The 111,552-nt window shown below is 75.9% G+C and carries 112 protein-coding genes, 4 tRNA genes and 3 pseudogenes (2 of these 119 cut by a window edge); 54 read left to right on the top strand and 65 right to left on the bottom strand.

Annotated elements, in window-relative coordinates; translation table 11 throughout:
• Positions 1–479 carry the final stretch of a hypothetical protein gene (locus ACYX4T_RS08555; protein WP_476014121.1) on the top strand. 844 nt of this gene lie to the left of the window's left edge, so only the last 479 of its 1,323 coding nucleotides appear in the window; its start codon lies off the left edge, out of view; it ends in the stop codon at positions 477–479.
• A gap of 70 nt (positions 480–549) precedes the next feature.
• Positions 550–1,038: a hypothetical protein gene (locus tag ACYX4T_RS08550; protein ID WP_476014120.1), complete on the top strand. Its 489-nt coding sequence runs from the start codon at positions 550–552 to the stop codon at positions 1,036–1,038.
• On the opposite strand, the gene ACYX4T_RS08545 is transcribed toward ACYX4T_RS08550, so the two are convergent.
• Positions 982–1,506: a GNAT family N-acetyltransferase gene (locus tag ACYX4T_RS08545; RefSeq protein WP_476014119.1), complete on the bottom strand. Its 525-nt coding sequence runs from the start codon at positions 1,504–1,506 to the stop codon at positions 982–984. The two genes, ACYX4T_RS08550 and ACYX4T_RS08545, sit on opposite strands and share 57 nt — an antisense overlap.
• A gap of 11 nt (positions 1,507–1,517) precedes the next feature.
• On the bottom strand, positions 1,518–2,690 hold the full coding sequence (locus tag ACYX4T_RS08540) for a uroporphyrinogen decarboxylase/cobalamine-independent methonine synthase family protein (protein ID WP_476014118.1): 1,173 nt from the start codon (positions 2,688–2,690) through the stop codon (positions 1,518–1,520).
• A 100-nt stretch (positions 2,691–2,790) separates the two neighbouring features.
• Here ACYX4T_RS08540 and ACYX4T_RS08535 point away from each other — a divergent pair, with 100 nt between their 5' ends.
• The 3 genes from ACYX4T_RS08535 to ACYX4T_RS08525 are packed head-to-tail and all read left to right on the top strand — an operon-like array spanning position 2,791 to position 5,764.
• Positions 2,791–3,540, top strand: coding sequence for an IclR family transcriptional regulator (locus ACYX4T_RS08535; RefSeq protein ID WP_476014117.1), 750 nt, complete (start codon positions 2,791–2,793; stop codon positions 3,538–3,540).
• Positions 3,541–3,589: 49 nt separating this feature from the next.
• Positions 3,590–4,534, top strand: a complete 945-nt coding sequence (locus ACYX4T_RS08530; protein ID WP_476014116.1) for a PDR/VanB family oxidoreductase — start codon at positions 3,590–3,592, stop codon at positions 4,532–4,534.
• A gap of 12 nt (positions 4,535–4,546) precedes the next feature.
• The gene (locus ACYX4T_RS08525) at positions 4,547–5,764 is read left to right on the top strand and encodes a cytochrome P450 (RefSeq protein WP_476014115.1); all 1,218 of its coding nucleotides are present in this window, start codon (positions 4,547–4,549) and stop codon (positions 5,762–5,764) included.
• Here the strand turns inward: ACYX4T_RS08525 and ACYX4T_RS08520 are convergent.
• The 4 genes from ACYX4T_RS08520 to ACYX4T_RS08505 all read right to left on the bottom strand — a co-directional run bounded on the left by ACYX4T_RS08520 (position 5,751) and on the right by ACYX4T_RS08505 (position 9,162).
• Positions 5,751–6,194, bottom strand: a complete 444-nt coding sequence (locus ACYX4T_RS08520) for a CocE/NonD family hydrolase (RefSeq protein ID WP_476014114.1) — start codon at positions 6,192–6,194, stop codon at positions 5,751–5,753. The two genes, ACYX4T_RS08525 and ACYX4T_RS08520, sit on opposite strands and share 14 nt — an antisense overlap.
• The gene (locus ACYX4T_RS08515) at positions 6,191–6,754 is read right to left on the bottom strand and encodes a TetR/AcrR family transcriptional regulator (protein WP_476014113.1); all 564 of its coding nucleotides are present in this window, start codon (positions 6,752–6,754) and stop codon (positions 6,191–6,193) included. The genes ACYX4T_RS08520 and ACYX4T_RS08515 overlap by 4 nt, the downstream gene beginning before the upstream one ends.
• Before the next feature lie 7 nt (positions 6,755–6,761).
• The gene (locus tag ACYX4T_RS08510; protein ID WP_476014112.1) at positions 6,762–8,339 is read right to left on the bottom strand and encodes an FAD-dependent monooxygenase; all 1,578 of its coding nucleotides are present in this window, start codon (positions 8,337–8,339) and stop codon (positions 6,762–6,764) included.
• A gap of 100 nt (positions 8,340–8,439) precedes the next feature.
• Complete coding sequence (locus tag ACYX4T_RS08505) at positions 8,440–9,162, bottom strand: AfsR/SARP family transcriptional regulator (protein WP_476014111.1); 723 nt, start codon at positions 9,160–9,162, stop codon at positions 8,440–8,442.
• 433 nt (positions 9,163–9,595) lie between these two features.
• Between ACYX4T_RS08505 and ACYX4T_RS08500 the strand changes: the two genes are divergently transcribed.
• From ACYX4T_RS08500 to ACYX4T_RS08480, 5 genes and pseudogenes are all read left to right on the top strand, one after another.
• A complete protein-coding gene (locus ACYX4T_RS08500) occupies positions 9,596–10,543 on the top strand; it encodes a manganese catalase family protein (RefSeq protein WP_476014110.1) in 948 nt (315 codons plus the stop codon).
• Between the two features lie 121 nt (positions 10,544–10,664).
• Entirely contained in the window at positions 10,665–11,924 is a 1,260-nt protein-coding gene (locus ACYX4T_RS08495) for an Nramp family divalent metal transporter (RefSeq protein WP_476014109.1), read from the top strand.
• Entirely contained in the window at positions 11,921–12,121 is a 201-nt protein-coding gene (locus tag ACYX4T_RS08490; RefSeq protein ID WP_476014108.1) for a hypothetical protein, read from the top strand. Before ACYX4T_RS08495 ends, ACYX4T_RS08490 begins: the two co-directional genes overlap by 4 nt.
• A 73-nt stretch (positions 12,122–12,194) precedes the next feature.
• A pseudogene (locus ACYX4T_RS08485) lies at positions 12,195–12,464 on the top strand (PASTA domain-containing protein); the annotation flags it as partial.
• A gap of 172 nt (positions 12,465–12,636) precedes the next feature.
• Complete coding sequence (locus ACYX4T_RS08480) at positions 12,637–13,752, top strand: serine hydrolase domain-containing protein (RefSeq protein WP_476014107.1); 1,116 nt, start codon at positions 12,637–12,639, stop codon at positions 13,750–13,752.
• On the opposite strand, the gene ACYX4T_RS08475 is transcribed toward ACYX4T_RS08480, so the two are convergent.
• Together ACYX4T_RS08475 and ACYX4T_RS08470 are read right to left on the bottom strand one after the other, a co-directional pair.
• Positions 13,753–14,802, bottom strand: a complete 1,050-nt coding sequence (locus ACYX4T_RS08475; protein WP_476014106.1) for a hypothetical protein — start codon at positions 14,800–14,802, stop codon at positions 13,753–13,755.
• A gap of 142 nt (positions 14,803–14,944) precedes the next feature.
• A complete protein-coding gene (locus ACYX4T_RS08470; RefSeq protein WP_476014105.1) occupies positions 14,945–15,616 on the bottom strand; it encodes a GNAT family N-acetyltransferase in 672 nt (223 codons plus the stop codon).
• Between the two features lie 83 nt (positions 15,617–15,699).
• Between ACYX4T_RS08470 and ACYX4T_RS08465 the strand changes: the two genes are divergently transcribed.
• Both ACYX4T_RS08465 and ACYX4T_RS08460 read left to right on the top strand, forming a co-directional pair.
• Positions 15,700–18,108, top strand: coding sequence for a phosphoribosyltransferase domain-containing protein (locus ACYX4T_RS08465; RefSeq protein ID WP_476014104.1), 2,409 nt, complete (start codon positions 15,700–15,702; stop codon positions 18,106–18,108).
• 8 nt (positions 18,109–18,116) lie between these two features.
• Positions 18,117–18,905: an HAD family hydrolase gene (locus ACYX4T_RS08460; protein ID WP_476014103.1), complete on the top strand. Its 789-nt coding sequence runs from the start codon at positions 18,117–18,119 to the stop codon at positions 18,903–18,905.
• 5 nt (positions 18,906–18,910) lie between these two features.
• Here ACYX4T_RS08460 and ACYX4T_RS08455 read toward each other — a convergent pair whose 3' ends face one another.
• Entirely contained in the window at positions 18,911–19,630 is a 720-nt protein-coding gene (locus ACYX4T_RS08455) for a DUF427 domain-containing protein (protein WP_476014102.1), read from the bottom strand.
• Between the two features lie 150 nt (positions 19,631–19,780).
• Between ACYX4T_RS08455 and ACYX4T_RS08450 the strand changes: the two genes are divergently transcribed.
• Both ACYX4T_RS08450 and ACYX4T_RS08445 read left to right on the top strand, forming a co-directional pair.
• On the top strand, positions 19,781–20,368 hold the full coding sequence (locus tag ACYX4T_RS08450; RefSeq protein WP_476014101.1) for an RNA polymerase sigma factor: 588 nt from the start codon (positions 19,781–19,783) through the stop codon (positions 20,366–20,368).
• Complete coding sequence (locus ACYX4T_RS08445; RefSeq protein ID WP_476014100.1) at positions 20,365–20,985, top strand: Asp23/Gls24 family envelope stress response protein; 621 nt, start codon at positions 20,365–20,367, stop codon at positions 20,983–20,985. The genes ACYX4T_RS08450 and ACYX4T_RS08445 overlap by 4 nt, the downstream gene beginning before the upstream one ends.
• A 38-nt stretch (positions 20,986–21,023) precedes the next feature.
• Here ACYX4T_RS08445 and ACYX4T_RS08440 read toward each other — a convergent pair whose 3' ends face one another.
• Together ACYX4T_RS08440 and tsaA are read right to left on the bottom strand one after the other, a co-directional pair.
• Positions 21,024–23,288, bottom strand: coding sequence for an HNH endonuclease signature motif containing protein (locus ACYX4T_RS08440; protein ID WP_476014099.1), 2,265 nt, complete (start codon positions 23,286–23,288; stop codon positions 21,024–21,026).
• 212 nt (positions 23,289–23,500) lie between these two features.
• A complete protein-coding gene (gene tsaA / locus ACYX4T_RS08435) occupies positions 23,501–23,944 on the bottom strand; it encodes a tRNA (N6-threonylcarbamoyladenosine(37)-N6)-methyltransferase TrmO (protein WP_476014098.1) in 444 nt (147 codons plus the stop codon).
• A 46-nt stretch (positions 23,945–23,990) separates the two neighbouring features.
• Between tsaA and ACYX4T_RS08430 the strand changes: the two genes are divergently transcribed.
• A complete protein-coding gene (locus tag ACYX4T_RS08430) occupies positions 23,991–24,599 on the top strand; it encodes a TetR/AcrR family transcriptional regulator (protein ID WP_476014097.1) in 609 nt (202 codons plus the stop codon).
• A 48-nt stretch (positions 24,600–24,647) separates the two neighbouring features.
• Here ACYX4T_RS08430 and ACYX4T_RS08425 read toward each other — a convergent pair whose 3' ends face one another.
• The 4 genes from ACYX4T_RS08425 to ACYX4T_RS08410 all read right to left on the bottom strand — a co-directional run bounded on the left by ACYX4T_RS08425 (position 24,648) and on the right by ACYX4T_RS08410 (position 29,246).
• Positions 24,648–25,070, bottom strand: coding sequence for an ATP-binding protein (locus tag ACYX4T_RS08425; RefSeq protein WP_476014096.1), 423 nt, complete (start codon positions 25,068–25,070; stop codon positions 24,648–24,650).
• Between the two features lie 248 nt (positions 25,071–25,318).
• Positions 25,319–26,542 carry an acyl-CoA dehydrogenase family protein gene (locus ACYX4T_RS08420; protein WP_476014095.1) on the bottom strand — a complete coding sequence of 408 codons (1,224 nt, stop codon included), beginning with the start codon at positions 26,540–26,542 and terminating at the stop codon, positions 25,319–25,321.
• Positions 26,539–27,513, bottom strand: coding sequence for an SDR family NAD(P)-dependent oxidoreductase (locus tag ACYX4T_RS08415; protein WP_476014094.1), 975 nt, complete (start codon positions 27,511–27,513; stop codon positions 26,539–26,541). The genes ACYX4T_RS08420 and ACYX4T_RS08415 overlap by 4 nt, the downstream gene beginning before the upstream one ends.
• An 80-nt stretch (positions 27,514–27,593) precedes the next feature.
• Positions 27,594–29,246 (bottom strand): alpha/beta hydrolase, encoded by a 1,653-nt coding sequence (locus tag ACYX4T_RS08410; protein ID WP_476014093.1) that lies wholly within the window; start codon positions 29,244–29,246, stop codon positions 27,594–27,596.
• Positions 29,247–29,334: 88 nt separating this feature from the next.
• On the opposite strand from ACYX4T_RS08410, the gene ACYX4T_RS08405 reads away from it, so the two are divergent.
• Positions 29,335–30,405: an ATP-dependent DNA ligase gene (locus ACYX4T_RS08405; RefSeq protein ID WP_476014092.1), complete on the top strand. Its 1,071-nt coding sequence runs from the start codon at positions 29,335–29,337 to the stop codon at positions 30,403–30,405.
• Positions 30,406–30,408: 3 nt separating this feature from the next.
• On the opposite strand, the gene ACYX4T_RS08400 is transcribed toward ACYX4T_RS08405, so the two are convergent.
• The 10 genes and pseudogenes from ACYX4T_RS08400 to ACYX4T_RS08355 all read right to left on the bottom strand — a co-directional run.
• On the bottom strand, positions 30,409–31,014 hold the full coding sequence (locus tag ACYX4T_RS08400) for an Asp23/Gls24 family envelope stress response protein (protein WP_476014091.1): 606 nt from the start codon (positions 31,012–31,014) through the stop codon (positions 30,409–30,411).
• On the bottom strand, positions 31,011–31,544 hold the full coding sequence (locus ACYX4T_RS08395; RefSeq protein WP_476014090.1) for a DUF6286 domain-containing protein: 534 nt from the start codon (positions 31,542–31,544) through the stop codon (positions 31,011–31,013). Before ACYX4T_RS08395 ends, ACYX4T_RS08400 begins: the two co-directional genes overlap by 4 nt.
• A gap of 3 nt (positions 31,545–31,547) precedes the next feature.
• Positions 31,548–32,012, bottom strand: coding sequence for an Asp23/Gls24 family envelope stress response protein (locus tag ACYX4T_RS08390; RefSeq protein ID WP_476014089.1), 465 nt, complete (start codon positions 32,010–32,012; stop codon positions 31,548–31,550).
• Positions 32,009–32,188: a hypothetical protein gene (locus ACYX4T_RS08385; protein WP_476014088.1), complete on the bottom strand. Its 180-nt coding sequence runs from the start codon at positions 32,186–32,188 to the stop codon at positions 32,009–32,011. Before ACYX4T_RS08385 ends, ACYX4T_RS08390 begins: the two co-directional genes overlap by 4 nt.
• A 52-nt stretch (positions 32,189–32,240) precedes the next feature.
• Positions 32,241–32,519, bottom strand: a complete 279-nt coding sequence (locus tag ACYX4T_RS08380; RefSeq protein WP_476014087.1) for a hypothetical protein — start codon at positions 32,517–32,519, stop codon at positions 32,241–32,243.
• On the bottom strand, positions 32,516–32,827 hold the full coding sequence (locus ACYX4T_RS08375) for a hypothetical protein (RefSeq protein WP_476014086.1): 312 nt from the start codon (positions 32,825–32,827) through the stop codon (positions 32,516–32,518). Before ACYX4T_RS08375 ends, ACYX4T_RS08380 begins: the two co-directional genes overlap by 4 nt.
• A 62-nt stretch (positions 32,828–32,889) precedes the next feature.
• Positions 32,890–33,393, bottom strand: a complete 504-nt coding sequence (locus tag ACYX4T_RS08370) for an Asp23/Gls24 family envelope stress response protein (RefSeq protein WP_476014085.1) — start codon at positions 33,391–33,393, stop codon at positions 32,890–32,892.
• 151 nt (positions 33,394–33,544) lie between these two features.
• Positions 33,545–34,315: a pyrimidine reductase family protein gene (locus ACYX4T_RS08365; RefSeq protein ID WP_476014084.1), complete on the bottom strand. Its 771-nt coding sequence runs from the start codon at positions 34,313–34,315 to the stop codon at positions 33,545–33,547.
• On the bottom strand, positions 34,312–34,440 hold the full coding sequence (locus ACYX4T_RS08360; RefSeq protein ID WP_476015215.1) for a DUF3072 domain-containing protein: 129 nt from the start codon (positions 34,438–34,440) through the stop codon (positions 34,312–34,314). The genes ACYX4T_RS08365 and ACYX4T_RS08360 overlap by 4 nt, the downstream gene beginning before the upstream one ends.
• Positions 34,441–34,545: 105 nt before the next feature.
• A pseudogene (locus tag ACYX4T_RS08355) lies at positions 34,546–34,734 on the bottom strand (DUF3072 domain-containing protein); the annotation flags it as partial.
• Positions 34,735–35,321: 587 nt separating this feature from the next.
• Between ACYX4T_RS08355 and gltB the strand changes: the two are divergent.
• Together gltB and ACYX4T_RS08345 are read left to right on the top strand one after the other, a co-directional pair.
• Positions 35,322–39,926 (top strand): glutamate synthase large subunit, encoded by a 4,605-nt coding sequence (gene gltB, locus ACYX4T_RS08350; protein ID WP_476014083.1) that lies wholly within the window; start codon positions 35,322–35,324, stop codon positions 39,924–39,926.
• Positions 39,919–41,382 (top strand): glutamate synthase subunit beta, encoded by a 1,464-nt coding sequence (locus tag ACYX4T_RS08345; RefSeq protein ID WP_476014082.1) that lies wholly within the window; start codon positions 39,919–39,921, stop codon positions 41,380–41,382. The genes gltB and ACYX4T_RS08345 overlap by 8 nt, the downstream gene beginning before the upstream one ends.
• 39 nt (positions 41,383–41,421) lie before the next feature.
• Here the strand turns inward: ACYX4T_RS08345 and ACYX4T_RS08340 are convergent, their stop codons facing one another.
• The 5 genes from ACYX4T_RS08340 to ACYX4T_RS08320 all read right to left on the bottom strand — a co-directional run bounded on the left by ACYX4T_RS08340 (position 41,422) and on the right by ACYX4T_RS08320 (position 47,187).
• Positions 41,422–41,718 (bottom strand): hypothetical protein, encoded by a 297-nt coding sequence (locus tag ACYX4T_RS08340; RefSeq protein WP_476014081.1) that lies wholly within the window; start codon positions 41,716–41,718, stop codon positions 41,422–41,424.
• A 233-nt stretch (positions 41,719–41,951) separates the two neighbouring features.
• Positions 41,952–42,773: a class I SAM-dependent methyltransferase gene (locus tag ACYX4T_RS08335; protein WP_476014080.1), complete on the bottom strand. Its 822-nt coding sequence runs from the start codon at positions 42,771–42,773 to the stop codon at positions 41,952–41,954.
• A complete protein-coding gene (locus ACYX4T_RS08330; protein ID WP_476014079.1) occupies positions 42,770–43,780 on the bottom strand; it encodes a methylenetetrahydrofolate reductase C-terminal domain-containing protein in 1,011 nt (336 codons plus the stop codon). Before ACYX4T_RS08330 ends, ACYX4T_RS08335 begins: the two co-directional genes overlap by 4 nt.
• A gap of 38 nt (positions 43,781–43,818) precedes the next feature.
• Positions 43,819–46,596, bottom strand: coding sequence for a phosphoenolpyruvate carboxylase (gene ppc, locus ACYX4T_RS08325; RefSeq protein ID WP_476014078.1), 2,778 nt, complete (start codon positions 46,594–46,596; stop codon positions 43,819–43,821).
• Between the two features lie 144 nt (positions 46,597–46,740).
• Complete coding sequence (locus tag ACYX4T_RS08320; RefSeq protein WP_476014077.1) at positions 46,741–47,187, bottom strand: ester cyclase; 447 nt, start codon at positions 47,185–47,187, stop codon at positions 46,741–46,743.
• A 55-nt stretch (positions 47,188–47,242) separates the two neighbouring features.
• On the opposite strand from ACYX4T_RS08320, the gene ACYX4T_RS08315 reads away from it, so the two are divergent.
• Positions 47,243–47,830: a dihydrofolate reductase family protein gene (locus ACYX4T_RS08315; protein ID WP_476014076.1), complete on the top strand. Its 588-nt coding sequence runs from the start codon at positions 47,243–47,245 to the stop codon at positions 47,828–47,830.
• Positions 47,831–48,048: 218 nt separating this feature from the next.
• Here the strand turns inward: ACYX4T_RS08315 and ACYX4T_RS08310 are convergent.
• From ACYX4T_RS08310 to ACYX4T_RS08295, 4 genes and pseudogenes are all read right to left on the bottom strand, one after another.
• Positions 48,049–48,477: pseudogene (locus tag ACYX4T_RS08310) on the bottom strand (dihydrofolate reductase family protein); the annotation flags it as partial.
• A 17-nt stretch (positions 48,478–48,494) separates the two neighbouring features.
• Positions 48,495–49,103 carry a dihydrofolate reductase family protein gene (locus ACYX4T_RS08305; protein ID WP_476014075.1) on the bottom strand — a complete coding sequence of 203 codons (609 nt, stop codon included), beginning with the start codon at positions 49,101–49,103 and terminating at the stop codon, positions 48,495–48,497.
• A gap of 32 nt (positions 49,104–49,135) precedes the next feature.
• Entirely contained in the window at positions 49,136–49,711 is a 576-nt protein-coding gene (locus ACYX4T_RS08300) for a dihydrofolate reductase family protein (RefSeq protein WP_476014074.1), read from the bottom strand.
• 140 nt (positions 49,712–49,851) lie between these two features.
• Positions 49,852–50,523, bottom strand: coding sequence for a TetR/AcrR family transcriptional regulator (locus tag ACYX4T_RS08295; protein WP_476014073.1), 672 nt, complete (start codon positions 50,521–50,523; stop codon positions 49,852–49,854).
• A 65-nt stretch (positions 50,524–50,588) separates the two neighbouring features.
• Between ACYX4T_RS08295 and ACYX4T_RS08290 the strand changes: the two genes are divergently transcribed.
• From ACYX4T_RS08290 to ACYX4T_RS08270, 5 genes are all read left to right on the top strand, one after another.
• Positions 50,589–51,308 (top strand): DUF2306 domain-containing protein, encoded by a 720-nt coding sequence (locus ACYX4T_RS08290; RefSeq protein WP_476014072.1) that lies wholly within the window; start codon positions 50,589–50,591, stop codon positions 51,306–51,308.
• A gap of 31 nt (positions 51,309–51,339) precedes the next feature.
• On the top strand, positions 51,340–52,389 hold the full coding sequence (locus tag ACYX4T_RS08285; RefSeq protein ID WP_476014071.1) for a glutathione S-transferase family protein: 1,050 nt from the start codon (positions 51,340–51,342) through the stop codon (positions 52,387–52,389).
• A 12-nt stretch (positions 52,390–52,401) separates the two neighbouring features.
• On the top strand, positions 52,402–54,087 hold the full coding sequence (locus ACYX4T_RS08280) for an alpha/beta-hydrolase family protein (RefSeq protein ID WP_476014070.1): 1,686 nt from the start codon (positions 52,402–52,404) through the stop codon (positions 54,085–54,087).
• Positions 54,088–54,125: 38 nt separating this feature from the next.
• Positions 54,126–55,937 carry a thiamine pyrophosphate-requiring protein gene (locus ACYX4T_RS08275; RefSeq protein WP_476014069.1) on the top strand — a complete coding sequence of 604 codons (1,812 nt, stop codon included), beginning with the start codon at positions 54,126–54,128 and terminating at the stop codon, positions 55,935–55,937.
• Positions 55,938–56,013: 76 nt separating this feature from the next.
• Positions 56,014–56,412 (top strand): FKBP-type peptidyl-prolyl cis-trans isomerase, encoded by a 399-nt coding sequence (locus ACYX4T_RS08270; protein WP_476014068.1) that lies wholly within the window; start codon positions 56,014–56,016, stop codon positions 56,410–56,412.
• On the opposite strand, the gene ACYX4T_RS08265 is transcribed toward ACYX4T_RS08270, so the two are convergent.
• The 4 genes from ACYX4T_RS08265 to ACYX4T_RS08250 form a co-directional block, all read right to left on the bottom strand.
• Positions 56,405–58,516, bottom strand: coding sequence for an alpha/beta fold hydrolase (locus ACYX4T_RS08265; RefSeq protein WP_476014067.1), 2,112 nt, complete (start codon positions 58,514–58,516; stop codon positions 56,405–56,407). The two genes, ACYX4T_RS08270 and ACYX4T_RS08265, sit on opposite strands and share 8 nt — an antisense overlap.
• A gap of 2 nt (positions 58,517–58,518) precedes the next feature.
• On the bottom strand, positions 58,519–59,676 hold the full coding sequence (locus tag ACYX4T_RS08260; RefSeq protein WP_476014066.1) for a class I SAM-dependent methyltransferase: 1,158 nt from the start codon (positions 59,674–59,676) through the stop codon (positions 58,519–58,521).
• A complete protein-coding gene (locus ACYX4T_RS08255; protein WP_476014065.1) occupies positions 59,673–62,762 on the bottom strand; it encodes an ATP-binding protein in 3,090 nt (1,029 codons plus the stop codon). The genes ACYX4T_RS08260 and ACYX4T_RS08255 overlap by 4 nt, the downstream gene beginning before the upstream one ends.
• A gap of 79 nt (positions 62,763–62,841) precedes the next feature.
• Positions 62,842–64,179, bottom strand: a complete 1,338-nt coding sequence (locus ACYX4T_RS08250) for an ATP-dependent 6-phosphofructokinase (RefSeq protein ID WP_476014064.1) — start codon at positions 64,177–64,179, stop codon at positions 62,842–62,844.
• A gap of 202 nt (positions 64,180–64,381) precedes the next feature.
• Here ACYX4T_RS08250 and ACYX4T_RS08245 point away from each other — a divergent pair, with 202 nt between their 5' ends.
• Positions 64,382–64,837 carry an SRPBCC family protein gene (locus ACYX4T_RS08245; RefSeq protein ID WP_476014063.1) on the top strand — a complete coding sequence of 152 codons (456 nt, stop codon included), beginning with the start codon at positions 64,382–64,384 and terminating at the stop codon, positions 64,835–64,837.
• 23 nt (positions 64,838–64,860) lie between these two features.
• On the opposite strand, the gene ACYX4T_RS08240 is transcribed toward ACYX4T_RS08245, so the two are convergent.
• Positions 64,861–65,178 carry an STAS domain-containing protein gene (locus ACYX4T_RS08240; RefSeq protein ID WP_476014062.1) on the bottom strand — a complete coding sequence of 106 codons (318 nt, stop codon included), beginning with the start codon at positions 65,176–65,178 and terminating at the stop codon, positions 64,861–64,863.
• Complete coding sequence (locus ACYX4T_RS08235; protein ID WP_476014061.1) at positions 65,175–66,779, bottom strand: ATP-binding SpoIIE family protein phosphatase; 1,605 nt, start codon at positions 66,777–66,779, stop codon at positions 65,175–65,177. Before ACYX4T_RS08235 ends, ACYX4T_RS08240 begins: the two co-directional genes overlap by 4 nt.
• 131 nt (positions 66,780–66,910) lie before the next feature.
• On the opposite strand from ACYX4T_RS08235, the gene ACYX4T_RS08230 reads away from it, so the two are divergent.
• Positions 66,911–67,765, top strand: a complete 855-nt coding sequence (locus ACYX4T_RS08230) for an exodeoxyribonuclease III (protein ID WP_476014060.1) — start codon at positions 66,911–66,913, stop codon at positions 67,763–67,765.
• A 4-nt stretch (positions 67,766–67,769) separates the two neighbouring features.
• Here the strand turns inward: ACYX4T_RS08230 and ACYX4T_RS08225 are convergent, their stop codons facing one another.
• Together ACYX4T_RS08225 and ACYX4T_RS08220 are read right to left on the bottom strand one after the other, a co-directional pair.
• Entirely contained in the window at positions 67,770–69,119 is a 1,350-nt protein-coding gene (locus ACYX4T_RS08225; protein ID WP_476014059.1) for a cryptochrome/photolyase family protein, read from the bottom strand.
• A 15-nt stretch (positions 69,120–69,134) separates the two neighbouring features.
• Entirely contained in the window at positions 69,135–70,007 is an 873-nt protein-coding gene (locus tag ACYX4T_RS08220) for an NmrA family NAD(P)-binding protein (protein ID WP_476014058.1), read from the bottom strand.
• Positions 70,008–70,152: 145 nt separating this feature from the next.
• On the opposite strand from ACYX4T_RS08220, the gene ACYX4T_RS08215 reads away from it, so the two are divergent.
• The gene (locus tag ACYX4T_RS08215; RefSeq protein WP_476014057.1) at positions 70,153–71,133 is read left to right on the top strand and encodes an AraC family transcriptional regulator; all 981 of its coding nucleotides are present in this window, start codon (positions 70,153–70,155) and stop codon (positions 71,131–71,133) included.
• Between the two features lie 88 nt (positions 71,134–71,221).
• On the top strand, positions 71,222–71,653 hold the full coding sequence (locus ACYX4T_RS08210) for a hypothetical protein (RefSeq protein WP_476014056.1): 432 nt from the start codon (positions 71,222–71,224) through the stop codon (positions 71,651–71,653).
• Here the strand turns inward: ACYX4T_RS08210 and ACYX4T_RS08205 are convergent.
• Both ACYX4T_RS08205 and ACYX4T_RS08200 read right to left on the bottom strand, forming a co-directional pair.
• Entirely contained in the window at positions 71,650–71,859 is a 210-nt protein-coding gene (locus ACYX4T_RS08205) for a hypothetical protein (protein WP_476014055.1), read from the bottom strand. The genes ACYX4T_RS08210 and ACYX4T_RS08205 overlap by 4 nt on opposite strands.
• 84 nt (positions 71,860–71,943) lie before the next feature.
• On the bottom strand, positions 71,944–74,481 hold the full coding sequence (locus tag ACYX4T_RS08200) for a DEAD/DEAH box helicase (RefSeq protein WP_476014054.1): 2,538 nt from the start codon (positions 74,479–74,481) through the stop codon (positions 71,944–71,946).
• A 112-nt stretch (positions 74,482–74,593) separates the two neighbouring features.
• Between ACYX4T_RS08200 and ACYX4T_RS08195 the strand changes: the two genes are divergently transcribed.
• From ACYX4T_RS08195 to ACYX4T_RS08185, 3 genes are all read left to right on the top strand, one after another.
• The gene (locus tag ACYX4T_RS08195; protein ID WP_476014053.1) at positions 74,594–75,280 is read left to right on the top strand and encodes a TetR family transcriptional regulator; all 687 of its coding nucleotides are present in this window, start codon (positions 74,594–74,596) and stop codon (positions 75,278–75,280) included.
• Positions 75,281–75,512: 232 nt separating this feature from the next.
• Positions 75,513–75,710 (top strand): hypothetical protein, encoded by a 198-nt coding sequence (locus ACYX4T_RS08190; protein ID WP_476014052.1) that lies wholly within the window; start codon positions 75,513–75,515, stop codon positions 75,708–75,710.
• 140 nt (positions 75,711–75,850) lie between these two features.
• Positions 75,851–76,243 carry a hypothetical protein gene (locus ACYX4T_RS08185; protein WP_476014051.1) on the top strand — a complete coding sequence of 131 codons (393 nt, stop codon included), beginning with the start codon at positions 75,851–75,853 and terminating at the stop codon, positions 76,241–76,243.
• On the opposite strand, the gene ACYX4T_RS08180 is transcribed toward ACYX4T_RS08185, so the two are convergent.
• On the bottom strand, positions 76,222–76,488 hold the full coding sequence (locus ACYX4T_RS08180) for a hypothetical protein (protein WP_476014050.1): 267 nt from the start codon (positions 76,486–76,488) through the stop codon (positions 76,222–76,224). The two genes, ACYX4T_RS08185 and ACYX4T_RS08180, sit on opposite strands and share 22 nt — an antisense overlap.
• Positions 76,489–76,630: 142 nt before the next feature.
• On the opposite strand from ACYX4T_RS08180, the gene ACYX4T_RS08175 reads away from it, so the two are divergent.
• From ACYX4T_RS08175 to ACYX4T_RS08155, 5 genes are all read left to right on the top strand, one after another.
• Complete coding sequence (locus tag ACYX4T_RS08175; RefSeq protein ID WP_476014049.1) at positions 76,631–77,275, top strand: class I SAM-dependent methyltransferase; 645 nt, start codon at positions 76,631–76,633, stop codon at positions 77,273–77,275.
• 62 nt (positions 77,276–77,337) lie between these two features.
• Positions 77,338–78,312: an NADPH:quinone oxidoreductase family protein gene (locus ACYX4T_RS08170; protein ID WP_476014048.1), complete on the top strand. Its 975-nt coding sequence runs from the start codon at positions 77,338–77,340 to the stop codon at positions 78,310–78,312.
• A 3-nt stretch (positions 78,313–78,315) separates the two neighbouring features.
• A complete protein-coding gene (locus ACYX4T_RS08165; RefSeq protein WP_476014047.1) occupies positions 78,316–79,107 on the top strand; it encodes an alpha/beta fold hydrolase in 792 nt (263 codons plus the stop codon).
• Positions 79,026–79,991, top strand: coding sequence for an AAA family ATPase (locus tag ACYX4T_RS08160; protein WP_476015214.1), 966 nt, complete (start codon positions 79,026–79,028; stop codon positions 79,989–79,991). Before ACYX4T_RS08165 ends, ACYX4T_RS08160 begins: the two co-directional genes overlap by 82 nt.
• Before the next feature lie 35 nt (positions 79,992–80,026).
• Complete coding sequence (locus ACYX4T_RS08155) at positions 80,027–80,200, top strand: hypothetical protein (protein WP_476014046.1); 174 nt, start codon at positions 80,027–80,029, stop codon at positions 80,198–80,200.
• On the opposite strand, the gene ACYX4T_RS08150 is transcribed toward ACYX4T_RS08155, so the two are convergent.
• The 7 genes from ACYX4T_RS08150 to ACYX4T_RS08120 form a co-directional block, all read right to left on the bottom strand.
• Positions 80,197–81,027, bottom strand: a complete 831-nt coding sequence (locus tag ACYX4T_RS08150; RefSeq protein ID WP_476014045.1) for an IclR family transcriptional regulator — start codon at positions 81,025–81,027, stop codon at positions 80,197–80,199. The two genes, ACYX4T_RS08155 and ACYX4T_RS08150, sit on opposite strands and share 4 nt — an antisense overlap.
• Before the next feature lie 88 nt (positions 81,028–81,115).
• Positions 81,116–81,274, bottom strand: coding sequence for a hypothetical protein (locus ACYX4T_RS08145; RefSeq protein ID WP_476014044.1), 159 nt, complete (start codon positions 81,272–81,274; stop codon positions 81,116–81,118).
• Positions 81,275–81,295: 21 nt separating this feature from the next.
• A complete protein-coding gene (locus ACYX4T_RS08140) occupies positions 81,296–81,670 on the bottom strand; it encodes a YybH family protein (RefSeq protein ID WP_476014043.1) in 375 nt (124 codons plus the stop codon).
• A gap of 209 nt (positions 81,671–81,879) precedes the next feature.
• A tRNA-Val gene (locus tag ACYX4T_RS08135) sits at positions 81,880–81,951 on the bottom strand.
• 1 nt (position 81,952) lies between these two features.
• Positions 81,953–82,024, bottom strand: a tRNA-Cys gene (locus tag ACYX4T_RS08130).
• 51 nt (positions 82,025–82,075) lie between these two features.
• Positions 82,076–82,148: transfer RNA gene (locus ACYX4T_RS08125), tRNA-Gly, on the bottom strand.
• Between the two features lie 110 nt (positions 82,149–82,258).
• Positions 82,259–82,684, bottom strand: a complete 426-nt coding sequence (locus ACYX4T_RS08120; protein WP_476014042.1) for an SsgA family sporulation/cell division regulator — start codon at positions 82,682–82,684, stop codon at positions 82,259–82,261.
• Positions 82,685–82,984: 300 nt separating this feature from the next.
• Between ACYX4T_RS08120 and ACYX4T_RS08115 the strand changes: the two genes are divergently transcribed.
• The 5 genes from ACYX4T_RS08115 (at position 82,985) to ACYX4T_RS08095 (ending at position 85,595) form a co-directional block, all read left to right on the top strand.
• Positions 82,985–83,560 (top strand): sigma-70 family RNA polymerase sigma factor, encoded by a 576-nt coding sequence (locus ACYX4T_RS08115; RefSeq protein ID WP_476014041.1) that lies wholly within the window; start codon positions 82,985–82,987, stop codon positions 83,558–83,560.
• Entirely contained in the window at positions 83,557–84,504 is a 948-nt protein-coding gene (locus ACYX4T_RS08110; RefSeq protein ID WP_476014040.1) for an anti-sigma factor domain-containing protein, read from the top strand. Before ACYX4T_RS08115 ends, ACYX4T_RS08110 begins: the two co-directional genes overlap by 4 nt.
• The gene (locus tag ACYX4T_RS08105; protein WP_476014039.1) at positions 84,501–85,025 is read left to right on the top strand and encodes a TIGR02611 family protein; all 525 of its coding nucleotides are present in this window, start codon (positions 84,501–84,503) and stop codon (positions 85,023–85,025) included. The genes ACYX4T_RS08110 and ACYX4T_RS08105 overlap by 4 nt, the downstream gene beginning before the upstream one ends.
• Before the next feature lie 23 nt (positions 85,026–85,048).
• Positions 85,049–85,123, top strand: a tRNA-Val gene (locus ACYX4T_RS08100).
• A gap of 163 nt (positions 85,124–85,286) precedes the next feature.
• The gene (locus ACYX4T_RS08095) at positions 85,287–85,595 is read left to right on the top strand and encodes a hypothetical protein (RefSeq protein WP_476014038.1); all 309 of its coding nucleotides are present in this window, start codon (positions 85,287–85,289) and stop codon (positions 85,593–85,595) included.
• 277 nt (positions 85,596–85,872) lie between these two features.
• Here the strand turns inward: ACYX4T_RS08095 and ACYX4T_RS08090 are convergent, their stop codons facing one another.
• Positions 85,873–87,195, bottom strand: coding sequence for a PP2C family protein-serine/threonine phosphatase (locus tag ACYX4T_RS08090; protein WP_476014037.1), 1,323 nt, complete (start codon positions 87,193–87,195; stop codon positions 85,873–85,875).
• Between the two features lie 425 nt (positions 87,196–87,620).
• On the opposite strand from ACYX4T_RS08090, the gene ACYX4T_RS08085 reads away from it, so the two are divergent.
• Both ACYX4T_RS08085 and ACYX4T_RS08080 read left to right on the top strand, forming a co-directional pair.
• Positions 87,621–88,379: an ANTAR domain-containing protein gene (locus tag ACYX4T_RS08085; protein ID WP_476014036.1), complete on the top strand. Its 759-nt coding sequence runs from the start codon at positions 87,621–87,623 to the stop codon at positions 88,377–88,379.
• Positions 88,380–88,435: 56 nt separating this feature from the next.
• Positions 88,436–88,690, top strand: coding sequence for a hypothetical protein (locus ACYX4T_RS08080; protein ID WP_476014035.1), 255 nt, complete (start codon positions 88,436–88,438; stop codon positions 88,688–88,690).
• Between the two features lie 7 nt (positions 88,691–88,697).
• On the opposite strand, the gene ACYX4T_RS08075 is transcribed toward ACYX4T_RS08080, so the two are convergent.
• Entirely contained in the window at positions 88,698–89,183 is a 486-nt protein-coding gene (locus ACYX4T_RS08075; protein ID WP_476014034.1) for a MarR family winged helix-turn-helix transcriptional regulator, read from the bottom strand.
• A 147-nt stretch (positions 89,184–89,330) separates the two neighbouring features.
• Between ACYX4T_RS08075 and ACYX4T_RS08070 the strand changes: the two genes are divergently transcribed.
• Positions 89,331–90,002, top strand: coding sequence for a maleylpyruvate isomerase family mycothiol-dependent enzyme (locus tag ACYX4T_RS08070; RefSeq protein WP_476014033.1), 672 nt, complete (start codon positions 89,331–89,333; stop codon positions 90,000–90,002).
• A 3-nt stretch (positions 90,003–90,005) separates the two neighbouring features.
• On the opposite strand, the gene ACYX4T_RS08065 is transcribed toward ACYX4T_RS08070, so the two are convergent.
• The 8 genes from ACYX4T_RS08065 to ACYX4T_RS08030 all read right to left on the bottom strand — a co-directional run bounded on the left by ACYX4T_RS08065 (position 90,006) and on the right by ACYX4T_RS08030 (position 97,744).
• On the bottom strand, positions 90,006–90,851 hold the full coding sequence (locus tag ACYX4T_RS08065) for an FHA domain-containing protein (RefSeq protein ID WP_274232786.1): 846 nt from the start codon (positions 90,849–90,851) through the stop codon (positions 90,006–90,008).
• Between the two features lie 31 nt (positions 90,852–90,882).
• Positions 90,883–91,932, bottom strand: a complete 1,050-nt coding sequence (locus tag ACYX4T_RS08060; RefSeq protein ID WP_476014032.1) for a hypothetical protein — start codon at positions 91,930–91,932, stop codon at positions 90,883–90,885.
• Positions 91,929–92,447, bottom strand: a complete 519-nt coding sequence (locus ACYX4T_RS08055) for a CvpA family protein (RefSeq protein ID WP_476014031.1) — start codon at positions 92,445–92,447, stop codon at positions 91,929–91,931. Before ACYX4T_RS08055 ends, ACYX4T_RS08060 begins: the two co-directional genes overlap by 4 nt.
• Positions 92,448–92,541: 94 nt before the next feature.
• Entirely contained in the window at positions 92,542–94,113 is a 1,572-nt protein-coding gene (locus ACYX4T_RS08050; RefSeq protein ID WP_476014030.1) for a lanthionine synthetase LanC family protein, read from the bottom strand.
• The gene (locus tag ACYX4T_RS08045; RefSeq protein ID WP_476014029.1) at positions 94,110–94,931 is read right to left on the bottom strand and encodes a polysaccharide deacetylase family protein; all 822 of its coding nucleotides are present in this window, start codon (positions 94,929–94,931) and stop codon (positions 94,110–94,112) included. Before ACYX4T_RS08045 ends, ACYX4T_RS08050 begins: the two co-directional genes overlap by 4 nt.
• A 4-nt stretch (positions 94,932–94,935) precedes the next feature.
• Entirely contained in the window at positions 94,936–95,115 is a 180-nt protein-coding gene (locus ACYX4T_RS08040; protein ID WP_476014028.1) for a hypothetical protein, read from the bottom strand.
• Between the two features lie 40 nt (positions 95,116–95,155).
• Positions 95,156–96,274, bottom strand: a complete 1,119-nt coding sequence (locus tag ACYX4T_RS08035) for a glycosyltransferase family 2 protein (protein ID WP_476014027.1) — start codon at positions 96,272–96,274, stop codon at positions 95,156–95,158.
• A 366-nt stretch (positions 96,275–96,640) separates the two neighbouring features.
• Positions 96,641–97,744 carry an N-acetylglucosamine-6-phosphate deacetylase gene (locus tag ACYX4T_RS08030; RefSeq protein ID WP_476014026.1) on the bottom strand — a complete coding sequence of 368 codons (1,104 nt, stop codon included), beginning with the start codon at positions 97,742–97,744 and terminating at the stop codon, positions 96,641–96,643.
• A gap of 36 nt (positions 97,745–97,780) precedes the next feature.
• On the opposite strand from ACYX4T_RS08030, the gene ACYX4T_RS08025 reads away from it, so the two are divergent.
• Together ACYX4T_RS08025 and ACYX4T_RS08020 are read left to right on the top strand one after the other, a co-directional pair.
• Positions 97,781–98,341, top strand: a complete 561-nt coding sequence (locus tag ACYX4T_RS08025) for an MOSC domain-containing protein (RefSeq protein ID WP_476014025.1) — start codon at positions 97,781–97,783, stop codon at positions 98,339–98,341.
• 105 nt (positions 98,342–98,446) lie between these two features.
• Positions 98,447–99,655 (top strand): MFS transporter, encoded by a 1,209-nt coding sequence (locus ACYX4T_RS08020; RefSeq protein ID WP_476014024.1) that lies wholly within the window; start codon positions 98,447–98,449, stop codon positions 99,653–99,655.
• Positions 99,656–99,687: 32 nt separating this feature from the next.
• On the opposite strand, the gene ACYX4T_RS08015 is transcribed toward ACYX4T_RS08020, so the two are convergent.
• Positions 99,688–100,407, bottom strand: a complete 720-nt coding sequence (locus ACYX4T_RS08015) for an IclR family transcriptional regulator (RefSeq protein WP_476014023.1) — start codon at positions 100,405–100,407, stop codon at positions 99,688–99,690.
• The gene (locus tag ACYX4T_RS08010; protein WP_476014022.1) at positions 100,404–100,871 is read right to left on the bottom strand and encodes a hypothetical protein; all 468 of its coding nucleotides are present in this window, start codon (positions 100,869–100,871) and stop codon (positions 100,404–100,406) included. The genes ACYX4T_RS08015 and ACYX4T_RS08010 overlap by 4 nt, the downstream gene beginning before the upstream one ends.
• Positions 100,872–100,942: 71 nt before the next feature.
• On the opposite strand from ACYX4T_RS08010, the gene ACYX4T_RS08005 reads away from it, so the two are divergent.
• From ACYX4T_RS08005 to ACYX4T_RS07995, 3 genes are all read left to right on the top strand, one after another.
• Entirely contained in the window at positions 100,943–102,028 is a 1,086-nt protein-coding gene (locus ACYX4T_RS08005) for a mandelate racemase/muconate lactonizing enzyme family protein (protein ID WP_476014021.1), read from the top strand.
• 135 nt (positions 102,029–102,163) lie between these two features.
• Entirely contained in the window at positions 102,164–103,345 is a 1,182-nt protein-coding gene (locus tag ACYX4T_RS08000) for an iron-containing alcohol dehydrogenase family protein (RefSeq protein WP_476014020.1), read from the top strand.
• Positions 103,346–103,652: 307 nt separating this feature from the next.
• Complete coding sequence (locus tag ACYX4T_RS07995) at positions 103,653–104,804, top strand: fatty acid desaturase family protein (RefSeq protein ID WP_476015213.1); 1,152 nt, start codon at positions 103,653–103,655, stop codon at positions 104,802–104,804.
• Between the two features lie 96 nt (positions 104,805–104,900).
• On the opposite strand, the gene ACYX4T_RS07990 is transcribed toward ACYX4T_RS07995, so the two are convergent.
• On the bottom strand, positions 104,901–106,187 hold the full coding sequence (locus tag ACYX4T_RS07990) for a helix-turn-helix domain-containing protein (protein ID WP_476014019.1): 1,287 nt from the start codon (positions 106,185–106,187) through the stop codon (positions 104,901–104,903).
• 160 nt (positions 106,188–106,347) lie between these two features.
• Between ACYX4T_RS07990 and ACYX4T_RS07985 the strand changes: the two genes are divergently transcribed.
• The 5 genes in view from ACYX4T_RS07985 to ACYX4T_RS07965 are tightly spaced (at most 39 nt apart) and all read left to right on the top strand, a layout consistent with a single transcriptional unit that may run on beyond the window.
• Positions 106,348–107,685: an alpha/beta hydrolase fold domain-containing protein gene (locus tag ACYX4T_RS07985; protein WP_476014018.1), complete on the top strand. Its 1,338-nt coding sequence runs from the start codon at positions 106,348–106,350 to the stop codon at positions 107,683–107,685.
• Between the two features lie 39 nt (positions 107,686–107,724).
• On the top strand, positions 107,725–109,794 hold the full coding sequence (gene thrS / locus ACYX4T_RS07980) for a threonine--tRNA ligase (RefSeq protein WP_476014017.1): 2,070 nt from the start codon (positions 107,725–107,727) through the stop codon (positions 109,792–109,794).
• Complete coding sequence (locus tag ACYX4T_RS07975; RefSeq protein ID WP_476014016.1) at positions 109,794–110,354, top strand: HIT family protein; 561 nt, start codon at positions 109,794–109,796, stop codon at positions 110,352–110,354. The genes thrS and ACYX4T_RS07975 overlap by 1 nt, the downstream gene beginning before the upstream one ends.
• Positions 110,342–111,076 (top strand): phosphatidylinositol phosphate synthase, encoded by a 735-nt coding sequence (pgsA, locus tag ACYX4T_RS07970; protein WP_476014015.1) that lies wholly within the window; start codon positions 110,342–110,344, stop codon positions 111,074–111,076. The genes ACYX4T_RS07975 and pgsA overlap by 13 nt, the downstream gene beginning before the upstream one ends.
• On the top strand, positions 111,073–111,552 hold the 5' portion of the coding sequence (locus tag ACYX4T_RS07965) for a phosphatidylinositol mannoside acyltransferase (RefSeq protein WP_476014014.1). 447 nt of this gene lie beyond the right edge of the window; the window shows 480 of its 927 coding nt (coding positions 1–480); it begins with the start codon at positions 111,073–111,075; its stop codon lies off the right edge, out of view. The genes pgsA and ACYX4T_RS07965 overlap by 4 nt, the downstream gene beginning before the upstream one ends.

The following is a 111,552-nucleotide window of genomic DNA, read 5'->3' as shown; positions in this document are numbered from 1 at the left end:
TCCCGGGCGACCGGCGGCCGCGCGCGAGCCTGCGGGTGGCCCACCCGGTCCTCGTCCTCGGGCTCGTGGCCCTCGTGCTCAACGGGGCCAGCCCGTACCTGGGCCTCAAGACCGAGGCCGCCTTCACGATGTTCTCCAACATCCGGACCGAGCCGGGCCACTGGAACCCGCTGCTCGTCCCCGAGTCGGTGCGCGTCGTCGGCTGGCTGGAGGGCGGCGACGTCCGCTTCACCGGCACCGACGACCCGGACCTGGCGGCGGAGATCGCCGACGACGACGCCGAGAGCATCGTGCTGATGGGCGCGCGCCGGCTCGCGGGCGAGCACCCGGACGCCACGGTGACCTACACGCTCGACGGCGTGCCGCGGGTCGCCGCGCCGGTGGCGGCCGACCCGGTCCTCGGGCGCCCGCTGTCGGTGCTCGAGGAGTGGTTCGGCGCGACGCGGCCCTACACCGAGGGCGGCACCTGTCAGCACTGAGCGCGCCCTGCCCCCGCCCCCGCTGGTCCCGCCCTCGCGGGCGTGGCGCCGGGCGTGGCGGACCTGGGCGGTGGCCCTGGTGCTGCTGCTCGTGCCGGTGCTGCGGCTCTGCGTCGCGACGACGCGCGGGCGGCTGCCCGCGCCGGGCGCGAGCGTCGTGCTGGTGGTCGTCGTGCTGGCGGTGCTCGCGGTCGCGGTCGCCGTGTGGGTCGCGGCCGGCCGGCCGCGGGTCGTGGTGGCGCACGTCCGGCGTGCGGGGGCGGTGCTCTCGTCGGCGGAGCGGCGCCGGGTGGGCTGGACGTTGATCGCCGGGGGCGAGGTCGCCCCGCCCGCACGGGCCTACGCGTGGGGCACGGCCCGGTCGATGCGGGTGACGCTGCTGGGGCAGAGCGTGCTCCTGGGGCTCGGGCTCCTGGCGTCGCTGCCGACCGTCGTCACCCCGGGGATCTCCACGACCGGCGTGGTGCTCGTCCCCGCCCTCTGGCTGGGCGCGGCGGGCCTGTCACTCGGGCTGGCGTGGCGCGCGGAGGACGTCGTCCGCCGGGCCGACGGGGGCTGACGCCGTCGCGAGGTCCTTCTCCCCGAAGAACACGGCGATGTGGTTGGCGTTGTACGGCGGGATCGGCCGGTAGCCCGCGTCGGCGAAGAGCCGCCGGCTGTGCCGCTGCTCGGCGCCGGCGTCGAGGCGCACCCGCGCGTAGCCCAGCTCGCGGGCGGCGTCCTCGAGCGCGGCGAGCAGCGCCCGCCCGACGCCCCGCGAGCGGGCCTCGGGCACCACGTACATCCGCTTGATCTCGGCGACGTCGGTGCCCTCGGGACCGAGCGGCCGCACCCCGCCGATCGCGACCGCCCGCCCGCCGGTGTACCCGACGAGGAAGAGGCCCCGGGGCGGCGCCATCTCCCCGGGCGTCGTCACCGATCCCGGTCGCGCGGCGCGCCCGGGGTACTGGGCGTCGAGGAGGGCGTTGAGGGCGGCGAGGAGCTCCCGCCCGGGCGGCTCGTCGGAGCGGCCCGGCCGGAACTCCACGAGCACCGACCCTAGGACACCCCGAGCCGCTCGGCGGCCATGCGCGTGCCCTCCACGCGGTTGGTGATCTTCTGGAACGCGACGTCGCGGGCGTAGTCGGGCGAGCCGTGGTTCGGCTTCTCGTCGATCGAGAACGGCGAGAAGCCGCAGTCGTCGGTGGACCCGAGCTGCCGGCGGTCGATGAAGTTCGCCGCGCGCTCGAGCCGCCAGGCGACCTCCTCGGCGCTCTCCACCCGCGGGTTGCCCGGGTTGATCACGCCGATGTAGGCCATCTGCACCACGCCGTCGGCGTCGGTGCGCAGGTTGCGCCCGATCGACTCGTAGACCGGGTCCTTCTCGCGCTCGCCGGCGAGCTGGATGAGGAAGTAGCCGGCGTTGATCGTGAACATCTCGGGCAGCAGGTTGTTGTACGGGACGTCCGCGGAGTGCACGGAGTCGCGGTCGCCGCCCGGGCAGGTGTGGACGCCGATCCGTGTGCGCTCCTCGGCGGAGAAGCGCGCCATGACCCCGTTGATGAGCTCGATGAAGTGGGGGAGGAGGCCCGCGCCGGTCCACGGGTTGCGCGGGTCCTCGCGCGTCGCGAGCCGGCCCTCGGTGAAGTCCACCGACACCCGCGCGGCGCCGGCGTCGAACGACTGGCGGATGTCGGACTCGCACTCGTCGATCAAGGTCGCCTCGAAGTCCTCGCGGCTGTAGCCGTCCACCGGATCCCGCAGCGGGTAGAGCAGCGCGAGCATCGACGGCGAGATGACCGCCTGCTTCATGGGCTTGCTCGCCCTGCCGATCGACTTGCGCAGCGAGTCCGCCGCGTGGTTGACGTACTCGAAGGGGCCCTTGACCAGCTTGGGCAGCTGGCGGCCGTGGCCGTCGGCGAAGATCGCGAAGAACTGCCCGCCCGGCGCCAGCGACGGTGCCAGGCCGGTGCCGGCGAGGGTGTCGGTGATCGGGTAGGTGGCGAACGACGACCAGCGCTGCTCGCCGTCGGAGATGATCGGCGCGCCGGTGGCCTCGTAGCGGTCGATGGTGTCCTGGACCGCGGCGTCCTGCTCCTGCTCGAGCGCGGCCTTGTCGATCCTGCCCTCGTCGTAGGCGGCGTAGGCGTCCTGCAGTTTCTGGGGTCGCGGCATCGAGCCCACCGGTTCGGTCGGGATCCCGGTGGCGGTGCGCGGGTCGTACTCGGGCATCGGGCGGCTCCGGCTCGTCGACGGATCGGGGAGCGCCCACCCGACGCTAGGGAGTGACCTGGGTCACGTCAACGCCGTGCGCATCGGGGAGGATGGGCACGTGGCGCACTCGTCGTCGGGGGAGTCGGTCCTGGAGCGCGTCGTGCGCATCCTCGAGGCGTTCACACCGACCGACCGGTCGCTGACCGTCGGGGAGGTGTCGCGGCGGGCCGGGCTGCCGACGACGACGGGGTCGCGGATGGTCGCGGACATGGTCGAGCACGGCCTGCTCGCCCGGGACTCCGACCGCCGCGTGCGAGTGGGCACGCGGCTCTGGGAGCTGGCCTCGCGGGCGTCGCCGACGGTCTCGCTGCGCGAGCTCGCGATGCCGGTGCTCGAGGAACTGCACCGCGCCGTCGGCCACCACGCCCAGCTCGGGGTGCTCGACGCCGAGCAGGTGCTGTTCGTCGAGCGCCTCTCGGCCGACCAGGCGGTGATCAACTACACGCGCATCGCCGCACGCCTGCCGCTGCACGCCTCGTCGTCGGGCCTCGTGCTGCTCGCCCACGCGCCCGCCGACCTGCAGGAACGGGTGCTCGCCGGCCCGCTGGCGCGCCTGGCCCCGGCGACGCCGACGGACCCCGGCGAGCTGCGGCGCCGGCTCGCCGACGTGCGGCGCGACGGCTTCGTCGTCTGCCCCGGCTACCTGCACCCCGAGGCGACGGGCATCGCGGTCCCGGTGCGCGACGAGCACCGGCGGGTCGCGGCCGCGGTGTCGGTGATCGTCCCGAACGACGACCGCGCCCGCGACCACGTGCCCGGGCTCGCGGAGGCGGCGCGACGGATCGAGCAGCGACTCGCTGCCCATTGAACGGGATCGCCGTTCCCGGGGACGCCGGTCACTCCGCATCCTCCCGCTCATGGACGGGACGGACCGGCTGGTGGTGCGGGAGAAGACGCGGGCGGCGGAGGGCGTCGTCACCCTGGTGCTCGCGCGGCCCGACGGCGGGCGCCTGCCCGACTGGGCGCCCGGCGCGCACGTCGACCTCACCTTCGCCTCGGGCGCCACCCGCCAGTACTCGCTGTGCGGCGACCGCTGGGACGCGCACACCTACCGGGTGGCCGTGCTGCGCGAGGTCGACGGGCGCGGCGGCTCGGCGTACGTGCACGACGAGCTGGCGGTCGGCGACACCGTCGGCTTCGGCGGCCCGCGCAACCACTTCGCGATGGTCCCCTCGGCGCGCTACCTGTTCGTCGCCGGCGGCATCGGGATCACGCCGCTGCTCCCGATGGTCGCCCAGGCCGAGCTCGTGGGCGCGGACTGGGCGCTGCTCTACGGCGGGCGCTCGCGGGACAGCATGGCCTTCCGCGACGAGCTCGCCCGCTTCGGCGACCGGGTGCGCCTGCACCCCCAGGACGAGGCGGGGCTGCTGCCGCTCGCGGCGTTCGTCGCCGACGCGGACGAGGGCACCGTCGTCTACTGCTGCGGACCCGGCCCGCTGCTGACGGCGATCGAGGACGCCACCGCCCACCGCCCACCCCACCTGCTGCGCACCGAGCGCTTCACCGCCGCCGAGCTCGGCGCCCCGGTGCGCGAGGAGCCGTTCGTCGTCGAGCTCGCCCGCACCGGCGTGACGGTCACCGTCGGCCCGGAGCTCTCCGTCCTCGAGGCCGCGCGCCGGGTGGGGGCGACGGCCCTGTCGTCCTGCGAGCAGGGCACCTGCGGCACCTGCGAGACGGCGGTCCTGGCCGGCGTCCCCGACCACCGCGACTCCGTCCTCGCCGACCACGAGCGCGCCGCGGGCGACTGCCTGTTCCCGTGCGTCTCGCGCTCGTGCACCGACCGCCTCGTGCTCGACCTGTAGAGGAGCCCCGGCATGACCACCACCGCACCCGCCGTCCCGGTTCTCGACGTCGACCCCTTCTCGCACGAGGTGCTCGAGGACCCCCTGCCGATGCAGGCCGCCCTGCGCGACGCCGGCCCGGTCGTCTTCCTGCCGCGGCACGAGCTCTACGCCGTCGCCCGCTACGCCGAGGTCCGGGCCGCGCTCGTCGACTGGCAGCGGTTCCCGTCCAGCGCCGGGGTGGGCATGTCGAACTTCCGCCACGAGACCCCCTGGCGCCCGCCGAGCCTGCTGCTCGAGGCCGACCCGCCGCACCACGACGCCCCCCGGGCCGTGCTCTCGGCGATCCTCGGCCCGCGCGCGCTGCGCCGGCTGCGCGATCGCTGGTTCGCCGACGCCGAGGACCTCGTCGCCGGGCTGCTCGACGGCGCGGGCCCGGTCGTCGAGCTCGAGGGGATGGCCGCGCTCGCCGAGGCGTTCCCGCTGCGCGTCTTCCCCGACGCGGTCGGCCTGCCGCGCGAGGGCCGGGAGAACCTGCTGCCCTACGGCGACCACGCCTTCAACGCCTTCGGCCCGTCGAACGACCTGGTGGCCAGGGGCGCGCCGCGCGTCGCCGAGCTGTCGGCCTGGGTGGGCGCGCAGTGCGCCCGAGAGGTGCTCGCCGACGACGGCTTCGGCGCGGCGATCTGGGCGGCGTCCGACCGGGGCGAGATCACTCCGGCGCAGGCCCCGCTGATCGTGCGCTCGCTGCTGACCGCGGGGGTCGACACCACCGTCCACGGCCTGGGGGCGGTCCTGCACGGCCTCGCGACCCACCCCGACGCCTGGGCGACCCTGCGCGCCCGCCCGGAGCGGGCGCGGGTGGCGTTCGACGAGGCGGTGCGCTGGCAGTCGCCCGTGCAGACGTTCTTCCGCACCGCCGAGGTGGACACCCCGATCGGCGGCACCGTGGTGCCCGCCGACCGCAAGATCCTGATGTTCCTCGGCGGCGCCAACCGGGACCCCCGCCACTGGACCGACCCCGACCGTTTCGACATCGACCGCGACCCCTCGGGCCACGTCGGGTACGGCATGGGGATCCACCAGTGCGTCGGCCAGCACGTGGCCCGCCTCGAGGGCGCCGCGCTGCTTACGGCCCTGGCGCGGCGGGTGGAGCGGATCGAGCCCGCCGCCGCCCCGGTCCGGCACCACAACAACACGATGCGCGCCTTCGCCTCGCTGCCGCTGCGGTTGCACCTCAACCGGGGGTGACCGGCACGCTCGTGACCTCGATCCAGCTCTCGCCTCCGCCGTGCACGGTGTTGCGGGCGAGGTAGGGCGGGACGGGCAGGTCGAACTGGCCCGGCTCGCCGTCCGACCGGCCCATCCCGCGGCGCTCCACGATCACGGGGCAGTACCCCCGGTCGGTGAACACGGGAGGGGACCCGATCTCGTTCGAGCCGGTGGGGATGCCGGCGGTGTGCCACTCGGTGCTGTAGCCGGCGAAGGACACGACCGCGGGGTACCGGCCGGGGACCGCGGGTGTGTAGACGTCGGCGTTGAGGGTGACGCCGCCGGCGACCGGGACACGCTGCCCGGCGTGCACCTCGGTCCCGAGCCCCTCCATCGCGACCGTGCGGGGCGTCCAGCCGGCGTACTGCGGCCCGGCGGTGGAGCGCTTCAGCGGGAGCTGCAGGGTCACGGGGGGTCCTTCCGGGCGGCGGCGAGGCGGTCGAGGAGGGTGCCGAGCAGGTGCTCGGCGAGAGCGGTGGCGTCGCCGCCCCGGGCGAGGGCCAGGACGGCGAGGCCGGTGGAGGCGGCCTGCAGCAGGCCCAGCGCCGCCGGGTCCGCGTCCGCGCCCGCGGAGCGCAGCAGGTCGGCGCCGAGCGGGGCGACGCCCGCGGCCAGGGCGTCGAAGGACGCGCGCACGGCCTCGTGCTGGTCGGCGGCCTGGGTCAGGGCGAGCAGGATGCGGGTCTGCTCGGGCGCGGTGAGCACCCGGGCGAGGGCGGCGACCTGCTCCCGCGAGCCGTCCGCGCCGACCCGGGCCTCCTCCAGCACGGCGACGCGGCGGCGCACCGCCTCGTCGGCGACGGCGACGAGGAGGTCGTCACGGGTCGGGAAGTAGTAGGTGAGGTGGCTCTGGCGCATGCCGGCCCGGGCGGCGACCCGGGGCTGGGTGAAGCCGCCGATCCCCGACTCGCCGATGACCGCGAGGGCGGCGTCGACGATGGCGGCGCGCCGGTCGGGCCTGGTGGCCACGAGGACCTCAGACCGCCGCCGGCTCGGCGGTCGGCGTGACGACGTGCAGCGTGTCGGTGAGGTAACCGCGCAGGACGTCCGGGTCGGCGGTGTCGGAGACCAGGCCGAGGTACCCGTCGGGGCGGACCAGGGCCATGCCGCCGTCCTCCAGGCCGTACGCGCGGGCGACGACGCCGTCGGGGTCGAGGACGTCCGCGCCGAGCCGCCGCACGACCGTCCCGAGGTCGCCGAGGACCCCGGGGAGCCCGTCCGCACCCCCCGTCGTCAGCAGCAGGAAGCCGGGCCGCGCCCGGAGCTCCTCGATCGACACCGGGACGCCGTCGGGACGCGTGAGGCCCTCGGGGTCCGGGGCGTGGTCGCCGGGCGCGGCGGCCCGGCGGCCGTGCCGACGCCCGTGGCGCACGGAGAGCGCGCTGTCGGGGTAGCTGATCGTCACCTCGGCCGCGGTGGCGGCGAGGGCGTCGACCGCGGGCCGGACGTGGCCCGCGACGAAGAGTGCGGCGTTGCGGCACGCGGCGGCCACCCCGGAGAGGGCGGCGACGTCGGTCATCGTGGTCGTCATGCGCACCACCGACGCGCCCACGGGGTGCCGCTCGTCGTCGTAGGTGTCGAGCAGCGCGGCATCGGCGCGCCCCCGGGCGACGAGGGCGAGCTTCCAGGCGAGGTTCGCCGCGTCCTGCATCCCGGTGTTCATGCCCTGCGCCCCGGCGGGGCTGTGGATGTGCGCGGCGTCGCCGGCCAGCAGGACCCGGCCGTGGCGGTAGCGCGCGACCTGGGCGTGGTGCACCTCGAAGTACGTCAGCCAGCGCGGGTCGTGCACGCGGACCGCGCCGGCCATGCGGGTCGCGGTGAGCGCCTGGATCTGCTCGAGGGTCGGGTCGCCCGCGCCCTCGCCGGGGTCGTCGACGAGGAACATCACCCGGGCGCGGGTCCCGAGCAGCGGGAAGAGCATCGCCAGGCCGTCGGGGTGGGCGAACATGCGCAGCGTGTCCGGCGCCAGGTCCGTGTCGACCTCGACGTCGGCCATCGCGAAGTGCTGGCCGTGGAAGGACCCCTCGAGGTGCGTGCCGACGAGGTGGCGCGTCGTGCTGTGGCCCCCGTCGGCGCCGACGACCCAGCCCACCCGGGCGGTCTCCTCGCCGCCGGGCCCGTCCAGCGTGACCGTGACGCCGTCGGCGTCCTGGCGCAGGGCCGTCACGCGCACCCCGCGCTCGACGGCGACACCGAGCGCGGCGGCGCGCTCGCCGAGCACGGCCTCGGTGTCGGGCTGGGCGATGTCGAGGATGTAGGGGTGCCGGCTGGGGATGTCGGAGAAGTCGACGTGCGCGCGGACGTGCCCGCTGCGGCCGTCGAGCATGGCGAGCCCGCGCATCCGCCGGCCACGGCCCTCCAGGCCCGACAGGACCCCGAGCGTCGCGAGCATCTCCAGGCTCCGGGCGTGGATCGCCACGGCACGGGACTCGGTGGTCGGCTCCGGGAGGGCGTCCACGACCCGGACCCCGACGCCGAGCCGCGCCAGGTGGCACGCGGTGGTCAGCCCGACCGCACCCGCGCCGACCACCAGGACACCGTCCGTGACACCCATGCCGTCCCCATCTCCTCGGTTGGTAGCCCAACCAATTACAGAACGCCTGCTCAGGGGCGTCAAGGGGCACTTCGTGGGGTGCCCGCTCGACCGCGGAGAGTCAGTCCGCCGGCCGGCCCAGCAGCGGCCGCACGAGGGCGCGGATGGCGGGGGAGGGCGGCAGCCCGAGCTCGCTGCGCAGGAGCGTCCGGAAGCCCTCGTACTGGCCCAGGGCCTCCGCGGTGTTGCCCTCGGCGAGGTGCACCTCGATGACGCGGCGGTGCGCGCTCTCGCGCAGCGGTTCCTGGGACACGGCCTCGAGCCCGGCGCGCAGGGCCTCGCCGTAGCGGCCCTGCGCGCAGGCCCGGGCGCAGCGGTCCTCGAGCGCGTGCAGGCGCAGCTGGCGGTGCCGCTCGCGCTCGACGAGCACCCACTCCTCGCACCACCCGGGCAGCAGCTCCCCGCGGGCGATCGGCGTGCCGGGGCGGCCGTCGTCGGTGTCGGCGTCGTCGTCGGTGTCGTCGAGGGCGTAGAGGTCGACCGACGCACCGCGGTGCAGCGCCACGTTCGTGGCGTCGGCCTCGACGAGCGCGGCCCGCTGCGCGGCGGGGACCTTCCACAGCGCCGAGCGCAGGCGCGTCAGGGCCTGCCTGTCGGTGACGTCGGGCCAGAGCGTGCCGGCGAGCTGGCCGCGGCGGACGGGGCGCCGCGCGAGCGCCAGGAACGCGAGCACCCGCTCGGCGGTGGGCGTGAGCCGGACGTCCTCGTCGCCGACGCGGCAGGCGAACCGGCCCACGAGGTACAGCTGTGCCGCCACGGGGGCCAGGGGCACGTCGATCGTCATCGCCGCCGTTCCCGCCGGGTCCGCACGCCGCGGAGCCGGCTGTCGCACGAGAGCTGGAGGGGCGGCGCGACTGACGGGCTCAACGCGCGATCCCCACGGTAGGGACGGCCGTCCGGCGGCGCGACTCGGACGAACGGCGCGACGGACGGGGTCGGGGTGCCCACCGGGACGGCGCCGGACACGCCCTCGGCGAGGCGGTGGTGACGCCGCGGTGACGCGTGCGGGACGCCGGCGGCGACGCGCGGGGTGACGGGGCCGGCGACGGCGGGACGACGCGGGGACGACGCCGGGACGACGCGGGGACGACGCCGTGACGGACGGCCGGGGGACGGGCGGCCCCGACGCTGGTCGCACTCCCGCTCGTCCCGGGCGCCGGCCGTCGTGCCGCCGTCGGGGCCGCCCGGGATCCCTGGACCCCCACGAGAGGACCGACGTGTTCTTCCACGTGCAGCGCCTGTTGAACGAGATCGCCCCGGACGAGCCGGACCCGGCGGCCGCGAACGCCCTGCAGGAGGGGCTGGGCGGCCAGTTCGGCGAGATGCGCACGATGATGCAGTACCTGTTCCAGAGCTTCAATTTCCGCGGACCGACGGGCAAGCCGTTCCGCGACCTGCTCTACGGCATCGGTACCGAGGAGATCGGCCACGTCGAGCTCATCGCGACGACCATCGCGCGCCTCGTCGACGGCTCGCCCCGCTACCAGGGCAACCCGACCGACCTGGACGAGCCGGCCGCGGGCGGCGCGACGCCGCTGTCGGTGGCCCTGTCCGGCGGCAACATCCACCACTGGCTGGTCGGCGCCCAGGGCGCGCTGCCGGTGGACGCGCAGGGTGACCCCTGGACCGGCAAGTACGTCTACGACAGCGGCAACCTGCCGCTGAACCTGCTCTACAACCTCATGCTCGAGTCGACCGGCCGCCTGCAGAAGTGCCGGCTCTACGAGATGACCGACAACAAGACGGCGCGCTCGACGATCGCCTACCTCATCGTGCGCGACCAGGCGCACGAGAACGCGTACGCGAAGGCGCTCGAGAAGCTCGGCGTCGAGTGGAACAAGCTCCTGCCGATCCCGAAGACCAGCGCGGAGAAGTTCCCGGAGGTCGCGACGCTGCTGGAGCAGGGGCTGCAGAGCAAGCAGTACACCTTCAACATCGACCAGCAGAACGAGGCGGCGAAGGTCTTCAACGGCCCGTCGCCCTCGAACGACGGCACCGAGCTCTCCGTCGAGCAGGCCCCGCAGGGCGTGCCGCAGGAGATCGCCGTCGAGCGTCCCGAGGAGTTCGGCCCCGGGCTGGACGCGGACCTCATGGAGCTCGTGCAGGCCACCGCGGAGATGGAGATGTCGGCCCCGACCGGCGAGTGGGGCGCGGTCAACGGCTGACCGCACGCGTCGTGGAGGTCGTCGCCGGGTGGCCCGGGCCGGAGTGCCCGGGCCGTCCGGCGGGCCTCCCGCGCCGTCCCCGTCCGTCCCCCGTCCGTCCCCAGGGCCCGCCGGAGAGTCGATGACCGTCGCCCCACCCGCCGAGACGCCCGCCACGACCGCGGGCGCGCGTCCCGCCCCCGGCCGCCTGCGTCGCCTGCTCCCGCTGCTCGGGCCGGCCGTCGTCGCGGCCACCGCCTACGTCGACCCCGGCAACTTCGCCACCAACACCGTCGCCGGCGCCTCCCACGGGATGCTGCTGCTCTGGGTGATCGTGGCGGCGAACCTCATGGCCGTCCTGGTCCAGTTCCTGTCCGCGAAGCTGGGCCTCGCGACCGGCCGCAACCTCCCCGAGCTCTGCCGCGACCACTACCCGCGCCCGGTGAGCCGGCTGCTGTGGGTGCAGGCCGAGGCGGTCGCGATCGCCACCGACCTCGCCGAGGTCGTCGGCGGGGCGCTGGCCCTGAACCTCCTGTTCGGCGTGCCGCTCCTGCCCGGCGGGCTCGCGGTCGGGCTCGTCGCCTGTGCGCTGCTCGCGGTCCAGCAGCGGCACCGCCGGCGCTTCGAGCTGCTCGTCGTCGCCTTCTTCGTCGGCATCCTCGTCTGCCTGCTCACCACGCTCGGCCAGACCTCGCCCGACCCCGCCGCCGTCGCCGGCGGGCTGCTCCCGGGCCTCGACGGCACCGCCAGCCTGGTGCTCGCCACCGGCATCCTCGGCGCCACCGTCATGCCGCACGTCATCTACCTGCACTCCGACCTCACCCGCGACCTGCGCCGCCGCGCCGGCGGGACGCGGGCCGCGCTGCGCGGCCAGCGCTACGACCTCTTGCTCGGGATGGGGGCGGCCGGCGTGCTCAACGCCGTCATGCTCGTCGTCGCGGCGACGGTGTTCTTCCGCCCCGACGTCGCGGCGCCCGAGGACCTCGAGGGCGTCCACGCCGGGCTCGGCACCCTCGCCGGCCCGCTCGCAGCCGCCGCGTTCGCGGTCGCCCTGCTGCTCTCCGGGCTCGTCTCGTCGGGCGTCGGGACCTACGCGGGCCAGGTCGTCATGGCCGGCTTCCTGCGCCGCCGCATCCCGCTGTGGGTGCGCCGCGGCGTGACGCTGGGGCCGGCCCTGCTGCTGCTCGGCCTGGGTGCCGACCCGACCCTCGTGCTGGTCGTCTCGCAGGTCGTCCTGTCGTTCGGGATCCCGTTCGCGCTGGTCCCGGTGCTCGACCTCGGTCGGCGGCGCGGGCTCATGGGCGAGCTCACGACCCGGCCCGCCGTCACCGCCGTCGCCGGCGTGCTCGCGGCGGTCGTCATCGGGATCAACGTCCACCTCGTCGTGTCGGTGCTCGCGTGACCGCCGGCCCGGGGGGCGCGGTCCTCCTGCTCACGGCGTGGCTCGACGAGGGTGCGCTGCGGGTGCGGCTCACCGCGGCCGACGACCTCACCGGGCCCTCGCGCCCCGTCGGCGTCGCGGCCGGGGCGGACGAGGCCTGCGACACCGTGCGGCGCTGGCTGCAGGACGTGGCGGCGCGCGGCGGCGAGCACGCGTGACGGCGGGTGGGACGAGCCGGGGGTGACCCCCGACGCAGCATCACCACCCCGGCATGATGGGTATGCACCGTTCATGGCCGGTACGCCGGAGGAGACGACGATGCACACCGACGAGATGCGCGAGACCGAGGGGACGACCCAGGACATGGCCCAGGACACGACCCAGGACCTGCCCGACGGGATGACCACGGTGCCCGAGCTCGTGGGGCTGCCCGCCGCCGAGGCGCACGACCGTGCCCTCGACGCCGGCGTGATGGCCGTGGGCCGCAACGCCGTGCACACCGGGGCCGGACGGGGTCACGTGGAGGACCAGGAGCCCGCCGCCGGCGAGCAGCGCGAGCGCGGGGCCGAGGTCGGGATCTCGGATCCAGGGCGGGGCGGCCCGCACGCCGACCGGGCCGGACCCGGACGACGAGGACGGCTCCGGCGGCGGCGGCGGGGGCGTGCGCCCCGAGCCGAGCCCGGTCGGACCCGCCGGCGGCGGCCTCAACGGCTGACCCGTCACGGTGGCCGGCGTGCACGCCGAGGAGGTCCTCGCGGCGCTGCCGGCCGTCGACGTGCCGGGCGCCGTCGTCGGCGTCCGGCACCACGGGACGACGAGCCTCGCGGCGACCGGTACCACCGAGCCCGGCGGCCACGTGCCGCTGCGGCCCGATGCCGTCGTCCGGCTCAGCTCGAACACGAAACCACTGGTCGCGGCCCTGACGTTGCGCCTGGCCGCAGACGGGCTCCTCGCCCTCGACGAGCCCGTCGACCGCCTGCTCCCCGAGCTCGCGGACCGGCGGGTGCTGGCGCGGCTGTCCTCCGAGACCGACACCGTCCCCGCTCACCGGCCGATCACGGTCGAGGACCTGCTGACGATGCGGATGGGCTTCGGCTTCGTCCCCGAGGGCCCGTGCCCGGCGGTCGATCGCGCCGCGGAGCTCGGGCTCGGGTTCGGCCCGCCCGACCCGCAGGGCCTGCCGGAGCCCGACGCGTGGCTCGCGCGGTTCGCGACGCTGCCCCTGCTCGACCAGCCCGGCACGGCGTGGCGTTACGAGCTGTCGTTCGCGGTGCTCGGGGTGCTGCTGGCGCGGGCGGCGGGCCGGCCGCTGGGCGAGGTGCTCCGCGACCGGCTGCTCGCCCCGCTCGAGATGGTCGACACCGGCTTCGTCGCCGGCCCCGAGCGGCTGGTGCCCGCGTTCGTGCACGACGGGGACGGCCGGCTCGCGCTGTTCGACGGCGTCGCCGAGAGCCGCTGGCTCGCGCCGCCGACGTTCCCCGACGGCCGGGGCGGCCTGGTCGGGACCGCCGAGGATCTGCTGCGCTTCGCCGGGACGCTGCTCGACGACGGCGGTGACCTGCTCGACCCCGCCGCCGTGGCGCTGATGACCACCGACCACCTCACCTCCGCGCAGCGCGCCTCCCCGGGCGCCGCGCCGTTCCTCGACGGGGGCGGCTGGGGGTTCGGGGTCGGGGTGGTCGCGTCGCCGGTGGGGACCCGCTACGGCTGGGCCGGCGGGCTGGGGACGCTCTGGTACTCCTGGCCCTGGCACGACCTCGCGGCGGTGCTCGTGACCCAGGTCCTGCCGCCGACCGCCTCGGTGTTCGGGGCGTTCACCCGCACGATCGAGGACGCGCTCGCCCGCTGATCAGGAGAACGCCGGCACCGGATTGCGCCAGGGCACCGGGTCGGGGCGGGCGGGGCGCCAGCCCCAGGGCCCCGAGCCGCGCCGCGTCGCGCGCGTCGGCGTCCCGTCCCCGCCGTCCCGCGGCACGGGGGAGGGGCGCCGCGGTGCGGGGATGATGCTCGGGAGCAGCGGCCCGGGCGTCGGGGCGGGCGCGGGCGCCGGCGCGGGCTCGGGCGTCGGGGTCGCTGAGGCGGCGGGCACCGGCACCGGCTCCGGGGTGCTGGCCGGCATCGGCACCGGCACCGGGGTGCTGGCCGGCACCGTCGCCGGCTCCATGAGCCGTTTCGGCTCGGCGAACCGTCCGGGCGGGACGACCCGCTCCGGGACAGGGCCCGGCGCCACGACCCGGCGTCCGGGCGTCGTCGACACGGGGTCGGGCAGCGGCGCGTAGGTGGTCCCGGCGGCGGGGCGGCCCGGGACGCTGCGGCGGGCGGGCACGTCGACGACCACCGGGGCCGAGGAGGCCGCGGGGGACGCGGCGGGGGCGTGGACCGTCCGCCGGACCTCCCGCCGCCCGCCGGGCACGACCCCGCGGCCCGAGCGGGTGCGCAAGCGGCGGCGGGTCTCGGCGGCCGAGGGCGCGACCATCCCGTCCCACGTCGCCGTCCCCAGGAACACCAGGCCGTTGAGCAGCCCCAGCGTCAGCAGCCCGAGCCCCAGCAGGCTGCCCGGATCGACGAGGTCGGCGGGGTCGGGACGCTCGAGCTGCCCGCCGTAGGGCAGCGGGCCGGGGGCGACGGCCTCGTCGGGGTCGATGGCGGACAGCGCCGACCGCTGCCCCTCGGGGTCGGTCAGCGCGGTCTCGAGGACGACGAGGAACACCCCGGCGCACAGGCCGGCGACCAGCACCATCATCAGCACCCGCAGCGGCCGGCGCCGGACCCGCGCGGTACGGAGCCGGCGCTCGCTGCGCGCCGCGGGCCGGGCGCGGTCGTGACGGGCGGCGCCCCGGGGGAAGGCAGCGTCGAGCCACGCATCGGCCCGTGCGTCGGTCGGCGCGGCGTGCGACATCGGTCCCCCCGGTCGGCATCTCGTGATCGAGGTCTACCCCGCCGCCGCGCTCGTGGGAATCCCCCGAGCGTCGGTCATTCCCCGATGGTGTCGCCGAACGGCGGCGTGTCGCGCTGGACGTGCCCGGCGCGCCGTGGGCCGTTCAGCCGGGTCGCGGGACGCCCAGCAGCTCGCGGCACGGTTCGAGGCCCGCGACCCCGAGCGTCCACCCCGGCCGCCGCCACGCGTCCGGGGTGAGGCGGCTGCGGAGCAGGAGCGCCGGGCGCCCGCGCCGGACGTGGCGCTCGACGCCGTCCGGGGCGTAGCCGAGCCGGTCGGAGACCCGCCGGGACGCGACGTTGTCGGCGAAGGCGCTGGTGCGGGCGGCGCGGGCCTCGAGGTGCTCGAACGCGAGCGCGACCACGGCCTGGCGCATCTCCGTCCCGAGGCCCCGGCCCTGCGCGGCGCGGGTCAGCCACGAGCCGGTGCTGACCTCGCCCAGGACGCCGAACTCGGTCGCGGTGAGCGTCTGCATTCCGAGCACCCGCCCGCCCTCGCGCACGAGGAAGTTCACCGACCAGCGGGCCGGCCCGATCTCGGCGCGGCACCGCCACGCGTACTGCATGACCCCGCGGGCGAAGCCGGGGTCGCCGGCGCCGTCGGTCCACGGCTCGAGGAACGGCATCTCCTCGGCGGGGTGGACGCCGTCGAGGGCCCGGTCGGCGAGCGCCGCGAGGCCGACGTCGTCGTCGGGACGCAGCTCGAGCCGTGGGGTCCGCAGGACGAGCCCGGCCAGCGGCCAGTGCCGGACCGGGTCGGCGGGGTCGGGGGCCATCGCCGTCCATCCTCGCCCCGGTCGGGTCGCGTCGGTGGTGCGCTGTGGTGCGCGCGTGGGTGCGTCTGGCATCAAGGACACCCGTGGGTGACGCGGCGGCGGACGGGACGTGGCCCGGCGAGGTCGTCGTGGAGGCTCTCGGCCTCGCGGTCGGGCCCGACGAGGAGGGCGTGCCGGTGCGCGAGGTCGTCGGCCTCGCCCTGCGCCGCAATCCCCGGAGGGCGCACCTGCCGGTGTCCCGCGTGTTGGGCAAGCACGTCCCCGTCGCCCCCGCGCGCGTCCGGGCGGCCGCCGCGGCCCTCGCCGAGCGGGTCGCCGCGCGCCTGCCGCCCGCCGCCGCCGCGCCGGTGGTGATCGGGTTCGCCGAGAACGCGACGGCGCTCGCCCACCTCGTGGCGGACGCGCTGGACGCCGAGCACGTGGTCCACACGACGCGCCGGGTGGTCGCGGGGGCCGCCGTCCTCGCCGCGTTCGACGAGGAGCACAGCCACGCCCCGCGCCACGTCCTCGCCCCCGACGACCCGGGCGGCTGGACGCCGGACCGCCCGCTCGTGCTCGTCGACGACGAGCTCTCCACCGGCCGCACCGTGGCCGCGGCCCTGCGCCGGCTGCACCGGCGGCTGCCCCGCCGTCGCTACGTCGTCGCGACGCTGGCCGACCTGCGGTCGCCCGGCGAGGACGCGATCGCCCGCGCCGCCGACGACCTGGACGTCCGCGTCGACGTCGTGGCCCTCGCGCGGGCGGCGCTCACGGGTCCCGACGACGTGCTCCGGCGGGCGGCCGCACTGCTCGCCGCGCCGTCGGACACCAACGTTCCGCCGGACACCAACGGGCCGCCGGACACCACCGCGCGCCCGGGCACCGGCGCCGCCCCGACGACGTCGGTGGCCCTGCCCCTCGACGGGGCCGCCGAGGGTGCGCGGCACGGGCTCGACCGCGCGGGACGGGCCGCGCTCGAGGCCGCGGTGCCGGGCGCCGCGTCGACGCTGGTGGAGGCCCTCGGGTCGGGCGCGGGGCGGGTGCTCGTCCTCGGGTGCGAGGAGCTGCACTACCTGCCGGTACGCCTCGCGGAGGCCCTGGAGGCCCGGGGGCTGGCCGTCGAGGTCGCCGCGACGAGCCGGTCGCCGCTGGTCGCCCGGGACGTCGCGGGCTACGCGGTGCGCGAGGCGCGGGCGTTCGTGGCGCACGACCAGGCCCTGGCCCACGCGCCGGAGCGCTACGTCTACGGCGTCGGCGCCGGCCGCTACGACGTCGTCGTGGTGGTGGTGGACGCCGCGGCGCGCACCCCCGCCCTCCGGGCAGCGGACGGCCTGTTCGCCCGCCTCGGGACGCTCGTGCCGCGGGTCGTCGAGGCGGTGGTGCCGTGCCGGCCGCCGCGTCCCGCTCCGCGACGGCCCGTCGTGGCCGCGCGGCGCGGGCCGGCGTTCGGCACGTTCGCAGCGGCCGAGGTGGGCTGGTTGCTCAGCGACCTCTCGGGCCACCCGCTCGAGCTCCCGACCGGCGTGCGGGAGGCGGCCCTCGCCGCCGGGGCGCACTACGCGGAGGGCCTCCCGCCGGAGCGGGCGCCGAGTCCCGCCTACGCGCGGGTGGTGGCGGAGGCCGTCGAGCGGGCGGCGCCGGACGCGGCGGCCGCGGTCGGCGTCCTCGCCGAGCGGGTGCTCGCGCAGCGGGGCCCGCGGGTCGTGCTGGTGTCGCTGGCGCGGGCGGGCACGCCGGTGGGGGTGCTGGTCCGTCGCTGGGCGGCGCGGGAGCAGGGCGTCGCGCTGCCGCACTACGCGATCAGCGTCGTCCGCGGCCGGGGCCTCGACCGCGCCGCGCTCGACGCGCTCGTCGCCGCGCACGACCCCGCCGCGCTCGTGCTCCTCGACGGCTGGACCGGCGCGGGCGGCATGGTCGACGAGGTGCGCCGCGACCTCGCCGCCTACACCCGCGAGACCGGCGTCGTCGTCGACCCGACCGTCGCGGTGCTCGCCGACCCGGCCCACCGGACGCCGTTGTGCGGCACCCGCGAGGACCTGCTCGTCCCGCACGCGTGCCTCAACGCCACGGCGTCGGGGCTGGTCTCCCGCACGGTGGACCGGCCCGACCTCGTCGTGCCCGGCGCCCACCACGGCGCCCAGGTCCACTGCGAGCTCGCGGTCGCGGACCGGACGGCCGCCGTCCTCGACGCGGTCACCGCCCGTCTCGGCGCGGCTCCCCGCGCGTCCCTCGCCGCGCCGGACGGCCGTGGCCCCCGCTACCTCGCCGTCCTCGCGCGCGACCTGGACGTGCCGGGCGAGCGCCGCCTGCGCGCCGGGGTGGGGGAGACGTTGCGGACGCTGCTGCGACGTGACCCCGCCGCCGTGCTCGTCGCCCGGGACGCCGGACCCGAGGTCGATCCCGTCCGCCTGCTGTGCGCCGAGCGCGGCGTGCCGATCCGCCCGCTCCCGGACGACGCCGGCGGGATCGCGTCGCCCTACCGCTGTGTGGCCGTGCTCCGGGCGCGGCGGTGAGGGCGCCGGTGCTGGTCGCCACCGACCTCGACCGGACCCTCGTCCACTCCGCGCGGGCCGCCGGCCCGCCGACCGCGGCGCCCGTCGTCGACCTGGAACATCGCCGCGGCGTCGTGACCGCCCGGCTGACCCGCCGCGCCGCCGCCCTGCTCGGGGAGCTCGACCGCCGGGCGCTGTGGGTGCCCGCCACCACCCGGACGGTCGCCGAGTACCGGCGCCTCGACCTCGAGGGCCGGCTGGGCGTCGCGCCGCGCTTCGTCGTGTGCGCGGGCGGCGGGGTGCTGCTCGTCGACGGCGAGCCCGACGACGCCTGGGCGGCGGTGGTGCGGGACCGTCTCGCGCCCGTCGCGCCGCTCGACGAGGTCGGGACCGTGCTCGCCCGGCACCTCGGGCGGCTCGACGGGGCGGGACCGGTGCGGGACGCGGACGGCTGCTTCCTCGTGGTCCGGGCGCGAGGGCCGGCGGGGTGGCTCGAGGACCTCGCGGGGGAGTGCGCGGCGCGCGGCTGGCGGGTCGTCGTCCACGGCGAGAAGGTGCACGTCCTGCCCCTCGCGCTGACGAAGGGCGCCGCGGTCGCGGAGGTCCGCCGGCGGACCGGGGCCCGGCGCCTCGTCGCGGCCGGCGACTCCCCGCTCGACGCCGACATGCTCGAGGCCGCGGATGCGGGCATCCAGCCGCTCGACGGCCGCCTCCACGCCGCGGGCCGGCGCCTCGCGCACGTCGCGGTCACGACCGCGACGGGTCTCGCGGCCGGGGAGGAGATCGCGGCGTGGCTGGTGGCGCAGGTCCGGCGCTGACGACGTCAGGCCAGGTGGGTCCGCGGCCGGGGCCGGGCGACGCCGTCGACGACCACGTCCACGCGCTCGTCGTAGAACGCGACCAGCCCGGCGATGCGGGCGACGCCCGGGGCGGGGTGGTCGTAGCGCCAGGCGAGGTCGTCGTAGCGCCCGGCCGGCGTGCGCACGGACCACCAGCGGCTGGTCACGCCCTTGTACGGGCACGCGGTGACGGTCGCGGAGGGCTCGAGGCGGGAGGCGTCGACGGCGGTGGGGTCGAGGTAGGCGCGGGTCGGCAGGCCGGTCTCGAAGAGCAGCACCGGGGCGTCGGACTCCGCGAGCACCACCCCGTCGAGCTCGACCCGCATGTGCCGCCGCGAGCGCAGCGCGTCCACCCGCACGTAGGGGCTGCGCGGGTGGACGGCGACCTCCTCGTCCTCCTCGAACCACGCGTCGAACGCCGACCACGTCAACGCCACCGTGTCCGCCAGCTCGCCGTCGAGGCGCCGGTGGTCGGGGTCGGCGGCCAGCGCGGCGGGATCCACGTCGTCGACGGGGATCGCCCAGCGCGGGTACCAGGGGTGCTCCCACACGTAGCGCGCGGCGACCGTGTCGACGACGACCCGGCCGCCGAGCCGTGCGCGGACCCGCCGCGGGCAGGGCTCGACGTGACCGACGGGGACGGCGGGCCCGGGGTGTCGCGCCGGAGTGGACGACGCGTCGTCGGTGCGGGTGGTGTGGGTCATGGTGCCCTCCGGTGGGAGCGGGTGCGGCCACTCCACCACGGAAGGTCGCCGCGGATCGACGGGGCGGCTCGACCTGACCCGCACGGTGTGTTCCCCCACCAGGGCCACGATGATCGGTTGCGCACGGCCGGACGTGGGAGGCTGACGCGCGTGAGCGCGCCGGGGCAGGACCCCGGCCCGGGCGGGACCCGGGCCTCGGCCGGTCTCGACGACGAGGCCGACCGCTGGCTCGTGGGCAGGGCCCGGTCCGGGGACCAGGGCGCCTACGAGGAACTGGTGCGCCGCCACCGCGACCGCATCTACCGGATCGCGCTGCGCATGCTCGGCAGCCCCGCCGACGCCGACGACGTCGCGCAGGAGGTCGTCATCCAGCTCTGGACGGCGCTGTCCGGCTTCGCCGGCAACTCGGCGTTCACCACCTGGCTCTACCGGGTCGTCGTCAACCGGTGCCTGAACCACCGCCGCGGCCAGCGGCCCCACGACGAGCTCGCCGACGCCGACCACCCGCGGGTCGCCGGTCCGGAGAGCCGGGTGCTGGCGGGGGAGGAGCTGCAGGCGGGGCTCGCCGCGATCAGCCGGCTGCCCGAGGATCAGCGGGTGCCGCTCGTGCTGGTCCAGCTGGAGGGCCTCTCGTACCGCGACGCCGCGGCCGTCACCAAGACCAGCGAGGCCACGGTGCGCGGGCGGCTCGCACGGGCCCGCGCCACCCTGATGTCCGAGATGAAGGACTGGAGATGACCCAGGAGCGCACCCCCTCCGCCGCCGCGCCGCTCGAGGGCCGCCTGGCCTGCGGGCGCGACGCGGCGTCGCTGGTCGCGCAGGTCGCCGACGGCGCGGCCGACCGTCGGGACGCCCACCAGCGCGCCTGCCCTTACTGCCAGGCGGCCCTGGCCGAGTTCGACCGTCTCTGGGCCCCCGTCCGCGCCGTCGCCGACCACCGCCCGCAGGCCCCCGACGGCCTGCTCGACGAGGCGTTGCGCCGCATTCGCGGGGTGGCCGCGGACCCGGAGTTCGGGCGCATCGAGGAGGCGCGGGGGCGGACGCGGATCAGCGCGCGGGTGGTCATCTCCCTGGCCCGCCACCTGGCCTCCCGCGTGCCCGGGGTGCGGGTGGCCCTGAGCCACCTCGTCGCCGCCGGCGAGGGACCGGAGACGAGCCTGTACGGAGGGCCCGAGGTGACCGCGGGCGTCGCCGGGTCCTCGACGGTCGTCGCGATCACCCTCGCCGCCGAGTACGGCGCGGACCTCGTGGCCCTCGCTTCGCGCATCCGCACGGTGGTGGCGGACGGCATCCGGCGCTCCACGGGCCTCGAGCCGGTGGCGGTGCTCGTGCACGTGGACGACGTGCTGCTCTGAGGTCGGGTCGCGGGTCGCGGCGTCCATCGGTCGCGTCGTCAGAACGGCGGCGGGTCGGGGTCGGGCGCGGTCGGCTCGGTGGCGTGCTGCGGGTCGCGGGCGGCGCGGCGGGCCTGGCGGAGGAGGTCGCGCAGGCTGGGGGTGCGGGGCGGCCGGGCGGTGTGGGCGGGGTTGCGGGCGTCACCGTCGTCGTGGGGTGCGGCGTCGTGTGGGACGGGGCCTGGTCGGTGGGGTGGACGCCAGAACGGGTCGCGCACGTCGTCGAGGTCGGGGTCGTCGTGGTGGTGTCCGTCGGGTTGGAGGTCCGGGGGCAGGGGTCGGGGGGTGGCGGCGGGTCGGGGGTTCGGGAGGGGGTCGGTGATCCGCGGGGGGAGGGTCTCGTAGGTGGCGCCGGCGCGGGTGGTGATCAGGAAGCGGCCGGGGGCGGGTTGGGTCAGGTGCCAGCGGCCGTGGTGTTTGGCGCGGTGGTGGTGGCGGCACAGGGCGCCGAGGTTGCGGCTGAGGGTGGGGCCGCCGTGGGCGTGGTCGGTGGTGTGGTCGAGGTCGGTGGCGTGGGCGGGTTCGCGGCAGGAGGGGGCGATGCAGCGTCGGTCGCGGGCGCGGACCCAGCGGTCGATCTCGGTGGTGGGTCGGCGGTGGGTGGCGGCGGCGGGGTCGAGGTGCTCGTCGGGTGGGTGCGCTTCGCCGGTGCTGTCGAGTTCGGGGAGGCGGCGGTGGAGTTCGGTGAGCAGCGGCGCCCACGCGGGGTGGTCGGCGGGGTCGAGGGCAGCGAGCAGCGTCGTCGGGACCTGGAGTTCGACGATGGCTGGTCGGTGTCGCCCCCGCCGCCGGTCGCGGCGGGGGCGGGGTGGTCGCCCGGGTGGGGGTGAGGTGTCGGAGAGGTGGGGGCGGTGGCGGGCGAGCAGGAGGTGGCGGAGGCGGCCGGTGTCGTCGGTGAGCACGATGCGCCATTCGCCGTGGTGGTAGCGGGCGAGCAGGGAGCGGGCGGTGGGGGCCAGGGCGGTGCCCCAGCGGGGGATCTGGGCGGGGAGCTCGTCGAGCCCGAGCGCGGTGCTCAGCCGTAGCCGCACCTCGAGCGTGCCGTCGCGCACCACCGGACCGGGCGCCGCCCCGCTGCTCGGGGCGTCGTCGCCGGGAGCGTCGTCGCTCGGGGTCTCGTCCGGCGTGCCGCGCGGCTCGTCGTCCGGCCGGTGGCCCGGGTCGCGGTGGCTCGGGTCGCGGTGGCCCGGGTCGTCCGGGTCCTCGCCCGACCCGTCGCCCGACTCGTCGCCCGACTCGTCGCCCGACCCGTCGCTCGAGTCGTCGCCCGGCTCGCTATCGCCGAGCCCGCCCACCCCCGAGCCGCCAACGTCGTCGGAACCGGCGTCGTCGGAACCGGCGTCGTCGGAACCGGCGTCGTCGGGACCGGCGTCGCCCGGCCCACCGTTCTCGGGGCCACCGTCGGGGCCGCTGTCGTCGGGGCCGGGCGGGGGCGGCGGGTCGTCGGGCTCGTCGGGGTCGTCGGGGTCGTCGGGCTGGTCGGGTGGGGTGAGTCGGTCGGCGAGCAGGTCGAGCAGGGTGTCGTCGTCGAGGCCGGCGGCGGTGCCGTCGAGCAGGGTCAGGTAGACCTCGGCGCGCAGGGCCTCGATGCGCGTCGGGACCCCGCGGCGGCGCAGCCGGGCGGCGAGGGCCTCGAGGCGGGCCATGCTGACCGCGGCGCGTTCGAGGGGCAGGTCGAGACCCGAGAGGTTCGCGGTGCCGGTGGGGTTGCGCGAGGCCAGCACGCGGGCGCGTCGGGTCGCGGCCTGCTCGCGCCGCGCGGCCCAGTCGGGGTCCAGGGCGGCGGCGAGCTGCTGGATGCGTTCGATCAGCGCCGCGACCGGCAGCCGCGGGGCCTCGGGCAGCACCTCGGTGCAGACGTGGTGGGCGTGGTCGTCGGCCAGGTCGCGGGTCCAGTCCGAGAGCACCCGGGCCTTGGTGTCCTCCAGCTGCCCGCCGCGCATCGCGGCGTGGACCTCGGGCAGGCGGGTGCGCAGGTCGTCGGCCAGGTCGAGCCAGCGACACGCCATGGCCCGCGACCAGCCCAGCGCGGCGGCGGCCTCGTCACCGGAGAACTCGTCGAGCAGCGCCCGCCGCCCCTTCTGGCCGTCCTCGGTGCGCCCGGCCTCGTGCAGCGCGGTCAGCAACCGGGCGGTGGCACGGTTGCGGGCCCGGAAGCAGTCGCGGGCGAAGTCCACCACCTCGGCGCCGGACAGCCCGGCCGGGTCGATGCCGTCGAGGACGTCGACCGGCAACCCACCGGTGTCGAGGCCCTCGATGCTCATGACCAGGACGTTAGACCCGACCCCCGACAGTCCCGGACGATCTTCGTGCTGGTCACGGGCCCGCGGACGTCACCGCGGTCCCGGCCCACCGGGCACCGCGGATCGCTCGTGAGTCGCGCTCGGCGTGTCGCGCCGTCGAGGATGCGGCGATCCTGGCGTTGAACGCCAGCAAGGCCGCATCGCTGGCACAGCCGCCCGGTCCTCGGCGCCCACTACCGGGAGGCGCTGCTCCGAGGGTCGTGACAGCGCTCGCCGACGGGACCGAGCACGGGCTTGATGTCGACGACCGGCGTGCCGTCGACGGCCTCGAGGTCCGAGACGCGCAGCTCGGTGCCGTCGACCGCGAGCACGCGCACCCGGTGCAGGCCGAGCGGGTTCGGGCGGTCGGGGGAGCGGGTGGCGAAGATGCCGGTCTCGGGGGCCTGCGGGTCGTTCCGCGGGTGGACGCGCAGCACCGAGCGGTCGGCGCGGTCGAGCCACGTGATGAGCAGGACCTCCTGGCCGACGGCGAGGTCGCGCACCGCCGGGGCGAGGTCCGGCGCGAGGGTCACGACGGCCTCGGGACCGCCCTCGTCGCCCTGGCACGGCGCCTGCGACCGGTCGGTCAGCGGCGAGGAGACGCGGCCGAGTACGCGCAGCACGGGGTCGTCGGACACCCCTGCACCGTAGGCCCGCGACGCCCCCAATCCGTACCCTTCGATCGTGCCCCGCCTGACCTCCCCCCGCGCCGAGGCCACGGCCGCGACCCGGGCCGGGCTGGTCGAGGCGGCGACGGCGCTGTTCGCCGAGCGCGGGTTCGCCGAGACCTCCATTGACGACGTCGCCGCGGTCGCCGGCATGACCAAGGGCGCGGTCTACCACCACTTCGCCGGCAAGGCGGCCCTGTTCGAGGCGGTGTTCTCCGCCCGGGAGGCGGTGGTGCACGAGCGCCTGCGCACCGCCCTGGACGACGCCCCGGACCACCTCGCCGGCGCCCGCGCCGCGCTCACCACGTTCCTCGAGGCCTGCAGCGAGCCGACCTACGGGCGCATCGTCTTCCGCGACGGCCCCCTGGCGCTGGGCTGGGAGCGCTGGCGGGAGTGCGAGGTCGACTACGCCTACGCCTTCATCGCCCGCATCCTCGACGGGCTCGCGCGCGAGGGGAACCTCGTCACCCCGCCCGGCGCGTCCTCCCCGACGCTGGTGCTCGGGATGCTCTCCAGCGCGGGGCAGCTGCTCGGCCAGGCGCCGCCGGAGCAGCACCCGGCGCTGCGCGCGGAACTGCTCGGCTTCTTCGACCAGGTCCTGGCCGGGCTCACCGGCGGACGCTGAGCAGACCTGCTCGGCCGGACCTGCTCGGTCGGACCTGCTCGGCCGGACCTACTCCGCCGCCGCGGCGCCCCGCTGCTGACGCAGGGCGACCGTCGTGCCGCGCGAGGTGTGCCGGACGGCGACGCTGTCGACGCTACGCTGCATCAGCACGAACCCGCGCCCGCGCGGCGCGTCGGAGCCCGACGTCGCCGGCGTCGCGGCGTCGGACCACTGCCCGTTGTCGGTGACGCGGACGTTCACCGAGTCCGCCTCGCACCACAGGGTCAGCTCGACCGTGCCGTCGGTCCCGCCGGGATAGGCGTGCTCGACGGCGTTCTCGACGGCCTCCGACACCGCGATCAGCACCCGCTCGCGCGTGTCCTGGTCGATGTCGAGGCCGGCGAGCCAGTCCCGCGCCTCGTGTCGCATCCGTTGTGACTCGTCGGCTCGCGCCGGGTGCACCGCCCGGGCGAACTCCACCGCATCCGTCATGACTCCCCGCCCCCCGCAATTTCACCCGGTCTCCTGGACCGCCGGCGACCGTACGGTCACCTCCTGTCACCGGGCCTGGCGTGCCCACCGTGGCGTCCCTCGCACCGCGAGGTCGACCGCCGACATCGCGAACGGTGGGTTGGGCACGATCGACGGGTGAACGGCCGGGAACACCGGTCGACGGGGCCGACGACCGGGTGAACGCGGTGCTCCGCGCCCGGGGGTAGAAATCTCCCCCGGACGGCGGGTCACCGCAGGAGGGCGTCCGAGACGATCTTCCTCTGAATCTCCGAGGTGCCCTCGAAGATCGTCGTCAGGCGGGCGTCGCGCCAGTAGCGCTCCACCGAGTGCTCCGTCGTGTAGCCGTTGCCGCCGAAGATCTGCAGCGCGTCGCTGGTGACCCGCTCCGCCGTCTCCGAGGCGAAGAGCTTGGCCGACGACGCCGCCACGTCCCCGCCCGGCGCGCCCTCGTCGAGCAGCCACGCCGCGTGCCACCACAGCGCGCGGGCGGCGTCGACGGCCGCGGCCATGTCGGCGAGCCGGTGGCGCAGGGCCTGCTGGTCGGCGATGGGGTGGCCGAACTGCTCGCGGCGACGGCTGTAGGCCACCGCGTCCTCCAGCGCCCCGCGGGCGAGCCCCACGGCCCGGGCCGCCGTCTGCACGCGGGCCGTGCCGAGCCAGCGCAGGCTGTCCTTGAAGCCCTGGCCCTCGGACTGCCCCGTGTCCTGCAGCGCGTCGGCGGGGAGCCGCAAGCCGTCGAACTCCAGCTGCCAGGTGGTCAGGCCGAAGTAGCCGATCTTGTCGATCGGGGTGCCGGTGACGTTCTCGGGGAAGCTCCCGCGCTCCTTGGGCACTTCGAAGAGCTCGAGGCCGTCCGAGCGGCTCTCGCCCTCGCGCGGCGGGCGGGTGCGGGCCAGGAGGTGCAGGAAGTCGGCCGAGAGCGCGTGCCCCACCCAGCGCTTGGTGCCCTCGACGACCCACTCGGAGCCGGCGCGCCGCGCCGTGCACTCCACCCCGGCCAGGTCCGAGCCCGCGTGCGGTTCGGAGAACGCGATCGCCCCGACCCAGCGCCCGGCCGCGCTCGCCCGCAGCAGCTCGGCCCGGCGCTCCGGGTCCGGCGACGCGCACCCGGTCCCGTTGCCCCGCGCGATGATGCTGCCGACGCTCATCCACGCGCGGGCGAGCTCCTCGGAGACCAGGCAGTACTCGACCACCCCGAGCCCCAGCCCGCCGTGCTCGGCGTCGACGAGGATCCCGAAGTGCCCCAGCTCGGCCATGCGGTCGAGCAGCGACGCCGGGATGTCCTCGCGGCGCGGGTCGAGCTCGTCGGCGACGGGCAGGACCTCCTCCATCGCGAACGCCCGCGTCGCCGCCTGCAGCTCCCGGCGCGCGGGGGTCAGCAGGGCGGCGTCGGCCGGGGACGCGGTGTGCACCTCGTCGAGACCGCGGCGCGGCCAGCTCGACCGGCTCACCGGGCCGATCCGGCGGTCGCGTCCACGCACAACGTCCACAGGGCCGCCCGGGCCTGCGGGGTCTCGGCGCCGCGGGGCAGGTAGTGGGTGGGGCGCGGGGCCCGGTCGTGCCAGAAGACGCCGGTGCTGTGCCCGGGCTCGGGCGCGGCCAGCAGCCACACGGCGGTGTCGGCGCCCTGCTCGTCGGTGCGCAGCAGGGGTCCCGTGACGCGGTGGAAGCCCGGCATCGAGCTCGCGACGCCGGGAGTGTCGGCCCAGCCCGGGTGCATGCTGTGGACGACGATCCCGTCGCCCGCGAGGTCGTCGGCGAGCAGCTCGGCGAGCACCACCTGCATCCGCTTGGTGCGCGCGTAGGCGGCGCCGCCGGAGTAGGTGCCGCTGCGGAACTCCGGGTCGTCGGTGGGCAGCGACGCGGTGTACATGCCGCCCGACGAGACGAACACGACGCGCGCCGGCGCGGTCGGGCTCGACCCCGCCCGCAGCGCCGGGCGCAGCTCGCGCGTGAGCAGGAACGGGCCCAGGACGTGCGTCGCGAGTGCGAGCTCGTGGCCCTCGGCGGTCTCGGTGCGCTCCGCGGGCATGACGCCGGCGTTGTGCACCAGGCCGTGGATCGCGGCCTCGCGGTCGCGGACCTCGGCGGCGTACCGGCGGACGTCGGCGAGCGAGGCGACGTCGCACTCGGCGACCTCGACCGCGGCCCCCGGGTGCTCCGCGCGCAGGTCCTCCGCGGTGCGCTCGCCGCGCGCCCGGTCGCGGACGACCATCTCGACCCGCGCGCCCAGCCCGACGAGCCCGCGCGCGGTGGCGGCGCCCAGTCCGCCGGCCGCGCCGGTGACGAGGACCGTCCGCCCGGCGAGGCACCCGGTCGGCAGCGCGCGCCAGCCCGCACGCCGCGCGGCGTACCCCAGACGGGAGTAACCGGGCACGACCAGGCGGTCCAGCGCGGCGTCGACGAGGCGGGGGAGCTGCACGGGGGCAGGCTAACGAGGCCCGGGCCGTGGGGCGCCAGGGGCGCACCGGACAAAGATCACGGCGGGGATCACGGCGGGGATCACGGCGGGCACACCGTGCCCTGCTGGGGCAGCACGCCGTCGCGCAGGTAGCCGCCGACGGCGGTCCGGACGCACGGCGTCGCGGGGTAGGCGCCGTGCCCGGCCCCGAGCCAGGTGACGAGGCTCGCCGACCCCAGCTGGGTCGCCACGCGCTCGCTGCCCGGCAGCGGGGAGAGCGGGTCGCCGCGCGTGCCGATCACCAGCGACGGCGGGCCGGCGGCACTGCTCGGCTCGGGCACGTCGACGGGGACCGGCCAGGAGCTGCACAGCAGCGCGTCGTGCGCGAAGTAGGCCCCGAACAGCGGCTCGGCGGCCCGGGCGCGGGCGGCGTCGGCGGCGACCTGGTCGAGGGTGGGCCGCTCCGCGGTGTCGTTGCAGGTCAGCAGGACCGAGGCGTCGAAGCCGCCGCCGTCGGCCTCCACGGGCGCGAGCAGGCCGAGCACGCCGGCCGGGTCGCCCTGGCCGGCGGCCGCGAGCGCCGTCGCGAGCGTGGGCCAGCGTGCGGGCTCGGCGAGGCCGGTCACGAGCGCGCGGGTGGCGGTGCCGTCGGTGACCTGCCGGCCGCCCGGCGCCGGCAGCGGCGCGGCGCGCAGGTTGGTGAGGATGCCGGTGACCGTGCTCGTCGGGTCCGGGCCCAGCGGGCAGCCGGGGCGCGCCGTGCAGTCGGCCGCGAACATCTCCAGCGCCTCGCGGGCCGCCGCCGCGCGCTCGCGGGCGCGCTGGGAGAACGAGGTCGTGGGGTCGGTGACCCCGTCGAGCACCGTGCGCCCCACCGACGAGGGGTGCCGGCGCGCCCAGGCCGCGAGCACGCCCGCGCCCTCGCCGACGCCCACCACGTGCATCCGCTCCACGCCGAGGGTCGCGCGGACCTCCTCGAGGTCCTCGGCCTCGACACCGGTGCGGAAGTCGGTGAGCGCGGTCTCGAGCACCTGGGTGCAGGTGCTCGCCGCGGACGCCGCCGCGTCGCGCAGCGGGCCGAGGGCGGCCGGGTCGGCGGCCAGCGGGTCGGCGTCGACCAGCGCCTCGCGGACCGTCGGCGTGATGCAGTCGACCGGCTCGGAGTTGCCGGTGCCGCGCAGGTCGACGCCGTAGAGCGCGGCGCCCGCGAGCAGGGGCTCGGGCGCGGTCGCGGCGAGGCGCACCGCCCGGTCGCTGCCCGAGGGCCCGCCCGCCTCGCCGACCACGGCGATCGGGACCGGCCCGCCACGCGGCACCGGCCCGACCGTCACCTGCAGGACCCCGATCTCCGCCCGCGACGAGCCGCCCCCGCCGACCGGCACGCTCTGGCAGCCGAAGCGCAGGTCGCGGCCGCCCAGGTCGGCGGGCGCGAGCGTCCCCCGGATCTCCGCGGTGCAGTCGGCGAAGCCGGCGGGCGCCGCGGGCGCGGGCAGCAACGGCGGCAGCAGCGACGGCGCCGGCCCCGGCCCGCCGGTCTCGGGCGCGGGCTCCGGGGTCGCCGGCTCGTCGACCAGCGTCGCGACCGGCGGCCGCTGCGAGGGCCCGATCGCGCAAGCCCCGAGACCCAGGACCAGGACGAGGCCCAGGACCAGGCCCGGGACCAGGCCCGGGACCAGGCTCGGGACCAGGCCCGGGACCAGGCCCGGCACCAGGCCCCGCACGAGGGCGGCCGCCCTGCTGACCGGTCGCGGCACGCAGCACCTCTCATCGCGCGGGTGGTTCTCCTCGGGGAGTCTGACGGGCACGGGTGGCGTCGGCGTGAGGGGGCGGAACAATGCTGCCGTGGACCTGCCCGTCATGCCGCCCGTCGCCCCCATGCTGGCCAAGGCCGTCGCGGAGATCCCCGCGGGCCAGCGGTACGAGCCCAAGTGGGACGGCTTCCGGTCGGTCGTCTTCCGCGACGGCGACGAGGTCGAGATCGGCAGCCGCAACGAGAAGCCGATGACCCGCTACTTCCCCGAGCTCGTCGAGGCCGTGGCGGCCGCGCTGCCGCCGCGCTGCGTCGTCGACGGCGAGATCGTCGTGGTCGACGCCGAGGGGACCGGCCTGGACTTCGAGGCGCTGCTCCAGCGGGTGCACCCCGCGGCCTCGCGGGTGAAGAAGCTGTCGGTGGAGACCCCCGCGCACTTCGTCGCGTTCGACCTGCTGGCCCTCGGCGACGACGACCTCACCGGTCGTCCCTTCACCGAGCGCCGCGAGCGCCTGGCCGAGGTCGTCGGCGGTCTCGAGCGCCCCGACCTCCACCTCACGCCGATGACCGAGGACGTCGACACCGCCCGCGACTGGTTCGACCGCTTCGAGGGCGCCGGGCTCGACGGGCTGATCGCGAAGAGGGCGGACCTGACCTACCAGCCCGACAAGCGGGTCATGAGCAAGATCAAGCACGAGCGCACCGCCGACTGCGTCGTCGCCGGCTACCGGGTGCACAAGTCGGGGCCGGACGCGGTGGGCTCGCTCCTGCTGGGGCTGCACACCGAGGACGGGTCGCTGCAGAGCGTCGGCGTGATCGGCGCGTTCCCCATGAAGAAGCGACAGGAGCTCTTCGCCGAGCTCCAGCCGCTCGTCACCTCGTTCGAGGGCCACCCGTGGGCCTGGGCGGCCCAGGAGGAGGGCACCCGCACGCCCCGCGAGGCGGAGCACAGTCGGTGGAACGCCCAGAAGGACCTGTCGTTCGTGCCGTTGCGCCCCGAGCGCGTCGTGGAGGTCAAGTACGACCACATGGAGGGCGTCCGCTTCCGGCACACCGCGCAGTTCAAGCGCTGGCGCCCCGACCGCGACCCGGCGTCGTGCACCTTCGCCCAGCTCGACCGGCCGGTGCGGTTCGACCTGGCGGAGGTGCTGACCGCCAGGTAGGGGCTACTCCACCCGCGCCGGCGTCGGCGCCGCGGTGGCGTCGAGCTCCAGGCGCACGGCCGTCGGCAGGGCCGAGACGGCGAAGGCCTCGCGGGCGCGGGCGAGCACCCGGCCGTCGAGGTCGGCCCAGACGTCGCGGACGTCGGTGCCCTCGACCAGGGTCAGCGCGATCCGCAGCGCGGGCTTCTGCGCGGTGCCGACGAGGCGCACGCGGGCCCGGCTGACGCCCTCGATGGTCTCGGCGTCGTGGCGCACGGCATCGGCGACCGCCGCGTGCTCGACGACGAGCCGCTCGCCCGGCAGCTCCGAGAGCGAGACGTCGGGCCGCGGCTCGGGGCGCAGCGAGCGCACCACCCAGCCGATGCCGACGAGGAAGAGCACCACGCCGATGCCGATCGCGATCCAGCGGGTGGCGTCGGTGTGGGTCCCGACCCAGGACACGATCAGCGGGTCGATGACGGGCCGCTGGGCCCGGAAGGTCCCGAACACCCCGTAGCCGACGAGCAGCGCGAGCACCGCGGCGGCGACGAGGACGAGACCGAGCAACGTGGTGAGGACGCGGTCGCGCCCGGCGGAGCGGGCGACGGCGCGCCGCGAGCGGCGGCTCACTTGACCCCCTTGGTGGTGGTGGCCGACACCGCGACGCGCGGGCGCTGGGCCAGCGGCAGGCGCACGAGCGTCTCGTCGACGCGCTCGCGCAGCGACGCGCGGACGTCCTCGGCGGGGTCGAGGGTGGCGGCCTTGACGGTGATCTTCTTGGCGGACGCGACGACGGACGCCGAGACGACGTCGTCGTGGGAGCGGACCTCGTGGCCCACCGCCCGGGCGAGCGAGCGCGGCGACGTGGTGACGGTGACCTCGGGGACCGGGTCGGCGAGGTAGACGTCGTGGCGGCGGGCGACGAGCCCGAGCAGCAGCACCAACAGGCCGACGACGCCGACGACGATCGCCACGGCGCGCACCGACCCGGACTGCCAGGTCAGGCCCTCGACGGCCGCCTGCCACGAGGGCCACGGCACCACGAGCGGGCTCGCGGCCGGCGCCACCCACAGCGTCACCGTCTCGACGAGGATGCCGAGCCCGACGACGGCCAGGAGGAGCGCGAGCAGCGGGGCGAGCACGCGCAGGAGCAGGCGCACTTCTCACTCCGTCCGTGAGGCGGGGGGCCGGGGGGTGGCCCGGAGGGCGGGGTCGGTCAGCGCGGACACGCCGATGTCGAGCGAGCGCACGCGGTAGGGCGTGAGGGTCTGCACGCGCTCGCGGACGTGGTCGCGCACGGCGGCGGCGCTGTCGGCGATCCGTGCCGGGTAGGCCAGCGGGACCTCCAGGCGCAGGTCGACCTGCTCGCCGTAGCCCGAGACCTTGGCGCTGGCCCCGGACTCGCCGAGGTCCAGCCCGGCCAGGCGGCGCTGGGTCCGCACGGTGCCCGCCGTGTGGTCCGCGGCGTACTCCGCGATCTTGCGGACCACCGACAGCGCCACGTCGAGGCGGCCGCGCTCGGCGGCGCCCTCCCGGGCCGGGTCGGTCCGCGGGGTGAGGGTGACCGTCGACGACGCCGGCACCGGGGTGGGCGCGGTCTCGTCGGTGGCGTCGGTCGGGGTGCTCATCGGTCGCGACCGCGCCCGACGAGCTGGTTGAGGTCGAGCTCGCCGTCGAGCACGCGGCCGACGATGAAGCCCAGCACGCCGAGGACCAGCGCGATGAAGAAGCCGTACAGACCGCCCACGGCGGCGGCGAGGCCCAGGATGAGGCCGACGAACATGCCGGCACGGGTGGCGCTCATGACCACTACCTCCACGATGGATGCCGCCCCGCGGTGGGCGGGGCGGGAAGAGCTAGAGCACGCGGGCGGAGCCGCGGCGGGGGTCGTACCGCCGGGCCAGGCGGCGTCCGAGCCGCCCGAGCCGGGCGAGACGGCGGTCGCTCACGGCGACCACCGGGGCGTCGAGCCGGGGGTCGTCCGCGGCGGGCCACCGGCCGGTGGCGCCGGCCGCCCGCAGGGCCGCGAGGCCCTCGCGGAAGGCGACCGGGTCGCCACCGACGTCGGGGTGGTGCGTCCGGACGAAGGCCCGCAGCGCGGCGCGCGCGTCGGTGCCGTCCGCCGGCCCCGTCACTCGGGGACCTCCAGATCGGTGACGGTGACGTCGACGCGCCGGTTGCCCGAGGCGGCCGCCACGATCCGGCGCAGCTCGGCGGCCGTCGGGCCGACCGGGGCGCCGAAGCGGAGGACGACCGCGATGCGGTCGGGCTCGCCGGCGTCCCCGAGCACGATGCCGGGCAGCCGGCGCCCGGGCAGGTAGGTCGCGAGCGTCCCGAACGGGCCGCCCGACAGCGCGGCCACCGCGGGGTGGGCGAGCAGCGCCTCGGCGATCCGTTCCGGCAGCGGCCCGAGGCCCGGGGCCTCCGGCGACCCCGGGCTCACGGCGGTCCCGGCCGGCCGGGCCCCGGCCGCCGCTCCCGGGACCGCCGCCGGGTTCGCCCTGCTCACTCGACGCGGGTCGTCGGCTGGCTCGACGCCTGCTCGTCGTCGCCGTTGTCCTCGCCCGGCATGTGGATGTCGTTGACGGCGATGTTGACCTCGATGACCTCGAGGCCGGTCATCTGCTCGACGGCGGCGATGACGTTGCGCCGGACCGCGCGGGCCAGCTCGACGATCCCGGCGCCGTACTCCACGACGATGTCGAGGTCGATGGCGGCCTGCTTCTCGCCGACCTCGACCTGGACGCCGGCGGCCTGCGAGGTGCCGCTGCCGCCGGGGATCCGCTCGCGGATCGCGCCGAAGGCGCGCGAGACGCCGCCGCCCATCGAGTACACCCCCGAGATGTCACGGGCGGCGATGCCGGCGATCTTCTGCACCACGCCGGAGGCGATGGTGGTCTTGCCCTGCCCCGTGTCGTCGGCGAGACGGGCCGGGGTCGCACCCCCGGTCCGACCGCTCGACACGGCTGCGGCCTCGGAGCCGGTGGCGGTGCTGGGGCTCTGCGTCATGATGGGGCGCTCCCTGTGCGCTGGGTCCTTGCGTCGGGCGTTCACACCGGACCAGGCCGGTGGCCGGTCCGGTACCCGTGGGACACGGCTGTCGGCAAGTCGTCACGTGGTGTCACCCGAAAAGACCATCTTCGTGACGCAGGTCTCCCTCTCATCCGGTCCGGTACCGCAGGAGCAGCCCGTCGTCGTGGGCGACGACGCCGACCAGCCGCAGCGCCCGGGGCGGGTCGAGGGCGGCCCCGGAGACGATGCGCTCGGCGCCCCCGCCGGCCAGCTGCGGGGCGAGGGAGAGGCAGAGCTCGTCGACCCGCCCGGCGGCGAGCAACGAGCCGAACAGCGCCGGGCCGCCCTCGCAGAGCACGCGGTGCAGGCCGCGCGCGGCGAGGGCGTCGACGACGGCGTCGGGGTCGGTGGTGCCCGGATCGTCGCCGCTGACCGGGACCACCTCGGCGACACCGCCCAGCTCGTCGCGCACCCGCGCCGCGTGCACCGCCGCGGTGAGCACGAGCGGCGCCACCGTCGTGTCGGTGAACAGTGCCGAGGAGGGGTCGAGGTCGCCGCGGGTGCTGACGACGGCGATCGGGGGCACCGCCGCCCGCCCGCGGGCGACCCGGCGCTCGCGCAGCGCGGGATTCGTCCGCGCGCCCCGGTAGCCCTCGGCGCGCACCGTCCCCGACCCGGCGAGCACCACGTCGGCGAGCTCGCGCAGCAGCCCGAAGACCTCGGCGTCCCCGGGCGCCTGCAGGCCCCCGGAGACCCCGCCGACCGCGACCGCCCCGTCGGCGCTCGCCACGAAGTTGGCGCGCACCCACGGCCGGTCGAGGCCCGCGGGGTAGGCGTACACCTCGGCCAGGGCGGCGCGGTCGAGCTCGCCGTCCCGACCGGCAGGGCCGTCACCGCCGTCGGGCCAGACCAGCCTCACCGGCTCGTCTTCTGCCGCAGCTCGTCGATCGCGCGCGACGCCTGCGACTTGCTCAGCCCGCTCGGCGGCTCCTCGCCGGCCTGCTGGGCCAGGGTCTCGAGGTAGCTCGCCTGCGGGCCGGTCATCGGCTCGTCGCCCGTCACCCACTCGGTGGTGGGCCGCTCCTGGCGGGAGAGGTCGGGGGAGCCGTCACCCTCGCCGCCGGCGGGCCCCTCGGGCGTCACCGCGCCCTGCAGCCGCTCGATCTCGTCGGAGGCCTGCGCCTTGGTGAGCTCGGTGGGCGGCTCCTCCCCGGCCTGGTGGGCGAGGGTCTCGAGGTAGCTGGCCTGCGGGCCGGTCATCGGCTCGTCGCCGGTGACCCAGTTGTCGTTGTCCTTCTCGGCGGACGACCCGGCGGGGGTGTCGTCGGTGGTCTTCACGGCGTGCGGGTCGGGGGTCGTGTCGCTCACGGGGTGCTCCTCGGTGAACAGAGAGGTGGGCAGGACATCGAACACGCGTTCGAGGGCGCGGGTACCCCGTGTCGGCCGCCGGACACCTCGACCGGTCCCGACGAGTGGGCTACCCCGCGGTAGGTCTGGGGGCCGGCACTCTGGTCACACGGTGTGTCGTCGGTCAGACTGGTCGGCGTGTCGGGATCGGTCATGAGCACTCCTCGCTCGTCGAGCGACGTCGCGGTCAGGTCGGTGGCCGGGCTGCCCCGCTGCGACCCCGACGGCGATCGCGGGGAGTCGCGGAGACCCGCGCGCCGCTGACCGGCCCCGCGAGCCCGGCCACGGGGTTGCCGCGCTATGGCGATCAGCACTCTTTCGTCGGCGTCGGGGCGGTGCGCCGCGACGGCCGCGGAGGTTAACGTCGCATTGCCCCTCCGGTCGTCCACCGCGGACACCACGACCGGTGCGCCGGGGCCTGCCCGGGAACCAGCGCCACCGCGCTCCCCGATCCCCACGACCACCACCGCCGGGCCACCGGCGACCACCACCTGCACGGACGACGATCGGAGGCGCACGTGGACAACCGTGCGAGCGAGGGCCTCTACGACCCCGCGTACGAGCATGACGCCTGCGGCGTCTCGTTCGTCGCCGACATCGCCGGACGCCGTGACCACCGCACCGTCACCCGCGGCCTCACGGCACTGATCAACCTCGAGCACCGGGGTGCCCGCGGCGCCGAGCCGGAAACCGGCGACGGCGCGGGGATCCTCATCCAGGTGCCCGACGGGTTCTACCGCCCGGTGCTCGCCGAGGCGGGCGTCGAGCTCCCGGCCGCCGGCCGCTACGCCGTCGGCAACGGCTTCCTGCCCGTCGACGCCGACCCGGCCGCCGTCGAGGAGATCGTCGGGCGCATCGCCGCCGAGGAGGGCCTCGAGGTCCTGGCCTGGCGCGAGCTGCCCGTCGACCCCGACCGCGCCGGCCTCGGGCGCACCGCCCGCGAGGTCATGCCGCGGTTCCGCCAGCTCTTCCTGGGCCTGCCCGACGACGTCCACCACGTCGTCGACACGCCCAACGCCGGGGACGACGACGCCGGGATCGTCATGACCCTGGAGCGGCGCGCCTTCGCCGTGCGCAAGCGCGTCGAGCACGAGACGCGGGCCGCGGGGGTCGAGACCTACTTCCCGAGCCTGTCCGGGCGCACCGTCGTCTACAAGGGCATGCTCGCCGAGGAGCAGCTCGAGCCGTTCTTCGCCGACCTCGCCGACGAGCGCACCACCAGCTCGATCGCGCTGGTGCACAGCCGCTTCTCCACCAACACCTTCCCGGCCTGGAGCCTCGCGCACCCGTACCGCTACCTCGCCCACAACGGCGAGATCAACACGCTGCGGGGCAACCGCAACTGGATGCGGGCCCGCGAGTCGATGCTCGCCACCGGCGCGTTCGGCGAGTCCGACCTCGACCGCATCTTCCCGATCGTCACCCCCGAGGCCAGCGACTCCGCGAGCTTCGACGAGGTGCTCGAGCTGCTGCACCTCGGCGGGCGCACGCTGCCGCACGCGGTGCTGATGATGATCCCCGAGGCGTGGGAGAACCACGACGAGATGGACCCGGCCCGCCGGGCCTTCTACCGCTACCACTCCACGCTGATGGAGGCCTGGGACGGCCCGGCGCTCGCCGCGTTCACCGACGGCTCGGTGATCGGCGCCGTCCTCGACCGCAACGGCCTGCGCCCCGCGCGCTACTGGGTCACCGAGGACGGCCTGGTCGTGCTCGGCTCCGAGGTCGGCGTTCTGGACATCGACCCGGCCACGGTCGTGCGCAAGGGCCGCCTCGAGCCCGGCCGCATGTTCCTCGTCGACACCGTCGGGCGACGCATCGTCGACGACGACGAGATCAAGGGCGAGCTCGCCGCCGAGCACCCCTATGACGAGTGGCTGCACGCCGGGATGGTCGAGCTCGCCGACCTGCCCTCGCGCGAGCGCGACAAGTTCGACCGCGAGGTGCTGGTGCGCCGCCAGCAGACCTTCGGCTACACCGGCGAGGAGGTCTCGCTGCTGCTGCGCCCGATGGCCCAGAGCGGCGCCGAGGCCACCGGCTCGATGGGCAACGACGCGCCGCTGGCGCCGTTCTCGTCCCGCAGCCGGGTGCTCTTCGACTACTTCATCCAGCTGTTCGCGCAGGTCACCAACCCGCCGCTGGACGCCTACCGCGAGGAGCTCGTCACCTCGCTGCAGGTGCAGCTGGGGTCGGAGACCAACCTGCTCGACGCCTCGCCGGCGTCGTGCCGCCGCGTCGTGCTGCCCCTGCCCGTGATCGACGACGACGAGCTCGCCCAGATCGCCGGGATCAACGACGACGGCGACATGCCCGGCTTCGCGCCGTACCTCGTCTCCGGGCTCTACGCGGTGGCCGGCGGCGGGGACGCGCTGCGCGCCCGGCTCACCGAGATCCGCGAGGAGGTCTCCCGGGCCGTCGCGGACGGCGCCCGCGTGATCATCCTGACCGACCGGCACTCCGACGCCGACCACGCGCCGATCCCGTCGCTGCTGCTCACCGGCGCGGTGCACCACCACCTCGTGCGGGAGAAGACGCGCACCCGCGTCGACCTCGTCGTCGAGGCCGGCGACGTCCGCGAGACCCACCACGCCTCGCTGCTGCTCGGCTACGGCGCCAGCGCGGTGAACCCCTACCTCGCGCTCGACTCGGTCGACGACCTCATCGACCGCGGCGTCATCACCGGCGTCACCTCCGGCACCGCGACGCGCAACGTGGTCGAGGCGATGGCCAAGGGCGTCCGCAAGGTCATGAGCAAGATGGGGATCTCCACGGTGGCGTCGTACATGGGCGCGCAGGTGTTCGAGGCGATCGGCCTGGGCGCCGAGGTCGTCGACGACTGCTTCGCCGGCACCACCTCGCGGCTCGGCGGCGTCGGCTACGACGTGCTCGCCGAGGAGGTCGCGATCCGCCACCGGCAGGCCTGGCCGGCCGACGGCGTGCGGCCCGACCACCGCGAGCTCGCCGTCGGCGGCGAGTACCAGTGGCGCCGCGAGGGCGAGCTGCACGTCTTCAACCCGCACACCGTGTTCAAGCTGCAGCACTCCACGCGCACGCAGAACTACGACACGTTCAAGGAGTACACGCGGGCCGTCGACGAGCAGAGCTCGTCGCTGCTGACGCTGCGGGGGCTCTTCGGCTTCCACACCGACGAGCGCACGCCCGTCCCGATCGACGAGGTCGAGCCGGTCGCCGAGATCGTCAAGCGGTTCAACACCGGCGCCATCTCCTACGGGTCGATCTCGCAGGAGATGCACGAGGTGCTGGCCATCGCCATGAACCGCCTCGGCGGGCGCTCCAACACCGGCGAGGGCGGCGAGGACCCCTTCCGCTACACCCGCGACCCGAGCGGTGACTCGCGCCGCTCGGCGGTCAAGCAGGTCGCGTCCGGGCGCTTCGGGGTCACGAGCGAGTACCTCGTCAACTCCGACGACATCCAGATCAAGATCGCGCAGGGCGCCAAGCCCGGCGAGGGCGGGCAGCTGCCCGGCCACAAGGTCTACCCGTGGATCGCGAAGACGCGGTTCTCCACACCCGGGGTCGGCCTCATCTCGCCGCCGCCGCACCACGACATCTACTCGATCGAGGACATCGCCCAGCTCATCCACGACCTCAAGAACGCCAACCCGCGGGCGCGCGTGCACGTCAAGCTCGTCTCGCAGGTCGGCGTCGGCACGGTCGCGGCGGGCGTGTCCAAGGCCCACGCCGACGTCGTCCTCATCTCCGGGCACGACGGCGGCACCGGCGCCTCGCCGCTCTCGTCGATCAAGCACGCGGGCGGCCCGTGGGAGCTGGGCCTCGCCGAGACCCAGCAGACGCTCCTGGCCAACGGCCTGCGCGACCGGATCGTCGTGCAGACCGACGGGCAGCTCAAGACCGGTCGCGACGTCGTGATCGCCGCACTGCTCGGCGCCGAGGAGTTCGGCTTCGCGACCGCCCCGCTGGTGGTCTCGGGCTGCATCATGATGCGCGTCTGCCACCTCGACACCTGCCCGGTCGGCGTCGCGACCCAGAACCCCGTGCTGCGCCAGAAGTTCGACGGCAAGGCCGAGTACGTGGTCGCGTTCATGGAGTTCGTCGCCCAGGAGGTCCGCGAGCACCTGGCGGCGCTGGGCTTCCGGTCCATCGAGGAGGCGATCGGGCGCACCGAGGTGCTCGACACCCGGGCCGCCGAGTCGCACTGGAAGGCCGAGGGCCTCGACCTCTCGCCGATCCTGCACCGGCCCGCGCCGCCGCCGAACTTCGCCGACCAGACGCTGCACCAGAGCAGGGCGCAGGACCACGGCCTGGAGAAGGCGCTGGACCACACGCTGATCCAGCTCGCCGAGGGCGCCATCGCCGACGGCACCCCGGTGCGCCTCGAGCTGCCGGTGCGCAACGTCAACCGCACCGTCGGCACGATGCTCGGCTCCGAGGTCACCCGCCGCTGGGGCGGCGACGGGCTGCCCGACGACACCATCGACATCACGTTCACCGGCTCGGGCGGCCAGTCGTTCGGCGCGTTCCTGCCGCGCGGCGTGACGATGCGGCTCATCGGCGACACCAACGACTACTTCGGCAAGGGCCTCTCGGGTGGGCGGCTCTCGGTGCGCCCGCACCCGCAGGCGCCCTTCGTCGCCGAGGCGAACATCGTCGCCGGCAACGTCATCCTCTACGGCGCCACCGCCGGCGAGGCGTACCTGCGGGGCAAGGTCGGCGAGCGGTTCTGCGTGCGCAACTCCGGCGCGGTCGCGGTCGTCGAGGGCGTCGGCGACCACGGCTGCGAGTACATGACCGGCGGGCGCGCGGTCATCCTCGGCCCGACCGGCCGCAACTTCGCGGCGGGCATGTCCGGCGGCATCGCCTACGTGCTCGACCTGACCGAGGGCCGGGTCAACCACCAGATGGTCGAGCTCGAGGTCGTCGGCCCCGACGACGCCCAGGAGCTGCGCGGACTGGTGGAGAGGCACTACGCGGCCACCGACTCCGCCGTGGCCCACGACCTGCTCACCGACTGGGACGCCGCGGTCCCGCGCTTCACCAAGGTGATGCCGACCGACTTCAAGCGGGTCCTCGCGGCCACCGCGGACGCGGAGCGCGACGGCCGCGACGTCAACGAAGCGATCATGGAGGCGGCTCGTGGCTGACCCCCGGGGATTCCTGACCACCGGCCGGGAGCTCCCGCGCCGCCGGCCGGTGGACATCCGCATCAAGGACTGGCACGAGGTCTACGAGGAGCTCAACCCGGCCACGCTGCGCAAGCAGGCGGGGCGCTGCATGGACTGCGGCATCCCGTTCTGCCACCAGGGCTGCCCGCTCGGGAACATGATCCCCGAGTGGAACGACCTGGTCTGGCGCGACGACTGGGCCGAGGCCATCGAGCGCCTGCACGCCACCAACAACTTCCCGGAGTTCACCGGGACGCTGTGCCCCGCCCCGTGCGAGGCGGCCTGCGTGCTCGGGATCAACTCCGACCCCGTGACGATCAAGCAGGTCGAGATCGAGATCATCGACCGGGCCTGGGACGAGGGCTTCGTGCGCCCCGTGCTGCCCGAGTCGAGGACCGGCCGGTCGGTGGCCGTCGTCGGCTCGGGGCCGGCTGGTCTGGCCGCGGCCCAGCAGCTGACGCGCGCCGGGCACGACGTCACCGTCTACGAGCGCGCCGACCGCATCGGCGGGCTCCTGCGCTACGGCATCCCCGAGTTCAAGATGGAGAAGAAGCGCCTCGACCGCCGTCTCGAGCAGATGGTGGCCGAGGGGACGCGCTTCCTCGCGGGCGTCGAGGTCGGCGGCCCGGCCGCGGGCGACCTCACCGTGGAGAAGCTGCGCGCCGACCACGACGCGGTGGTGCTCGCGGTCGGCGCCACGGCGTGGCGGGACCTGCCCATCACCGGCCGTGAGCTGCACGGGGTCCACCAGGCGATGGAGTACCTGCCGCCCTCGAACAAGGTCCAGCAGGGCGACTACGAGCGCTCGTACATCGACGCGCAGGGCAAGGACGTCGTCGTCATCGGCGGCGGCGACACCGGCGCCGACTGCGTCGGGACCGCCCACCGCCAGGGCGCGCGCTCGGTGACCCAGCTCGAGATCATGCCGGTCCCGCCGTCGGAGCGGCCCGCCACCAACCCGTGGCCGACCTACCCGATGATCTTCCGGATCTCCTCGGCGCACGAGGAGGGCGGGGAGCGCCTGTTCTCCGTGAACACCGAGGAGTTCCTGGGCGACGAGGACGACAACCTGCGCGCGCTGCGCCTCGTCGACGTCGAGCGCGTCGACGGGAGGTTCGCGCCGGTGGAGGGCAGCGAGCGGGAGATCCCCGCCCAGCTCGTCTTCCTCGCCATGGGCTTCCTCGGGCCGCAGAAGGAGGGCCTGCTCGACAGCCTCGGCGTCGAGTACGACGAGCGCGGCAACGTCCGCCGCGACGGCGACTACCAGACCTCGGTGCCCGGCGTGTTCGCCGCCGGCGACGCCGGACGCGGCCAGTCGCTCATCGTCTGGGCGATCGCCGAGGGCCGCTCCGCCGCCGCGGGCGTGGACCGGCACCTCACCGGCCGCGACGTCCTCCCGCGCCCGATCGACCCCACCGACCGGGCGATGGCCTGACGGCTCTCGAGGATGCTGCGGTCGGTCCAGCCCGCGCGGTCAGGCGGGGCGGGGCACGTGGCGGGCGGCGATGGCCGGCACGGTGACGCGCAGGCGGTGGGGGGCGACCTGCCAGTAGCGACGGTCGGGGTCGGCGCGGCGCCAGCTCTCGGCGAGCTCGGTCACGCGGTCCTCGTCGACCGCGACCGCGCGGGCCCGCCAGCGCCGGGACCGGCCGCGGACGAGCACGTCGAGGGCACCCCAGGCCTCCTCGGCCGAGCCGTGCACGCTGACGGTCGCCGGGGACTCGCCGTCCCCGAACAGCACCGTGTACGCACTGACCGCGTCGTAGGTCACCTGTTCTCCTCCCGCCGGTCGCGCGGCGCCACGGGTGCGGCGCGGAGGACCGGGTCGGCTCGGGCTCCAGTAGAGCCGTCAGGCGTCCCCCCGACGAGCGTCACGCGCCGGCCCGCGCCGAGCTGAACCGATTCCGCGACGGATGGTGCGCCCGGGCGTGTGTCGCCCGTCCGGGCGTGCCGCCTGCCGCAGCGGGAGCACGGGTGACCCGCCCGCCGGGCGTCCCGTCGCCCTCAGACCGCGGTGGTGCGCAGCAGCGTCGTCACGACGTAGCGCTCGCGCAGCAGCCGGCCCATGACCTGCTCCTGCTCCTGGGCCTGGCGCCACGCCGGGTGGTCGCCGTGGTGGCGGCGCAGGTGCTCCTCGACGCGGTCGGCGCGCTCGGTCCACGACGGCGGTGCGCCGGGCAGCCGGGCGGCGTCGACCTCGTCGTCGACCCGGAAGCCCGCGCCGGCGAGCTGGTCGTCGAGCTCGGCGCGGGTGGGGAAGTCGTTGCCCTCCGGCTGCTCGGGCAGCGGCGCGCCGCCGTGCACCAGGACGAGCAGCCCGAGCCGGCCGCCGGTCACGAGGACGCGGCGCAGCTCGGCGAGCATGTCCGCCCGCGACGGGGTGACGCAGAGGACGCCGAGCGACCAGGCGGCGTCGACGGCGCCGGTGGGCAGCGGCAGGGCCTCGGAGACGGCGGCGGCCGTCGGGAACCCGAAGAGCCGCCGCGCCGAGGCGGCCGCGTGGACCATCGGCTCGGTGAGCACCGCCCGGCCGTCCCAGGAGTCGCGGCGGTCGTCGGCGAGCCAGGCGGCGGGCCCGCCGAGGCCGGCGCCGGCGTCGAGGAAGCGCTGGTCGCCGCGCAGGTCGAGGCCCTGGGCGAGCCAGGCGAGGTCGGCGGGGGAGCCGCTGCCCCGGCACGCGGCGGGGACGGCATGGTCGCGCCCGAGGGCGCGGACGGCGCCCTCGGTCCAGGCGGCGACCGTGTCGAACTCGGCCTCCATCGGGGTGTCGGGGTCGGTGTCGGGAGCCGTGTCGGGGGTGGATCCGGGCTGGGTCTCGGAGGTCACGCCGTGGAGTGCCCGATCCGCGCGGCGACCTCCGCCTTGACCTCCGCGCCCGCGCGCCAGCCCCCGGCCGACGCCAGGCCGGAGAGGTTGACCCCGACCACCCCGGGCACCGCCAGCAGCGCCTCGGCCTCCGCCACCGCGGCGTCGATCCCCGCCGCGCGCGGGTCGGGGGCCGCGAGCACGGCGGCGACGGCGTCGGTGTCGAGCGCGAGGCCGGGGAAGGCGGCGAGGACCGCGGCGGAGCGCTCGTCGGTGTAGACGGCGACCCCCGCGATCACCGGCAGGTCCGCGCCGGCGTCCCGCGCGGCGTCGAGGAAGGCGGCGAGCGCGGCGGGGGAGCCGACGTGGTTGGCGACGGCCATCGACGCCCCGGCGCGTTGCTTCTCCGCGAGCGCGGCGGGTCGCAGGTCGGCGGGCGGGGCGGCCGGGGCGACGGCGACGGCGGTGGGCACGCCGGCCGCGGCGGCGAGGTGGGCGAGGCGGGTGCTGTCGAGGTCGAAGACCTGCGTCACCTCGGGCCGCACGTCCTGCCCGCGCCCGTCGCCGGTGACGCAGAGGACCCCGCCGACCCCGAGCGCGGCGAGCCCGGCCAGCTCCTGCTCGAGCACGACACGGTTGCGGTCGCGGCAGGTCAGCGTGACCCACGGGCTCCCGCCGCCGGCCTGGATCTCCGCGGCCAGCATCGTCGGCGGGAAGTCGGGGCGGTGGTGGTGCTCGCCGACGAGCAGGGCGTCCGACACCGGGGCGAGCAGCCCGAGGACCTCGCGCAGCGCCGCGAGGTCGTAGGGCGGCACGCTGAGGTCGGTCAGCACGCGCGGCGGGGTGACCGTCGCCGGGCTGGTGGGCGGGCGGGTCGGCCAGCTCCGCAGCGTCGCGTCCGGCCCGCACCACGGGCACGGCAGCGCCGCGTCGAGCTCGCACGACCCGTCGCTGCGCACGCCCCCGCACGGCCCGAAGACCATCCGCTTGGGACATCCGGGCACGGAGTCGAGGGTCGGGGCGATCACCTCGGCTCGTTCCCGCGGGCGACCCGCGACCAAACCGTTCAGCCCGTGTTGCGCATCCCCGCCGAGATGCCGTTGACCGTGAGCAGCAGGGCCCGCTGCAGGTCGGGGTCCGGGTCGTCGACCTTGCGCCGCTCGGCGAGCGTGTGGACCTGCAGGTGGTGCAGCGGCTCGAGGTAGCCCTCGCGGATGTCGAGGGTGCGGCGCAGCAGCGGGTTGCCGCCGAGCAGCTCGTGGCCGGGGGAGAATTTGAGGACCTCGCGCTCGGTGCGCCGGTGCTCGTCCTTGATGATCTCGAAGACCTCCTGCAGCTCCGGGTCGACGAGCTCGGAGACGTAGAACCCGGCGATGCGCATGTCGGTCTTCGCGAGCGTCATCTCGACGTTCGACAGGAGGTTCGCGAAGAACGCCCAGTCGCGCATCTCGTCGAGCACGTCGGAGTAGCCGGCGTCGTGGGCGGCCCTCAGCCCGCTGCCCAGGCCGAACCACCCCGGCACGATCATGCGCGTCTGCGTCCACCCGAAGACCCACGGGATCGCGCGCAGGTCGTCCAGCGACGCCTTCCCGCCCGCCCCGGGGCGCTTGCCGGGCCGCGAGCCGACGTTGAGCATCGACAGCTCGTCGACCGGGGTGGCCTGGGTGAAGAAGTCGGGCAGGCCCTCGTGCGACACCAGCCGGTCGTAGGCGGCCTGCGCGGCGTCGGACACGACGTCCATCGCCTCGTCCCACCGCTTGAGCGTCGCCGCCTCGACCCGCGAGGTCTGGTGGAGCAGCGTCGCGTCGAGCACCGCCGAGAGCATGATCTCGAGGTTGTCCTTGGCGAGCGCCGGCAGCGAGTACTTGTCGGAGATGACCTCGCCCTGCTCGGTGACCTTCATGACCGCGTCGACGACGCCGTGCGGCTGCGCCGCGATCGCCTCGCCCGCCGGCCCGCCGCCGCGCCCGACCGAGCCGCCGCGGCCGTGGAACAGGCGCAGGCGCACCCCGTGCTTCGCGGCGACGTCGCGCAGCTGGCGCTGGGCCTGGTGGATCGACCACTGCGACGTGGTGAGCCCGGCGCCCTTGTTGGAGTCGGAGTAGCCCAGCATCATCTCCTGCACGTCGCCGCGGGCCGCCACGAGCGCCCGGTACGACGGGTCGGAGAGCATGCCGTCGAGCAGATCCCCGGAGATCTTCAGCTCGGTCGCGGTCTCGAACAGCGGCACCACGTCGAGCGACGACACCGCCCCGTCGGCGGTCAGCTCGACCAGCCCCGCCTCCCGGGCCAGTACGGCGACGGCGAGGATGTCGTCGACGTTCTGCGCCATCGAGATGACGTAGGTGTGCAGGGCCTCCTCGCCGTAGGTCTCCTGGACGGTGCGGATGGTGTCGAAGACCTCGAGGGTCTCGGTCACCGAGTCGTCGAGCTGCCGGTCGCGCCGCGGCGTCAGCGCGCGCCGCCCCGCGAGCTCGGCGGAGAGCACCTCGCGGCGGCCGTCGTGGTCGAGCTCGCCGTACGGGGTGTCCAGCTCGCCGAGGCGGTCGAAGAGGGCCGCCAGCGCCGTGTGGTGGAAGTTCGTGTGCTCGCGCACGTCGACGCTCGCGAGGTGCAGGCCGACCGCGTTGGCCGTGCGCATGACGTCGCGCAGCCCGCCGTCGGCGATGCGCTCGCCCTGGTGGGAGCGCAGCGAGGCGTCCATGACCTCGAGGTCGCGCAGGTACTCGTCGGCCCCGAGGTAGTCGCGGCCCGGCACGTGGGGGGTGCCGTCGGCGTAGCGGCGCGCGGTGTTCTGCAGGCGCGCGTGGACGTACGAGCACTTGAGCCGGTAGGGCTCCTCGGCGTTGAGCCGCACGAACCGGTCGTAGACCTCGGGCAGCGCCCGACGGTCGCGGGCGAGGCTGCGGCGCAGGTCCTCCGAGACCCCGACCAGCCGCGTCGACACCGACAGCTCCTGGACGAGGTCCTCGAGCAGGTCGGTCTGGATGCGCACCCCGCGCTCGCCGTAGATCCGCATCGTCTCGAGCGTGAGGTCGGCGGTCACGTTCGGATTGCCGTCGCGGTCGCCGCCGACCCAGCAGCCGAGGATCAGCGGCCGCGAGCCCTCGGGCAGGTGCAGGCCGACGCGGTCGAGCTCGTCGTCGAGCTCGGTGAGCACCTCGGGCACGGTGCGCCGCCCGAGCTGCTCGAGGTAGTAGGCCACCGACCGCGCCTCGTCGAGCACCGTGGGGCGCTCGGGGCGGATCTCGTCGGTCTGCCAGATGAGGTCGACCAGCCGGTGCAGCCGGGTCTCCTCGACGTGCTCGGGCAGGTCGTCGGCCAGCACGCTCGCCACGGCGCGCAGCTTGCCCAGCACCGACTGCCGCTGCGCCTCGGTCGGGTGGGCCGTGAACACGGGCTCGAGCTCGAGGCGCTCCAGGGCCGTGGTGAGCTCGTCGGGGTCCGCGTCGGTGACGAGCCGGTCGACCAGGGTGTGCAGCGGTCCGCGCCCGGCCGCGTGCTCGGCCGCGCGCTCCTGGCTGCGGTGCAGCTGCTCGGCGAGGTTCGCGAGGTGGAAGTAGGTCGCGAACGCCCGGCCGAGCACCGCCGCGGTGCCCGGGTCGAGGTCGGCGAGCAGGTCGCGGATCGCGGTGTCGCCGCGCTCCGGCACCTCGCGCACCAGGCGGCGCACCTTCTCGACCAGCTCGAGCATGTCGTCGCCGTGCTGGGCGGCCACCGTGCGCCCGAGCAGGGTGGACAGCCGGCGGATGTGGGCGCGCAGCGCGGAGTGCTCGGACTCCGACGCGACGCTGCCCTCGGTGGAGACGCGGTCGGCCCGCGCGGGGCCGTTGCTCTCGCTCATGGGGACGCCCTCCTGGTCGGCGGAGACGAAGCGGAGCGGAGCTCGACCGTCGAGACCGCTCCCGTGGGGTCCGCGACGGTGGGGACGCCGTGGGATTGTGCCCCCGATCGGCCCCGACGACACCCGCGTGTGTCGGAGCGCCTGTCAGGACAGGCCGAGTCCGGCGAGCAGCCCCTGGTGGTCCCAGAGGGTGCGGTGCTCGGCGACCCGCTGCCTGCGTACGGCCACGACGGTGATCGCCAGCACCTCGACGTGCCGGCCCGTGGGCGCGACGCCGGGCAGCAGCCAGGGCAGCTCGCGGTCGTGGGTGAACGCGACGCGCTCCTCGTCGACCACCCGCCAGCGGTCGCCGGTGCGCGAGACCCGGGTCGTGGCGAGGTCGGCGGGCCGGTGGGGGAGCACGTCGTCGGCGAGGTGGCGGCGCAGCGCCTCGGCCCCGCGCGCACCGGTGCCGGCGGGGAGCGTCGAGAGGGCGACGTCGTCGGTCACGAGGGCCAGGGCGGCGTCGAGGTCACCGGTCCGCACCGCGGCGGCGAAGGCGTCCCGGGTGCGCTCGACCGCGACCATCATGTCCTGGACGGCCTTGGTCACCGCCCGATGCTCGCACCCGGCACCGCCGGCGCGCGACGGCTCGTACGGTGCGCGCGTGGACCGCCGCCCCCACCACCGCCGCGTCGTCGCCCAGCAGTGGATCTCCGTTGACGGGTTCGCCGCCGGACCCACCGACGAGGGCGAGATCTTCGCCCACGTGCCCCCGGAGAGCGACCGCCGCAGCATGGCGCTCAACGAGGACCTCCTCGCCGAGGTCGAGACCGTGCTGCTCGGGCGGCGCACCTACGAGGCGTTCGTGGCCTTCTGGCCCACCGAGCACAGCCGTGACGTGCCGGTGGCGCCGCTGGTCAACGCCGTGCCGAAGCGCGTGGCCTCGACGACGCTGGCGGCCGCGCCGTGGGGCCCGTTCGCGCCCGCCGAGATCGTCACCGATGCCGTCGCGCACGTGCGGGACCTGCGCGCCGGAGCCGGCGGGACCGTGCTGGTCTGGGGCTCGCTGGCCCTCATGCGCACGCTGCTCGGCGCCGGGCTGGTCGACGAGCTCGACCTGTTCGTCGCCCCGGTCGCCCTGGGCGGCGGGACGCCCCTGATCACCCCGGGGCAACCGGTCGGGCTGCGCCAGATCGCGGGGGAGGTGTTCCCCGCGGGCGGGGCACACCTGCGGTTCGCCGTCACGGGTTGACCCCTCAGTGCTCGAGCGCGGCCAGCCGGTCCGCGAGGAGCCCCCGCTCGACGTCGTTGGCCGTGAGCAGCGCCGCCTCCTCGAGCGCCGTGCGGGACCCGGTAGCGCAGGTGCGTCACCCGGTGGGCGCGGGACGCGGTGGGCGTGCCCTCGAGACGGCGGACCAGCTCGAGCTCGACGTGCCGCGCCGGCAGGTGGGCGAACAACCGCCGGCCCCGCCCGAGCAGGACGGGCACGAGGTGCAGCTCGATCTCGTCGAGCTCCCCGGCACGCAGCAGGGCCTGCCCGGCGCCCGCCCCGTGGACGAGCACGTCGCCGTCGCCCGCCGCCCGGGCACGAGCGGCGGCCTCGCCGACGTCGGTGGCGTGGACGACGCTGCCCGGCGGCGGGTCGTCGGGCACGGCGTGGGTGGGGACGACGATCGGCACGCCGTCGTGGTGGTCGCCGCCCCAGCGGCCGGCGAGCTCGTAGGTGCGCCGCCCCGAGAGCACGGCGCGGGTGGCCATCGCCTCGGCGAACACCTCGCCGGAGGAGCCGGGGTCGTGCCGGTGGTCGAGCCAGTTGAACAGGCGGAAGCCGCCGGCGCCCAGGGGCTGGTCCGGCCGGTCGTCGGGCCCGGCGACGAACCCGTCCAGCGAGACGCTCATGTCCAGGCGGATCGCCATCACGCCCCACCCCCCAGCACGCGGTAGCGCAGGTGCACCATCCCGGGCCCGTCGAGCGTTCGCAGGAGCTCGAGCTCGACGTGCCCGGGCAGCGCGCCCGGCCCGTCACCGAACAGGCGCCGCCCCTGCCCGAGCAGCACCGGCACCACCTGCAGCGCCATCTCGTCGAGGACGCCGGCCGCCAGGCACGCCTGCGCGGCCGACGCCCCGTGGAGCAGGACGTCCCGGTCGCCGGCGGCCTCCGTCGCCTGCGCCGCCGCCGCGCGCACGTCGGTGACGTACCGGGCGTGGCCCGGCGACGGCGTGGCGGGCGCCGAGCGGGTCAGCACGATGATCGGCACCCCGTCGTGGTGGTCGCCGCCCCACCCGCCGGCGAGCTCGAAGGTGCGCCGGCCCGTGAGCACCGCACCGGTCGCCATCAGCTCGGCCACGACCGTCGCCCCGACCTCGTCGCGGGACCGCGCGGACGTCGGGTGGTCCTCCCCGTCGAACGCGAGGAAGTCGTGCAACCGCTCGCCCCCGACCCCGAGGCCCTCCTCCGGCCCGTCGTCCGGGCCCGCGACGAACCCGTCGAGGGACATCCACATGCACAGCACGATCTTGCTCATCGGTCTCTCCTCCTCGGATGCGTCGCCACCGGTCAGCGGCGGCGCAGCAGCGACACGACCGCGCCGGTCGGGATGGTCTGCAGGGACTCGAGCGCCCACGACGAGCGAGGCAGCCCGCCGGCGAGGAACGGCAGACCCTCGCCGAGGACGGCGGGGACGCGGGTGATCCGGAGCTCGTCGAGCAGGTCGGCCGCGAGCAGCGCCTGGATGACGCTCACGCTGGAGAACACGGCGGCGGCCTGCCCGTCGCCGGCGCGCAGCTCGGTCACCGTGGCCTCGAGGTCACGCACGACTCGGGCGTTCGTCCACGTCGCCTCGTCGAGCGTGCGGGACACGATGACCTTCTCGACGGCGTCGAACCAGCGGGAGAACGCGCGGCTGCGGGCGTCGGCGGCGGGGTCGTCGGCGACGGCGGGCCAGAAGCCGTGGAAGCCCTCATAGTTGACGCGGCCCAGCAGGACGGTGTCGACGCCACGCGAGTAGCCGGCGAAGCCCGACGCGCACTGCTCGTGCAGGGCGGTCTCGACGAGCCAGGACATGTCGCCGTCCGGGCCGGCGGCGAAGCCGTCGAGGGACAGGGTGATGTTGGCGCTGATGGTGCGGGGCATGTCGTGCTCCTCGGGGTGCTCCGAGCCCGGCGGGCCCGCTCACTCCCGCGTCGACCGGAGGCCGCGGCGGCGATCAGCCGACGACGACGAAGGACGATCGGGCAGGACACCGATGTCGTCCGTGCCGATCGTCCGAGGAATCAGTCCTGGAGCGCGTCCCGGTGTCGCTCGACGCCGTCGATGATGCGGGCGAGACCGTCGTCGAACATCTCCGCCGCCGTGTCGGGCGGCTCGTCGACCGTGGCCTCGAGCAGGCGCAGGAACAGGGGGAACTCGCCGGCGCGTCCGGACGCGTGGAGGTCGGACGCCGAGGGCGCCCGGTCGTCGAGGGGGACGGACGCCCCGCGCACGTAGCTGTTGACCAGGTGCACCACCGCGATGGCCTCGGTCAGCGGGAGCCCGGCGTTCACCCCGATGCGCAGGGCGCTCTCGCCCCACGCGCACTCGGCCGGACCCATCCGCCGCGGCCCACTCACCAGGGGCAACGTCCACGGGTGGTCGCGGAAGACCGCGCGGTTGCCCCGTGCCCAGGCGGTCAGCGCCTCCCGCCAGGGCCCCTCGGCGGGCGGCGGGTCGCCGATCGCCGCGTCGAGCATGAGGTCGACCAGGGCGTCCTTGTGCGGCACGTGCCGGTAGAGCGACATCGGCGCCGCGCCGAGCGTGCGCGCCAGCCGCGGCATCGACACCGCGTCGATCCCCTCGGCGTCCGCGAGCGCGACCGCGGCGTCGACGATCGCGGCGCGCGTCAACGGGCGGCGGGCGGTCGGGGGTGCCGGAGGCGCCCAGCGGGGGTCGGTGACGGCATCGGACACGGGGCTGATGGTCGCACGAGACGAAGAGTAGACAGGAATACGCGTTATGCGTAAGGCTTACGCACATGACCGCCACCCAGGAACCGGGACGCCCCGCACCCTCGGACCGTGACCGCCGACGTCGCCTCGGACCCGTCGACCTGCGCCGCGTTCGCATCGGGCTCGTCGTGACCGCGGTGGTCGTCGCGGTGTTCCTCGTCCTCGAGCTGCCGGCCTACCTGGGCCTCGACCCCGCGGAGTCCCGCGTCCCGATCCGCCCCGACTACGCGCTGCACTACCCCCTGCTCTGGGCGCACATCGTCTGCGGCTCGGTCGCGCTGGTGACGGCCTGCCTGCAGGTGTGGCCCTGGCTGCGACGCCGCCACCCGCGCGTGCACCGCCTCTCGGGCCGGGTCTACCTGCTCGGCGGCGTGCTGCCCGGCGGGGTCGCGGTGCTGGGTGTCGCGCCGGTGAGCACCACGGGGTTCGCGTCCTCGGTCGGGAACACCGTGCTCGCCGTGCTCTGGCTCGGGACCTCGATCGCGGGCTGGCGCGCCGCCCGGCAGCGCCGGTACGCCGACCACCGCGCCTGGATGATCCGCAGCGTCGCCCTCACGCTCTCGATCATCGTCAACCGGTTCTGGATCGCGTTCTACGCCGCCGTGCTCTGGCTGATCGATCCCGGCAACCCTGACCTGATCATGGAGGCGGGCCCGGCGTCGGTGTGGACGAGCTGGATCGTCAATGTGCTCATCGCGGAGTGGTGGCTGCTGCGACGCCGGGACCCCGTCGCGCACGGACGTTGACGTCGGGCCGTGCCGGGGCACCCGGGACTTCGTGAGCACCCCCACCGACGCCCCCGTGGGCAACAGCCCGTACGCCGACAGCAGCGGCTCGTTCCGACGCCAGGGTCCGCGGTTCGCCGACCGGATCGTCGCCGAGCCCACCGGCGAGGGTCAGTGGCCCGTCGAGCCCGGCCGCTACCGGCTCGTGGTCTCGCTCGCGTGCCCCTGGGCGCACCGCTCGCTCATCGTGCGGCGCCTCATGGGACTCGAGGACGCGATCTCGCTGGCGATCGTCGACCCGCTGCAGGACGACCGGTCGTGGCGCTTCACGCTCGACGAGGACGGCCGCGACCCCGTGCTGGGCTACCGGTACCTCGAGGAGGCCTACCTGGCCCGCGACGCGGAGCACGGCACCGAGAACGGCGTCAGCGTCCCGGCGCTGGTCGAGGAGTCGACGGGCCTGCTCGTCACCAACGACTACCCGCAGATCACGATCGACCTCGGGATCGAGTGGGCCAAGTACCAGCGTCCCGGCGCGCCGACGCTCTACCCCGAGGGGCTGCGCGAGGAGATCGACGCGATCAACGAGGGCGTCTTCCACGACGTCAACAACGGGGTCTATAAGGCGGGGTTCGCGACGAAGCAGGCGCGCTACGAGGAGGCCTACACCGCGCTCTTCGCCCGTCTCGACGAGCTCGACGAGCGGCTGGAGGACCGGCGCTACCTGGTCGGCGACCACATCACCGAGGCCGACATCCGGCTGTTCACCACGCTGGTGCGCTTCGACGCCGTCTACCACGGCCACTTCAAGTGCAACCGGCAGAAGCTCGCGGAGTTCGCGAACCTCTGGCCCTACGCCCGCGACCTCTACCAGACCCCGGGGTTCGGGGACACGGTCGACTTCGACCACATCAAGCGGCACTACCACCAGGTGCACACCAGCATCAACCCGACGCAGATCGTCCCGCTCGGCCCCGAGCCGTCGGTGTGGCTGGAGCCCCACCACCGCGAGGAGCTCGGCGGCTCACCGTTCGGCGCCGACGGCACCCCGCCCGAGCCCCTCGACGGCCCGCTGCGCCCGTTGCCGCCGCTCGACATGTGAGCCCGTCCCGCCGTGACGTCGAGCGCAGAGCCCCTCGCGCGCCGGCGTCGACGCGGGCGGTGGACCGGCAGCCTCGATCCGCCGGCGCTGGGGCTCGCCACCGTCGGCGCCGTGCTCGCGGTGACGCCCTCGCTCATCCCGCGCGACGGGCTGGTGCAGGGCGTGGTCTGCGGCGGCGCCGCGGGGTTCGGCTGGGCGTGCGGGGCGCTGCTCGGAGGGGTGCTGCGACGGCCCGCCGTCCGCCGACGGCTCCGGGCGACGGGCATCCGACGACCGCCGCACGTCGCCGCGGCGGTCGCCGTCGCGGCTCCGCTCGCCCTGGCGGCGGCGCTCCTGGTGGGCGCGCGCGGGCAGCAGGAGGCAGCCGTCCTCGTGGGCGCGCGGCCGCCGTCGGCGCCCGCGTTCCTGCTGGCGCTGCCCGTCGCCGTCGCCGTGACGGCCGCGCTCGTCGCGACCGCCCGCCTCGTGCGCCGGACGACCCGCCGGTTGGCCCGGGTGATGCGTCGCCGGGTCCACCTCTCCCGCGTGGTCGCGGTGGTGGGAGCGGTCCTGCTGGTCCTGCTGGCGACGGCCGTCGTGACGGGGACCGCCGCGCGCGAGTCCGTCGAGGTCGCCGAGCACCTGTTCCGGGCGCGCAACGACCAGCCCGGCACGGCGGCCGGCCCGCCGGCGCGCGCGACCCGTTCGGGGTCGCCGGACTCCCTCGCCCCGTGGCCGACCCTGGGTCGGGAGGGCCGGCGCTTCGTCACCGGCGGCCGGCCGCCCGAGCAGCTGGCGCTCGCGTCGGGACGCGTCCCCCGGGACCCGATCCGCGTCTACGTGGGTCTGGAGAGCGCGCCCGACGTGCGGGAGCGCGCCGCCCTCGCCGTGGCCGAGCTCGAACGCACCGGCGCGTTCGACCGGGACGTGCTCGCCCTGGTCACCCCGACCGGCACCGGTGCGGTCGACCCGCCGATCGCCGACGGGCTCGAGCTCGTCCACGGCGGCGACACCGCGATCGCCGCCCTGCAGTACTCCTCCCTGCCGAGCGGCCTGTCGTTCTTCCTCGACCGCGGCCGGGCGGAGGCGTCGAGCCGGCTGCTCCTCGACGCGGTGCGGGACCGGTGGGTGCAGCGCCCGCCGGACCGCCGACCCCGGCTGCTCGTCTTCGGCCAGAGCCTCGGGGCGGAGGCGTCCCAGGCGGCGTTCGGCTCGATCGACGAGGCGCGGGCCCGCACCGACGGCGTCCTCTGGGTCGGGCCACCGCACGAGAGCCGGCTCTGGAGGGGTCTGGTGGACCGTCGTGATCCCGCCTCGCCCACGGTCGACCCGGTGGTGGACGGCGGCCGCGCCGTGCGCTTCGCCGGCCGGCCCGACGGCCTGTCGTCGGCACCGTCCACCCCCTGGGTCCCGCCCCGGGTGCTCTACCTGCAGCACCCCTCGGACCCCGTCGTGTGGTGGTCGCCCGCGTTGCTCTGGGCGCGCCCGGACTGGCTCGCCGAGCCGGCCGGGTACGACGTCCCCGCCGCGATGCGCTGGTTCCCGGTGCTCACCTTCTGGCAGGTGAGCACCGATCTCCCGCGCGCGCAGTCGGTGCCCCCGGGCCACGGGCACGCCTACGGGGCGCTCCTGGTGGACGGCTGGGCGGCGGTGGCCCCGCCGCCGGGCTGGACCGACGCCGACACCGACCGCGCGCGACGCGTGTTCGGTGGCGGGTGACCCACATGGTCGGCGGGCTCGGTGGGGAGCCCTGCAGGGTGAGTGCTCCCAAGAACGTCGCCGCGCACGTGCTCGACCGCCTCGCCGACTGGGGCGTCCACCGCTTCTACGGCTACCCCGGGGACGGGATCGGCGGGATCTTCACGGCGCTGCCCGAGCGGAACGACGCGGAGTTCGTGCAGGTCCGCCACGAGGAGACCGCCGCCTTCGCCGCCTGCGCCGACGTCAAGTACGGCGGGTCGCCCATCGGCTGCTGCGTGGTCACCAGCGGGCCCGGGGCCGTCCACGCCCTCAACGGCCTCTACGACGCGAAGCTCGACCACCAGCCCGTCGTCGCGCTCGTCGGGCACACCGCGCAGACCGCCCAGGGCGGCGGCTACTACCAGGAGATCGACCTGGGCGCGCTGCTCTCGGACGTCGCGGGCTACCTCGCCGAGGTGAAGGACCCGAGCCAGGTCCGCCATGTCGTCGACCGCGCCTGCCGCAGCGCGCTCGCCGACCGCACGGTCGCCGTCGTCGTCCTGCGCTCCGACGTGCTGGAGCAGGACGCCGTCGTCGAGCCGCCGGACGCCCACGGCTACTACCACACCTCCGCGGTGCCCTCATCGAGCATCGCGGCGCCGCCGGAGGCCGCCCTGGACGCCGCGGCGGAGGTGCTGAACGCGGGGGAGAAGGTCGCGATCCTCGCCGGCGCCGGCGCGCTGGGGGCGGCGGCCGAGCTCACGGAGGTCGCCAACGCCCTCGGCGCGGGGATGGCGACGGCGCTGCTCGGCAAGGGCGTCGTCGACGAGCGCTCGCCGTGGGTCACCGGGGCGATCGGGCTGCTCGGGACGACCGCGTCGTGGCACCTCATGCGCGAGTGCGACACGCTGCTCATCGTCGGCTCGACCATGCCCTACACCGAGTACTACCCGGCGCCCGGGCAGGCGCGGGCGGTGCAGATCGACGTCGACGGCGCGCGCTGCGGCATCCGCTACGAGACCGAGGTCAACCTGACCGGCGACGCCGCCGCGACGCTCACCGCGCTGCGCGGCCGCCTGCGCGAGCGCGCCGACTCGCCGTGGCGCGCCCAGGTGGAGCGCTGGACCCGCGCCTGGGAGGACTACTCGGTCCAGCGCGCCCACGCCCACACCAGCGCGCTCAACCCCGAGCTGGTGGTCCGCGAGCTGTCCGACCGCCTGCCCGACGACGCCCTTCTCGCCGTCGACTGCGGCACGGCGACGTCCTGGTACGCCCGCGACGTCACACTGCACGGCGCCCAGTACGGGTCGTTGTCGGGGACGCTGCTGTCGATGGGCGGCGGCATGCCGTACGCGATCGCGGCCAAGAACGCGCACCCCGACCGGCCGGTGGTCGCGCTGATCGGCGACGGCGCGATGCAGATGAACGGGGTCAACGAGCTGATCACCGTGGCGCGCTACCGCCACCGGTGGGCCGATCCCCGGTTCGTCGTGCTCGTCCTGTCCAACGACGACCTGTCCTACGTGTCGTGGGAGACGCGCGGGATGCTCGGCGAGGCCCCCGACCCGCAGTCCCAGGAGATCCCCGACGTGCCCTACGCGCAGTGGGCGATGCTGCTCGGGCTCGACGGGATGGAGCTGCGCGAGCGCGAGCACATCGGCCCGGTGTGGGACCGCGCGCTCGCGGCCGACCGGCCGTTCGTCGTCGACGCGAAGGTCGACAAGGACATCCCGCTCGTGCCGCCGCACGTGACGATCCAGCAGGCGCTCAACACCGCCCGCTCCCAGCTCTCCGGCGACAGCGACGTGCTCGACATCATCGCCAACGGCGTCAAGGAGACGGTCGGGGCCAAGGCGCGCTCGGTGCTCGGCCTGTCGCCCCGTGAGTAGTCGTCCACGGCGGCGAGGGGGCGGCCGCGACGGCCCCCACCGACGTCGCGCCCGGGCGTCCGTAGGGTCTCGGGACATGGCGGTCACCGTGGACAACACCGACGACCTGACCCGCGCGCCCGGCGCGTCGGTCACCCCCGACACCCTGCCGAACGACCTCGACATCACCGACCTCGTGGTCGGCGGCGGCGCCGAGGCCGGGCCGCGCGACACCGTGCAGGTCCAGTACCAGGGCATCCGCGTCTCCGACGGCGGCGAGTTCGACTCGTCGTGGACCCGCGGCGGCGCCCCCGTCGAGTTCCCGCTCTCGGGCGTCATCGACGGCTTCAAGCTCGGCATCTCCGGCATGCGCGAGGGCGGCCGGCGCATCCTCGTCGTCCCGCCGCACCAGGGCTACGGCGACCGCGGCGTGCCGCCGGTGATCCCGGGGGGCGCGCACCTCGTCTTCGTCGTGGACCTCGTCAAGGTCAACTAGCCCGGGGTCGACGAGGCAGCAGCTCCCCGAGCAGGTCCGCCGCCCGCCGCGCGCCGCCCGTGTCCACCGGCACCGGGCGGACCGGCCGGGCGAGCAGCGAGGCGACGGTCGCGGCGACCGTCTCGGGAGTGGCGTCGGCGTAGTCGAGACGGACCCCGGCGCCGAGCCGCGCGAGCCGGTGCGGCACGTGGATCTGCTGCTCGAAGTGGTGCTCGAGCGGGACGTAGACGAACGGCCGGCCGGCGATCGCGAGCTCCATCGTCGTCGTGAGCCCGCCCTGGACGACGGCGACGTCGCCGGCCGTGAGCTCGCGCTCGAGGTCGGGCACGTGCCCGCGCACCTCGACACCCGGCGGCACCCGCAGCGACGCCGGGTCGATCCGCGGCCCGGCGACCGCGACCAGGCGCAGGCCGGGGACCTGCTCGCGCAGCAGCGGGTGGGCCGCCGCGACGCGCTCGAGCAGCGCCCGCCCGACGCCCGACCCGCCGACGGCGACGACGCAGACGGTCTCGTCGGGCGCCCAGCCGAGCGCGGCGCGCAGCTCCTCGCGGTCGCCGACCGGGCGGGTGGTGGACACCCAGCCGCTGAACGCGAAGTGCGCGCAGGTCCACTCGCGCACGCTGGGCAGGCCGGGCCCGAGCGGGTCGGTGACGAGGTCGCCGGGCTCGCCCACGAACACCGACCGGTCGCGCAGCCGCGGGTAGCGGGCCACGTGCTCGACCATCTCGGCGTTCTGGTCGGCGGTCAGCGCCGCCTCGACCGGCCCGCCGTCGGGCATCGGCAGCCAGCCCACGACGTCGGTGAGCCACGCGAACGGCGCGCGCTTGAGCTCCGGGTTCTCGTGGAGGAAGTGGTCGATCTCCCAGCTCTCGTCGGCGACGACGAGGTCGTGGTGACCCTGCTCGACGACGTCGGCGAAGACGTGGAAGTTGGCCACGAGGATCTCGTCCATCGCCCGGATCGCCCGGAACACGTGCAGGTCGTGCTCGCCCGCCTCGTCCTCGACGTGCGCGCTCTCCGACGCCAGCAGCGCGCTCGCGGGGTGCCGGCGCAGGCCGTGCCGGTCGAGCAGGGCCGTCACCGGGTGCTGGGCCAGCCACTCGATCTCCACCTCGGGACGGGCGGCGGCCAGCTCCCGGGCGATCGCGACGTCGCGCCGCGCGTGCCCCAGCCCGATCGGCGAGCTGACGAGCAGCACCCGCGGCCGCCGGGACCGTGCCGGCGTCCAGGTCGTCGTCCGGGGCGCCGGGGGCGCGAGCGCGCGGGCGAAGTCGCGCACGGCGAGGTTGACCCGCACCGGGTCGCGCAGCGGGGGTGCGTGCCCGGCGCCGGGCAGGGTGAGCAGCGTGCCCCGGGTCCACCGCGCCAGCGCCGCCCCGGACGCCCACGGCACCACGGCATCGGCCTCGCCGTGGACGACCAGCACGGGGCACCGCACCGCGCGCCCCACCGCCTCGGCGTCGGTGGCGGTGGGCGCGGCGAGGGCGGGCGCGGTCGCGGCGAGGGTCGGGCCGTCGGTGTCCATCGCCCAGGACACGAAGTCCTCGAGGGGCTTCGTGGCGTGCGGGTCGGGCAGGACCTGCGCGGCGAAGAACTCGGCGAAGTCCCGGTAGTCGGTGGCCCAGTACCGGCGGTTGAACTTCTCCCAGCCCTCGGGCCGCTCGTGGTGGGTCTCGAAGTCGAGCGTCAGGTCGGGCAGGGGCAGCGCCGGGGCGATGGCGACGACGCCCAGGACCCGCTCGGGGTGCCACGCCGCGAGCTGCAGGGCGTGCCGGCCGCCGAGGGAGAGCCCCACGACGACCGCGCGCTCCACCCCGACGGCGTCGAGGACGTCGAGGGCGTCCTGGACCGCCTCGACGTCGGTGTACGCCGCCGGGTCGAGCGGCCGGTCCGCGTCCCCGTTGCCCCGGCCCTCGACGGTGATCACCCGGAACTCGCGGGCGAGGAACGGCACCTGGTGCTTCCACTGGCGCATGTGCACGATCGCCCAGGACGTCAGCAGGACGATCGTCGGTGCGCCGGTGGGCCCCTCGAACACCTCGTAGCCGATGCGGACGCCGTCGCGCGCGACCGCGCGGACGGTGTCCGGCTCCCTCGCCCGCACTGTCAGGGCCGGATCTCGTAGACGTCGTTGATCGGCGTGCCGGTGACGCGCCGGAACCGGGTGAACCCGGCGTCGGTCGCGACCTGGCGCAGCGCGGCCGGCCCGGCCTGCGCGCCGAGGCTGTAGCCGCCCTCCTGCGAGCGTGCCGCGGGCGTGCAGCACAGCGTCGAGGCGCCGTAGTAGAGGCGGCCGACGGGGGTGAGGTTGTCGGCCACGGCGTCGCCGGCCGTCGCGGGCTCGACGAGCAGCCAGGTGCCGTCGGCGTCGAGGGCGTCGCGGATGTGCCGGGCGGCGCCGACCGGGTCGCCCATGTCGTGGAGGCAGTCGAAGGTCGTGACGAGGTCGTAGCCGGCGCCGGAGAAGTGCTGGGCGCTCGCCACCTCGAAGCCGGTGCGCTCGGCGACGCCGGCGTCGGCCGCGCGCTTGCGGGCCATCTCGATCGAGGCGTCGTGGTAGTCCGAGCCCACGACCGTCGTCGCCGGGAAGGCCTCGGCCATGAGCACGGTCGTGGCGCCGTGACCGCAGCCGACGTCGGCGACACGGGCGCCGCGCGCCAGCTTGTCGACGACGCCGTCGAGCGCGGGGAGCCACTCGTCGACCAGGTGCGCGATGTAGCCGGTGCGGAAGAACGCCTCGCAGCCCACGAAGACGTCCTCGTGGTGCTCGTGCCACCCCACGCCCGCGCCGGTGCGGAAGGCGTCGGCGATGCGGGGCTCGCTGCGGATGACGCCCGTGGCCAGCACGAAGGCGCCGGGCACGTAGAGCGGACCGTCGGGGTCCGTCAGGGCGAACGCCTGCTCCTCGGACAGCGAGTACGTCCCGTCGTCGTGCTGCACGTAGCCGCCCGCGGCCTGGCCGGCGAGCCACTCGGCCACGTAGCGCGGGGTGGTGTCGGTGCGCGCGGCGAGCTCCTCGGGCGTCGCCGGGCCCTCGGCGAGGGCCCGGTAGAGGCCCAGCCGGTGCCCGAGCACGACGTTGCCGGCGGCGAACGTCGCCCCGACGTCCGCGACCGCCTGCCCGACGAGCGCCATCACCTTGTCCATGTCCACGGCCATCGCGCGGCCCTCCGATGTGTCGACGTCCGGGGCCCCTCCCCGGAGCCCGGACACCGTCGCGCCGGGCATTGCGCCGGCATTGCGCCCGACGTTGCGCGTGCTCATTCCTGGTCCAGGACGCGCGCGAGGTGGGGCCACCCGTGCGCGCGCACCGCGGCGCGCAGCGGGGCGAGGGTCGCGGCGGCGCGGGCGGGGCGGTCGCGGGCGACCCACGCGCGGGCGACCGCGACGTAGGCGTCGGCGCCGAGCACCCACGCCGTGCCCGGGGGCGCGGTGACGCCGCCGAGCAGGCGGTCGGCATCGAGGAGCGCGATGTCGGCGGGCGGGCGGTCGGCGCCGTCGCCGAGCTCGGCGAGCACCGCGAGGCAGCGCAGCCGGCAGGCCGCCGCCCCGTCCCGCCCGGCGAGCTCCAGGCCCCGGGAGGCGACGGCGTACGCCTCGGCGTCGTCCCCCCGCGCCCGCAGCGTCGTCGCGAGCAGGGCGCAGGCGGTCGAGGTCCACCACCGGTGCCCGCCGGGGCCGCTGCGCACCACGGCGCGCCGCCCGACCTCGAGCGCCTCGTCGAGGTCCCCCTCCAGGCGCGCCACCCAGCCCAGGTGCGCGAGGAACCACGCGTCGTGCCCGCCGTAGCCCGAGTGCCTCGCCACCGCGAACGACTCCGCGACCCGCGCCCGCGCCTCGGCGAAGCAGCCCGCCGCGATCGCCGGGAACGCACCCTCGAACACGACCCACTGCAGGACCCCGGCGTCGAGGCGCCGCGCGAGCGGCTCGAGCTCGTCGAGCACCTCGGCGAGCTCGTCGACCATGCCCGCGTAGGCGTAGGCGGTCTTGAGCCCGTCGAGGCCGTCGAGCAGGGCCCGCTCGCCGCCCGCGTCGCGCCCCGCCGCCAGGGCCCGGCGACCCTGCTCGAGGGCCTCGCCGAACCGCAGGTCGTTGGTGGCGAGGATGGCGAGCCGGCCGCGCAGGTCGGCCTCGGCGCCGCGGTCCCCGAGGGTGACGGCGCGGCGCAGGCCGGTGCGCAGGTGTGTCACGCACTCGGCGGTCGGCACCCCGAGCGCGACCGGGACGTCGCCCCCGAGCTGGCGCAGGACCGCCATCTCCAGGCGCCGGTCGCCGGCCTCGCGCGCGGCGTCGGCGGCGGCGCGCAGGTCGCCCCACGCCTCCTCGTGGCGCTCGAGGCCCTCGCGGGCGCGGGCCCGGGCGAGCAGCGCGCGCCCGGTGATCTCGAGGTCGGCGACCTGCCGCGCCGCGGCCAGCGCCCGCACGTGCAGCGACTCGGCGTCGCCCATGGCGCCCCGGCGGGCGGCGGTCTCGCCGGCCAGGAGCAGGGCACGCGCCGCGCGGGGCCAGTCGCCGGCGGCCGCGGCGTGCGCGCCGGCCGCTTCGGGTGTGGCGGCCAGCAGGTCGGCCGCCCGGCGGTGGTGGATGCGGCGCACCGGCGCCGGCGTGGTCGCGTGGAGCACCTCGTGGAGGAGGTCGTTGGCGAACTCGTAGGCGGTCGGGGTCGCGACGAGCAGGCGGGCGGCCGCGGCCCGTTCGCAGCGCCGGGCGATCTCGGGGACGCCGAGCTCCAGCAGGCCCGCGGCGAGCTCCGGGTCGACGGTCGCGCCGAGGACCGCGCCCGCGCGCAGCACCTCCTCGACCTCGGGCCCCAGGCGCCGGACCCGCGCGAGCACCGCGGCCTGCAGCGTCTCGGGCACCCCGCCCTCCCCGGCGACGAGGCCGCGCAGGGTCTCGACGACGAACAGCGGGTGCCCGCGGGTGCGGCGGTGGATCGCCGGCCCGAGGTCGGCGCGCCCCACCCGGTCGGCGAGCGCCGCGACCGCGGTGGCGTCGAGGGGCCCGAGGTCGAGGCGGTCGGCGACGTCGTCGAGGTGCGCGAGCGCGGCCGCGCCCTCCTCTGCGCGCACGGTCGCCAGCACGAGGACCCGCGCGCCGCCGGCCCGCAGCGCGAGGAAGTGGAGCAGCTCGACGGTGGCGAGGCCGGCGTCGTGCAGGTCGTCGAGCACGAGCAGCAGGGGCGCGGTGGCCGTCGCCGTGGCGAGCAGGCCCGCGAGCGCCACGAAGACCCGGCGCGGGTCCGGAGGCCCGTCGGGTCCCGGCGTGACGGGGCCGGGGAAGAGGGCAGCGAGGTCCGGGGGGAGGGGCAGGCCGGCGACCAGGGGCGCGAGCGCGTCGGCCAGCGGCTGGAGGAACAGCGAGTGCTCGGTCCGGTGGCAGCGCGCCGCCGCGACCCGCCCGCCGGTGGCCGTGACGAGCCTCGTCAGCTCGTCGGCCAGGCGTGTCTTGCCGATCCCCGCCTCGCCGGCGAGCAGCACGAGCCCCGGCCGGCCCCGGGTCGCGGCGTCCCACCGCTGCGTGAGCCGGGCGATCTCCGCGGCGCGCCCGACGCAGCCCGACGCGGTGCACGCGGCCCCCGCCGCGACCGGCGGGACGGCGGTGGCGGGCCGGTCCTGGAGCAGCGCCAGGTACTCGGCCTGCGTCGACGCCGCGGGGTCGGTGCCGAGCTCCTCGGCGAGCTCGGTGCGCAGCCGGTGGTAGTGCTCGACGGCTCGCGACGGTTCCCCAGCGTCCCCGTGCGCGCGCATCAGCAGGCGGTGGGCCGCCTCGTCGAACCGGTCGGCGGCGACGGCCTCGCCGGCCGCGCGTCGGGCGCGCTCGGTGTCACCGAGGGCGAGCGCGACGTGGGCGTCGGCGTGCCGGGCGCGCCGCACCAGCTCGCGCCACTCGTCGCGGGCCGTCGCGACCCACGGCTCGTCGGCCTCCTCCGGCAGCGGCTCGCCGGCGCCCAGCAGCTCCCGCGCGAGGGTGGCGGCGCCCGCGGCGAGTCCGGGGAGCCCGGTTGCGAGCCGCCGGTCGGCCTCGTCGAGCAGGCGGCGCGCCTCGTCGAGGTCGACGACGACGGCCGGCGGGGTGCCGAGGCGGTAGCCGCCCCGGTCGCCGAGCAGGACGTCGGGGGCGAGGCGGCTGCGCAGGCGGCTGACCAGGGTCGCCACCCCGGCGGTCGGCCGGCGGGGCCCGGTGTCGTCCCACAGCTGCTCGGCGAGCTGGTCACCGGTGAGGACGGCGGGACGTCGGGCCGCGAGCAGCGCGAGCAGCCGCCGCTCCTTCGGGCTCCCGATGCGCAGTGACTCGGGCGGGGAGCCCCGCTCCACGCGCAACGGACCGGCGAGCCGGACCGTGACGCTCATCACCACAGTGTGCGACGACTGCCCGGGCGACAGCAATTCGGACACCACCCACACGGACCAGTGCGGCGACGCCCCGTGATCAGCGCGCCGGGTCCCCGAACGTCGCGGGCTGCCCGGTGGCCTCGAGGACCGACATCCACAGGTCGCCGTCGGGGTCGACCTGGTTGCGGTGCGAGGTGATCAGCTCCATCGGTACGTGCACGAACCGGCGCCGCCAGCGCACGACCACGGTCTCGGTGCGCCCGGCCATCCCGGCGTGCACCGCCGCGTGGGCCAGGCGCACGCAGTAGACGCTGTCGTAGGCGTTGGCGGCGACGCTGCGGATCGCGTAGCTCGGGTCGAGGTAGCGCACCGTCGGCGGCAGGTCGACCGCGGTGAGGTGGTCGGTGATCTTCTGCTTGAGGAACAGCCCGATGTCGCCGAGCTTGGTGTTGCCCGACGCGTCGGTGGTGCGGCCCTCCTGCTCGAGCAGGTCCTGGCCCGCGCCCTCGGCGACCACGACGACGACCTGGCCGTGGCGGCGCACGTGGTCCTCGACGCGGCGCAGCACGCCGTCGGGGCCGTCGAGGACGAACGGCACCTCCGGGATCAGCACGAAGTCGGCGTCGTTGTTGGACAGCGCGGCGTAACAGGCGATGAAGCCGGAGTGCCGGCCCATGAGCTTGACGATGCCGACGCCGTTCTCGGCCGCCTGCGACTCGATGAACACCGAGGCGATGAACTCGGTGGCCTGCGCGAAGGCCGTCTGGAAGCCGAAGCTCTGGTCGGTGAAGGGCAGGTCGTTGTCGATCGTCTTGGGGACACCGACGACGGCGATGTCGAGGCCGCGGGCGTCGATCTCGCGCGTCAGCTTCATGGCGCCGCGCATGCTGCCGTCGCCGCCGATGACGAACAGGACGTGGATGCCCAGCTCCACGAGGGTGTCGACCATCTCCTCGGGGTCCTGGTCGCCCCGCGAGCTGCCGAGGATCGTGCCGCCGTCGTTGTTGATGTCCCGCACGGCGTGCAGGTCGAGCTCGACCACCCGCTCGCGGTGCCGGCGGGTCAGCCCGGCGTAGCCGTTGCGGAAGCCGTAGATGTGCGCGACGTGGTAGTGCTCGGTGAGCTCCTGGACGATGCCGCGGATGACGTCGTTGAGGCCCGGGCACAGGCCGCCGCAGGTCACGATGCCGACGCTGGTGGCGGCCGGGTCGAAGTAGATCCTGCGGCGGGGGCCGGCCGTCTCCAGGCTCGGCAGCCGGTCGATCGGCACCCCGCGGGAGAGCAGGATCGAGACGGTGTCGTCGACGAGCACCCGGTCGTCCTCGTGCACGTAGTGCGGCGACGTGCGCTTGGTCGCCAGCATCTCCGCGAACGGCGAGTCGTACCGGCACTCACCCAGGCTGTGCACGCGCAGGTCGTCGAGCTCGAGCGTCACGGCGGACCTCCCGGATCGGGCGGGATCGACCGGCACGCCTCGTTGCGCCGGGCGGACGCCGCCGCCCGGGTACCACCGGTTTCTGCATCGGTCACGATAACGGAGCGCGAGGCTCCCCGACGTCGAGCGGCCGAGTGGTCGCCCCCCTGTCGCCCCACTACGGTGCCACCGTCCCGCCGCTCGTCCGTCCGGAGGAACCCCCATGGCCGACGACATCGTCGTCACGCGCACCGTCGACGCCCCGCCCGAGCGGGTGTGGGACCTCGTGGGCGACCCGGCGCGGATCGGGGCCATCTCCCCGGAGTGCCACCGCGTCGACTGGCTCGGCGGCGCCTCCGGCCCCGCGCCCGGCGCGCGGTTCAAGGGCCACAACCGCAAGGGCCTGATGCGCTGGTCGACCGTCGGCGAGGTCGTGGAGTACGAGCCGCAGCGGTCGATCAGCTGGGACGTCTCGCTCCTCGGGCAGCCGGTGGCGCGCTGGGGCTTCCGCCTGGCCCCGCAGGACGGCGGCACGCGCGTCGAGCAGTTCTGGCAGGACCGGCGCAGCCCCGTCGCCAACCTCGTCGGCCGGGCACGAGCCTGGGACGTGCCCGCGGCGAACCGGCGCGGGATGGAGCAGACGCTCGACACGGTGCGGCGCAAGGCCGAGCAGGGCTAGCCGGACCGGGCCGGGCGGGGTGCTCAGCTGTCGAGCGAGGCCAGCCCCTCGAAGCCCGAGAGCTGGAGCACGCGGCGTGTGTGCGAGCCGGGCGGCACGTCCACGCGCAGGGCGATCTGGAGCACCTCGAGGCGCGCGGCCAGCGCGAACAGCACGCGCAGCCCGGCGCTGTCGAGGTACTCGAGCTCGGCGAGCTCGAGCGTCACCGCGTTCGTCTCGTTCGGGATGGCGGCGGCGATCTGGTCCTCGACCGTCGTCGCGTTCTCGAGGTCGACCTCGCCGCCGATGGCGATGCGCACGTCCTGCCCCTCGGAGCGGACGACGACGGTCGCGGTGGTCATGGCGCGTCTCCCGCGATGTGACGTCGAAAAGTGACGGTGGTGCCGCCGGCGCCGGCGATCACGTCCATCTCGTCGGTGCACTGGCGGATGAGCGCGGTCCCGCGGCCCCGGTCGTGGCCGCGCGCCGAGCGCCAGCGGCCGTTGTCGCGCACCGTCGCGACGACCGTCGTGCCGTCGCGCTCCATCTGCAGGGTCAACGTGCCGCCGGCCGGGCCGTAGGCGTGCTCGACGACGTTGGAGCAGGCCTCCCCGGTGGCGACGAGCAGGTCGGCGACGTCGTCGCCCGAGGCGCCGGCCGCGGCGAGCCAGCGGCGCACCGACGCGCGCAGGTCGGCGAGCACCCGCGGGACGGCCGGGACCGTGATGTTCAGCGGCACCACCGCCGGCGTCGCACCGCGCCGGGCGACGAGCATCGCGACGTCGTCGCCCACCGAGTCGCCGCCGATCATGCGGTGCAGCACCGCGGTGCACACGGCGTCGGGGTCCTGGTCGGCACGGACCACCGCGCAGAGGGCGTCGAGACCGGCGTCGAGCGCCTTCCCGCGGCGCTCGACGAGGCCGTCGGTGTAGAGGAACAGCGCCGAGTCGGTCGGCAGCTCGATGGTGGTCGTGCGCCGCGGCGGACCGACGGACACCCCGACCGGGAGGTCCACCGGCACGTTGACCAGCGTCGCGGTCTCACCGTCGCGGGCGAGGACCGGCGGCAGGTGCCCCGCGGTGGACAACGACACCCGTTCGAGGGACGGCTCGAGCACCGCGTAGAGGACGGTGGCCATGACGTTGTCCTCGAAGTGCGCGACGTTGCCGTCGAGCCGCTCGAGCACCTCCGCCGGGTCGTCCTCCTCCAGGGCGAACGCCCGCAGCGCACTGCGCAGACGCCCCATGACGACCGCCGCCTGCAGGCCCCGGCCCACGACGTCGCCGATGACGATGCCCAGCCGCCCCGAGGGCAGCGAGAAGACGTCGTACCAGTCCCCGCCCAGCCCGCCGGCCTCGCCGGGCACATAGCGCGCGGCGAACTCGATACCGGTGACCCGGGGGAGCGCGCCGGGCATGAGGCTGCGCTGGAGGGCCGACGCCGCCGCGCGGTCGAGATCGGTGAGGTGGGTGCGCGTGACCAGCGCGATGCGGTCCGCCGCGGTCTGGAGGAGGTCCGCGTCGTCGCGGGTGAACAGGCGTGGGCGCAGGGTGCCGACGTGCAGGACCCCGAGGGTCCGGCCCTCGGCGATCAGCGGCACGCCGAGCAGCGAGCGGATGTCCTTCTCGTAGAGGATCGGGTTGAGGACGTTCGAGTGGTCGACCTCGTCGATCACGACCGGGCGCCGCTCGGCCGCGACGCGTCCCGCGAACCCCTTGCCCACGGGGATGCGGACGCCCTGGCGGACCTCCTCCTCGATGCCGCGGGCGGCGGTGGCCACGAGGTGGGTGCCGGACGGGTCGAGCAGCAGGACCGCCGCGGTGTCCGCCTCGAGGAGGGCCACCACGCGGTCGAGGAGCTCGGAGAGCAGCCCGCCGGTGTCGAGGTGGGCCAGCTCCGTGTCCGTGATCTGCTCGATGCGCCGCAGCCGGTCCTCGTCGGTCACGCTGCTCGACGCCGGCATGCCGGGAACGCTAGTACGCGGCCCTCAGTTCGCGGAACGCACGCGACCGGGAAACGCGGCAGCAACGGGGTGAGGCCGGAGCAGCCCTCCGGGCGGGGTGGACGTCGGTGGTCCCGGCTAGCGTGGCGGCCGTGCGACTGGCGACGTGGAACGTGAACTCGGCGAAGGCGCGCGAGCCGCGGCTGCTCGGCTGGCTGGACGAGCGCGCGCCCGACGTGGTCTGCCTGCAGGAGACCAAGCTCGGTGACGACGCCTTCGCCGATTCGTTCGGCGCGCCCCTGGCCGAGCGGGGGTACGAGGTCGCCCACCACGGCGAGGGACGGTGGAACGGCGTCGCCGTGCTCTCCCGCGTCGGCCTCTCCGACGTGGAGGAGGGGCTGCCCGGCGGGCCCGGCTACCCCCACCAGGAGGCGCGCGCGGTCACCGCGACGTGCGGGGGCCTGCGGGTCACGTCGGTGTACGTCCCCAACGGCCGCGACGTCGCCGACCCCCACTACGCCTACAAGCTCGAGTGGCTCGCCGCGCTGCGCGACCGGGTGGAGGCCGCCGGGCCCGACGTCTCCGTCGTCGCCGGCGACTTCAACATCGCCCCGGCCGACCCCGACGTCTACTCGGTCGAGGCGTTCGCCGAGTCCACCCACGTCACGCCGCCCGAGCGCGAGGCGTTCGCCGCCCTGCTCAAGGCCGGTCTGCACGACACGGTGCGCGACCGCTGGCCCGACCAGCGGGTCTTCACCTACTGGGACTACCGTGGCGGCGCCTTCCATCAGGACCGCGGCATGCGCATCGACCACGTCCTCGTCGGCGGGCCGATCGCCGCGCGCCGCGCCGCGGTGTGGGTCGACCGCCAGGCCCGCAAGGGCACCGGCCCGTCCGATCACGCGCCGGTGATCCTCGACCTCGACGAGGCCCCCGACGGCGATCTCGGCCCCGTCGTCCCGCCGCCCTCCCTCGGGACGAAGAAGGGCGGCTCGCGGCGGCGGTAGCCGCTCAGGCCCCGCGCGCCTGCCGGAACGCCGCGCCGGCCTCGTCGAGGTCGACGACGGGCTCGGGGTAGTCGAGGTCGGCGTCGCCCCGGTGCTTCCAGGGCTCGTGGATCTTCTTGCCCCCGAGCTCGGCGAGCTCGGGCACCCAGTGCCGCACGTACTCGCCGTCCGGGTCGTACCTGCGCGCCTGGGTGATCACGTTCAGGACCCGGTTGGGTCGGGTGTCGGTGCCCGTCCCCGCGACCCACTGCCAGTTCATCTGGTTGTTCGCGACGTCGCCGTCGACGAGGTGGTCGAGGAAGTGGCGGGCGCCGAGGCGCCAGTCCAGGTAGAGCGACTTCGTCAGGAAGCTGCCCGTGATCAGCCGCAGCCGGTTGTGCATCCACCCCTCGTGGTGCAGCTGGCGCATGCCGGCGTCGACGATGGGGACGCCGGTGCGCGCCTCGGCCCACGCCGCGAACTCCTCGTCGTCGCGGCGCCAGCGGTCGCCGCGGTCCCGGTAGTCGGCCCGGGACGCCCGGGGGACCGCGGCGAGGGTCTGGTGGTGGAAGTCCCGCCAGGCGAGCTGGCGGACGAACTGCGCCGCCGCCTCCGACGACGTGCCGGCCCGCCGCGCGACCTCGGTGGGCGAGAGGCAGCCGAAGTGGAGGTACGGGGACAGCCGCGACGTGGCGTCCCGCGCCGGGAGGTCCTGGCCCTGCGCGTACTCGTCGATGTGGTCGAGCCAGTCGTCGAGCCGTTCCCGGGCGGCCCGCTCGCCGCCGGGCAGGAGGTCCGGGGCGGTGTCCCCGTCGGCGAGGTCCGAGGCCGAGGGCGGCGCGCCGGCGTCCACGCCCTGCGGCAGCCGGAGCTTCGTCGGGGGCCCGAGCGGATCGCGCGTCTCCACCCCGGCCCACTTGCGGTGGTAGGGCGTGAAGACCTTGAAGTGGTCGCCGCTGGTCGGGGTGATCGTGCCGGGCGGCACGACGGTGACGACACCGTCGTGCACCACGAGCTCCCGCGAGTCCTCCCCGAGCGCCTCGTCGAGCGCGGTCCGTCGGCGGCCCGCGTAGGCGCTGACGTCGCCGGCGACGTGGACCGTCGCCGCGTCGACCTCGCGCGCCACCGCGCGGACCTGGTCGACGACGTCCCCCCACCGGACCACCAGCCCGGCGCCGGCCTCCCGCAGCCCCGCGTCGAGGTCGGCGAGCGACTCGGCGAGGAACCGGGCCCGGTTCGGCACCCGGTAGCCCTCGATCGCGGCGTCGACGACGAACAGCGGCACGACCTCGCCGTCGCCGTCCTCCGCGGCGGCGTGGAGGACGGGCTGGTCGTGGACGCGCAGGTCGCGCGTGAACAGGCAGACGGACGGCACGGGGGCGCGTTCCCGTCAGGACCGCCCGCTACTCACGAGCGTCGCGGCCCAGTCCTCGATGGTCGTCGGGGTGGTCGTCGCCGGGCCGCGGCCCGCGAGAGCGTGCACGGTGCCGTCGTTGAACGCCGCGTTCATCGCGAGGTGCTCGGTGACGAGGTCCGGCGGGAGGCCCGCGTCGACCAGGGCCGCGGCCATGACGTCGTCGGGCAGGCGCTCGTAGCGCAGCGACGTCCCCAGCACCGCGCCGAGGCGGGCGACGGCGTCGGGGATCGTCAGGTCCTCCGGGCCGTGCACCTCGCGCACGCCGGCCGCGGTGGGGTCGAGCAGGGCCGCCACCGCCGCGTCACCGACGTCGACGGTCGCGACCATCGGCAGCGGGACCTCCGGGTCGATCGTGTCGTGGTGGACGCCCGTCGCCTGCATCGCGGCGAGCGAGGGCAGGAACGACTCGAAGAACAGCCCGGGGCGCACGACCGTGACCTGCGCGTCGAGCGCCCGGAGACGCTGCTCCTGCTCGTGGAGGGTCTCGAGGAAGCCGGTGCCGCGCGCGACGTCGGCACCCAGCGAGCTCAGCGCCACGACCCGCGGGACGCGGGCCTCGCCGAGCGCCGCGGTGATCGCGGTGCCCACCTGCTCCTGCTGGCTGCGGTAGCCGCCGGCGGTCAGGTCGAGGGGCATGAGGACGTAGGCCGCGTCGGCGCCGCAGAGGGCGTCGGTGAGGAAGGCGGTGTCGGTGATGTCGCCGACGTGCGGCTCGGCGCCGCGTGCCGTGACGTCGGCGAGACGCGCGGCGTCGCGACCCACGGCGCGCACCGGCTGCCCGGCCGCGCGCAGACGGCGGGCGACCCGACCGCCGGTGTTCCCGCCGGCCCCCAGGACGGTGATCATGATGGTGTCTCCTCGAGCTCGGTGATCCGGTGCGTCCGACTCTGGGCCGCTCGCGCCGGACGAGCCATCGCCGTGACGCCGCGGTTCCTGCCCGATCGTCCGGGGAGCGTGGACGATCGGGTGTCCGGTGCCGGAGGCTGAGGACGTGACCGCGACCGTCGCCCCGCCCTGGACCCCGTCCGACGCCGTCGGCGAGGCCCTGCACGTGCTGCGGATGAACGGGACCTTCTACTGCGCCTCGGACCTGCGGGCGCCCTTCGGTCTCGCGCTGCCGCCGACGCCCGGCTGCCTGTGGTTCCACGTCGTGACCTCGGGGACCGCGACGCTCGTCGTCGGCGGCGAGGAGCTCACGCTGACCCCGTCGGACGTCGTGCTCCTGCCCCGCGGCGAGGGCCACGAGCTGCGGTCGGTCGACCCGCCGCCGCGGACCTCGGTGTCGAACGTCCTGGACCTGCCGCACACCTGGTACGGCGAGCGCTACGCGACGATCACCCACGGCGGCGACGGCGCGCCCACCACCATGATCTGCGGCGCCGTCCGCCTCGAGCACCCGATGGCCGAGCGGCTCGTCGAGCTGATGCCCGACGTCGTCCACGTGCCCGTCTCGCCCCTGACCGCGCGCCTGCACGACACCCTGCGGCTCATCGCGCTCGAGGTGGAGGAGACGCGCCCCGGCGGCGAGGCCGTGATCACCCGGCTCGCCGACGTCCTCGTCGTCCAGATGCTGCGCGCCTGGCTCGCCCACGACCCGACCGCGCGCACCGGCTGGCTCGGCGCCCTCACCGACCCGGACATCGGCCGGGCGCTCGCCCTCGTCCACGCCGACCCGTCCCGGGACTGGACGGTCGCCGGTCTCGCCCGCGAGCTGGCGCTGTCGCGCTCGACCTTCGCCGCGCGCTTCACCGCGCTGGTCGGCGAGCCCGTCATGACCTACGTGACCCGCTGGCGCATGCTCGTCGCCCACGACCGGCTGCGCGCGGACGACACCACCGTCGCGGCCGTGGCCTCGGCGATGGGCTACCGGTCGGAGGCGGCGTTCAGCCGGGCCTTCCGGCGGGTGGTGGGGACGCCGCCGGGTTCGGTGCGGGCACGGCCGAGGGTCGAGGAGCTGTTGCTCGGCGCTTGAGGTGGGCTCCTTACCCGTGTCCCGAGGACACGGGTCGAGCTGTCCCGTTCCGGCCCCGCGGCGGGCCGACCTCGGCCACGCTGTCCTCGTGGACCAGAACGCCGCCGACGAGCAGCGGGAGGACGCCACCGACGAGATCCTCACGCTGTTGCTGGACGACCTGGGCCCGTCACTGCAGTGGTACCGCGACGAGGTGGCGCGGCGGCTCGGGCTCACCGCGAGCGAGCTGCCACAGGGCCGCGAGCAGGACGTCCACGTGCGCCTGCGCCCGCACCCGGCCCGCGACGCCCTGATCCAGGGTCTTCGCGACGAGGTACGGCGCTCGGTGCGCGCGATCGTCGCCGACCACGGCATCCGGGGCCCCCGTCACGCCCTCGTCGCCCAGCTCGTCATCCGCTTCACCGACGCCTTCTTCGCGCGCGCCCGCGCCATGGCCGACGCCACCATTGGGCGCCGGGTCCTCGCCGACCGGCGCCGGCGGCGGGAGGCGGACCCCGGCTGGCCCTGGTGGGGTCGCTAGGTGCGGCGGCGGGCGCGGTAGGGCAGGGCGAAGAGGTAGAGCCCCGTGAGCAGGAGCAGGGCGAGGGGGAGCAGCGGGGTGTAGACGATCCACGCCGACGCCGCGCTGCCGACGGCCAGGGCGACGGTGGTCGCGACGACCGTCACCACGAACAGCATGCTGATCCACCGGTGGGTCTGCCGCACCACCCGGCTGGTCTGGGCCATGGTCCACTCCTCGAGTCGAGGTGTTCGGGAGGCTCCGGACGCTAGGGCGCAGGCGGCGCGTGGAGCTTCTCGATTCCTGATCACTCAGGTGAGCGGCATCGGCCCCGCGGCGGTGACGTGGACGGCGGCGGCGCCGAGCTCGTCGGAGGCGTCGAGGTCGACGTCGGCGGTGATGGCCCAGTCGTGGTCGCCCTCGGGGTCGTCGAGGACCTGCCGGACGTGCCACACCCGCCCCTCGACGGTGACCCGGAAGAACGCCGGTCCGCGGGCGTCGGGGCCGGCGCCGAGCTCGTCGTACTCGGCGAAGTAGCCCTCGATCGCGTCGGTCCAGAACGCCGCGTCCGGGCCCTCCTCCGCCAGGGCCGCGAGGTCGGCGGGGGAGCGGCGCGCGAAGAGCTCGACGCGGCGGAACATCTCGTTGCGCACCAGCACTCGGAAGGCGCGCTCGTTACGGGTCACCGGCGGCGGGCCCTGGTCGACCGGGCGCGCGTCGTCGCCGGCCGCGTCCAGTTCGGTCGGGTTGGCGAGGTTCTCCCACTCGTCGAGCAGCGACGAGTCGGTCTGGCGCACGAGCTCGCCGAGCCAGGCGACGAGGTCGTCGAGGTCCTCGGTGCGGGCGGCCTCGGGGATCGTCTGGCGCAGCGCGCGGAAGGCGTCGGTGAGGTAGCGCAGGACGAGGCCCTCGGAGCGCGCGATCTTGTAGTACCCGACGTACTCGGTGAAGTTCATGGCGCGCTCGTAGAGGTCGCGGACCACCGACTTCGGCGAGAGCTCGTGGTCGGCGACCCACGGGTGGCCGGCGCGGTAGGACTCGAACGCCGCGCCCAGGAGCTCCTCGAGGGGCTTGGGCCAGGTCACGTCCTCGAGCAGCTCCATGCGCTCGTCGTACTCGATGCCCTCGGCCTTCATGGCCTGCACGGCCTCGCCGCGGGCCTGGTTCTCCTGGGCGCGCAGGATCTGCTTCGGGTCGTCCAGGGTCGCCTCGACCACCGACACCATGTCGAGGGCGTAGGTCGGCGACTCCTTGTCGAGCAGGTCGAACGCGGCGAGCGCGAAGGGCGAGAGCGGCTGGTTGAGCGCGAAGTCGACCTGCAGGTCGTCGACCAGGCGCACGTCGGGGCCCGCGGGGGTCTCGATCCGCTCGACGACGTCGGCCTCGATCAGCCCGCGGTAGAGCGCGATCGCCCGCAGGATCAGCCGGCGCTGGACGGGGCGCTCGGCGTGGTTGTCCTCGAGCAGGTGGCGCATGGCGGCGAAGAACGGCTGCTCGCGCTGCGCGACCTGCAGGAGCATGGCCGTCGACACCCGGAACTGGCTGGTCAGCGGCTCGGGCTGGGCCTCGATGAGGCGCTCGAGGGTCTTCTCCGACCACGACACGAACCCCTCGGGCGGCTTCACCCGCACCACCCGGCGCTGCTTCTTGACGTCGTCGCCCGCCTTCGCCAGGCGCTTGGCGTTCTCCACCTCGTGCTCGGGGGCCTGGGCGACGACGTAGCCGGCGACGTCGTGGCCGGCGCGCCCGGCGCGCCCGGCGACCTGGTGGAACTCGCGGGCCCGGAGGTGGCGCACGCGCTGGCCGTCGAACTTCGTCAGCGCGGTGAACAGCACCGTGCGGATGGGGACGTTGATCCCGACGCCGAGGGTGTCGGTGCCGCAGATGAGCTTGAGCAGGCCGGCCTGGGCGAGCGTCTCCACCAGGCGCCGGTACTTGGGCAGCATGCCCGCGTGGTGCACGCCGATGCCGTGGCGCACCAGGCGCGAGAGCGTCCGGCCGAAGCCGGCGGTGAAGCGGAACGCGCCGATGAGCTCGGCGATCTGCTCCTTCTCCGCCTTCGACGACACGTTGAGGCTCATCAGCGCCTGGGCCTGCTCGATCGCCGCGGCCTGCGTGGTGTGCACGACGTAGACCGGCGCCTGCTGGCCGGCGAGCAGCTCGGTGATCGTCTCGTGGAGCGGGGTGCGGGCGTAGCGGAACGACAGCGGGACGGGGCGCTCGGTGTGCGCGACGACGGCGGTCTCGCGGCCCGTGCGCCGGGTCAGGTCCTGCTGGAAGAAGGTGACGTCGCCGAGCGTCGCCGACATCAGCAGGAACTGCGCCTGCGGCAGCTCGAGCAGCGGCACCTGCCAGGCCCAGCCGCGCTCGGGGTCGGCGTAGTAGTGGAACTCGTCGATGACGACCTGGCCGATCTGCGCCCCGCTGAACCCCTCGACGGCCGGCCCCTCGCGCAGCGCCCAGTTGGCGAGCACCTCGGCGGTGCAGCAGATGACCGGCGCCTCGGGGTTCACCGCGGCGTCGCCGGTGAGCATGCCGACCGACGCGTAGCCCAGCTGCGCCCCGAGCGCGAAGAACTTCTCCGAGACCAGCGCCTTGATCGGCGCGGTGTAGACGGTGCGCTGGCCCCGCGACAGCGCCGCGACGTGCGCACCGAGCGCGACCAGCGACTTGCCCGACCCGGTCGGCGTCGAGAGGATCACGTTCGAGCCGGAGACCAGCTCGATCAGCGCCTCGGACTGGGCCGGGTAGAGATCGAGGCCCCGCTCGGCGGCCCAGTCCGCGAACCCCTCGTAGATCTCGTCCGGGTCCGCACCGGGAGCGGGCAGGAGCGCCGTCGAGGTGGTCACGCCCTCCATTGTCGGCGATCGACGGCGCGGCCCGCGGCACCCGGCGGGTTACGATGCGTCACCACGCCGCGGACCCGTCGTTGGGCCGACGGTGGCGAGGAGGTCGACAGCTGTGACCCAGGGTTGCGAGCCGGCGGCGCAGACGGCGGGCCCGCCGCGGGGCCGGCGGGCGGCGACGAAGGCGCGCACCCGCGAGGCGCTGCTCGACGCCGCGCGCCGCGTGTTCGCCGAGCGCGGGTACGGGCCGGCGTCGGTGGAGGAGATCGCCCGCACCGCGGGGGTCTCGGTCGGCTCGGTGTATGTGCACTTCGCGAGCAAGGACGCGCTGTTCACCGCGCTCGTCGAGACCCAGACCTCGGCCGACGTCGACACCCGGGCCGCGCTCGTCCGGGACGACCCGCAGGAGACGTTCGACGCCCTCGACCGGCTGGTCGGCGAGGTGGCCGACTCCCGCGAGGAGGCCCTGCTCGACGCCGAGATCTGGCTCTACGCCGTGCGCCACCCCGAGTTCGTCGGGCGGCTCGCGGAGCACGAGGTGCGCCTGGCCCGGTTCGCGAGCGAGCAGCTCTCGCCGAACTGGGAGGGCGTCGACCCCGCCGTGCGCGCGACGGTCCGCGACGACGAGTTCATCGTCGCCGCCGCGGCGCTCTACCACGGCCTCATCCGCCTGCGCCGCGTCCTGGGCGAGGACGCCGTGCCGGCCGACCTCTACAGCCGGGTCCTGCGGTTGATGCTGCGGTTGCCGGACGACGACGGCCCCGGCGACGACCCGGGCCCGGTCGCCGCGACCCGCGAGTAGTACGCCGTCCTGTTGACGTCGGTGGTCCGTCGGGTGACGGGGCTGTAGCCCGAACGGTGTGACTCGCGTCCGGCCATCCGGCGCTGACCTGGGCGGATGCGCGCGGTGTCCGTCTCCGACCGTGACGGCTCTGTTACTCCTCGTCGTCCCCTCTGGACCGGTCCACCCGGTTCGGCTGACGGTGGATTCACTGAGCACCCGTTCAGTGATCACCTCGGGAAGGAACATCCCCATGTCGAAGCCTCGTTCGCGCCGCCTGTCGATGCTCGCCGCGGCGGTCGCCGTCCCCGCGATCATGGTCGGGTTCGCCGCGCCGGCCTCCGCCGCAGAGCTCACGCCGATCGCGGAGTACCTGGACGAGACCGTCGCCGGCCTGGAGTCGGACCTCGGCGGTGCGCTGGACTCGCTCGGCCTCGAGGCCAGCGACTGACGCGTCCCGAGCCCCGCCCCGGCCCCGGACCGACGCCCGCCGTCGGCCCGGGGCCGTGCGTGTCGGGGCCGTGCGTGTCGGGGCCGTGCGTGTCGGGCCGGCAGGATGATCGGACCCGGGCGTTCGGGGTACAGGAGCCCGTGCGCTCCTCCTCGCGATCCCGCGACCTGACCTGGATCCCCCGCCTGCTCGGCCTCGCGACGGCCGGCTACAGCGTGGCGATCATCGCCGACCCCTCGCTCTTCGCGAAGCCCACGGGCCTGCAGGCCGAGGGCGCGCCGCTGCCGACGGCCACGGCGATCGGGGTGCGCGCGCTCGGCGGCCGCGACCTCGCCTCGGGGCTCGCGATGGCGCTGGCGCCGGCCGGCAGGGCGTTGCGGACCGCGATCGCCGTGCGGGTGGGCGCCGACCTCGCCGACCTCGCCGTGCTGGGCACCTCGCTGCCCGAGCCGCAGTACCGCGCGAAGGCCGCCGGGGTCGCGGCGGCGTGGGGCACCCTGTGCGGGCTGAGCTACCTCGCCGCCGGCGACTGATCGACCGCCACCTCGGCTGCCCGCAGGTGGTAGACACCGGCGGCCGGGGTGAGCGCGTGCAGGTCGTAGACGTGGACGACCTTGGGCCCGTCGTGGAGGTGGGTGTGGGTGACCACCGGGAGCGGCGCGCCGTGCCGCGCCTCGCGGACCTCCACGCGCCCGTCGAGCGGACCGCCCACGTAGAGCAGCACCGCGTCCTCGTCGGCGGGGGCGCCGAGCGGGGCCGGGCCGGACGGGTGGGTCATGACGGCCTCCTCGGACGGCTCGTGGGCGGGCTCCTCACACCTCGACGCATCCTGCGTCGGAACCAGGGTAGGGATCAACGCCGTCCGGCGCTGCGTCCCTTCGGAGCAGAAGTGCCTCTCCGGAGGCGGTCGGCGACGGGCGGTGACCGTGGACGGCGGTGACAGCGCGGGTGCGGACGGCGTCCGCGCGTGGACCGCGCCCGGCACCGCGCCGCTGGTCGGCGAGATCACGCTCCTGCTCGCCGACGACATCCACCGCACCTGGTCGGCCCTCGACGAGGAGGCGCCGCCGTTCTGGGCGTTCGCCTGGGTGGGCGGGCAGGCCCTCGCGCGCCACGTCCTCGACCACCCCGACCTCGTCCGCGGGCGCCGCGTGCTCGACCTGGCCTCGGGCTCGGGGATCGTCGCGATCGCCGCGGCCCTCGCCGGCGCCGAGGCCGTCGTCGCCTCGGACACCGACGCCCGCTCCCGCACGGCGATCGCCCTGAACGCGGCCGCGAACGGCGTCGAGGTGGCGGTGGTCGGCGACGTGCTCGACGGCGGGCTCGACCTCGACGTGGACGTGGTCCTCGCCGGCGACGTCTTCTACGAGCAGCCGATGGCCCGGCACATGGAGCGCTTCTGCGACGAGGCGAGCGCCGCGGGCGTCGACGTCGTGGTCGGCGACCCCGGCCGCGAGTACCTGCCGCGGCGCCGCTGCACCGCCCTGGCCGGCTACGACGTCACCGGCACCGCCGACCTCGAGGGCGGGGCGACGACCCGGACGACGGTCTACCGGTTCACCTGATCCGCGCCTCTGCTGTAGAAACCGTCCCGACTGACGGTCACAGGTGCTCGAGAGGGGTCGCGGTGCGCGCGGTGCAGGTCGTCCGGCTCGACGGGCCGGAAGCGGTCGAGGTCAACGAGGTCGAGGAGCCGACGGCCGGCGCCGACCAGGTGCTCATCGACGTGGAGGCCGCCGGCGTCGTCTTCCCCGACCTGCTGCTCACCCGCGGGCAGTACCAGATGCGCCCCGAGCTGCCGTTCCTGCTCGGCAGCGAGGTGGCGGGCACCGTCCGCGAGGCCCCGGACGGCTCCGGGTTCGCCGCGGGCGACCGGGTGGCCGCGCTGCCTGTGCTCGGCGGCTTCGCCACCACCGTCGCGTCGTCCACCGAGACCGTCTTCCCGCTGCCCGACGGGGTCCCGTTCGACGTCGCCGCGGGCCTGCCGATGAACTACCTGACCGCGCACTTCGTCCTCGACACCCGCTCTCACCTGCAGGCGGGGGAGACGGTGCTCGTGCACGGCGGGGCGGGCGGCGTGGGCGTGGCGTGCATCCAGTTCGCGAAGGCCCGCGGGGCGACGGTGATCGCCGTGGTGTCCTCGGCGGGCAAGGGCGAGGTGGCGACGGCCGCGGGCGCGGACCACTGGGTGCCGGTCGAGGGCTTCAAGGACGCCGCGAAGGAGCTCACCGGCGGGCAGGGCGTCGACGTCGTCGTCGACCCGGTCGGCGGCGACCGCTTCACCGACTCGCTGCGCAGCCTCGGCGACGACGGCCGCCTCGCCGTGGTCGGGTTCACCGCGGGCGACATCCCGACGGTCAAGGTCAACCGCCTGCTGCTCAACAACACCTCGGTGGTCGGCGCGGGGTGGGGCGCGTACGCGGCGAAGCGGCCGGGCTTCATGCACCGGCAGTGGGACGCGATCCGCGACGACGTTGCGAGCGGCCGGCTCGCCCCGCCGATCAGCGCGACCTACCCGCTGGCCGAGGCCGCGTCCGCGATCGGCGAGCTCGCCGAGCGCCGCGTCACGGGCAAGGTCGTCATCCACCCGAGGGAGCACTGACCCGTGGACCTCGCGCACACGCGCACCGGTACCGGTGAGCCCGTCCTGCTCCTGCACGGCATCACCCACCGGCGCCAGGGCTGGGACCGCGTGGTCCCGCTGCTCGCCGGCGAGCGGGAGCTGTGGGCGATCGACCTGCCCGACCACGGCGAGTCACCCGACCTGCCCGGCGACTACCGCGGCGACATCGCCCCGCTCGCCGACGCGGTCGAGGCGTTCTGCCGCACCCAGGACCTGGAGCGCCCGCACGTCGTCGGGAACTCGATGGGCGGGCTGGTCGCGCTCGAGCTCGCGGCGCGCGGGTCGGTGCGGTCGGCGACGGCACTCTCGCCGGCGGGCTTCTGGTCCGGGCCGGAGCGGAGCTACGCCCGCGCGATCCTCGGCGGCGCGCACGCCGCGCTGGCGCTGATCCCGTCGGCGCGGCTCGAGCGCATGCTCGGCTCGCCGGTGCTGCGCACCGCGCTCGTCGGCCTGCTCCTGGCGCACCCCTCGCGCATCGACCCCGCCGAGATCGGCGCCGACCTCCACGGCCTGAGCCACCCGCGGAAGTCGTTCGCGACGATGCTGCGCCACCTCGACACCTGGGTGCCGCCCGCCCGGTCGTCGGTGCCCACCACCGTCGGCTGGGGCTCGCGCGACCTCCTGCTGCCGCGCTGGCAGTCCGGGCGCCTGCGGCGCGCGCTGCCCGACGCCGCGGTCTACATCCTGCCGGGCTGCGGGCACGTCCCGATGGGCGACGACCCGGCGCTCGTCGCCGACCTCGTCCTCGCCGCGACCCGCCCGCGGCCGGCCTGAGCCCCACCCTGTACCTGACCCGCGGCCTGCCGGCCTCGGGGAAGTCGACGTGGGCGTGGGCGCTCGTGGCGTCGCGGCGGCCGGGCTCGATCCTGCGGGTCAACCGCGATGACCTGCGCCGCAGCATGGTCGACCCCGCCTACGCGTCGCCGGTCGACGCCGTGGAGCGGCGGATCTCGCAGGCGGAGTGGCGCCTCGTGCGCGGGGCGCTGCTCGACGGCGTGGACGTCGTGGTCGACGCGACCAACCTGCGCGCCGGTCCGGCGCGGCGCTGGCTCGCGCTGGCCGCCGCCTGCGGTGCGGGGGTGCACGTGGAGGACGTGGTGGCCGACGTCGAGGAGTGCGTGCGCCGCGACGCCGCCCGCCCCGCCGTCCTGCGCGTGGGGGAGGAGATGCTGCGCGACCTCGCCGCGCGCTTCCTCGACCCCGACACCGGCCGCCCGGCCCCGCTCGACGAACCGGCGCGCCTCTCGTCGGCCGGCGGCGCGCCGTACCGGCCGGTGCCCGGCACCCCGCCGGCGGTGCTCGTGGTGGTCGAGGGCATCACCGGGCCCGACGGCGGGCCGGTCGACGCCGCCGTCGCCGTGGTGCGCGCGCTCGCCGGGGCCGGGCACCGCGTCCTGGCCTGCTCGCCGCGCCCCGAGGACGACCGCGCCGTCGTCGCGTCCTGGCTCGCCGCGCACGTCGCGGTGCCGGTCGACGCGCTCCTGCTGCGGCCCCCGCGCGACCGGCGCCGCGACGCCGCCGCGCTGCTCGCGCTGTTCGACGCCCACGTCCGCGACCACTACGCGGTGACCGCGGTGGTCGAGGGCCGCCCGCGTCCCGCCCGGACCTGGCGCGGGACCGGGCTGGCCGTCCTCGGGGTCGCCCCCGGCGAGGTGTGAGGCACGCGGACACATGGTCGTGCCAGCATGGGCCCGTGGCCCACGAGAACGAGTGGTACTACTGCCTCAAGCACCACCGGGTGGAGCCGTGGGACGGCTGCCGCGCGGCGGACCGCCTCGGCCCGTACCCCGACAAGGAGACCGCCGAGCACGCGCTGGAGATCGCGAAGCAGCGCAACGAGGAAGCCGACCGCTACGACGAGAGCTAGCGGTACCAGCGCCGGTGCGCGGTGCGGGCGACGTCGGTGACGTCGGCGACGAGGCGGTCCTGCTCGACGCGCAGGCGGGACGCCGGGAGCGAGACCGCGATCGCCGCGCTGACCCGCCCGCCGGGGTCGGCGATCGGGGCGCACACGCACGCGAACCCCGTCGCGTACTCCTCGCGGTCGAGCGCGTAGCCGTCGCGGCGGACCCGGGCGAGCTCGGCGTCGTAGGCCGTGGGCGAGGTGATCGTCCACGGCGTGTAGGCCGTCCATCGCCGCGGGTCGAGACGCGCCCGCCGGTCGGGGGCGTGGGCGACGAGGACCTTGCTGACCGCCAGCGCGTGCGCTATCGACGGCGGGATGCGCGCGGGCAGCTCGGGAGGCAGGCCGAGGCCCTGGTGGCCGCGGATGTCGACGACGTCGAGGTGGTCGTCGTCGGCCCACTCGACGAGGTAGGTCCATCCGCGGGCGCGCCGGTAGAGCTCGCCGACCGCCTCCGCGAGCACCGCGGGCAGCTCGCGGGACAGGGGCAGCGCGGGTGACCCCGCCGGTCCCCGCCCCGCGCCCCAGCGCGGCCCGGGCCGCAGCCGGTACGCGCCCGCGGCGGTGCGCTCCGCGTGCCCGGCGCGCAGCAGGCCCTGGACGACCGGCAGCACGCCCGTGCTCGTCCGGCCGAGGTGCCCGCCGAGCGCGGCGAGGTCCACCCCCTCCGGGTGGGCCGCCAGCATCCGCAGGACACGCAGCGTGCCCGGCGCGGCGACACCCTGAGGTGCCGTGCGGGGCGCGGGCTGCCGGACATCGCCCGACCGGGGGAGCGGGACCTCGATCGTCACGATTGGTGATCCTAGACATGCCGGGCGTGGACCGGAACGGATCACCTCTGAGGTGGCTCTGAGAACACCCCGTGGGACGCTCCGGCGCTCAGACGGCCTCGAGCCGCGCCCCGCAGCCCGGGCAGGTCGTCGGCGGATCCTCGTCGGCGAGCCGGCCGCACGCGTCGCAGACCCGGTGCATCCAGCACGCCGGGTCCCCGCCGGCGTCGTCGGGGAGCTCGGCGGGCGACCGTTCGGAGGACGTCACCACGTCATCGTGCCCCGCGGGTCAGCGCTGGGCGAAGGGGTCGTCGAAGGCGAGGAGCCAGGTGCCGTCGGTCTGCCGGCGCAGCATCACGATCGCCTGGCCGTCCATGCGGGTGGGCCCGTCCTCGCCGGTGCCCGTGATGGTCCAGTCGGAGTAGACGATGGCCTCGGCGTCGCGCTCGTGCACGGCGTGGGTCCGCAGGTCGATCCGCGGATCCCGCAGCGGGAAACCCGTCATCCACTCCCGGACGGCCTCCGGACCGACGATCGCCGGCGCGTTCGGCTCGGGCACGAAGAGCGCGTCCTTCTCGTACAGGTCCAGGAGCCCGTCGAGGTCGCCCCGGTTGAACAGGCCCATCCAGACCTCGTCGGCCTCGCGCGGGTCGTTGATCGTCATGACGTGACCTCCTCCGGGACGGTGTGGTGCAGGTCACCCAGCGTGGCACCGTCCCGAGATCAGCAGCACGTGTCGTCACCGGGACGGCCCAGCCGTGCCCACTGCACGGCGCCGACACGCTGGCCGACGCCGTCGCGGCGTCGGGGTGAGAAACACGAAAGCCCTGGTCTCGCCCCATTTCTCAGGGCTCTGACCAGGGCTTTCCGGGGTGGGCGATACTGGGATTGAACCAGTGACCCCTACCGTGTCAAGGTAGTGCTCTCCCACTGAGCTAATCGCCCGAGGCGCAGGCGGGAATCGAACCCGCGTACAGGGCTTTGCAGGCCCTTGCCTAAGCCACTCGGCCACTGCGCCAGGCCGGAGGTCGTCCGGCTCACCTGGTGTAGTACAGCCGAGAGCCTCCCGAGCGGACGACGGGACTCGAACCCGCGACCCTCACCTTGGCAAGGTGATGCGCTACCAACTGCGCTACGTCCGCGTGTGGCCGGCGGGTTGCGGAAGTCTTGCCGATCTCCGGCCCGCCGTTGCCGACGAAGGGAACACTACTGCATCGTGCGCCCCCCGCTCATCGCGGGGGGGGGGTGCTCGTCAGCTCGGGTCGCTCGACAGCAGCAGTCCGAGCGCGTGCTCCAGGTCCAGCCAGTCGTCCTCGCACCCGGGGGCGACGATCTCGTGGGTGCGGGTCAGGAACTCCGACACCTCGCGGCTCGCGGCGCGGAAGGTGGCGTGGCCCGAGGGCGAGCTGAGCTCGATCTCGACCGACTCGGCGTCGCCCTCGGCGGGGCGGATGCGGACGTCGCCGGCACCGGAGGCACCCAGGAGCCCCTCGGTCAGCAGGTCACGCGAGAAGACCCACTCCACCCAGCCGGCGCGGCCGGTCCGGAACGCCGCCTGCACGGCGTACGGGTCGCGCGTGTCGTACCGCATCTCGACCTGGACGGGCACGGGCGGGTTCGGCGGGCCGACGAGGTCGAAGACCGCCGTGGAGCGGATCGTCGTGTGATCGTTGAGCATGAGGCTGCCTTTCGCACGCTGCTGTCGTCGGGGGAAACGACTGGCGGACGACCCTGTGACGCCGGTTCACCCGGCTCACTCATGCATCACACCGGACGGGCACTCAGAAGGGCGCTTACCCGGTTCGGTTCCGTAACGAACCACCCTCCCCGGGCGGGCGTCCACCCTCGCCACGGGAGCACTAGCCTGGCAGCCGTCTGACCCGGACAAACCAGCGGAGGAAAGGTCCGACCAGTGACGGACGCGTCGCGAGGAGTCCCCGAGGCGACTCCGGAGCGTGACGATGCCCGCGACGCGTCTGTGACCGATGCCACATTGCTCGAACGGATCGCCCAGCGCGAGACGGATGCCCTCGCGCAGCTCTACGACCGCTTCGGGCGGCCCGCGTACTCCCTCGCCCGTCGCATCTGCGTGGACGAGGGGTTGGCGGAGGACGTGGTGCAGGAAGCGTTCCTCGTGGTGTGGCGGGAGCCGACGCGCTTCGACCCCAGCCGCGGGGCGGTGTCGAGCTGGCTGCTCACCCTCGTGCACCACCGGGCCGTCGACGCCGTGCGCCGCGAGGCCACCCGCCGCCGGCGCACCATCGCCACCGACGGGGCGGACGGGGCGGAGTGGCGCGTGCCCGCGGGGCCCGGCGCCGACCAGGCGGCGCTCGGGGCGGTGGTCGCGGGGCAGGTGCGCGAGGCGCTCGCCGAGCTCCCGGCCGAGCAGCGCGAGGCGCTCGCCCTGGCGTACTTCGGGGGTTACACGCAACGCGAGGTGGCGAGCCTCGTCGGCGTCCCGCTGGGGACGGTGAAGTCCCGGATGTTCAGTGGCACACAGAAGCTCCGGGCCCTGCTGGGCCCACACGTCGAGGTGGAGGGGGAGGAGCGATGAGCGACCACACCGCCCCCGGTCCGCACGCCGACCACACCGCCGACCACACCGCCGACCACGACGCCCTCGCCGTCGCCCACGTCCTCCACGCCCTCGACCACGACGAGGAGACGGCGTTCGGTGCCCACCTCGCCGGCTGCCCGATCTGCCGGCGCACCGTCGACGACACCACCGCGGTCCTCGGCGACCTCGCCGGTGCCGTCGAGCCCGCCGACCCCCCGCCCGGCCTGCGGCAGCGCCTCCTCGACGCCGCCGCGGCGGAGGAGTCCGGGCGCGCGCCGGGTGCGGTGCCGCCGTCGAGGACGTCGAACTCCTCGCGACCGGAGCCCGTGGAGCCGTCGTCCCGGGGGTCGTCCGCGCCGAAGCACGCCAGGAACGACACCGACGACCCCGACGACCCCGACGACCCCGACGGCGGGACCGTCGTGCCGCTGGCACCCCGCCGCCGCGCCACCCGCTGGCTCGCGGCCGCGGCCGCCGTGGTCGTCGTCCTCGCGATCGGCGGGCTCACCGCGGCGAACCAGTCCCTGCGCGCCGAGCGCGACAGCGCCGAGGCCGCCGCGGCCGCCCAGGCGCAGCGCGAGGCGGCGGTCGCCGACGTGCTGGCGGACGCCGGGACGCGCGGGGTGCCGCACGCCGTGCTGACCACCCCGGAGGGCGAGCTGGTCGGCGTCGTCGTCGACGACGGCACCCGACGTCGCGTGCTGACGACGGGGCTCGGCCCCAACGGCAATGACGAGGTCTACGTCCTCTGGGGGCTCGCCGACGGAACCCCACGCCCGATCGGCACGTTCGACGTCGGGGGACGGGGTCCGGACGTCAGTTCCGTACCCTCGACGCCCGAGGCGGTGGCGTATGCCGGGTTCGCGGTCTCCCTCGAGCCCGGACGGACCGCGCCCGCCTCGCCGACCAGAGTCGTCGCGAGTGGGCAGGTGGGACGTTGAGCGAACCGGCCGAGCAGTCGACGGCGACCGCGCAGGCGACGCCGCCGACGCGGCCGACCCCGCCGACGGCGCCGACGCCCCCGGAGCCGTCGACACCGCCGCCGGCGCCGCGCCACCGCACGCTGCGCACGCGGGTGCGATACGTGCGGGCGCGGGTGCGCCGCAACCCGCGGGCCAACAAGGTCTGGCGCGTGGCCATCGGCGTCATCGGCACGGTCGTGCTCGCGCTCGGGATCGTCGCCATCCCGTACCCGGGACCCGGCTGGCTGATCGTCTTCGCGGCCCTCGGCATCCTCGCGACCGAGTTCACCTGGGCCGGGCGGCTCCTGCACTTCGCCCGGCGCCACTACGACCGCTGGATGGCGTGGGTGGGCCGCCAGCACGTCGTGGTCAAGGCGCTGCTGGGTCTGTTCACCTGCGCGGTCGTGCTCGTGACGCTGTGGCTGCTCGGCGCCTTCTCCTTGGTCGCCAAACTGGTGGGGCTCGGACACTGGACCTGGCTGCAGAGCCCGATCGGTTGATGGTCTAGGCTCGTGGGCGCTGCGGGCGATTAGCTCAGGGGGAGAGCGCTTCGTTCACACCGAAGAGGTCACTGGTTCGATCCCAGTATCGCCCACCAGCAAAGGCCCTGGTCACAGCCCTTCTCGGTGCTGAGGCCAGGGCCTTCGTCGTGTCCGGCGAACGGTCGCCGAGCTGCCGCCCGGAGACGGAGCCCCGCAACGCCCCCTCGGGCCCCTCCGGACCGCTACGGTTCTCCCACACGACGGAAACGGGCACCGGCCATGAGCGACGACGACGTGGCCCCACCGGCCGATGACCCCCACGGCGCGGCACGGCGGGTCCGGGAGCGGGCCGCGGAGCTGATCCTCGACGCCGCGCAGGTCGCCCGCCGGCTCGCGAGCACCGCGGAGGACGTCGCGGCCGTCTTCGACCGGCTCGCGGACACGCGGCTGGTCGCGGCGGCCGCCCTGCCCGGCGACCTGGCCGACCACCAGCGCGACGCCGCGCAGCGGGCCCGCGACTTCGCGGAGTCCGAACGGCGGCAGGCCCTGCTGCTGCGCGAGCACGGGCGCCCCCGCGCCGTGCGCTGACCCCGCGGCATCCCGGTGGACGCGCGCGACTGCCGCACGGCAGGCTGCAGCGCCATGGGCCGGGACGACGCCGACGGCGCCGACGGCGCCGACAGCGCCGACAGCGCCGACAGCGTCGCGACCGCCGGCAGCGTCGCGGTGGTTGGCGTGCGTGGACTGCGTGCGCTGCGTCGGGTGCATCGCCTGCGTGGACTGCGTCGGCTGCATCGGCTGCGTCGGCCTGCGCGGCGAGGTCGGGCAGCGCGGCGTCCGGGCCTGACCCCCTCGTGCCGGCTCGTCAGCTCAGCCGCAGCGCCGTCACCACGACGTCGTCGTCGCTGCTGCCCGGGAGCTGCGCCATGACGGCGTCGACGACGGTGGCCGGCGCCGCCGGCCCGAGATCGGCGAGGAGGACCCGGAGTGCCTCGGTCCGCTCGTCGGCATCGATCCCGCGGACCTCGATGAGTCCGTCGCTGTGGAGGAACAGCAGGCTGCCCGCGGGCAGGACGAGCTCCTGGTCGCGGCGGTCGCCGATGAGCCCGCGGGGGAGGCCGAACAGCCGGCCGTGTCCTTCGAGGATCTCGGCCCGCCCGTCGGGGGTGACGACGAGTGGCGGCGGGTGCCCCGCGTTCACCCAGCTCATGGCCCACCGACCGTCCGGGCGGCGGCGCAGCCGGGCGACGACCGTCGTACCGGCCGCGTCCAGCCCGATCCCCGCGTTGGCCCGCTCGAAGGCCGCCACGATCGACGACGGCGGGCCCGCCGCCCGGTCCCACGCGGCCTGGCGGAGCATCGACCGGACCTGCCCCATCGTGATCGCCGCATCGAGCTCGTGGCCCACGATGTCGCCCACCGACACCACGACGACCGTCTCCAGGTCCTCCGTCGAGCCCGCGAGCGGCAGGACGTCGAACCAGTCGCCCCCGACGTACTGCTCGGCGTCGGCGGGGATGTAGCGAGCGGCGATCGCGAGCCCCGGCACCTCGGGCAGCGTCGTCAGCAGGGCCTGCTGCATCTCCCGGGCGATCGTGCCGCTGCGCTCGACGGAGTCGCGCAGCGACGTCTCGAGGGCGTCGCGGCGGGCACGCTCCTCGTCGGCGTCGCGGCGCGCGAGCCGCAGCCGCAGCTCGGTCGCGCAGCCCGCGGCCAGGTCCGCGAGCGCGTCCAGCTCGGCGGGCCGCCAGCCGCGGGGGCGGACGTCGATGGCGCACAGGGAGCCGAGGACGTTGCCGGCGGCGTCGGTCAGCGGCATCCCGGCGTAGGCGACGACGCCGAGGTCGCGGATGGCGAGGTTGTCGCGCACCAGGGGGTGGTCACGGGCGTCCTCGACGACGAGCGGGCTGCCGGTCGCGACGACGTGCTGGCAGAACGAGTGCGACAGCGGCGTGCGCCGGGCGCTGCGGTACGGCTCGGCGAGCCCGGCCGCGCCCGGGAACACCTGCTCGTCGGGCCGCACGAGCGAGACCAGCCCGACGGGCACGTCGAGCCAGCGCCGCACGCGCTCGGCGTACCACTCCATGTCGGGGTCGGGGCGGGGTCCGAGTCCGGCCTCGGCCAGCGCGGCAAGGCGCCCCGGGTCCGCGAGGTCGCCGCAGGTGACGACGTCGTCCACCGCGCGCACCGGCTGTCCTCCGTCCGCCGTCGGCGCCCCGTGCCGCCGACCTGCACCACCCCGGATCCTCCATCGTCCCCGTGGTGCCCGGTGTTGCACGAGATCCGATCGGTGCGACCATTCCCATCCCGTCGGCGGCACCGCCGACGACGCCACGCCGTGTCCCGCGGTGCCGTGCCCGGGGGCCCCCACTACTATCGCAGCTCCGCGGTCGACCAGCCGGCCGCTTCGTGGATCGGGGCACCGGCCGTCAGGCCGCGCGTGCCGGGTCCGAACCGCCGTGGGGCACACGCGCCCCCGCCCGTTCCCGGGTGGGGGCGAACGTCGCGCGCCGGGGACCCGTGGCACGGCCGCGCGGCGGTGCTGTCCCGACTTCTCGGGGCGAGGAAGATGGGGGACACCGCGTGCACCCGGGCCAGGCAGAGCAGCTCGTCGTGGAACTGCGCAGGGCCGCACAGGCCCTGCTCGCCCGGCGGAGCATCCGCGATCTCCAACAGACGCTCTCCGAGATCGTCGCGGCCGCCGTGGAGACGGTGCCCGGGGCGAGCGCCGGCGGGATCTCGGTGAGCGAGGACGGCATCGTCGACTCGCGCAGCCCGACGAGCCGCGGGATCTCCGAGCTCGACCGGCTCCAGGGCGAGCTGCAGGAGGGTCCGTGCATCACGGCCCTCGAGAGCCCCGCCGAGGACGGCGTCGTCATGGCCGACGACCTCGGGGGCGCCGACGAGCAGCGGTGGCCGCGCTTCGCCCCCGCCGCGGTCGCCGCGGGCTACCGGTCGATGCTCTCCACCCAGCTCGCCACGACCGGCCCGATGCGCGCCGCGCTCAACCTCTACGCCGCCGAGCCCCACGTCTTCGACCCGGAGGCGCGCCTGACCGCGGGGCTGTTCGCCGTGCAGGCGGCGATGCTCCTGCACGGCAGCCAGCAGGCCGTCCACCTGGGGCGGGCGGTCGACAGCCGCGACGTCATCGGCCAGGCCAAGGGCATCCTCATGGAGCGCTTCGGCGTCGACGAGACCGAGGCGTTCCAGATGCTGGTCGAGTCGTCGCAGAGCACGAACCTCAAGCTCGTCGACGTGGCGCGCTGGCTCGTGGCGGAGGCCGGGCGGCGCCGGGGCCGGCGCTCGGCCGGCGACGGCGGCCGGGTCGAGGTCCCGACCGCGGGGCTGCTCCCGCCCGACGCGTCGGTCTGATCGCCGGCGGCGGCCTGGACGGGGTGCGGTCGGGCGCGCCGCGTACCGTGCCCGGCATGCCGGGCTTCACGTGGCCGCCGCGCGACACCGACCGCAACCGCTTCCTGTGCCGGGTGCAGGTCGTGGTCTACGCGCTCGTCACCGCGTACTTCGGGCTGTTCGCCCTCGTCAGCGGCGCGTTCGTGCCGTGGGCGATCTTCACCGTCGCCCTCGCCGCCACCCTCGTCGTCGGCGTGGCGCTGCTGCTCATGCGGGCACAGCGCCCGACCACGGCCGACCCGTCGGTACCGTCGGCGCCGCCCGGGCACTGAGGGCTCCTCACCCCGTCGGCCGCGTCGCCACGCTCTCCCAGCGCCGCGACAGGGCGTCGAGGTGGCCGAGGAGATCGGCGAGGCTGGCGTGCTCGGCCATCAGCTCGTCCTCGAGCGCGTTGACCCTCGTCCGCAGGCGCCCCAGCGCCGCGCGCCCCTCGTCGGTGAGACCGAGCAACTTGCGCCGCCCGTCGGCCGGGGCCTGGGTGCGCTCGATGAGCCCGCGATCCTCGAGGCGCCGGCACACGTCGGCCATCGTCGAGCGGTCGAGCGCGACCGTGTGGGCCAGCGAGCCCTGGTCGAGCTTCGGGTGCGCCTCGACCGTGACGAGCACGGCGTACTGCGGGCCCGTGAGCACGGGATCGACCCGGCGCGCCCAGGCCGCCGTGTACGCCTGGTGGAGGCGCCGGGCCAGGTAGCCGGGTGCTTGTCGTATGACGGCCGGGGTGGCGGGGCCACCCTCCGAGATCGTCGCGTCCCCCTCGCGTGACATATCCCTACTGTGACACAACTCAGTGATACACAACGCACTACCGCGGGTCACATCGGGACGAGCGGTCGTGTGACGCGGCCACCGGGGCGGGTGGTCGGTTTCGCGGGCGGGAGTCGGCCGGGGTGTGACGGGTGGGAGGGTCGGGGTGTGGACGAGATCGCGGAGTGGAGCCGGGCGCGGCAGCGCGTCGTCGCCCTGGTCGCCGACCTGGACGCCGAGCGGGCGGCGACGACCGTGCCCGCCTGCCCGGACTGGACGGTGCGCGACCTGCTCTCGCACATGGTCGGGCTCGGCGCCGACGTCCTCGCCGGCGACGAGCCCGACGACCACAACGAGGCGTGGACCGCCCGCCAGGTCGACGCGCGCCGCGGCCGCGACGTGCGGGCGCTCGTGGCCGAGTGGGAGGTCGTCGCCGGCCCGCTGCAGGCCTGGATGGCCGAGCACGGCACGCGCCCGCTCGGCGACGTCACGATCCACGAGCAGGACCTGCGCGGGGCGCTGGGGGAGCCCGGGGCGCGCGACACCCCCGCGATCGCGGCGCTGCGCGAGCGCTTCGCCGGCCGGTTCGCCGCCCGGCTCGACCCCGCGCTGCCGCCGATCGCGCTGGTGGGGGACCGGTGGTCGTGGTGCTCGGCGGGGGAGCCCGCGGACGCCGCGGTGCAGGTGCGGGCGTCCGACTTCGACCTGGCCCGCGCGCTGGTGACCCGCCGGTCGGCGGCGCAGCTGCTGTCGTGGACCACGCGCGGGGACGTCGAGCCCTACCTCGGCGCGTTCGCGCTGCTCGGGGCGCTGCCGGAGCAGGACCTCACCGACGGGTGAGGCTCAGCGTGCGGGCGGCGCCTGGCTGGGGAAGAGCAGCCGCACGTCGTCGAGCGTGACCAGGCGAAGGTGGATCGCCTGCTCGACGACCGCGATCCGCCAGCCGCGGGTCTTGTCGTTGAGGCGCACGCCGCGCAGCCAGCGCTGGGCGTGACGGAACGCCTCGCTCTGGGTCTTCGGGCTCGGCGCCGGACGGCCCTCGGCGCGGTGCCAGTCGGCGATCTGCTCGGCGTCGCCGTGCACGTCGCGCGGTGCGCTGCTGCTCGGGCCGGCCGTCGCCGCCGCGATGAGGGTGGGCCCGCACGCGGCGACGAGCACCGACCACCACGTCTCGGCCGTCGGCAGCGAGGTGTCGATGGTGCGTCCGCCGGCGAGCCCGCCGCTGGTGGTGGGCCCGGCGCCCGCGACGGGCGCGAACCGCAGCAGCGCGAGCGTCAGCTCCTGGCCGTCGGGCAGCCACAGGCCCAGCGAGGAGCGGTCGTCGCGGACGAGCAGGCCGTTGCCGGCCCGGATGCGGTCCTTGCCGGCGATGCCGGGCACGAACAGCGTCAGCAGCCCGCCGTGGCGCTGCCGGTTGATGATCAGGTAGGCGTCGTCGCGGACCTCGATCTCGGCCGCGAGGCGCGAGACCCGGTCGTCGGGGACGACGACGTGGCGCGGCGCCCCGGCCGCGCGGCTCGGGCCGTGCCCGGAGTCGCCGCGGCCGATGGTGATGCGCTCGCCCCACGGCACCGACTGCGTCGTCTCCGTGCGGACGTCGAGCACCGCGAGGCCGCCGACGGGCAGTCGCGGCGGACCCGGGGCACGCGGTGGGCCGGACCGGGACGGGCGGGCGGCGGGTCGTGTCACGCCACCTCCCGGTCGGCCGGAGTGGGGGCGCTCAGCGCTCCCCGCCACGGCGGGGTCCCGCCGGTCGACGCCAGCGTACGCCGGGCCTCCCGGCACCCCGCGCGGTCGCCACCACCCGCTCGACGACCGTCGCCCCGGCCCGCGGCGTGACCCGCGAGCCGGGCGTTCCGGCGAGGCGGGCGGTGTCGGGCGTGGTGACGGTCCCCGGCCGGCGGTGGACGACCGTGGCGGCCGGTCCCCGCGCCGCCCCTCGTCCCCGGGACCCCCCGACGGAGTCCCGGGAATCCCCGGCCGGCCCCCGCGCCGGAGCCGGCCGAGGTGGTGGCGGCAGGAGGGCCCGCCCGGGCCGGCCGGCTGCCCCCGGCACGGCCGGGCCGGACCCGGGCGGGGCCGGGGGCGCCGCGATCCCGGCAGGGGCGGCGGGCGCCGCGACCGACGAGGGGGTCGGCTCGGTCGCGGAGGCCGTCGCCGCCGGGGACGCGGCGGGTCGGGAGAAGGCGGCGGTGACGACGACCCGCCCGACGGGCACGTCGGTGCCGGCGAGCAGGTGCAGGAACGTGCGCTCGGCCATCCGGCGCGCCTCGGTGCCGCGCGCGTGCTCGAGGTAGCCGCCGAGCAGCTCGTCGGCCAGTACCTCGAGCGGCCACCGGGCGGCGACGTCGGCGAGGTCGTCGGGGTGGAGCTCGACCCACAGGTGGGGCGCGGTCACCCGCTGCCCGCGCGGGGTCCACACCAGCGCGTCCTCGGAGGCGAGGCGCCGGGCCGCGGCGCGGACGATCCCGTCGCCCTGCACCCACGGCCGCCCGAGCAGGCCGCGCAGCGCCCGGCGCACGCGCTCGCCGCCCGAGGGCGGGGACAGGTCGGCGGTGGGCAGGGCGTCGGCGACGGGAGAGCTCCCCTCGGCGGCCCGCGGCGAGCGCCCGCCCCAGGACACGACCAGCCAGGCCCCGCCGGCGACGGCGACCACGAGCACCACGACGAGCAGCGCGGTGAGGAAGGACCCGGAGGCGAGCCAGGTGAGCAGCAGCAGCGCGAGCGCGCCGCCCCCGGCCAGGCGGGGGACGGTCAGCGGGCCCCTCACCGTGCGCTCCCGTCGGCGAGCGTCGGCGCCTCGGCCGGCAGCAGGGCCAGGGGGTCGGGCAGCCGCTCGGCGGCGGCGCCCAGCACGGAGCTGTCTCGCGCGGCGTCGCCCAGCCCCTCGGGGCCGATCGCGCCGACGACGCCCGCGGCCACCACCAGCACCACCAGCGCCAGTGCGCCGTGGGCGGCGACGCCCAGGACCCGGTCGGGGAGGCCGGGGCGCCGGTGGCCGGGACCGTGACCGCTGCGCCGGGCCACGATCTCGCCGAGGCGACGCCCCAGCCCCCAGCCGACGAGCGCGCCGACCAGCGCGGCCCCGAGCAGGACGGCGCCGCGGGAGATGCCGTCGTCGGGTGTGAGGAGCAGCGGCACCAGCCAACGGGCCAGCGCGCCGGCCACCAGCACGCCGGCGACGGCGCCCGCCGCGCGGAGCACCAGCCCGGTCCCGCCCCGGCGCCAGCCGCGCAGCGCGGCGAGCGCGACGACCGCGAGCACCACCACGTCGACGACGGTCACGGCACCTCCTCGGCCCACCCGCGCCGGCCACACGCCGGCGGGTGACACCGAGTCAACGCCCGCCGGCGCGGGGCGGGCGGCGGACGATCGGGAACTAATTCCCGGCTTCGCCCCCGGACCCCGACGGTCGACCAGGCCCCTCGAGCGGCACCAGGACCTCCTGCATGCCGGGGCTGTCGACGGGCCCGCCGCCCATCCGCGCGAGGAAGCCGATGACGCCGGCCGCGCCCCAGTGCCACGACGGCTCGCCGCCGAGCGTCCAGGTCCCGGCCCGGCGCGTCGCGCCCCAGCGGTGCTCGGGGGTGGCGACGGCGAGCAGCCAGTTGCGGGCGGCGCGGGCGGCGCCGGCGAACTCCTCCTCGCCGGTGACGCGCCCGAGCGAGTCGAGGAACCACCCCGTGCCCGCCGCGCCGCTGTTGGTGGCCGTGTGCACGAGCGGGCTGCCCTCGTACTCCGCCCACGCCCGCCCGACGGGCTCGACGAGCGCGACGTCGACCAGCCAGCGCCCGGCGGCCCGCGCGCGCTCGAGGTGGCGCTCGTCGCCGAGGATCGCGTGGGCCTGCAGGGAGACCCAGCCGATGCCGGCCGCCCCCTCCTCCATCCCGGTCGCGCGGTTCGGGTTGTCCGGCGTCAGTGCCTCCGACCCGGCGCCGAGCAGTATCGGCCACGTGAGCCCCCGGCCCGCGGGCTGCGCGGTGCGGTCGAGGAAGCCCAGCGCGGACTCCGCGTCGCGGCGCCAGCGCTCGTCGCCCGTGGCCTGGTACATCCGCAGGAACACGAACGCCGCGCCCGCGGTGCCCGAGAGGAAGCCGGTGTTGCGCCGCGGCTCGTCGTCGCGCTCGGGCAGGCCGCCGTCGTCGTCGAGCCGGCTGGAGAGGTAGGCCGCGCCGCCCTGCGCATGGGCGGTGAGCTCGGGGTCGCCCAGCCGCTCGCCCATCACCGAGAGCGCGTAGACGATCCCGGCCTGGCCCTCGCCCATCCCGTGGCGGTAGGAGGGCGCGCCCGAGTCGACCCACGCCCAGCGGCACATCTCGGGGCAGTCGCGGCCGTCGACGCCCTCGGCGCGGTCGAGCACCCAGCGCAACGAGGCGCGGGCCCCCTCGGTGTAGCGGTCCTCGCCGGTGGCCTCGCCGAGGCGCCACAGCACCTCCGCGACCCCGGCGGCGCCGTCGTCGAACGAGGTGTAGGCGCGGTCGGAGGGGCCGCCGGGGTCGACGTAGTCCGGGACGCGGCCGTCGCGGGACGCGCCGAGCAGGAAGTCGCCGGCCGCGCGGGCGCCGGCGAGCCAGCCGTCGCGGGCCGCGGGGTCCGGCGTGGCCGCGGCGAGCGCGAGCATCCCGTGCGCGACGCCGGCGGCGCCCACGTCACGGTCGGTCTGGCGGTGCGGCGCCTGGATCGCGCTGGTCCAGGCGCGGGCGCCGGCGAGCTCGTCGGGGACGTCCTCGCCGAGGGGGTCGGCGACGGCGTCGGCCAGCAGGCGGTCGGCGAACGCCGTCGGCAGGCCGGGGGCCGGCGCCGCGGAGCCGGAGCGCTCCGACGACCCCGACGACCCCGACGACCCCGACGATCCCGACGGGACCCGCTCGGCGGCCGGGGCCGGCGCGCACGCCGCGAGCAGGCCGGCCGCGAGCACGAACAGCAGCACCCGCGTCACGGGACCCCTCACGGCACGACGGCCGCGAGCGAGCCGCCGTTGAGGGCGGAGGGCACCGGCGAGGGCGCGACGACCCCGAACGTGAACCCGCGGGCGCGCAGCTCGTCGATCGCGCGCGGGAGGTACCGGAGCTGGTCCGGGGAGCACGTGATGGCGTCGTTCGCGTCGTGGAGCAGGAGCATCGCCTGGTCGGCGGCCTCCGTCACCACGAAGTCGACCATCGCGTCGGCGCCGGGGCACTGGAAGTCGCCCTCCTTGTCCGAGGTCCACTTCCAGTGGACGCCGCCGGTCATCCCGAGCCGCGCCAGCGCCGCGTCCCCGCCCGGGGACGCCTGCCCGAACGGGTAGCGGAACAGGTCCGGGCGCACCCCCGTGAGCTCGGTGAGCAGCTCGTTGGTGCTGGCGATCTCGTCCAGGGCCTCCTCGGGCGTGAGGTCGGGGAACCACGCGTGCTGCCAGGCGTGGTTGGCCACGACGTGGCCCTCCGCCTGCACCCGGCGGACGAGGTCGGGGTATCGCTCGGCGTTCTCGCCCTGCAGGAAGAAGGTGGCGCGGACCCGCTTGGCGGCGAGCACGTCGAGGACGTAGGGGGTCAGCTGCGCCGACGGGCCGTCGTCGAACGTGAGGGCGACCCGCGGTCCGGGACGGGCGTCGGGGTCCGGCGGCAGCTGCTGGTCGAGCGCGGTCGGGGTGTACCGGGGCGCCTGGGCGACCTCGCGGTCCGCGGCGGCGGCGAAGGAGCCCGCGAACGTGATCACGACGGTGCCCAGGAGGGCCACCAGGAAGAACAGCAGCGAGCGGACGTTGCGGCGCCGGTCGTCGAACGACACGCGGTCAGCGGCGGAGGCGGGCGCCGCGGCGCACGATCCGCACGAGCAGCATCGTGGTGAACAGCACGGTCACCGCCATCAGCACCATCGCCATCGCGTTGATCCCCGTGGCCGCCGCGAGGGCGAGGCCGGTGCTGCCGCCGCCGACCACGCTGGTCAGGTACATCGAGTGCTCGCCGTACATCCCTGCGTCCGTCCCCTTCCGATCCGCTCGACTGCTGCCGCTACCAGGCCTGGCGCCGGGCGTTGAGGCAGCGCCAGGCCGCCGTCACCGCGCACAGCTCCAGGAAGAATCCGTAGAAGTCCTCGACGACCAGGACCGCGCAGAGCGCGACGTCGCGCCAGCTGCGTCCCGGGAGCCGCCACATGGACGTCATCCGCTCCAGCCACATCACGCCGAGCGGGATCAGCCCGATCAGCGCGTACCGGAACGGCACCGCATAGACGATCATCAGCGTGAGCATCGCGAGGAACAGCACGCGGAAGAACACGCTGAAGGCGAAGAGCACGTAGGACAGGCAGTCGATCCGCGTCGCCGGCGACCATCCGCGCTTGAGCACCTCGTCCATCCCGCCGCGCCCCCAGCGCAGCCGCTGCTGCCACAGCGAGCGCCAGGTGGTGGGCGGGTCGGTGTAGACGTGGGCGCCGCGCGCCGCCGCGACCCGCCAGCCGCGGGTCTTGAGCTCGAGGGTCAGCGCGTAGTCCTCGATGAGCGAGGCGCCGTCCCACGGCTCGCCGGCCTCGCGGTTCGCCGCGACCGCGGCCAGCGCCGCCGTGCGGTACATCGCGGCCGCGCCGCTCGCGACCGAGACGCGCCAGCCGCGCAGGTCGCGCAGGTCGTCGTAGCGGGTGTACTCGAGGCGCTGCAGCCGCCAGAGCAGGCCCCTGCCCTCCGAGGCCCAGTACCGCGCGCAGACCGCGCCGAGCACCGCGTTGCCGCGCAGCTCGGTGGCCATCTTCGCGACGGTGTCGGGCAGCAGGACCGTGTCCGCGTCCATCGTGAGCACGAAGTCGGCGTCCTGGGCCGCGACGCGCCAGCCGTGGTTGAGCGCGCCGGCCTTCTTGTCCGGGTTGCGCTCCATCTCGAGGACCGTCACCGGGTAGCCGCGCGCGACCTCGGCGGTGCGGTCGGTGCAGTTGTTGGCGACGACGACGATGCCGGAGATCTCCAGCCACTCGGGGACCCGCTGCTCGAGCAGGCCCTCGACGGTGGCGACGATCCCCTCCTCCTCGTCGTGCGCGGGAACGAGGACCGACACGGTGGTGGTCGGGGTCCGACTGCGGCGCTTCGTGGCGGTGCCGCCGGTCGTGCCGGTCTGGCGGGCCTGTTCGTGCGCGAGCATCGCGGCGCGCAGCGTGATCGTCTCCGCGTCCGGGTCGTGCGAGCGGCGCGCGGCGGGCCGCGGCGGGGCCGGTCGTGAGGCGGCCGGTCGTGAGGGGGCCGGTGGTGAGGCGGGCGACGGGGGCCGCGCCTGCGTGACGATGCGGCCGGTCACCGGGTCGGCGGAGGCGTGGGGGCCCGACGGGGATCCGTCGGCTCGCCTGCTCCGCACCGCCTGGCTGGTCGCCACGTCACCTCACCTGCGTCGATGGTCCCATCACGGTCCGCTGTCACCCGTTCGGTGGGCCAGCTACCGGGCATACCGTACACAGACCGGATTTCGTTACACCATCGTGAGAATTCGGGTATCGAAAGTGACGCCCGGCCGTCACTCACCGGTCGTCTCGCGGTCGACCTCCCGGCCCTCGACGAGCACCCGGGTGACGGCCAGGTCCTCGTCCAGGAGGACGAGATCCGCGGCCCCGCCGACGGTGAGGCGACCCACGTCACGCCGGCCCAGGAGACGCGCGGGCACGGCCGTCGCCGCCGCGATCGCGTCGAGCGTCGCGACGCCCGCCGCCACCGCGGTCCGGACGCCGCGGACCAACGGGGCGGCGGCGCCCGCGAGCCCGCCCGCGGCGTTGCGCACGACCCCGTCGGCGAGCGTCACCGGCACCCCGGCGAGACGGAACGGGCCGTCGGGCATCCCGGCGGCGGCCGTCGCGTCGGTGACCAGGGCCCACCGGCCGGCGGCGGCCGTCGCGGCGAGCCGCAGCATCTCGGGCGCGACGTGGCGGCCGTCGCCGATGAGCGTGACGATCACCTCGGGCCGGGTGAGCGCCACGGCCGCGAGCCCCGGGGCGCGGTGGTCGAGCCCGCTCATGGCGTTGTGGAGGTGGGTGACGGCCCGGACGCCGCGGTCGACGGCCGCGTGGGCGGCGGGGGCGTCGGCGTCGCTGTGGCCCGCGAGCACCGCGACGCCGCGGGCCCGGAGCAGGTCGACCAGGTCGCCGGCGCCCGGGAGCTCGGGGGCGAGGGTGACGAGGTCGACCCGGCCGGCGGCGAGCAGGCGCGCGAGCAGGGCCGGGTCGGGGTCGCGGCGGTGCTCGGGGGGATGGGTGCCGATCCGGGCGGGGGCGAGGAAGGGGCCCTCGAGGTGGGCGCCGAGGAGGTGGGCGCCCCGTCCGGGGCGGGCGCGGGCCGTGTCGAGGCGCGCGAGCGCGGCGGCGGTGCGGGCGGGGTCGTCGGTGAGCAGCGAGGGGCAGGCGGCGGTCGTCCCGTCGCGGGCGAGCGCGGCGCGCCACGTCCCGATCTCCTCGGTCGTGGCGCTCGTGAGGTCGATCCCGGCGTAGCCGTGGCAGAGCAGGTCGACGAGCCCCGGCACCACGATCGTGCCGCCCCGCGCGGGCGGGAGACCGACGGCCGCGACCCGGCCGTCGGCGACCTCGACGTCGCCCGGGCACCACGCCCCGTCGACCACCGCCCCGGACACACTCAGCCGCACATCGCCCTGTCTACCGTGGACGGGGTGATCGGCCTGGAGATCGTGGGCTTCGTCGTCTCGCCCGCCCACGCCTACGACGGCCGGCCCGCCGACGGCCCGGTCGCGGTGCCGACGAGCACCCCGGACGCGATCGAGGTCCGGGCGGGGTACGGGGTGGTCGGCGACCGCTACGCCGGCCGCGCGGCGCACCGGGACGCGGCGGTGACGCTGCTCGCGATCGAGGCGCTCGAGGCCGTCGCCGACGAGCTCGGGGTGCCCCCGTTCGACCCGGTCGCGGCCCGGCGCACGGTGCTGACCCGCGGGCTCGAGGTCGAGGCGCTGCGCGGGCGGGAGTTCGCGATCGACAGCGGTGACGGCCCGGTGCGGCTCGGCGGCGGGCGCCCGGCGGCCCCCTGCGCGTGGATGGACACGGTGCTCGCGCCGGGCGCGCACGCGGCGCTGCGCGGGCGGGCCGGGGTGCGGTGCGCGGCGCTGTCGTCGGGCACGCTGCGGCTCGGCCCGGCGACGCTCGCGGTGTCCGACGACCTCGGCGACCCCGACCCGGCCCGCGCGGGCCTGCCGCGCCGCCGCCCGGCGCGGACCTGACACACGGGGACGAAGCGGGCACGCGCCCGTGGGATCCATCTCGACCGCGCGTGCGCCGTCGCGGCGTCGGGCACGGTCGTGCGGTGAGTGCCTCGTGAGCGCCCGGTGAGCCCGCCCGGGAGTCCCCGGCCCGCGCCGTCCGGTGCCGCGACCCCCACCACGTCCGGCATCGGGCGCGCCCGCACGCTGCTGCTGGCGGTGGTGTGCGGCGCCGCGGTCGCGAACATCTACTACGCGCAGCCGCTGCTGCACACGATCGGCCGGGCGTTCGGGGTCGGCGACGGGACGGCCGGGCTGCTGGTCACGGCCTCGCAGATCGGCTACGCGACCGCGCTGGCGCTGCTCGTCCCGCTCGGTGACCTGCTCGAGCGCCGCCGGCTGGTCACCGTGCTGCTCGCGGCGTCGGCGGTCGTGCTCGCGCTCGCGGCGGCCGCGCCGGGGTTCGGGCTGCTCGCCGGGGCGGTGGCGCTGGTCGGCGTGACGTCGGCGGTCGCGCAGATCGCGGTGCCGCTCGCCGCCTCGCTGGCCGGGGACCACGAGCGCGGGCAGGTGGTCGGCACCGTGATGAGCGGCCTGCTCATCGGCATCCTCGGCGCCCGCACCGTCGCCGGGTTCGTGGCCGAGGCGGGTGGCTGGCGGTGGGTGTTCGCGGTCGCGGCCGGGGTGATGGTGCTGCTCGCGGTGGTCGTGCGGATCGGGCTGCCGGTGGTCGCGCCGACCGAGTCGTCGACCTACCCGCGCCTGCTGCGCACGGTGCTCGAGCTCGTGCGCGACGAGCCCGAGCTGCGCCGGCGCATGGCACTCGGCGCGGTCGGCATGGGGTGCTTCACGATCCTCTGGACCTCGATCGACTTCCTGCTGTCGGCGCCGCCGTACGGCTACGGGCCCGCCGTGGTGGGCCTGTTCGGCCTCGCGGGCCTCGCCGGCGCGGGCATGGCGGTGCTGGCCGGGCGGCTCGCCGACCGCGGCCACCAGCGGCTCGTCGTCACCGTCGGTCTGGTCGTGCTGGCGGCGAGCTGGGCGCTGCTCGGTCTCGGCGGGGCGTCGCTGGTCGCGCTGATCGCCGGCGTGGTCGTGCTCGACCTCTGCCAGCAGGCGCTGCAGATCAGCCACCAGAGCGTCATCTACGCCCTCGCCCCGCAGGCCCGCAGCCGCGTGACCACGGCGTACATGGTGTCGACGTTCGCCGGCGGCACGCTGGCCTCGGCGGCCACGGCGGTCGTCTACCCGGCGTACGGCTGGCCCGGCGTCTGCGTCCTCGGCGCGGCCGTCGCCCTCGCCGGCCTCGTGGTCTGGTCCCTGCCCCGTACGTGAGCACTTTCCGGGCCTATGGCCCGGGAAAGTGCTCACATGGGGCGGGTGGACAGGCGCGCGGAGAGGTCGGTGGCCGCGGCGGCGGTGGCGGCGGCGTGGGCGGCGAGGTGGGGGCGCAGGCGAGCGGCGGGACCCGAGACCGTCAGCGCCGCCACGATCCCGCCGTGGAACCCGCGGACCGGGGCGGCGGCCCCCGCGAGGCCCGGGTCGAACTCCCCGTCCACGACGGCGTGGCCCGCCGCGCGGACCCGCTCGAGCACCGCCGGGTCGGCGGCCGCGGCGCGGGCGGCCGCGGGGTCGCGCTCGCAGAGCAGCACCCGCCCCGTCGACGTGGTCGCGGCCGGGATGTCGTCGACGTCGAACCGCGGCCGCGCCGGCCCGCCGCCGGCCTCCGCGGTCAGCACCGTCGCGACCCGCGTGCCGTGCAGGCGGCACAGCGAGGCGTTCTCGCCGGTCCGCACGGCCAGCGACACCAGCGCCGGCCCGGCCACGCCCACGAGCCGCGCCTCGGTGGTCCGCGCCGCCAGCGCGTAGAGCCGCCAGCCCAGGCCGAAGCGCCGGCTCGCCGTGTCGCGCTCGACGAGCCCCTCGGCCTCGAGGGCGGTCAGGGCGCGCGACACCTGGCTCGGCTGGCGCCCGGTCAGCGCCGCGAGCCGCGCCACGCCCAGCCCGCCGGCCAGCGCCTCGGGGGAGGCGAGCGCGTCGAGCAGGTCGGTGTCGCGGCGCAGCCCCGCCGACCGGGGCCGGGTCACGCCGCGACCAGCAGCATCGCGAGCGCCACCGCCCCGCCGAGCGTCCAGGCCGCCGTCCGCCACCAGTTGGTCCGCACCAGCCGCGCGTGCACGTCCGCGTCCCAGCCGTCCGACAGCCGCGTGTGGCACGGCACCGAGATCGCCAGCGTCACCACCACCGTCACCGCCCCGCACAGCCCCGCCGCGACCGCGAGCACCAGCGGGACCCCCGGCGGGCGCCACACCAGCAGCACCGCACACGTCAGCCCCTGCACCAGCCACGGCAGGCCGATCAGCCGCCCCATCAGCCGCGTGTGCCGGGCGTGGACGTCGATCCAGCCCGGGCCGGCCCCCGACGATCCGGCCTGGGCCGCGAAACCGGGGTAGACGAGCAGCTGGATCGTCCAGACCAGCCCCGTGCAGAACCACACCGACGCCGCGTGGACGCCGAGCAGGGCCGTGCCCAGCAGGGGATTTGCGCTCACCGCACCGATTGTTGCCGATCGTGGCCCCGCGCCCTGTACTGACGGCGCCCGTCCCCGGGAGAAGGACCCGCGTGAAGATCACCGACATCCGTGTCGAGCACCGCGAGACCGTGCTCGACCCGCCCTGCCACGCCGCGTGGGACCCCGAGCCCCGCACGCGCTTCGCCGCGGCGATCGTGCGCGTCGAGACCGACGAGGGCGTCGTCGGTGTCGGGTCGGGCGACACGATGGCCGGGTTCGACGCGTACCGCGAGCTCTTCCTCGGCACCGACCCGCTGGCCACCGAGGTCCAGGTCCGCCGCATCGAGTCGGTCGGCTTCCACGCCGGCCGGTTCTGGCCGCTCGAGGCCGCGCTGTGGGACGTGGTCGGCCAGGTCGCCGGGCTCCCGGTGGCGACGCTCTTCGGCGGCGTCACCGACCGCCTGCCGGTCTACGCGTCCTGGTGCTCCGAGCAGCCCCCGGGCCGCCGGGCCGAGGACGCGCACCGCCTCGTCGAGGAGGGCGTCCGCGCCGTGAAGGTGCGGGCGCACCCCCAGCGGCTCCGGGCGGGCGTCGCCGCCGTCGCCGCGGTCCGCGAGGCCGTCGGCGACCGCCTCGACGTCATGGTCGACCTCAACCAGGCCTGGCGGATGCCCGGCGACGTCACCGAGCCCCTCGAGCTGTGCGACGTCCGCCGCGTCGTGCGCCAGCTCGCCGAGTTCGACGTCGCCTGGGTCGAGGAGCCCCTGCCCTACGCCGACGTCGCGGGCCACCGCCTGCTGCGCGCCGAGAACCCCGGCCTGCGCATCGCGGCGGGGGAGATGCTCGACTCGCTGCCGCAGACCCTGGCGCTCGTCGAGGCCGACGCGCTGGACGTCTACCAGGCCGACGTGGTGCTCGCCCTCGGCATGACCCGCGCCCGCCAGCTCGCCGAGGCCGCCCGCGCCCGCCACCGCCGCTTCACCCCGCACACGTGGACCAACGGGCTCGGCCTGCTCGCGAACCTGCACGTCGCGGCGGGCGTCGGGGCCGGGCCGTACCTGGAGTTCCCCGACGATCCGGCCGGCGGCTGGACGCCCGAGCGGCGCGACTTCCTGCTCGCCGCGCCGCTGCGCCCCGACCCCGACGGCATGCTGGTCGTGCCCGACGCGCCCGGCCTGGGCGCCGTGCTCGCCTGACGGGCGAGCCCCCGATCGGCGGCCCCGGCTCCCGTCCCCCCAGGAGCCGGGGCCGCCACCCACCTGAGCTGCTGGAGGACACCGCGTGACCGGCACGACCGAACGCCCGGCGCCGACGACGACCCGGTCCGCCCCGTGAGCGCCGGGAAGGTCGCGAGCGGGCCGGTCACGACCTCGCCGTGCGCCGGGGTGGCGGCGGGCACCTTCTTGTCCGGCGCGGGGCCGGTCGTCGACTTCGGGCCCGGCGCGGTGGCCCGGATTCCCGATCACCTCGCCGGGCAGGGGGCCCGCCGCGTGCTCGTGGTGACCGACGCCGGGCTGCGCGCGGCCGGGGTCGTCGACGCGGTCACCGGGCCGCTCGCGGCCTCCGGGGTCGCGCTCGAGGTGTTCGACGCCGTGCGCGGCAACCCGACGGTCGCGGTCGTCGAGCAGGGCGCCGCGCACGCGCGGGCGCTGGGCCTCGACGCGGTCCTCGCCCTCGGCGGCGGGTCGAGCCTCGACGCCGCCAAGGGCATCGCGCTGCTCGCGCCCAGCCCCGGCGCGCGGGCGGACGGCAGCGGCACCACCCCCGCCCCGGGGCTACCGGTCGTGGCCGTCCCGACGACGGCGGGCACGGGCGCGGAGACCAACGGCTTCGGGGTGCTCGAGGACCTCGACAATCGCCGGAAGGTCTACTGCGGCGACGCCAGCGTCGTGCCCCGCGTCGCCGTCCTCGATCCCGAGCTCACCCACGGCCTCCCCGCGGGTCCGACGGCCGCGACGGGCGTGGACGCGCTGGTCCACGGCCTCGAGTCGCTCGCCTCGCGCGGCCGCGACCCGATGTCCGAGGCCTTCGCCGCCGAGGCGGTGCGCCGGGCCTGGGCGTGGCTGCCGACCGCGGTGGCCGACGGCTCCGACCCCCGGGCGCGCGCGGAGATGCTCGTCGCCGCGCACCTCGCCGGGCAGGCGCTCACCCGCAGCGGGCTGGGGCTGGTGCACGGGTTCGCGCACGCGCTGAGCCTGCACACCGGCGCGGTCCACGGCCTCGCGCTGGCCGCGGTGCTCCCCGAGGTCGTCGCGTGGCAGCTCGACGCCGAGCCCGCCGGATGGGGACGCGCCGCCGAGGCGACCGGCCTGCCGGGGGCCGCGGCGCTGCCCGACGCGCTGTCCGGCGTGCTGGAGACGGTCGGGACGCGGGTCACCGTCGCCGACCTCGGCGCCCGCCCGGAGCAGCACGAGGCGCTGGCGCGCACCGCCCTCGCCGACCCGGTGACCCGCAACACCCCCCGTCACCCGGCGTCGGCGGCGGAGCTGGTGGCGCTGCTGGGGCGCTGCTGAGCCGCCCGTGGCCTCACCCAGCGCCACCGACGGCGCCGGATTTGTGGTTGTGCAACAGGTTTGCCCCCCGATCCCTCGCTGTGCGCGTAGAGCCGGAGGCAAGGCGGTCCTTACCGTCGGGAGTGTGATCGACCAGCGGGCACACGTGGGCGACGACCCGACCTCGCCGATCTCGTAGCCCCGCTCCCCCCGGATCCCCGTAGGAGGACCCGTGACCGCACTCGAGACGATCCCCGAGCACATCACCCGCATCAACGATGCGAAGACGCCGACCGGCCCCGGCCGCCCGGGCGCCAGCACGGCGCACATCACCCCGTCGACCGAGCACCTCACCGTCGACGACATCGAGCGCCTCGGCGCCGAGCTCGAGGTCATCCGCGATCGCGTCGTGTCCTCGCTCGGCGAGGACGACGCGCGCTACATCCGCCGCGTCATCCGTACGCAGCGCGGCCTCGAGGCGGCGGGCCGCGTCCTGCTGCTCGGCGCGCTGTTCCCGCCGGCGTTCCTCGCCGGCACCGCGTCGCTCGCCCTCGCCAAGATCCTCGAGAACATGGAGATCGGGCACAACGTCCTGCACGGTCAGTGGGACTGGATGCGCGACCCGGAGATCAACTCCACGACGTGGGAGTGGGACCACGTCTCGACGGCGCGCAGCTGGCAGCAGACCCACAACTACCTGCATCACACGTACACCAACGTGCACGGCAAGGACCGCGACATCGGCTACAACGTGCTCCGGGTCGACCCGGAGCAGGAGTGGAAGCCGATCTACCTGGTCCAGACGTTCACCAACGCCGGCCTCGCCATGATCTTCGAGTGGGGCATCGCGGCCTTCGACCTCGAGCTCGACCAGATCGCGCGGCGCGAGGCGACCTGGAAGGACAAGCTGCCCGAGCTCAAGGCCATGGGCCGCAAGGCGGGCAAGCAGGCCCTCAAGGACTTCGTGGTGTTCCCCGCGCTGTCGGGCCCCTCGTTCGTCCCGGCGCTGGTCGGCAGCGTGCTCGCCAACATCATCCGCAACGTCTGGTCGCACGCCGTGATCTTCTGCGGCCACTTCCCGGTCGAGGTCGAGACCTTCGATGAGGAGCGGCTGGAGAACGAGTCGCAGGCCGAGTGGTACGTCCGCCAGATGCTGGGCTCGGCGAACATCGAGGGCTCGGTCCTGCTCCACATCATGACCGGGAACCTGTCGCACCAGATCGAGCACCACCTCTTCCCGGACATGCCCTCGCGGCGCTACCGCACCATCGCGCCCGAGATCCGCGACATCTGCCGCCGCTACGGCCTGCCGTACCACTCGGGCCCGATGTGGAAGCAGTACGGCGGCGTGCTGGGCAAGATCGCCCGGCTGTCCTTCCCCGGCGGCCACCAGCGCACCCTCAAGCAGCGCCTGCGCGCCCTGCCCTTCGGTCGCCGCCGCGCCGAGTCGCTGGGCGCCACCGGGGCCGTCGCGGCCTGACCGCGGGCGAGGGAGCAGCGAACGGCCTGTTCGCTGCTTCTTCGCGCAGGAACTCCCCGTTCGCTCCGGCGATCGGTGCTTCGGCGGCCCGAACCCTCAGCCCTCGGCGGCGAGGGACGGGCCGCCGGCGCGCAGGGCCAGCGCGACCTCGAGGCGCCCGACGGGGTCGTCGAGCACGCCCGCGAACGCCTCGCGGAGCCGGGCGAGCCGGTAGCGCACCGTCTGCGGGTGCACGTGCAGGCGCGTGGCCGCCTCGGCGACGTCGCCGTGGGCGTCGAGCCACGCGGTCAGCGTCGTCACGGCCCGGTCGCGCGCCGTCGCCGTCATCCGGCGCAGCGGCTCGAGGCGCTGGGCGACGAGGTCGGCGGTCAGGGTGACGTCGGCGTGCAGCAGCAGGGTCAGCAGGTGGTCGTCGGCGCGCACGAGGCCCTCGTCGGGCAGGTGCCCGTCCTGCTGCAACGCCCTCGCCGCGCGGGCACGGGTGACGGTGCGCGGGATCTGGTCGGGCGCGACCGTCGGCCCGAGCACGGCCGCGGTGCCGCGCAGGGCGTCGGCGACGGCGTCGAGACGCCCGGGCCCGTCGGGGTCGGGCACGAACACGACGCCGACCCGGTCGACGACCGACGCGGCGACGTCCGGGGGCAGGCGCCGGCAGACCGTGGCGAGCGACTCCTCGGCCACGACCAGCGCGCCGACCGACCTCGGCGGCGCCCACTCCGCCTCGCGGGCCAGGGCCTCGAGCTCCGGCGCCTCGGGCGCGGGGGCGCGGCACAGGCGCTCGACCAGCGCGTGCTGGCGGGCCTGGCGCGAGCCGGCCGCGAGCGACTGCTCGTAGGCGTAGCCGGAGACCGACGCCGCCGCGAGCTGCTCGATGTAGGCGAACAGGGCCTCGGCCAGCCGGAAGATGGCGTCGGGGCCCAGCCCGGGGTCGTCGGCGGCTCTCTTGCCGCCGCTGTCGCCGTTGCCGCCGCCGCCGCCGTTGCCGTCGCCGTCGCCGTTGCCGGTGTCGCTCGCCGCGGCGATCCGGCGCCAGAGCACCCGCGAGCCGATCCGGTAGGCGCTCTGCAGGGCGTCCATGGTGCGTCCGTGGCGGTGCTCGACGCGGCCGAGCTCGAAGTAGACGCGGGTGTCGGGCAGCGCGTCGTCGGTGCCCAGCAGGTCGAGGAACTGGTCGAGCGCCACCGACACCCCGAGGCGGATGCGGCGCCCGAACTCGCCGTCCATCGACAGCGCGTACTCGGCGACCTCCGCGCGCACCGTCGCGATGATCTCGTCGCCCGTGCCCAGCACGATGGGGCGCAGGCGGGCGCTCGCCGCCGCCGGCACGTCGGCCCACGGGTGCCGCCGCGATGCGTCCGTCACCGGGCACACGCCGTCGCTCACGCCTCCAGTGTCGCAGGATCGCGGCCGGACGCCAGGATCCGAGCGCCGGGACCGGCGACGACGTGGCGCACGTGACTCGGCAGGGGCCGGGCAAAGCACGCTCGGAGCACCGGGGAGCACCCGGGAAGCACGGCCGACCCCGGGGGTCCACGATGGCCGGGTGACCCCGCCGGTGCGTGCGCTGCTGCGCACGGCGCGGACCGCCCTGCGGACCGAGCTGTCCGAGCCCGGCGCGCGCACGTCGCTGCTGGTCGGGACGGTGGCGCTGCTCGTCGCCGGCTCGGGACTGCGGCCGCTGACCCGGCGCTGGCCCGCCGCGGTGGTCGGCAGCCTGCTGTCCTCGACGGCCACCGAGACCCCGCGGGCCACGGCGGTGCTCGTCGGCGCGGCGGCGGGGGTGGCGGTCCGGCGCGGCGCCGCGACCGGTCCGGCGGGGCGGATCGGGCTCGGGGCGGCGGCGCTGGCCGTCGCGGTGCTCCTCGCCCTGGACCGCGGGGCCCGCGCCGACACCGAGACCCTCGCCGACGCCCTGTCCGCCGAGCTCGGCCCGGTCGACCTCCCCGCGCGCGGCCGGGTCCTCGGCTCGCTGCTCGCCCGCCGGCGCTACGCCTCGGCGCGCGACGTCGCCTACGGCCCCGACCCGGTCGCGAACCTCCTCGACGTCTGGCGCGACCCGCAGCTCCCGCGCGACGCCCGGGCCCCGGTGCTCCTGCAGATCCACGGCGGGGCGTGGTCGTCGGGCAGCAAGGCCGCCGACGCCCACCCGCTGATGGCGCACCTCGTCGCCCGCGGCTGGGTGTGCGTCAGCGTCGACTACCGCCTCGGCCCCTCCGAGCGCTGGCCCGCGCAGATCGTCGACGTCAAGCGGGCGATCGCCTGGACCCGCGCGCACATCGCCGAGCACGGCGGCGACCCCGACCGCATCGCCATCACCGGCGGCTCCTCGGGCGCGCACCTCGCCGCGCTCGCGGCGCTCACGCCGGGGGCGTGGCAGCCGGGGTTCGGCGACGCCGACACCGCCGTGGCCGCCGCCGTCTGCCTCTACGGCATCTACGACCTGACCAGCGACGACGGCAGCGGCACCCTCGACGACCTGCTCGCCGAGACGATGATGCCCACCGCCCTCGACGAGGACGCCCACCCCTACGTCGCCGCGTCTCCCGCCGCGCGCGTGCACCCGGGCGCGCCGCCGTTCATGGTCCTGCACGGCACCGGCGATGCGATCGTCGTGCCCGCACAGAGCCGCGCCTTCGTCGCGCGGTTGCGGGCGGTGTCGCGGGCGCCGGTGGTGCACGCCGAGCTCGCGCACGCGCAGCACGGCTTCGACCTCGTGCCCACCGCCCGCACCCTCGCCACCGTCCGGGCCGTCGGGGCGTTCCTCGAGGCCGTCGTGGGAGCGGGGGTGGGGGCCGCCACCGCGCCCGCCACCGCGCCCGCCACCGCGCCCGCCACCGTGCCTGCCACCGCGCCCGCCACCCTGCGTCGCCGAGGTCGATAGGCTTTCGGGACCACCCTCGACACCGGAGGAGAGACCGTCGTGTCCTCGCTCGCCCCGCCCCAGCCCCTCGTCGCCGACAGCGTCCGGGTGACCGCGGGCACCACGGCGGGCCAGGCGGTCCGCGAGGCGGGGCTGCCGACCACGGGTCCGCAGACGGTCGTCGTCGTCCGGGCCCCCGACGGCACGCTCAAGGACCTCGCGTGGAGCCCGGCCGAGGACGTCGACGTGGCGCCGGTGCCCGCCGACACCGAGGACGGGCGCGCCGTGATCCGCCACTCGGCGGCGCACGTGCTGGCCCAGGCGGTCCAGCAGATGTTCCCGGAGGCCAAGCTCGGCATCGGCCCGCCGGTCACCGACGGCTTCTACTACGACTTCGCCGTCGACCGCCCGTTCACGCCCGAGGATCTCGAGGCCCTCGAGAAGGCGATGCGCAGGATCGTCAAGGCGAAGCAGCGCTTCGTGCGCCGCGAGTACCCCTCGCTGGAGGCCGCCCGCGAGGAGCTGGCCGCCGAGCCGTTCAAGCTCGAGCTGGTCGACCTCAAGGGGACGGACGGGGGAGCGGACGCCGAGGACGATGCCGAGATCATGGAGGTGGGGTCGGGCGACCTCACCGCCTACGACAACGTGCACGCCCACACGGGCGAGCGCGTGTGGGGCGACCTCTGCCGCGGCCCCCACCTCCCCACCACGGGCTTCATCCCCGCCTTCAAGATCACGCGCAGCGCCGCCGCCTACTGGCGGGGCGACCAGCGCAACGCCCAGCTGCAGCGCATCTACGGCACGGCGTGGGAGTCGCCGGAGGCCCAGGACGCCTACCTGGAGCGCGTCGCCGAGGCCGAGCGCCGAGACCACCGCCGCCTCGGCGCCGAGCTCGACCTGTTCAGCTTCCCCGACGAGATCGGCTCGGGCCTGCCGGTCTTCCACCCCAAGGGCGGGATCGTCCGCAAGGAGCTCGAGGACTACAGCCGGCAGCGCCACGCCGAGGCCGGCTACGAGTTCGTCAACACCCCGCACGCCACCAAGGGCGAGCTGTTCCAGGTGTCCGGCCACCTCGACTGGTACCGCGAGGGCATGTTCCCCGCGATGCACCTCGACGCCGAGTACGGCGACGACGGCGAGGTGAAGCGGCAGGGGGTCGACTACTACCTCAAGCCGATGAACTGCCCGATGCACAACCTGATCTACCGGGCGCGGGGGCGGTCCTACCGGGAGCTGCCGCTGCGGCTCTTCGAGTTCGGCACGGTGTACCGGTACGAGAAGTCCGGCGTCGTGCACGGCCTGACGCGCGCCCGCGGCTTCACCCAGGACGACGCGCACATCTACTGCACGCGCGACCAGATGCGCGACGAGATCCGCTCACTGCTGCAGTTCGTGCTCGACCTGCTGCGCGACTACGGCCTCGACGACTTCTACCTCGAGCTCTCCACCCGCAACCCCGAGAAGTCGATCGGCTCGGACGAGGCGTGGGACGAGGCGACCGAGGTCCTGCGCGAGGTCGCCGAGGGCGCGGGCCTCGACCTCGTCCTCGACCCGGGCGGCGCCGCGTTCTACGCGCCGAAGATCTCGGTGCAGGCGAAGGACGCGATCGGGCGCACCTGGCAGATGTCGACGATCCAGGTCGACCTCATGCTCCCGGACCGCTTCGAGCTGGAGTACACGGCGCCCGACGGCTCGCGGCAACGGCCGGTCATGATCCACCGCGCGCTGTTCGGGTCGATCGAGCGCTTCTTCGGCGTGCTGACCGAGCACTACGCCGGCGCGTTCCCGGCCTGGCTCGCACCGGTGCAGGTCGTCGGCATCCCGGTCTCGGCGGACCAGGCCGACTACGTCGCGCAGGTCGCCGCCCGCCTGCGCGCCGAGGGCCTGCGGGTCGAGGTCGACGACTCCGACGACCGGATGCAGAAGAAGATCCGGAACCACACCCTGCAGAAGGTGCCGTTCCTGCTGCTGGCCGGGGGCAAGGACCAGGACGCCGGCGCGGTGTCGTTCCGGTTCCGCGACGGCTCGCAGCGCAACGCCGTCCCCGTGGACGACGCGGTCGTGGCCGTCGTCGACTGGGTGCGCCGTCGCGAGAACGCCTCACCGGACGCGGAGAAGTTCACTCCCTGATGTCCGAGGACGTGGGCACCGGGTCGGGCGAGCTCGACGAGCTGTGGGGCGCCGGGACGCCCGACGGCTTCCGGCGGCTGTGGGCGCCGCACCGGATGGCCTACATCGCGGGGGAGACCGGGTCCGCCGAGGAGTCCGGGAAGTGCCCGCTGTGCCGCATCCCGACCCTGTCCGACGAGGACGGCCTGGTCCTGCACCGCGGGGAGCGGGTGTACGCCGTGCTCAACCTGCACCCGTACAACCCCGGCCACCTCATGGTCGTGCCCTACCGCCACGTCGCCGGGCTCGACGAGCTCGATCTCGACGAGTCGGCCGAACTGGTGGGCGTGACCCAGCAGGCGGTGCGCGCGCTGCGGGCGGTCGCGGCACCGCACGGGTTCAACGTCGGCATCAACCTCGGCCACGTCGCCGGCGGCTCCCTCGCCGACCACCTGCACCAGCACGTCGTGCCGCGCTGGGGCGGCGACGCCAACTTCATCACGGTCGTCGGGCAGACGAAGGTGATCCCGCAGCTGCTGGCCGAGACGCGGTCGCGGCTCGCGGAGGCGTGGCCGTCGTGATCAACGAGTGGGCCCGCGCGGCGATGCGGGGCGGGGTCGAGCCGACGGCGTCGTGGCTGGTCCGCCGCGGGGTGCACCCGGACGTCGTGACGATCGTCGGGACGGTCGCGTCGACGGCCTCGGCGCTGTGGCTGATCCCGACCGGGCACCTGTTCGCCGCGTCGCTGGTGGTGTGGGCGTTCGCGATGCTCGACGTGCTCGACGGCGCGATGGCCCGCGCGCGGGGGGTGAACAGCCCCTTCGGGGGCGTGCTCGACTCGGTCGGCGACCGCCTCGTCGACGGGGCGGTGTTCGCGGGCATCGCGTGGTGGGCGTTCAGCGTCGACCGGCCACTGCTCGCCGGGCTCGCCCTCGCCTGCCTGATCACCGGCCAGCTCATCTCCTACATCAAGGCGCGCGCCGAGGCGGCCGGGCTCCGCGCCGACGGCGGGCTGGTCGAGCGGGCGGAGCGGCTCATCCTCGGGCTCGCCGGCTGCGGGTTCACCGGCCTCGGCGTGCCCTACGCCCTCGACGTGGCGCTCTGGCTGCTCACGGTGGGGTCGGTGATCACGGTCGGGCAGCGGGTCGTGGCCGTGTGGCGCAGCGCCCGCGAGCAGTACGGCGCGGCGACCGGGCACACCCCGGACCGGCGGTCCACGGGGGAGCCCACGTCGGAACCCACGTCGGAGCCCACCGAGCCCCGCACCACGACCCCGGACGACGGACCGGGGGGCACGCCGTGATCGCGCGGACCCTGTCGCTGCCGGCCCTGCGGTCGCGGGCGGCGGAACGGGCGAGCGAGCTCGGTTACGCGGCGGGCTGGCGCCTGGTGCGCGCGCTCCCGGAACCCGTGGCGCGGTGGGCGTTCCGCGGCGGGGCCGACCTCGCGGCGCGCCGCGGCGGGCCGGGCACCCGGCGGCTGCGTGCCAACCTCGCCCGCGTCCGCCCCGACCTGGGCCCCGAGGAGCTCGACGCCCTCACCCGCGCGGCGCTGCGGTCGTACGCCCGGTACTGGCGCGAGGCGTTCCGGCTGCCCGCGATGGACCACGCGGCCCTGGCGCGCCGGCCCGTCGTCGAGGGCCGGGAGCACCTCGACGCGGCCCTGGCCACCGGGAAGGGCGCAGTCGTCGCGCTCCCGCACTCGGGCAACTGGGACATGGCGGGGCTCTGGCTGGTGGCGCACTCGGGGCGCTTCACCACGGTCGCCGAGCGTCTGAAG

Source organism: Actinomycetospora sp. ABD4_176 (genome assembly GCF_056311855.1).
The sequence above is the reverse complement of the archived record's forward strand: the minus strand, read 5'-3'. Positions and strand labels throughout refer to the sequence as shown.

Bases quoted from the DNA above. Each gene is read 5' to 3' on its own strand.
- ACYX4T_RS08540 (WP_476014118.1), bottom strand. From the start codon at position 2,690: ATGCCCGAGTACGACCCGCGCACCGCCACCGGGATCCCGACCGAACCG.
- ACYX4T_RS08530 (WP_476014116.1), top strand. From the start codon at position 3,590: ATGGACGGGACGGACCGGCTGGTGGTGCGGGAGAAGACGCGGGCGGCG.
- ACYX4T_RS08525 (WP_476014115.1), top strand. From the start codon at position 4,547: ATGACCACCACCGCACCCGCCGTCCCGGTTCTCGACGTCGACCCCTTC.
- ACYX4T_RS08510 (WP_476014112.1), bottom strand. From the start codon at position 8,339: ATGGGTGTCACGGACGGTGTCCTGGTGGTCGGCGCGGGTGCGGTCGGG.
- ACYX4T_RS08505 (WP_476014111.1), bottom strand. From the start codon at position 9,162: ATGACGATCGACGTGCCCCTGGCCCCCGTGGCGGCACAGCTGTACCTC.
- ACYX4T_RS08495 (WP_476014109.1), top strand. From the start codon at position 10,665: ATGACCGTCGCCCCACCCGCCGAGACGCCCGCCACGACCGCGGGCGCG.
- ACYX4T_RS08475 (WP_476014106.1), bottom strand. From the start codon at position 14,802: ATGTCGCACGCCGCGCCGACCGACGCACGGGCCGATGCGTGGCTCGAC.
- ACYX4T_RS08470 (WP_476014105.1), bottom strand. From the start codon at position 15,616: ATGGCCCCCGACCCCGCCGACCCGGTCCGGCACTGGCCGCTGGCCGGG.
- ACYX4T_RS08455 (WP_476014102.1), bottom strand. From the start codon at position 19,630: ATGACCCACACCACCCGCACCGACGACGCGTCGTCCACTCCGGCGCGA.
- ACYX4T_RS08445 (WP_476014100.1), top strand. From the start codon at position 20,365: ATGACCCAGGAGCGCACCCCCTCCGCCGCCGCGCCGCTCGAGGGCCGC.
- ACYX4T_RS08440 (WP_476014099.1), bottom strand. From the start codon at position 23,288: ATGAGCATCGAGGGCCTCGACACCGGTGGGTTGCCGGTCGACGTCCTC.
- ACYX4T_RS08425 (WP_476014096.1), bottom strand. From the start codon at position 25,070: ATGACGGATGCGGTGGAGTTCGCCCGGGCGGTGCACCCGGCGCGAGCC.
- ACYX4T_RS08390 (WP_476014089.1), bottom strand. From the start codon at position 32,012: ATGAGCACCCCGACCGACGCCACCGACGAGACCGCGCCCACCCCGGTG.
- ACYX4T_RS08385 (WP_476014088.1), bottom strand. From the start codon at position 32,188: ATGAGCGCCACCCGTGCCGGCATGTTCGTCGGCCTCATCCTGGGCCTC.
- ACYX4T_RS08370 (WP_476014085.1), bottom strand. From the start codon at position 33,393: ATGACGCAGAGCCCCAGCACCGCCACCGGCTCCGAGGCCGCAGCCGTG.
- ACYX4T_RS08360 (WP_476015215.1), bottom strand. From the start codon at position 34,440: ATGACCGGCCCGCAGGCGAGCTACCTCGAGACCCTGGCCCAGCAGGCC.
- ppc (WP_476014078.1), bottom strand. From the start codon at position 46,596: ATGAGCGAGAGCAACGGCCCCGCGCGGGCCGACCGCGTCTCCACCGAG.
- ACYX4T_RS08305 (WP_476014075.1), bottom strand. From the start codon at position 49,103: ATGAGCAAGATCGTGCTGTGCATGTGGATGTCCCTCGACGGGTTCGTC.
- ACYX4T_RS08300 (WP_476014074.1), bottom strand. From the start codon at position 49,711: ATGCCCCGCACCATCAGCGCCAACATCACCCTGTCCCTCGACGGCTTC.
- ACYX4T_RS08290 (WP_476014072.1), top strand. From the start codon at position 50,589: ATGACCGCCACCCAGGAACCGGGACGCCCCGCACCCTCGGACCGTGAC.
- ACYX4T_RS08270 (WP_476014068.1), top strand. From the start codon at position 56,014: ATGGCGGTCACCGTGGACAACACCGACGACCTGACCCGCGCGCCCGGC.
- ACYX4T_RS08260 (WP_476014066.1), bottom strand. From the start codon at position 59,676: ATGAGCACGCGCAACGTCGGGCGCAATGCCGGCGCAATGCCCGGCGCG.
- ACYX4T_RS08255 (WP_476014065.1), bottom strand. From the start codon at position 62,762: ATGAGCGTCACGGTCCGGCTCGCCGGTCCGTTGCGCGTGGAGCGGGGC.
- ACYX4T_RS08245 (WP_476014063.1), top strand. From the start codon at position 64,382: ATGGCCGACGACATCGTCGTCACGCGCACCGTCGACGCCCCGCCCGAG.
- ACYX4T_RS08240 (WP_476014062.1), bottom strand. From the start codon at position 65,178: ATGACCACCGCGACCGTCGTCGTCCGCTCCGAGGGGCAGGACGTGCGC.
- ACYX4T_RS08235 (WP_476014061.1), bottom strand. From the start codon at position 66,779: ATGCCGGCGTCGAGCAGCGTGACCGACGAGGACCGGCTGCGGCGCATC.
- ACYX4T_RS08220 (WP_476014058.1), bottom strand. From the start codon at position 70,007: ATGATCACCGTCCTGGGGGCCGGCGGGAACACCGGCGGTCGGGTCGCC.
- ACYX4T_RS08205 (WP_476014055.1), bottom strand. From the start codon at position 71,859: ATGGCCCAGACCAGCCGGGTGGTGCGGCAGACCCACCGGTGGATCAGC.
- ACYX4T_RS08190 (WP_476014052.1), top strand. From the start codon at position 75,513: ATGTCGAAGCCTCGTTCGCGCCGCCTGTCGATGCTCGCCGCGGCGGTC.
- ACYX4T_RS08180 (WP_476014050.1), bottom strand. From the start codon at position 76,488: ATGACCCACCCGTCCGGCCCGGCCCCGCTCGGCGCCCCCGCCGACGAG.
- ACYX4T_RS08140 (WP_476014043.1), bottom strand. From the start codon at position 81,670: ATGACGATCAACGACCCGCGCGAGGCCGACGAGGTCTGGATGGGCCTG.
- ACYX4T_RS08120 (WP_476014042.1), bottom strand. From the start codon at position 82,684: ATGCTCAACGATCACACGACGATCCGCTCCACGGCGGTCTTCGACCTC.
- ACYX4T_RS08110 (WP_476014040.1), top strand. From the start codon at position 83,557: ATGAGCGACCACACCGCCCCCGGTCCGCACGCCGACCACACCGCCGAC.
- ACYX4T_RS08095 (WP_476014038.1), top strand. From the start codon at position 85,287: ATGAGCGACGACGACGTGGCCCCACCGGCCGATGACCCCCACGGCGCG.
- ACYX4T_RS08080 (WP_476014035.1), top strand. From the start codon at position 88,436: ATGCCGGGCTTCACGTGGCCGCCGCGCGACACCGACCGCAACCGCTTC.
- ACYX4T_RS08075 (WP_476014034.1), bottom strand. From the start codon at position 89,183: ATGTCACGCGAGGGGGACGCGACGATCTCGGAGGGTGGCCCCGCCACC.
- ACYX4T_RS08040 (WP_476014028.1), bottom strand. From the start codon at position 95,115: ATGTACGGCGAGCACTCGATGTACCTGACCAGCGTGGTCGGCGGCGGC.
- ACYX4T_RS08035 (WP_476014027.1), bottom strand. From the start codon at position 96,274: ATGCTCGCGCACGAACAGGCCCGCCAGACCGGCACGACCGGCGGCACC.
- ACYX4T_RS07975 (WP_476014016.1), top strand. From the start codon at position 109,794: ATGTCCGAGGACGTGGGCACCGGGTCGGGCGAGCTCGACGAGCTGTGG.